Below are 115,343 nucleotides of genomic sequence, written 5' to 3'. Positions count from 1 at the left end.
CGCAATACTTGATGTCTACTTTAGAAGGCTCCTTGCCTGCTGAGCAGTTGATGAACTATCGGGGTGCCAACTCCACCTTACCGGGACACCCTGAACTGGGTCTTACCCCTGGCGTTAAATTCAGCTCGGGCCGTTTGGGACATATGTGGCCCTATGTGAATGGTGTTGCTCTCGCGAATCCTGGCAAAACGGCTTTCTGTTTGGGGTCAGATGGATCTCAGCAAGAAGGCAATGACGCTGAAGCCGCTCGTTTAGCCGTTGCTCAGCAGATTAATGTCAAACTCCTAATTGATGATAACGACATCACTATTGCCGGTAGCCCTTCCGACTATCTGCCTGGTTTTAGCGTCAAAAAGACTTTAGAAGGTCACGGCCTCAAGGTTCTAGAAGGCGATGGCGAAGATGTTGACGGGCTCTACGCTCGCATTTGTGAAGCCATAAACACCCCCGGTCCCGTGGCTGTCATCAACAAGCGGGCCATGTGCGTGGGTATCGATGGCCTGGAAGGGTCTAACCACGGTCATGACGTGATTTCTGTGGATGCCGCCCTCAAGTATCTAGAGACTCGGGGCCATTCTGATGCGGTTGCCAATCTGAAGAGCGTTGTCAAACCCAGTCAGGACTATACCTTCCTTGGGGCCTCTGAGAAGTACGACTCCAACCGGAATGTTTTCGGTGATGCGGTGGTGGACGTCCTCAGCGGCATGAGCGACGCCGACCGTAAAGCTAAGGTGCTCGTCGTCGATAGCGACTTGGAAGGCTCCTGTGGTCTCCACAAGATTCGGGCTGCTAATCCTGAAATCTTTATCAGTGGTGGTATTCAAGAGCGGGGTAACCTCTCTGCGGCGGCTGGTTTCGGTATGGCTAAAGGCAAGCAGGGCATCTTCGCTACTTTCAGTGCCTTTTTGGAGATGTGTATCTCTGAAATCACCATGGCTCGCTTGAACAAGTCCAACTTGCTCTGTCACTTCTCCCATGCGGGAATTGACGACATGGCGGATAATACCTGCCACTTCGGTATCAACAATATGTTTGCCGATAATGGTCTAGATGATGGTTATGAGACTCGGCTCTATTTCCCTGCCGATGCTAACCAAATGAAGGCCTGTGTGAAGTCGGTGTTTAACAATGCTGGACTCCGGTTTATCTTCTCCACTCGGTCTAAGGTGCCCCTCCTTACAGATACCAAGGGTGGTGAGCTGTATGCAGGGAACTACACCTTTACCCCTGGCAAAGACGAAGTGGTTCGCGAAGGGACTGCGGGCTATATTGTCAGCTTTGGTGAAGCCCTCTATCGGTCTTTGGATGCCGTTGAGCGCCTGAAGAAAGAAGGCATTGATGTCGGTCTAATCAACAAGTCCACCCTCAATGTGGTGGATGAAGACATGATGAAGAAGATTGGGGCAACCTCATTTGTGGTTGTGGTTGAGTCTTTCAACCGTCGGACTGGTCTAGGTAGCCGCTTTGGATCTTGGTTGCTAGAGCGTGGGTTATCTCCTAAGTTTGCTTACTTGGGTACCCATGAAGAAGGTTGCGGTGGTCTTTGGGAACAGTTCCCTCATCAGGGAATTGACCCCGCTGGCATTATGAAGACAGTTAAGTCTCTCGCTAGCTAATCTCAATTAGATTCAATCTTGGAATATCTCCCTGACTGATGTTGGGGAGATATTTTTTTTCCCTTGCCGACATAAGCAATGAGTAATGGGGAGCATGTCACCTTTGCAATCTAGTATTTATACTTATCCCAGAAATCCTTGCTAATCTTGCTTTCAGACATCAAATTTCTGATTACAAATTTTGTGCATCTGCAAAGGTGACATGCTCCCTGAGTAATGGTTAATCTGAACATGCCATAGTTCAATCGCTTTACCCTATCTCCTTCGCCAGATCAATAAATGCTTTTAATCGCGCGGGCACATGGCGCTTCGTCAGATAGTTAAGGGTGTAACGGGGTAACGACGGAATATATTTATCAAACAGCGTGACTAACTCACCTGAATCAATGAACGGTTCGGCTGGCTTTCGATAAACATAAGCCAGCCCTAGTCCAGCCTTAGCAAAATTGATCATCGACACCAAATCGTTGACGACCATGCGCGATTTGGGCGAGACGGTGTAATTTTTTTTACTTTTACCTTCCACAAATGACCACGGGGCCAGTCGATCTGTACCCCCAAAGCCAAAGCGTATGCCGTCATAGTCTGTGAGATCCGTCGGCTTTTTGGGGCTGACGTTGTGCTCTAGATAGGTGGGAGAGGCGACCAGAGCCATGTCTAGTTTCGGACCAATTTCAACGGAGAAGGAGCCTTTCTGCACCAACGTTTGTGAGCGAATTGTTGCGTCAACACCAGACGCGACTAGATCGACTTTTTGATCGTCATACATGATTTCAAGATTGACGGCTGGATAGGTCGCACAGTATTTCACGATCACCTCATCGAGAAAAAATGGAGAGCTGCTTCGGGGCGCTGACAGACGCAATGTGCCAGCAATTGTGTTTTGATCGTCGTTCAAATCATCCAGCGCACTGGCTAAATCAGTTAGAGCAGGCAGGCTTCTTTCAAACAGTTGTTCGCCTGCATAGGTCAAAGATATTTTTCGGGTGGTGCGCTCAATCAAGCGAACCCCCAAACGTCTTTCAAGACGTTGGATCGTTTCACTGACCGACCCAACCCCAAGATTCAGATTGGCTGCAGCAGCACGAAACCCTTGCGCCCGTGCGACTTCCGCAAATACCCAGATATCATTCAGACTTGCATTTTTCATTGTTCATTTAACAGAGCAATCTGTTTTTTTATAGTTCTATTTACAGTAACAATAAACTTGCCTATATTTGAGTGGTCGGGGTTCAAAAGTACGCAGATATTACTCCGGCCTTCAGAGATTCGCGAGCTTTATTTGATTTTTTGGGGCAGCTAGTCACGAGCGACTCCAAACAATTAAATAAGGCCGGATTTAACGTTTCCCCATATACAGAGAGGCGACTATGGCTGAAATAACAGAGATTTTTGTGTTGAAGATGAAAGATCCTCAGCGTGCTGCTGCCATCAGAGAGCGGGCGCGGGCAGATTTCACCTCCTTGGAAGGAGTTACCTCATGGAAAACCTATGTGACCATATCCCCTGATCGGCCCACACTCTTTGCGGAAATATATACGTTCCCCAATGAAGAAACCGCAAAACGAGTAACGCCACAATTTGCCGAACGTGAGCGGACCCAAGCGTTTCTGGCCGAAATTGAAGAGACGCTAGTCGGACAATATTTTACTGAATACTTACCTACTGAGGCATAGAACGATGAATGACATTGAAAAGCTCAAAGCTGCCCTCGACGAATGGAATGCAGCCCTAGATAGTGGTGATATTGAAAGATTGGTGGCAATTTGTGACCCAGACCTCATCATTTGTAACGAAAATTCTCCAACATCGATGGGTCTCCAGGCTCTGCGTGATAAGTATGCACCGCGTATAAAAGCGTTCACGTTTAAGTCTGAGGTTGAAATTGACGAAATCAAAATATTGGGTGATTTTGCAATTATGGTCACTCACTTTGACGTCAAGACGACTCATAAAGAAACTGGAGAGCAAGGAGGAGGTGCGGGCCGTTTAGTGATTGGTTATCGTCGTGATGAAGAGGGTGATTGGAAAATGGCACTAGATGTTGATAATAACGGCTAATACTTCTGGTTATGAGCAATATCTGGATATCAGTGGGGCGCATAGCTAACTTCCTGTACCAGTGCTTTCCTCAGTAAATTAGAGGAAATAAGGCTAAGAAGAGCCGTAAAAACAGCATTTACGGCTCCCAAACTACGTCAGTTATCATTTTTTGTCTCTAGTCCATGCTGCTTTGCAGACTCCAAGGAAATGTCTGGAAGATTGCGGAGCATGTCATCCCAAGTGGGGTGCGATGGCCGATGGCCGGTCAAAGACCATCGCAACGCCGATACAACAATAGGCAACGGCTCAGCCAGTACGGCAGGAAAGTCTGCCTCTTCTGCCAACTGTAGACTAAAGGCGAGCTTTTCCTGGGGTGGCGTAAATTGAGCATCGATACCTGGTTTATTGCCCCTCGCATCTACGCGATACCAACCTGTTTCTGGCAAATAAATGGCATTAAACCCATGCAAACTATAGGGTGCACCTTGGTCATCAATGCTGAGTCGCTGGTAACAAAATCCCGCTGGGATATGGTTGGCTCGGAGGAGTGCGGCTAATAGATGACTTTTGGCAAAGCAGTAGCCTGTTTTGTGTTTGAGGACTTCAGAGGCGCGGCAGGTGACAGGATTCATCTGATAGTCAGAACTATGGCGAATCTGATCGCGGACCCATTCGAAGGATTGTTTGGCGATGGTCTTTGACCGGCTATTGGTCATTGCAGTTGATGATTCACAGCCTGATGCCAACTGATGAGCCAGTGCAACAATGTCAGGATGGTGCCAGTCAATAACCTCACTGGCTTTGAGATATTGCTCCATCTCATCGGTTACCATGCTTGACCTCTCACTGTGTTCTGATAGGTTCAATCTAAAGTCATAATCAAAATAGTACCTGTTTAGAAGAGTGATACTTAAATAAGACCTAATCTCGCTGAACCTGCTGTTCGGCTAGCCGAAAGTAATGATTGGTCCCATGGCAAGGCAAACAACTCCTATTGACCAACATCTAACACTTACGGGATAGTGCCAGTTCCGATGGTACTGAACTGCTAGGCTCGATTTTTTGAGGCTGCTCCAACCGTTAGAGAATTCGTTGACTGTTTATTCTTCGCCCAAGCAACTCCAGAAGAACTAAATCCCCTAGAGTCGCTGAAGTTCATTCTAATCAATGACATTATTAATAAATCTTAGGCCTGAGTTTGCTATCAATTAGCATCACAATTTAGAAATGATGTCCGCCATGATGGACGCGGAACCTTTTCCAGTGACAATGCCGCTTGAACTTCACGATTTTACGGCCATGGTGATAGAAGACGACTGGGCGCTTGAAGCAGACCCACTTTTTGCGCCAGCGTACTCGACGAATTCTATGTCTTTTTCGCCACCGAGATCGCCATCGGGAAGCCACTAATGTGCTTTCAACTTGCTCCGAAGTTTCAGGCTGTTGTCCAACCGATGGAGAGAAGGCATTCGCTTGAGGGATAGCGAGTGTAGTTGTGGTTGCTGCCATTACACCTAGCAGGGTAACTTTTATTGGCTTTAGCATGATGGATTCCTCCAACAGAAATCAAATTTAGAACGTTGACTGATTGATCAGAGATTCTCCAGATGAAGCCATTTTGAGTTCTCTGTTTATTAGTAATAGATAACCGAGAAACTTGCTTTCAATCTGTTTGTCTCTCTTCTTACAAGGTATCGGTAAAGTCTTTCTGTTTATCTAACCTGGATCACATCAACAACGTGATACTTCTTGTTTTTAAACGTGATCTTTAACAGCGATATGAGTCTAAAAGGTTCTAAGGGATTTCTGGAAAGCTTTCAGATATAGGCTTGCAGCTGTATTTTTTCCCTGCTTCTATAGTATGCTTCTATCTTTTTGATATACTCGGGCCAGTATTTACAACATAAAAGTGAGCTATATCTATCTTTGTCAGAACTCATATATATTGTCTTGATAGACTAGGCCTAGAATGAAGAAATATTTCTTTGCTTTTTTTCTTTTGTAGATTTTACATACAAAGATCAAATGTTGATTGCAAGTATTAGATCAGCTCTCTATTACCTAAAGAATCTAGGCCTGTTTTAATAACCTGGATAAAAAGTAGGATGACTCTACCCCATCTTGAAGTAATCGATGAGTCCTCTCACTGATCTACCGTGTGTGTATTACAGGATGTGCCTGGTATCGAGATTGATGGTGAATCTGATCGCCGACTCGTTGGCAGGTGTTGTATGCGATGGTCTTTGACCGGCCTGCCTCCAGAGAAGGAGCTTCGCTAACGGCCATCGCACTCAATGATTCACAGATTGAAGCTAAGTGATTGGTCAGGGCAACAATGTCAGGATGATGCTAGTCAATGATCTCACTAGCTGCGATATATTGCTCCATATCAACGGCTACCATTCTCTAACTCTTACTGAATTCTGATAAGTTCAATCTAACGCCACAACAATGAAAGTATCTGTTTGGAACAGTGAGACTCAATCTCTTAGTCATTGCAGAGTAGGCAATATGCTGCCCATTATATGGACGATTACCCAATCATAGAATCCAGTATCAGTACACGGGTGCTTACGTCTGCTGATGCTGAGGCATATCGTTCAGTACGCCTGCATGGCCTGCATGAACGGCCTCCCGCTTTTGGTTCGCTCCCTGAAACAGAACCCAATCTCGCTGAAACTACAGTTCGACTGGCCGAGAGTGAAGATCGTTGCTTCTTTGGTGCCTTTCAAGACAAACAGCTTCTCGGCATTGTCCGATTGTCTCGCTATGAAGCCGCTAACGAAAAACATCGTGCTTATCTGGCGGGCCTTTATGTCCTACCCGAATTTCGTAGACGTGGCTGTGGCAGAGCGCTGGTGAGTCAAGCCTTACATCGAGCAGCGATGATTGCTGGCATCAGGCGGGTCAACTTAACGGTTGTCACCCAACAAAAAAGTGCCATTCGCCTTTACCAATCTTTTGACTTCCATATCTACGGTACAGAGCCGGAAACCTTTATCAAAGATGGACAATTCTATCCTACATTCAGCAGGCTAGCTAGCAGAGCAGATAATATTTTTTACAGCCCTTCCCAAGGAACGGCAAGATAAGTTGCTGCCTGCTGTTGAGCTTGATGAGATGCTTGGCACCATCAAGCCAAACTAAATGGACGGCCTGAAAGCATTGGAGAATCCAACGTAACGTAGGTTTCGTAGTTTGTTTCCCCTTCTGATTAGGGAGAGTTGTTTGTACTTGTTCTAGTGCATTTCTTAACTGTCGTTGTCCTAAGCTGTAGACCATCAAACACAAGGCCATGATCATGGCTAAGGCAGCGATACGCCGAGGTGTCTTCAGGAAAACACTAGAGGCAAAGAAGAGTGGATCTTTGATAAAGCGAAAGCCTCCTTCACACGCCTGCTGGTTCTTGTACTCGCGCAGAATATCATCATTGCTCCATTGCTCTTGTTCCAAGAGATTGGTGGCTAAGATGAAACGACCTGCTTGCCGCCGATAGCGTTCGATGACTGGCTCATTGAGGGTTAAGGTAGCCTCAATAGAATAGGTGTAGTGAGTCACAACCGTTGCTTTTGTCGGTCGTCCAGCCTTTGAATAATGAGGTTTTTTTATGGATTTTGAGATCGTCAAGGGTGTGATACCTGAGGATTTTGCCAAAATCTTGGGCTGCAGCTAAAGCATCTGCAGGGCACAAGAAGGTCTGTTTGCAGAGGGTTTTAAGTGCAGTAGTTTTTTGGCTAAACGCCTGATCAATCCGCTTTTGCACTTGTTTGAGTCCAGAGTCTCTGCGAGCTTTACTTTCAACCACCAGCCACCGTTGTTGAATCTCTCCATAGGTACTACATACTTCGACAAAGCTATAGCCGTTGAGAGCACTAGGGTGAAACTGTGAACCCGGCAGCCCTTGTAGTAAGTCTTGGGCTGCCGTTGAACTTGCTGGAACTCGGCTAATCCAAGATGTACTTCCTAATGCTTGCAGATTGTCGGCACTGTAGAGGGCACTATCAGCAACAATCACCTCTGGCTGTTGCTGACTCCACTGTTGCTTAAATTCATGGATGATAGGCACAAACGTACTTTTGTCCGCATCATTACCGTTGCCCACTTGTAAAAATAAAGGAATACCCCCGTCCCCACTCACCAGTAGGTTCAATACAAACTGCTTGAGATCACGACGATTGTCCCGTGAGTAGCCGTAGGTGATTTTCACGGGTATCGGCTCCTCTGACTCAGCCAGTGCAGGGGAGGGGGACTCAGGTGCAGAGGGGGATTCGTCTGACGCCTCAACCTGTGGTTTATCTAAGTATTGCCCCTCAACACTAAGGCTTGTCGCATCTAGATGCGCACACCTTAGAGCTACATCGAATTTCTGAACGACTGCCATTGCCACATGGATAAATATCTGGGTCACACCATAGGCATAGAGCTTGTCGAGGACTCGACCGATACGGGTATCGTTGAGGTGCTCTGGCAGTACACCTTGACCGAGTAAGTGCTCGGTTGCTTTGCTTTCGAAAAACTCACTAAATAAGTACAATGGAGCACTCAAAAAGCCCATACCATTTAGAATCAGGGCTTTGACAACTTGACCACAACTAACATTCTCTTGCTCGTGAGTACCTAATAATCGATCCACTATTTCGACAATGCCGATCTCATCGACGATACCGGCGATAATACCGAGATGGTCAATATCCTGAACGTCTATCTCTTGAGGTGAATACATGGACTTGCGTTGAGGGACAACCTCAAAATTATCCCTTGATGGTTAGTACCTGCTGAATGTCGGTTCTATGATGAGTACTTGATGACTTTGGAACTGAATGCTGACTCTTGACGAGGTTTAATCCCTCAACCGTTATGTTGGACTCTCGATTCAGATCATGGCAAGGGTCAAGAACCGACTTTCTTCGCTTCAGGAATGAGGTTGAACAATATCAATTGGCATTAGGCCAAGCAGCTCAAAGGTAAAAGCATTCACTGTTGTCGGGCTGCAATCACAATTTTGGCGCAAGCTTCGGCATCTGAAAGGGCTTGGTGATGCTGCAAAGGGATATCCAAGAAGTCACAAACGTTGGGCAATTTTGTCGGCCGAATGTTCCATACGTCCCGAGCAAGCTGGACGGTGCAGAGAAAGGGGAGCGGCAAGGGATCTAACTCTGCTATCTGGCAACATGCATTGAGAACTGACCGATCAAAATTAGCATTGTGGGCAGCAACAAAGTCACTACCAGCAAATTTAGGTTGAAGATTTGGCCACAGCTCGGCAAAGGTTGGATGATGTTTTACATCTGACCAGGTAATGCCGTGAATATGAGTGAATTGAAATTTCTGACGTGGGGGGCGAATTAAGAAGTGGGAGCGATCAATAATCTGGTCATCTTCCACGCGAATTACGCCAATAGCACAAGCACTATCTCTTTGATAATCTGCTGTTTCAAAATCAATGGCGACAAAGTTGCCTGATGTTGCCTTGGTGCTCATAGCCGTGGGAGATCTGTGACAGCCACCTCATTGTAAAGAAGACTCTGGGTTTAACCAATGTCCAACTCCTGTTTGGAGGATTTAGCCATAGATTACAGCAATCTTTCGTTGGCAGGTGCCTAGTAGTTTTGCCATGTTCACATTTATATCTTGATTTTGAGACAGCAAAAAATTGCTGTCCTTGATGTGCCTAGAAGCGTTTTTACTGGTGCTCCTGCGATGTCAAGACTGCCGCCTGAGTAGTTACCATCTATCCTTGTAAATGTAGATATCTAGCTGAGTGTGAATGGCTCATCTCTACCATGAACGGGTTTCAAACACTTATGTTCTAATCAATCTGTATAAGCACTTAGCTAAAATTAATTACATAATCATCGCCATAGTTTTTCAAAACTCTTTCCACATATTCGACCAAAGATGACCACCCCCAGTAGGCACTCATTTCAATCCACTGATATTTCATGAATTGCCACAGACGCTCAATCAAATTTAGATGGGGAGAATAGCTTGGTAACTCAAACAAGGTAATTCCCCGTTCGGCCCACTCTGCCTTCATCTCATAGATTGCTTGGCTCGTATGGATAGGGGCTTGATCCATCACAATGACGGTGGGCAACTCCACGTCAGTAAAGAAGGTATCAATGCAATGACTGACAACCTCACTGGTGATGGTCTGTTCTGATGTATAAGCATGTAGCCCTTGTCGTCGACTCAAAAACCCCAGAACATTCAAGCGTTTACTTGAACGAGTCGGTATTTCCAGATAAGTCCCTATGGGTTGCCATCCATAGGGAATACAGGGGACTAACGAAAAACCACTCTCATCCATAAAGAATAGGTGGATGTCTCCCTTCTCTTCTTGTTTCTTGAGATGTTCTAACTGCTGTTTTTTTCGAGGTAGTCGGCATATAAAGGCTGGCCTGATGTCCCTTGGCGAAAGCGATGCCAGCTCATATCCATCTGCTTCAAGACGCGTTTAACGGTGGCCTTTGACACGCGCACTGACCACTGCTGTTCAATCTGAGCTAGCACCCGATTGAGTTGGATGGGAGATGCCTGAGTCCACTCATAAATCTGCTGTTGTTGGTCGGGATTAAACATCGGTTTTCGACCTCGGCCTGGGCGATTATAGAGTCCTGCAAAACCACGGTTATTCCAAGCCTTAAGCCAGTTGTACACGGTTTTAGGACTCACACTAAAAAGGGAGGCTAAGGTGTAGGGACTCCCACCCTGGGCAGACAAAATCAGGCAATGGGCGCGTTGTCTGACCTGATGATGGCGACTACAGCGATAAATCCGATGCAATAAGCGTAAGCTTTCGGTGGAGATAGGACGGACAATTGACATCAAATCAATGGATGTAAAAAAGAGGACTCAGGTAGTTTACAACCTGGAAATTCTATGTAATTAATTTTGTCCATCTGCTTATCTACACAACACGTTGGGGGAAAGCATAACTGTGAGAGAACACGATGAAAAATTTATTGTTTCAGTTGGGTTGTCTCCATAAGATCTGGGTAAAACTTGCTTATGTCGGGGTTGTTGTTTGTGCAAATACTAGTTTGCTATCTGATGGCATTGCTCAATCAGTTGAACATACGAGTACACCAGACCAGCCAGCGTTGACAAACACTATCCAATCACCTTTGGTTGCGGACGATGACAGGGCACTTGGAGACACCGAGTCTTTGGGTATTGTTACCCCAAACTTCTCTGAGGCTTTTGGCAAGCTCGAAAAAGGTTCTTCTGCAGCTGATGTTGTTGCATTTCTAGGTCCCCCAAAAAGTAAAGGCAAAAAGCAGTTCTGGGGGGGAGGGCCTACTTTTCGCTATGCACAATATTGGGAATACCCTCAACAGGGTATTGCCTTACTCATGGTCTCTGATACTCAAGACAGTCCCCAACGTGTTTATGACATTTCTATAAAGTCACCTTCACAACTGCAAACGAAGCTTGGGCTTAAGATTGGTGATTCAAAACAAACGTTTCTTGAACTCTATGGTGACGGTAGGATGTGTGGTCCAAGGATAACTGAACTCTCAAGTCATGGGATATGTGAAGAGGGGGCTAGAGATGAAGTGTACAATGGCCAGTCACCCATATATGTATCTGAAGATCATCATGTCGGTGGTTTGATTAAGTACTACGGGGGCTTTTTCATTTGGATGGATCAAGGTCGTGTGAAAGAGATGATCATTGCGGGTGGTGTTGGATAACAAATGCCTTTGCGATTGCCTTCTTCTAGTTGGGAATAATAGCTCTAGTGATAGCGTCTATCAAGCAGCTCAGGCACTTCCTTCTCAACATTCCCCTTCATAATTAATTGACCGATCGCAGACTTAACCAAAATCTATTCGTTTTGTGTTTTAGTTTTCTGTCCTCATCAGTGAAACTATTGGTTAGAAGCTAGTAACTGGTAGGCTACGAATATAGTCCTGCAAAACAGCATTGATTACCTATGACTGACGCTAGCACTTCAGAGACACGTCGCATTTTGGTATTAGGCGGCACAGGTACGATTGGGCGAGCCACCGTTGCCGCGTTGGTGAAGCGCGGTTACAAAGTTGTTTGTATTTCTCGACAACAGGCGGGGGTTGGCGGGCAATTAACCCAAGAAAAAACTGCCCAGCTTCTACAAGGTGCTGAGGTATGCTTCGGCGATGTCAAAGATCCTAAGTTCCTTGCTGAGCAAGTTTTCCGTAATCAACCGTTCTATGGAGTGGTATCCTGCTTGGCCTCACGGACAGGAGAGCCAGATGACACCTGGGCCATTGACTATCAAGCCCATATGGACGTTCTCTCCTTGGCGAAAGAATCTGAGGTGAAGCAGATAGTGCTGTTGTCAGCCATCTGTGTGCAAAAGCCGCGCCTTGCGTTTCAACATGCCAAGCTTGCCTTTGAAAAAGCCCTGAGAGAATCCGGGCTAATCTATTCCATTGTCCGACCCACCGCCTACTTCAAATCCCTAGCTGGGCAGGTGGCCAAGATTCAGAACGGGAAGCCGTTTTATCTGTTTGGTGATGGTAAATTGACCGCTTGCAAACCGATCAGTGATCCAGATTTAGCAGCCTACATTGTGGATTGTCTAGAAGACGCTTCACTGCAAAACAAAATTCTGCCGATCGGCGGGCCTGGACCTGCTCTTACCCCCTTGGAACAGGGAGAATATCTGTTTAAACTGCTGGACTGCCCACCCCGCTTCAAAAGCGTACCGCCTGGAATTTTGAAAGGAGCGGCGACGTTGATGGGCGGGGTTGCCAAGATTGTGCCGAGTTTGGCTGCCAAAGCTGAGTTAGCACGCATCGGACATTACTATGCGACAGAATCGATGTTGGTGCTAGATACCGAGACGGGGCTTTACGATGCTGATGCAACCCCTGAAACAGGCACAGATACTCTATTTGAGTATTATCAGCGCCTCGTGGACGGTAGCGAAGCAGCCGAACGGGGTGACTTCGCCGTATTCTAAGCTTCTTGTTGCCCATCATGTCTCGTCACCGTGCCCAACAATTAGCGTCAGAGTTTCTGGCCCGTGCCGATGCCAAAGGATGGTTTGAAGCCCTCTATGCTGAAGCTGGGAATGATTATGCTGCCGTGCCTTGGGCTGATTTGGCCCCCAATCCAAACTTAGTTGAGTGGAGCATTGCCCAGGAATTAAAGGGGGTAGGCAAAACGGCTTTGGTCATAGGCTGTGGTTATGGGGATGATGCTGAGTTTTTGGCGGAGTTGGGGTTTGAGGTTATGGCTTTTGATGTTTCGCCAACTGCGATCGCACAGTGTAACCAACGCTTCCCCAATTCACCGGCATCCTACCAAGTTGCAGATGTGCTAAACCCTCCAGCTATTGGGTCTCAAGGACTTGACTTTGTTTTAGAATCCTATACCTTACAAGTCTTTCCCCCAGCGTTACGCTCTGTTGCCATCTCAAAAATCAGTACCTTAATAGCCCCACTGGGCCAACTCTTAGTGATTGCGAGAGGTCGTGAAGAAACAGATCCACCGGGTCAAATGCCTTATCCCCTGACTCGGAGGGAATTAGCAACATTTGAAGATTTGGGGCTGAGTAGTCAGTCCTTTGAGGATTTTCTCGATAATTAAAATCCTCCTGTCCAAAGATTTCAGGCATTGTATACAGTTGAAAGTACAGCCTAAAAAGAGTCTATATACCGACCACTTAATAGCTGTTGGACAGGGGGCATCTGGGATTATGGGCAAGTAAAATTGCCAAGAATGCTTCATTCCCAAATAGCGTGGAGTTAAAAGGTGGGATCAACGTTTTTGCTGCATAAGCCTGTCATTTACGGGAGTGCCTTAGCCAACTCGCTGTTCTTGATCGTTCTGCTACTTCACATCATTCCTGCAGTGATGGCCCCTATCTCTGCCATGGTGGCTTTCCTAGCTCGCAAAGGCAGTAAATTACACCTGCGCTCTGGACGATTTTTTGCCTGGTCGATGGCTACCATAGCGTTAACAGGTATTGCCCTTGATATTGTCCGACTCGGTTTTTTCGTGGAAGAAAACCATATGAAATATGCGGGGTATACCATGCCTGCGACTTATCCCGCTCGTTTGGGTTTCATGTTTGTGGGGGTCTGTGTTCTTTACATGCTCCGAGAGGTGACCCCACCTCGTATATTTGGTCGGCAGTCAAGGGAGCAAGCCGCTTCAGTAGTCCCTAGTTTGTTGGTCGGCACCGGACTATCCCTCACCGCCATCATCACCTTGCGACTCAATCCGTGGACAGGTGCCTTGTGGATGATCTGGACATTTATCCTGATTGTGTTCGTCATGGCACAACCCCCTTCTCCCTCGATGAATAACCGTGAGGCAGATGTGGCACGACATCGTTTTGGGATGAGCTGCTTGGCAGGATATAGTTGGTGGGGGGCTTTGCAGGGATTTGGACCCGCCATCGCCATCCTGGTTAATGGCGATGATCTCTCGACCACAGCATATATGGGCAATCAGCCAGGTCCATTTTCGCCAGCATTTTTTCTCTTTTTCATTTCCTGGGCACCGTTCTTTGTCCTTGCCGCATATTTGATTCGCCGCTTCCAGAAACTACGTCAAACAGGAGCCAAGGTGGAATCCTCATAAGAATGAGCTTTCTTGAGCTTCATGACCACCATTAGATGAGAGTCAGTCACTCCCTACACTGCCATTGCAGGCTTGCTCACTTCCACTAAGAAACGAAGAGCCATCACCACATAGGGGCCACTTAGTTGGGAAGGCATTTTGTAGAACGCTTGCCAAGCCTTCGCTTTATCCTCATCATAGGAAGCTACCCGCTCAGGATGGGCATCCCACCAGGCTAGCCGCACCGCATGACCAATAATCACATCCAAAACCACATGATCATCAAACTGCAGATCGGGATTTGCCTCCACCACATCGGCTAGCTCCAGCAACGCTTCCACATTGAGCTGTCGATATTCTGGAGCTGGAATCTTATTGAGTAGATGCTCAATCATTAGGGCAAAATTGGTTTCCCCTTCCGTCATCTCTGCCAGTAGATGCTCGCTATCCAGACGGTTCCGACGATCTAATTTTTCGCCAATCACAATACCGTGGGTATGTTTCAAGAGTCGCCAGACTTTGATGTAAAACTCTCGGGGCACCCGATTAAGAGACCCTTCAACCTGGCGCTTCACCAGCCAATCTTCAGGTTCGGCAGCATCCACCTGTGGTGCAGGCTGAGTCAGTCCCCAATTCACCTCACCCCCACAGCAGACAATGTGCAACGATTCTTGTTGATGCAAACTCTTATGCACCTGATCATAGGCAGATAGAACCTGGCGTAAGCGAGATTTCAAATCGTAGGGGCTCAGTTGGGTCAGCCGCTCATAGGCCTCATCGTGGGTAACCTGCTGCTCCCGAGCAATCTCACTGGTGAGGAGCAAAATCAGATAGCCAATTCTAAGGGTCAGTAAACCTTTCACCAACAGCGGTTCTGATTTAATCAACAGATCGAGATAGATCAAAATCTCTTGTGTGAGCACGCGATCGCGTTCATCTTCCCGACAAAATTCATTGATTCGGGCCACAATTGCTTGTGCGGGTATAGGCGTGTTGATTAAAGAATGCTCAGTGTAGGACCGTCCTACCAGGATCTGTTTCTGATGGGCCAGTAGATTAGTCACAGCATCGGACAAGCTAATGTCCACCATGTGTAATAGACCTGCTGCTCGCCGAACAATTGACCAATGCTCTGCTTGGGCGGCATTGAGATAGACCTCGGTCAACAGAATGCGCAATGTTACCGATTGTTCCTGCTCCCAACCCATCTCGTCATCTAGCGAACGCTGATGAATCAGGAGATGCAGCACTTCTACCTGCTCATATAAATTCTCTGACTGTTTGAGGGTACTCAGTAATGTATCAATGTCCTGATTCCATTCCAAGGTCTGTTCCTGCAGATGAGTCAGGGGATGACAGTGCTCTGTGTTAAAGGATAAATAATGGGTGGGAGCCTGATCGCCATAATCCTTTGAGGGAGAAGGTGTCGTCTGTTCTAGTCCCACAACATCAATGACAGCACTACGGTTTATAAAGTCGCTTAATACTCCCACCTGAACCTGTGCCGAAATCTGTGACTCCCCTGACGACAAAGATTGCAACAGTTCAATCAATGGGGCCTGCCCCATTTTGATCATGCGATGAGTGAGTAAAAGCGTCAGCGTTGGCGGTTGGTCAGCGATCCAATAGCGCTGTAAATAAGCCAATTCACTGTGAAGTTGCGAGATCAGGAAGTGAATGTCTAACGTCAGATAAAATTCCCGGTTATCAATAAAAGAAGGTAAAAAGACAATGTTTTCCCCTGCAATCCGATAGAGATGGGAGGTCATTAAAGTCCGCATCCGTTTATGCGGTCTTCCCGAGAGCCCTAGCTTAGGATTCTGACCCAACTGATGGTAAATATCGGTCAAATCATGGGCTGGTCGAACTTGTAGCGGGGCAATCTCTTTTAAGGTTTCCGTGGTTATCCCTGCTGCAGTCAATGTTGCCTGCAAAGCTGGGTCTTCAGCTAGTAAAGCCACTTGCAGGGTTTCAGTTCCCATCTTTAGGGCTTGGGGCTGATGATGACGGCCCAGAGGGTCGATATCATCCAAAGTAATCAACCCTTCATCGACGAGTTGTCCCAATAGGTATAAACTCTGCGCCCAGACTAGAGGGATATTTTGATTGGGTACTCGATCTTGACTATGGGGCTCAGCTTTTTCGGCTTCTATCCGGTCTTCCGGCACAATGTACAGCTCAGGCAGCAGTGACCAACCCTCTTGCTCTACGCCTAAATCTTGCAGTCGTGTTCTGTAGAAGGTCGCTTGAGTGGCATCCCCTTGGAACAGGCTATCTAAAAATAAATAGGTGAAAAATAGTGGCCATTCGCTTTCAATATCTTCAAACTGCTTCAGTTCCCAGGTTTCATAGTGCAGACGGATATGGTCTTCGAGAACGGTTTGATGACCATCTCGCAAAAAGCGTTTACAGCCGTATCGTCCTTGCAATTTATCGATAATTTTGGCTCGGGTGCGGTCTACGAGGGTGCGATCGCACACCGCAAACGCTGGAAACCCAATCACACTCAAAACCGCAGCATCCACCTCTTTCGATTTAGATTCTCTTGGTAATAGAGCCGCCAACTTCATTTCCGTGCGAGCAATCTCATCCGCCATCACATGGATGACCGCAGTCGGTCCACCCCGCTCCCCCATAATATTCAGGCCATTCATGGCCTCTAGGGCAGCTTTAGCCATGCCCACAGAACTAGCATTAATCTCCGCAGTGCCTGTATTAATTTTGTTGCCCCGTTCCCAAATCCCATAGTCTGGCGTCCGGTAAGCGCGGGAAATGTAATAAACCAGATTTTGAACAAAATTAACTTCATCCAAACTGTAGACACTCAGAAGACCCGAAGCAGTCATCTGAGCCATCATCAACAAAAATAACGAGGTGGCATCAATTTGTAAATGTCCCCAGGCATCATCATCCACAACGACATCACCCGTCGGGGTATCGTACTTAGCATGGAGGGCATCCAGGGGCGCTTGAGTATGTTTAAAAGTCTCCACTTTATGGGCCTGCCGCATCATCGCTCGCAGCAACCCCCGCATCAGCCGGACGACGCTTTGCTCTAGCAACAATGTCCGGGCTGGATCTGACTGATCCTTACGGTAGGCCAAGGCCAATCCCCAAACCGCCAGAATGCTATAGACGTTGTCGCGCACCCAGGCATCCGTATAGTCTCCATGAATGTTGACAGCCGTGCTCGCAGGCAACAAACCACTAACCGGATGCTGCCGCGATAAAATCATGGCATTGAGTTGTCGGTAATAATTATCCAGCCGATCAGACTGAGAAGAAGTCATATCCATGGGTGATGCAGCCTAAAAAATTGCTAATTCTAGAGGTGAATTGACAACGATTTTTTTAGGATTCCCATTGATATGAAGCGCTACACTTTACCGAAATAAAATACTGTTTTTATGCCCACAAGATTTTCCGCTCAATCCGTGGCAAAGAACGGATAGCCCTATCAATTTGCGGAGACGGTCCAATAGACCAGTGGTTTAGAGCAGGCTGCCCCCATCAGTGTCTATCTAGAGCCAACCCCAGGCATTTGGTTCTAGCAGTGCAGGCTGATCTGCTGGTTTTTCTGATTCAGGAGCCTGATTCGGGTCTAAAATTTTGATAGCACGATCAATATTAGGATTAATTTCCAACTGCTTCGAAATATTCAGTATTCCTTCACCCACAATCATATTGGCCTCACCCATACTAGTTACTCTCTCTAGTCGTTGATGCATGGCATTAAATGCTTCTCGGAGCACGCCGAGGTATGGGGAGTCTGGTAGGACCTGAGTGATCTGGGCAATTTCAGCGCGGACCTGGGATGTACTTAATTTGGACTGAATCGGCGTTGTTTGAGATGGGCCTCTCAAAGGAACGGTTGTTCCTGAGCAGTCTTCCAGCTCAGGCAACACCAATGCCATCAGCGGCACGGAATAACAGCCAATACACATTATTTATCTGCTTGAGAGTAATGCCCTGATTTTACCAGGAGACTATCTAGATTACTCACCAGCCGTTACCCAGGCTGTGCTTACTCCTGCAGAGAGAATGCAGGTCAATCCCTACTGGTTCTGCCTATCTTAATTCCCCAACTGAATAAACCCTAAAACCTGACCTTCAAATTTCTATATCTTCCGGTAACTGGTCAGGACAATCAATGCGTAAATCTTTATCACCAAAGGGAGCATCTACAAAACCGCAGTGATGGGGATGTTGACTGTCTGGATACTGATTGGGATGGAAGAACTGACAGGTCAAGCACATCCGTGAAACAGTGATATAGCCTTCCGCTTGCAACCTACGGATAATCTTGATTAGCCCTTTGAGAAAGATCTCTTGTTCAAACTCAGTCAGGTCATCAATAGCAGAAAGCAAAAAATCAGACCACCCCATCACTTGTTCTGCTTGCTGAATGCCCTTGGCGGATAAAGTAATCGAGATGGCTCTGGCATCTTCTTTCGAGCGTTGTTTATCGACCAAGCCCTTTTTGCTTAAAACCGCTACTGCATCACTTGCAGTGGGAGAAGTAACCTCTAAGACATCAGCAACCTCCGACAGCCGAATGCCAACCGGTTGACGATCTCGCAATAGTGTCAGGATCTTGCCTTGTGTAGGCGTTAGTCCTTGCAGGTTCGCATCATGCCATGCCTGACTCTTGAGCACCATACTAATTTTCTCTAGCCCTATGCCCAACCGTTGGCGTAGGGGGGGATCTGTTGCATCATGTGAAGCCTTTGACATAGATACCTTCACCTCCTTGCAGCAATCGAACACTCTTAAATTCTAAAACGCTTGCGAGAGAACTGCGATGAGATTTCTTTGACAGAATTATCGTCCATAGTTAATATTTAGGAGTCCTAAATTTAGGAGTCCTAAATATAATGCAAGCCACTTTTCAACAATACCTTCAGCTTGATGCTCCAACCATCGATAGTCTTCTCCCGCTAGAACTGACAGACTTTTTGGCCCTACCCGCTGTAACTGAATTATTGGGAAGCCTAAATGCAGGATTGCTTCGTGAGACCTTGCCAACGGCTGGACAGGTCTTAGCCAAGCAGCTCCCTCCTTTTTACGACTGGCTCAAGCAAGAGTTAGGGGTTGATAAGGTGCCTGATAGTCCTGATCATGCAACCAAGTGGGTTGTGGCATTTCTAAATAATCAGGAAAGTCTGACACACCTCGTGGAACTTCATAGCCCCATCCCAGAGAAAGCGTTGCAACGCTCCATTCCCCGTTTGGTGTCAGCTTTTGATGGCGTGGAAGAAGATAACGTACGTCTCGAATGGCAAAAAACGGTTGCTGCACTTTGCCTAGTTCTTGCTGTTGGAGCCCATGAAACAGCCTCAGCTGCCACTTAAAGCCTATTGCAGCCCTGAGGGGGCGGGGATAGAGAAGAGAACCAGCTGTACACACGTAACGACTGGTTCTTTGTTTGCGGTGGCCATATTGCAATTGCCGTTGACCCATCTGATTTTGATAGTCGCTTTCTTCACCAGATATTCGGATAACTAGTTCTGCAGCTAATGGCATAATCCCTGTCGCTTTGATGGAACGTAGGATTTTTTATAAAAAATATCAAGGAACCGATCAGTCGTTTGGACGACTTGGAAACATCAATACCTTGGTCTTGTCATCAACAATGCAGGTGAGGGGCGTGTTGTTGCATCAGATTCACTGAGATACAGACATTATTCCTATTGGGGTTAGGTTAGAGTCGGGGTATGCTTGGAAAAATCGCTGTACTATTGCGAAGCTAAGGTAAAGAGGCAAATAATAGCAGAATAACCAAACTATCCCTTCAGAGAGAAATGTTTGACCTCCATGACACAATAGTCAACAGGTGTAATTCAGCAAGCAATAGAGGCATACTACAGTCATCTCTCTTTTAACCATTCACCCTACCGCGACTGACAGCCCGAATCGTGAGTAACCTTGAGCAGGATCAAAGACAACGTTTCAGACATCTATTCATCATTGATGATGCCGAAGGGCGTCGAACCATTTCCTTAGAAGCTGCCACCTACTCGATTGGTCGAGATGTTACCAATTCGATTGTGTTGCACTCCAAAATGGTGTCTCGCCAACATGCGATTTTGCTGCGGGTAACCGCCCCTGAAACCTCTAATTTTCTCTTCCGAATTATTGACGGTGACTTGCAAGGGAAGCGCAGTACAAACGGCTTGATAGTGAACGGTCGTCGCCTGTTCTCCCATGACCTCAAACATGGTGATGTGGTCATTTTTGGGGGTGATGTCAAAACTAAATACTTTGTCGTTTCCAATCTGTCAGATGCCGATTTCGATAAGTTCTGTGAGGCCACAGATCTATCGATGATTCTGTCTCAGTCTGTCAATCCTTTCCAAACTTTGGTCCCGGATGACGCTGACTTACAGAACATGAGCGAAGCCTCTTTAGTGCGGATGGCCTCTTTCCCCGAGTTAACGCCTAGTCCCATTCTAGAAATGGACCTGCAGGGGACCGTCACCTATCTCAATCCTGCTGCAGTCATGCAGTTTCCTGATATTTCTAAAGAAGGGGTCGCACACCCCATGTTGCAGGGACTGTTGAAGATGTTGCAAACGGAGCATTCTTCCAGAAGTAACTTCTTTGTCCGGGAAGTGGAAATGGATCAAAATATTTATGAACAATCCATCCACTACATTGTCGAAAGCGACCTTGTCCGCAGTTACGTCACTGATATCACTGAGCGTAAGCGGGCAGAGGAGAAACTTCGACATACGGCTCAGCGAGAATCCATTATTAATCGCATTGTCCAAGCGATGCGGGGGACGATGGTCACCGCTGAAGTATTGCAAATTACCGTGGGCCTGTTGACGGAGGCACTGGGAGCTAGCCACTGTCTGATTGTTCAGATGAATTCAGATGGCGAATTAGCGGATCATTATGTGAGTGATACTGCTATTGGGCATCAGGAGCTCATTCAAGCCAATGAGCTGTTTTTGCGACATTCCCAAGAGACCTTAGCTCAAGGACAACAGGTTGTTTTCGCAGATACCAATGACCTCGATCTAGAACTGATTGCTATTTGTGAGCAATGCAATATTCAGACCCTGCTCATTTCTCCTCTGCAATACTTACAAAACTATTTAGGTAGTATTAGTCTTTACCATTGCCAGGAGGCCACTGAGGATGGTCTTCCTCTAGACACTCGAACGTGGAATGCCGATGAACGTGGATTGGTGAAAACGATTGCGGATCAATGTGCGATCGCAATTCATCAAGCCCAACTCCACCAACATGTCCAAGATCTGAACACCAATCTGGCCCATCAAGTCGAAGAGCGCACCGCTCAACTCCAGCAGAAAATGCGAGAGTTAGAACGCTTAAACAGCCTCAAAGACGATTTCTTGAGTACCGTTTCCCATGAATTGCGGACGCCTATGTCCAATATCAAAATGGCGATTCACATGCTCAGCCAGTTTCCCCTCGAGCCTCGGCAGCGCCGCTACATCAAAATTCTGGATGCCGAATGTAGTCGAGAAACAGAACTCATCAACGACTTACTAGATCTACAGCGCCTCGAAGCAGGTGGCAATCAATATAAGTCCGAACCGATCAAAATTCAGGTGTGGCTGCCCCGTGCCCTAGAACCTTTTCAATCACGGATTAAAGATCGGGAACTCAACCTGCGGATAAACTGCGACCAAAGCATCCCCACCTTCCATTCCGATCGCATCAGCCTGGATCGAATTTTGGCAGAGCTATTAAATAATGCCTGCAAATACACTCCACAAAGCGGTGAAGTGTCCCTTACCCTGCAGTATCTGGAATTCCCTAAGCCGATGTTGCGTCTGCAGGTGACCAATGAAGCTGAAATTCCGGAGCAGGAGCTACCGCGGATTTTCGATAAGTTTTATCGAGTCCCCAACGCTGACCCCTGGAAACAAGGGGGAACAGGCTTAGGACTAGCCCTCGTCCAAAAGCTGATTGAACAGCTCGAAGGTGAAATTTCTGTGTCTAGTCGTCAGGGAACCACCACCTTTATCGTCAAGTTACCCTACAAATCGTCTCTCCCTCCCGCTACCGGCGCCAATTAGGTATCTTCAAAATAGATGTCTCTTGGTGTTTTCTGAATGCCCTCGACTGCTGATTTACTAGCAACCCTACCCGCGCCATTTTTGGCCAGTTTGCAACAGGCCGATCGTCGCTGGAGTCAACTGCGCCAAGGTCCTCCTGCCCAGGTTCCCACTGTCGTCCAAGAAAGTCCTGACCGTCTAGGCGCTGTGGACTGGGATGTCGTGATTTGTGGCGGCACCTTAGGCGTCATGATTGGCACCACCCTGGCTTTACGAGGTTGGCGAGTCTTAATTCTAGAGCGAGGCATTCTCAAGGGACGCGAACAGGAATGGAATATTTCCAGAGCTGAGCTGTCGGTTTTAGTGGAGCTAGAGCTGCTGACCGAAGCGCAACTGGAAGTCGCTATCGCCAGTGAATTTAATCCCAATCGTATTCAGTTTATGGGGGGACCTGCTGTTTGGGTTCAAGATGTCCTCAACGTTGGGATTGACCCCGTCTTTTTATTGGACACACTGAAAGCCCGATTTCTAGAAGCTGGAGGTCATCTACAAGAACAGACCGCCTTCTCCCATGTTGTGGTTCATCCTGATGGGGTTGCGATTCAAACAGACACGACCCTAACGGCCCGACTAATGCTGGATGTGATGGGGCATTTCTCTCCCGTTGCAGCTCAGGCTCGTCAAGGGCAAACCCCTGCCGGTGTCTGCTTGGTGGTCGGCACTTGTGCTGAAGGATTACCGGCCCGAGAAACCGGAGATTTGTTGGTATCTTTTACCCCCATTGAAGATCGGTGTCAGTATTTTTGGGAAGCCTTTCCAGCTCGAGATGGCCGCACGACCTATATGTTTACCTATGCCGATCTCCATCCCCAGCGCCCCAGTTTAGAGCATGTGTTTCACCATTACCTGGAACGGCTTCCCGAGTACCAAGATACTGATCTGGTAGAGGTCAAAATCCTGCGGGCCTTATTTGGCATGTTTCCCAGCTATGAACAAAGTCCGCTCCAGTACCCGTGGGACCGAATTATGCCAATGGGGGACAGTAGCGGCAGTCAATCGCCCCTTAGCTTTGGTGGATTTGGAGCCATGATTCGGCATCTACGTCGTCTCGATGCAGGCATCCATGAAGCCCTCAGTGCCGATGCTCTAGGGACAAAGGATCTCAACCTATTGCAACCCTATCAGCCGAACCTATCTGTAACCTGGCTGTTTCAGCAATCCATGCGGGCTCCCGCCGATCGAGATCTGAATCCCCACCAAATCAATCAGCTTCTCAAGGTCGTTTTCCAGGAAATGGAGAAACTCGGAGACCCTGTCCTCAAGCCTTTTCTCCAAGATATTGTCCAGTTCCCTGCTTTATCCCAAACTTTGTTACAAATCTCACTGCGTCATCCGCAACTGACCCCTAAAATTTTGGGGCATGTGGGTTTAGGAGCTTTATTCAAGTGGATGCCCCATTACATGAGCTTGGGACTATATAACGAGCTGCATCGCCTGATCCCTGCCTTGAAGCAGTGGAGTCAAACCCTCAGTCCGAAACAACAATACTATTGGCAACGTCGATTTGATGGATGGACCTATGGGACTGGGCACGATTATGAGTAAGTTTACCTTGACAAAAAAACAAGATCAATTTGCCTATACCGCATCCGTGAAAAAATGTTAAATTCGAGTAAAGATATGTTACTGATTCCTAGTCAGTCCTGCTCATGACAGGTGTGCCACCCTTTACCCTTCCTAGATCAACATTAGATGCCACACAAACTGTAGTGCAAGATGACTGGCCTGGATCTCAAAGAACATCACAACTCACCATCTTTTGTGATCTAGATGGCCCTCTGATTGATGTTTCTCAACGATATTACAAAACCTATCAGCTTGCCCTCGCAGAGACCCAAGCGTATATTCAGGCTCAAGGAGAAGCTTTATCGCTTATACCCCTGAGTCTTGATCAGTTTTGGAGCATGAAGCAATCGAAGCGACCGGATATCGAGATTGCCCACTTGTCTGGGCTTTCCGATAACTATATCGATTTCTTTATGCAGCAGGTTCAAGCTATCGTGAATCAGCCTTTGTTGCTGCACGAGGACCGCTTGCAGCCTGGTGTTCATGAAGCTCTAGAGCAGCTTCTGAATCAAGGTGCACAGCTGGCTGTCGTCACTCTCCGCTGTCAATCTCAAGTCGACCAAGTATTGCATCAGCACCATTTAACACGCTACTTCCGGTTGATCCGAGGGACTGATGATGCTCAGGCTGCCTACAAGAACTATGCCGTCTGCAAACAAGCTTTAATCCAAGATGCAATTAATGCCATGGGACTCACCAATCACCAACAAATCTGGATGATTGGTGATACGGAAGCAGATGTGTTGGCAGCCCAAGCCATGAAGATTAAAACGGTTGCGTTGACCTGTGGGATGCGTAACTATGCCTTCCTAAGCAGTCTGAGACCGACTAGCATCCAGAGTAATTTGCCGACTGCAACTCAATTGATTTGTAATCTGGCAGTAGCATCTCAATCTTAGCTACAGCTACTGTATCCACAGACAACACAGGCACCTCCAGAACACCCATTTACTTGATGGAGTTCTGCTCCACACTCAGGGCAAATAGAAGCCTCATGATCATGGTCGGCAATTGTGGTCCACGTGTCTGTGGGCATTAAGGTAACCACTTGGGTGCCATTGCTACTGCCGTTACCATTATTGGCAAGGGTTTGTACAGCTTCTTCTTGCCTGTCTGTGGGCTGTGTAGGTGCTAAGCTTTCGGGAGCTTCCTGCAATACCTTACCGATTAAATCTGCTAATCCTAGGATGCGATTGGGACCTAATCCTTCTGAATCTGCTCCTCGAATGCCGCGAATCTGGCGAGCAATGTCAGGAATAGGGATTTGGTTTGCAAGTAATAGGTTGATCAAACGTACAATCGCTTCGCAAAGCGACTGCACCTCGGTCCCTGACTTGCCCACAGTGACCCACATCGATTGTAATCCGCTATCCCCATAGGTCAGGTATAGCTCCACCTGCCCCCAGGTCATCGTAGATATTTGCCGTGTGAGTGCATTGGAATAGGTTCCTGGCTGAGCCAACGGCAGAGGATTAACGGATGTAGCCGTTGGTGGGGTATCCACAGCAATAGTCACCGCTTCTTCAATGGCAGTTTCTGCAAGGGCTGAATCTTCATTTACCAGTTCAGACTGGCTATCTTCCCCACCTAGATTGGTCACGGGATCCATAAAAGCACTGGGAAATTCAGCAATTAGCTGTTGTAATTGAGGGGCCAATGCGGGGTCAACATCAGGAGTTATAGCTGCAATGTCAGCCATTCCTGTAGCAGACTGCACCTGTTCAAAGGCATCTGGAAAGCTATCCATTAAGCCTAATAAATCATCTGTTTGAGTCATACTTTTTCCTTCGTCTGCGCCTTGCTGGTCTAGATTATGGGAACTAGGAGTCTTTCTCGCTATTGCCGACCTTAATGGGTTCAGAATCTAAGGTGCCGGACCGATAGATGGTGACACCTTTTAGCCCTGCTTTTGCTGCTAACCGATAGATCTGCTTAATTTCATCTACCGTGGCATGGGCTGGGAGATTGATTGTCTTAGAAATTGAAGAATCAATCCAGCTTTGCCATTTGGACTGAACTAGGATGTGCCAGCCCGGTGGAATTTCCCGGGCAATCTTGAAGCTAAGGGCAATCTCTGGATGCTGTTTACCATAGTCGGTATCGTTAAGGGATCCTGTTTGTTTGACAATTTCAGCATCTGCTTCCGGTAGGTCCAACTCATCTAAATAAGGATTGAGAATTTGCACCCAATTTTGTTTGCTCTGAGAGGCATCAACAAACACTTGCTTCCATAGGGTCAATCCAAAGTCAGGTTCAAATGCCCAGGAACAGGCTGCCAATTGAGCAATACTTCCCGTTGGTGCGATCGATAGCACCGTAGAATTTCGGCGAGGCACCTGGGTCAAATCTTGGCGATTGCTATTGTGGGCTTCTGTGCCGTTATGGTAGTTACCTTCACTATCCACCCACCGCTCGAAAGGATTACCCGTTGGGATGTCTTTAATTTGATCCCAGACACCACAAGCTCCTTTTTCGGCTGCGATTGCTTCCGAGGCTCGATAGGCATGATCCGCAATCAAACTGCCCCAGCGATCAATTTCTGCGAGGTGCTGGGCTGAATCATAGGGGATCCGAGCTAATTTCAAGTAATCGGCCCACCCCATAATGCCTAAGCCCAACTGGCGAAAGACATCACGGACATTATGCTTTTGATCTGGGGTCGCAAATTCAGATACATCCAGAACGTTGTCGAGGAAGCGAATCGCGATTCTAACCGTTTCGGCTAAGTCATCCCAATTAATCTCAACCTTGCCCTCCTGATTGCGACTGACAAACTTTGTGAGTACTAGGGAGCCGAGGTTACAAGCCGAGTTGGGGGGTAGGAAGATTTCTCCGCAAGGATTGGTACAGGTGACAAAATCCTTGATGGGACTCCGACGTTTGGCATTGTCAATCAGCAGTAAGCCGGGGTCTGCTGTTGCATGAGCATTTTCGGCCATGGTCTGCCAGAGCTTGTTGGCTTCTTCATCGCCTTGATCGAGCTTGGTAAAGAACTCATCGTCAAGCTGGACAGAAATATTGGCGTTATGCCATCTGCGATCGCGTTTCCCTTCTGGATTTAAATGGGTTTCTACCCAAGCCGTGCCGACCTCATTATGCAAGGCTTTGAGCTTCTCTTGATTTTTTTGAGAGAGTCCATCCTGTTGAGCAATTTGGGCTAATTGCTCAATCATTGACTTGGCAAAATTGGCATCAATGGTCGACTGGGTTTTAGCTTGAATGAATTCCCAAATATCAGGGTGTTTCCAGTTCATGGAAAATAGAAATGCACCCCTACGAGCCTTATTGCCTGTCGTAATTTTTTTGGAATTCTCTGACACCATATCTAAGACAGCGCAAGGACCCAGTGCTTTCCCATCTTGGAAGGGTGCGCCTTTGTGTCGAATGTATCCCTTTGTCCCTTCTACACCGATATTGATTCCGACCCCACCTCTGAATTTGGTGGTTAACACTGCATCTGAGACCAATTTGGTGATGTCGTGAATATGATCTTCGGTAGAAAGGACAAAGCAATTCAACAATCCGCGAGTGCCATGGTTACTGTTGGCCAAGATAGACCCACCGGGCACAAACTTCATGGGTTGCAAAATCGACAGGAATTTCTCTTGCCAATAGCGTTGCTGCTCAGGGGTAGATTCCGCGCTGGCAACATAGGCTGCTACTCGGTGAACTACATCTTCCCAAGACACTTCGTCTTCGATTAGGTATTTCTGTAAAACCGCTTTTTGGGATTCACTGAGTTCAGTTGTTGAAAATTGAGTGGCAACCATAGCAGATCTAGCGTTGAGGTCAGTAGGACGGAATGAATTCGCACTATATAGAATTTAGTTTTCCAAGTATTGCATGGCTATCCAGCTTATCCAGGGTAGCTAGCTAGCCGTGTTCAAAATAATCTTCTATAAGCACTATATGTGTGGTCATTGACCATAGATAAACACTATATATGCTTATTTGCTCTTCTGACACTTCAGTGCAAACATTTTTAGCTAAGGCCATTCAGTTGTCAAAAATAAGGCTGTAAAGCCCGCCTAGCTTACACTATTGATCAATGGCCTGAGTGCCTAATCCTGGTGGACAAGATCATTTCTTAATTGTTTTTTTAGTTGAGCAACATAATGCTCGATAACAATCCTTGGTTGATTGGGGTTGCCGGTCAAGACGTTTGGGTTTAATGCCGGTTTGCGATCGCAAGTCGATGCTGCCAACCCTCTGCAAAGTGTCTGATTCCAACAGAAGGACAGCTTAATTGTTACAATGCTTTACAAGAGGCAGTATCTTACCCTGGCCAATGCCATGACCAGTCGATACGTCTAAGCAATATCGTCCTAGATCTTCGCACCCATGACCTTGGCTGACCCAACATCCCAGCAGTCCCCATCTCTGCCCGCTGCCCCATCGACGGCAGATTTTCCTGGGGTAGCCGTGGCCACTGAAACCCCCTTGAACCTCACCTCCGCCATAGAATTTGAGGCCTACGATCCAGCTAAAATTCAGCAAAAATTCCAAGGTCAGATTTTTCGAGTTCTCCAGCGATGGATTACCATCCTATGGCCTTTTCTCTTGCTTTTTGTCCGGCGTTGGTGGGATAAGCGAACACCGACTTCTCCAAAACGGCAAAAACGACGGGCTGTGCAGTTGAGGGAAACGCTAACAGCCTTAGGTCCAGCCTTTATCAAAATTGGCCAAGCCTTATCGACACGCCCTGATATTCTGACTGGACCATTTTTAGAAGAATTATCCAAACTTCAGGACCAGCTGCCGGCTTTTTCAAACGATATTGCCTATCGATTTATCGAAGAAGAACTCGGTCGTCCGCCCCCAAGACCTGTATGCCCAATTAACCCCAGACCCCATTGCGGCTGCCTCCCTGGGGCAAGTCTACAAGGGGCAATTGCACTCTGGAGAATGGGTGGCAGTCAAAGTCCAACGCCCTGATCTAGCGGAGCAGGTGACCCTCGACATCTATATCTTGAGGGGCTTAGCCGCCTGGGTGCAAAAGAATAATAAATCTATCCGCAGCGATTTAGTCGGCATCCTCGATGAATTTGCAGGGCGCCTCTTCGAAGAAGTTGACTATACCCAGGAAGGTCGCAATGCTGAGCGATTTGCCCATCTGTATGAGTATCTTCCTGAGATCTATATCCCCAAAATTTATTGGGAATATACCAATCGTCGGGTCCTAACCATGGAGTGGATCACGGGGACCAAGCTTAATCAGCCCGAGAAAATCCAGGCCCAGGGCATTGATGCTCGTCACCTGATCGATGTCGGCGTCAACTGCTCCTTGCGCCAGCTTCTAGAGCATGGCTTTTTCCATGCCGATCCTCATCCGGGTAACTTGCTAGCCACGCCTGATGGCAAGTTGGCCTATCTCGATTTCGGCATGATGAGCGAAATCAAGCTTGAACAACGCTATGGCCTCATTAACGCCATCGTCCACATCATTAATCGTGAATTTGAAGCCCTAGCCCATGACTATGTGCACCTAGGCTTCCTAACTCCAGAAACGAATTTAGAGCCTATTATTCCAGCTTTGGGAGTGGTCTTTAACAACGCTCTAGGGGCTAGCGTTGCAGAACTCAATATTCAGAGCATTTTTGATCAGCTGTCTGAAATTATGTACGAGTACCCGTTTCGGGTGCCTTCCTACTACGCCCTGATTGTGCGCTCCTTACTCACCATGGAAGGGATTGCTATTGGGGTTGATAAAGAATTTAAGGTCTTGAGCGCAGCCTATCCCTACGTTGCCAAGCGTATTCTGACGGATCCCGCTCCTGAACTCCGGGAAAGTTTGAAAGACTTACTGTTTAAGGAAAACAGTTTTCGTTGGAACCGCCTCGAAAACTTGATGAAAAATGCCCGTAGCAACTTTGATTATGATCTCAGTGGCTCTCTAGACCAAGCACTCGATTACCTGTTCTCGGAACGGGGGGAACTGATCCGCGATCGGATGGCTCAAGAACTTGTCAATGGTATCGATGCCTTTGGACAGACCACTTGGCATGGGTTGACGGCTAAATTCCGAGAGCAAATGGGATGGGAGGTCGATGAAGCATCGGTGGCGGACTTAGAAGCTAATTTTGGTCATATCCAACGTATTTTTGGACTATTGCAAGAGACACCTGGTTTTGACCCTGTCAAGCTCGCCAGCGTGGTTCCTCCTTTGTTGATTAAGCCTGAAACCCAAGCCCTAGGCCAACAAATTGCTACAGGTCTTCTACAAAAAGCACTGGCCAGGATTATTCGAGAATTTCTATTGCCTGAATCGAGTGACTCTGCCAATGGAGCCAGGTCTATGCCACCCGCGCCCCTTTCTCCCTTAGCTAAGGCAAGTTAGGCTCTTCGGTGATTAATTTAATTTGGGGCAATAATAGCGGCAGACAGCCCCTTGGATCGGAGTCGTTTCGCTAACCGCTTTGCTGCTTCTATGGACTCTAGGGCCCCTGCTTGCACCTGCTGACCCCCCTGTACCATTCGTCAGGAAAGCAGTGGGGACTAGTTTTTGGGTTTTCTGGAGAGAGGCTGCATTGTTATAAGGAATCACCACATAAAACAAGCCTGTCTCTGATGTCTGATTCTTCAAAATGGGAGCAGGCTCCTGGGATAGTGTCGCTGATGGTTTTGGAGTTTCACTAGCCGGTTTTGGAGTTTCGCTAGTCGGTTTTGGAGACTTAGGGGTTGGGCTGGCGGCAGGAGATGCTGGAGAGGGGGATGCACTAGGCTTAGGCTCAAGGCGACTCAAGCTCTCCAAGTTGACATCAGAAAACTCTTTTTCAGATAAGTCGGGCCCTGGTGGTGACGTGGTCGCAGTAGGCGACTCTCTGGGCTTAACGGTTGGAGGACTGGACGCTTGAGATGGACTGGAATCTGGAACTTGTGCAGATGGCCGAGGCTGTTTGGGTGGCCATAGTTTATTGCGTAAGCCCGTGACATTGAGAAACAGCACCACGATAAATGCTCCCACAATGCTACCCCCCAGGAGGAACACAATTTTTTTGGGGGTAAAAGGATTGTTATTGGTTTCTGGTGGCGTCTCAGGTTCAGCAACAGCATCTTCAAGATGCTGACGTAGGGCTGTAGAAGAATCGAGATAGTCTTCAATGGCTGGGTCTAGTTTAGAAACATGAGGATCATTCTCGGCTGTCTCAGAGGGCAACGGTGCTCCAGCAACGTCAGCAGAACGCTTAAATCTGGGTGAAGGTTCTAATACTGCTTCTTGTTGTTCCAGGTTTGTCTCACTGTTCTCTGAATCAACAGCGGATTCGGTTTCAACCTGGAATAGTGCGAGTTCAGATGGGGGTGAGATCCTCTGCAACATCTTCTAGCTCTAATGCAGCAGGGATAGCGTCTTGTGATGCATTGTCAGCCAGGGGTTCCTCGGCGGCTCTCGCCTCTGACTGTGACGTCTCAGGTAGCATCTGTGGTTTACTGGCCTCTTCCTCTATATTGTGAGGCAACTCCGCCAGAGTCTGATGCTGGCGAAACAGAGACATTTCAGATTCAACAGTCATATCCAACGTCCCCAGAGCTGCTTTCAACAGAGGGTGGGGACCATTTGAACTAGTGGAGTGAGTCATAGCTAGAGGTCTTAAGAAGGAGCATATGCCCCAATACAGCCACAAGAACTATAGCTGTTTTCATGCTGGGTTGGGAGAGGGTGTGATGGATGACTAACGCTCAAATACCACTGGCCTTCTCACTCTAGAGAAATCGATTGAGTTGAATCGAGATCACCAGCTGTCACAGCTGAGTCCTGTAGACTTGGACCATAGAATTTGCCCCTAGAGAACTGTCTTGAGCTGCCAATAATACTGAGTGAAGGGATGTTTAATAGAATATTAAAAACTGTTACAGCTAGCCTGTGATGGTGACCGTCTTATCTGAAAATGGTCTTTGAAGACTTTTAAGCCATGAACAAAATAGATCCAATCTAAAGCGTTCTGCTCGGTCTCAGGTTACTATAGAAGGTGTGGTTTATAGATTTGATAGTATCTGCATCCGTTTATCACAGCAGCATTGGTTTACTGCGAATGTTTAACCAGTAGCAATGTTAGCTCTGGCTTCTGGTCAATGTAGAGCTATAAAGCTTTTAATTTTTTTTAGATTTTATCGACATTTAACAAGGAAGCAGGTAAGGAAGTTAAATAATGATGGAAAACACAATCACCTCTGTGATTACCTCATTTGACCTTCAAGGCAAATACATTGATGGTGGTGCTTTACAGCAGCTCAAGCATAGCTTCCAAATTGATGAACCGAGAGTTGAGGCCGCTGCTATCATCCGCGACAACGCAGCAGAAATTGTCAAAGAGGCGGTTGCTAAATCCTTGGATGTATCGGGTAGCGATGCTTTGCCAACGACCCGTCGTTATGCGGCATGTGTACGGGATCTAGATTTTTATCTTCGCTATGCAACCTACGCAATGGTTGCTGGTGATACGGCCATCTTGGATGAGCGAGTGCTGAATGGTCTCAAAGAAACATACCTAGCTTTGGGCGTGTCTCTCACTGCGACTATCAAGGCCATTCGGGCCATGAATGAGGTTGCCAGTGAAGTAGTGGGTCCTGCAGCAGGACGTGAGATGAGCCCCTATTTTGAGCATCTCTGTGCAGGCTTGAGCTAAGCTTTGCAGATTTAATTGCTGAACGACTTGAGATTTAATAAGCGCCTCCAAACATTTGGGGGCGTTTATTTTTTAAGGACTATTCCTGATCAACGACTTTTCCAGACCAGCGAAATTCTCCAGGTGTCATATTCTGTTGATTCGCCAACTGGGCAACCAATAGCTGAATGGGCAAAATTTCTAACAGGGGATGAAGGAAAACGTCCTCAATCTCGGGCAGTGAAATATGGGTTGTACCTACGGTGGGCTGGCCGATACAAACCACTTGCCCCCCATAATCTAAAATATCGGATGCAAGACGTTGATTGATGCCCAGAGTGGTATCAGGACTGGTTAAGACGATCGAGCCAATCTGAGGAACGATCATTTCTCTGGGGCCATGGCGAAACTGCCCCCCTGAATAGCCCTCAGCAGGTAAGCGAACCCCTTCTTTGAGCATCAAGGCGGCATTGTTTGCGGTTGCCAAGGCCGGACCACGGCCAATAATGCTGATATAGGTACTCGCTTTTAGGGTATTAAACGCTGTGGAAATGTCGGTTTGACTTTCTTTCAGAAAGGTTTGGGTATGGGATGCGATCGCATCCCCGTACTCAAAATCTTGAGGTTGCAGCTGACCGACTAATGCCCTGGCGATAAAGTGAAGCACTAACATCGAACTGGTATAGGTTTTTGTCGCAATACCCACTTCTGGGCCGGCTGCAGTGGGCAAAGCAACATCGCTATGGTCTGCCAACGTATTTTGGGCGGAGTTCGTAACGCTAATCAGCACAGGGGACTGTGCATTGTGATGACGATGAGATTCAATTTGCTCCACTAATTTCTGGATTTCAATACTCTCCCCCGATTGAGAGACGGCCACGATAATACTAGGGCCCTCTAGCAAGGTAGGGAGGTAGTGAATTAAGGCGGATGTTTCGAGATGTAAGGCGGTCTTACCCTGCTGATTTAAGTAAAACCAAGCGGGATAGAGGGCATTGTAGGAAGCCCCCATACCTGTGAGGAGGATAGATCTCTGGGGATATGCAGCTAAGAGAGACCAAACTTTATGGTGCTGATAGGTGTGAATAAGTGTGCGTAGAACTTGGGGTTGTTTCAGCACATCAGACTGATAACTCATGGGGCTGGATCTGAGCCAATAGGAGCGCCCGCCGGAATATCCTTGCCTTCCAAGGGAGCAGGCGTACAAGCCTTTTGCTGTTCCGGATTGAGCTGGCCAGCAGGAATGATTTCTGTGACTAACGATTCCAGCTGGGATCGATCCACCCAGCCAATCTGGGGAGAGGATGCTGTGGCTGTTGATGCACTGTCTGGATTCTCATCACTCAGCTTTTCATCGATGAGTTGCGCGACTGAATCAGCACTGGGATCTGCCCCTTCTTTTTCCAGTTTTTCATCTAACTTCTCTGGCGTCAGAATACCTGCCCCTTCTTGTTCTGACTGGTCTGTTACCGGTTGGCACGTTCGAATTCGCAGGGCCTGGATCGGGGCTTCTGGTGCAGTCTTATCAGGGGCAGTAGGGATGGATGGAGGAAAGATGCCATCAATAACCACCAAACTGTCACTTGGAATGGAAATCTTAGAGCCTAAAGCGATTGGCTGGGCTGAAGACTCAGTCGTTGCGTCTTCACCTTCTCCTGCATCGGCCACTCCGCCAATGCCCTGTAAGAGTGCTTTCGGATCTTTAACGATAGAGATCTCAATGGGATTGTCATTTATGCCTACTAATCGGAGGACATCCAACTTTTTGGCTTGAGCTAAATCTGGGGGAGGTGGGGGAATGTCCGGTGAGTTGGTAGTGGGCGTGGGTGATGAAGTAGAGTCAGCGACCGGTGAATTCAGAAAAGGGAGCTTGAGCAAGCCCAGCTGGTAGGCAACGGCACCGCCAACGCCTACTAAAAGCAATCCCAACAAAAGCCATAAACCGAATCCACCTCCCCGACCTTTCTGGGCCAGGGGTTGTGGTGCTTCGCTGGCGACTTGAGTTTTGGGTATGACCGTCGGCGGAGTGTTATCGACCGTGCTATTTGCTGGGGCAGGTGCTTCCGTTGGCGCACTGTTTAAGCCAGTGGTACCGGTGCCTTGGCGTTGACGGGTTACATGGCAATGCACCAGGCCAACGGTAACATTGTCATGACCATTGAGCTGATTGGCCAATTCGATTAGGCGTTTGCTCGTGCTGGCTAAGTCTGTGCCCCCTTGGAGGAGTGGCAGTAGCTCTTCTCGCCAAATCATCTCGATGCGATCGTAATCACTGAGACCGTCTGAGCACAGCAGAAATAAACAGTCTTCGTCTAATAGGAATCGCTGGACCGTCGGACGCAGGACTGAAGAAGAGGCCATTCCTAGGGCCTGAACCAAAGATCCGGAAGCGGGTTGGAGTAGGGCTTCCCGGTAAGGGACATACCCCAATCGCACTTCACGGGACGCAATGTCGTCGTCCACCATGATTTGGTAACAGCCTTGGGTTGTGATCAGGTAAGCCCGACTATCCCCAATATGAGACACATAAATTTGGTGAGTTTGGGATAACGCAGTTACCAACGTAGTTCCCATGCGTTGCCGGTCTTGGCGCTGTTCTTGGTCGTTCCGCTGACAAATGAGGTCATTGGCCTTAAAGGAGGCATTTTCTAATTCTGTGATGACATCAGCAGGGGAGAGATCATCAATCGGCAACTGAGTGAGGTGATCCCGTAGGGCTTCTATGGCAATTCCGGATGCGACTTCGCCACCGGCATGTCCCCCCACTCCATCGCAAACAATAGCCATCCGCTCTAACGAGTTTTGGGTGACTGCACCGTCGGCAGGATAGCAAGCATCTTCGTTATGCTCGCGAACCATGCCGGTATCCGTGCGAGTGGCAATATCTATTTTGACTCGATAGGCTTTGTGGACATTCTCAATCCAGCTTTCTAATTGTGCGAGCAGTTCTTCTGCTGATTCAATGTCACCGCTGGCTAATTGGTCACAGAGGCCATCTAGGGAGTCGGCTAGTTTGCCGCCGGTTTTCGGGATGAGCTGTTGCCACACTAAACCTAGGTCAGCCAGGCTGGGTTCTAAGCGAAAATCATTTTCTAATTCTAATAATCGAAACAGCGGTCCTTCGACCCGCAAGAAGTCAGGCTGCAATAAGCTCGATGCCACACCCTGAATCCGGAGGGGTTGCCATAGTTGAGCCATCTGCCAGAGCCAATGAAGCTGACGCAGGGGTTGGGCATTTGCCCAAGCGTCAAATAATGGCATGCCAGCTCCTAGGGCTAGTCCACCCTGGTTACTCGGATCTAGATCGGCATTGCCCAGGGGAGCTTGCTCTAGTAAAAGGATGAGAGAAGGTTCTGAATCTCCTAGAGAAAGGAGCGTATAAATTTGAGGTAGATGGAGGCGATAGGGAAATAGTTTTAGGTAAGGGACTAAGGTCTCCGGTAACTCAACACTCATTTTGAGGGGGATGCCCGGTTGCGTATCAAAGACAACTCTGGGACCCCGAAACAAAAAACGATCTTCTAGCAGGTCACCGACTTGAAATTTATCTGCACGAGCGCCCACAACCCAAAGGAAGCGTTTCGGTAAGTATGTCCCACATTTTTGGCAAAACTGATCTCGATCAGAGTTGGCTGCTCGACATCTGAGATTGGGACAATGCAATTGGGGTTGGGATTGTGGCATGTGCGTAATTAACGGATGGGGTCCTTGTCAGTCAGTATCTAAATATTGCCCATATTCATGAGACTAATAGAGATACATCACCTGGACGATAGTATTAAAGCTATTTTTACCTGAGAGTGTTGGAGAGCTAACACATATGTAAAGATGTTTAAACCTAAATACTGTTACATTAGCCTCTTCTAGACCTCAAAGTGTCTCTAGTTTAAGTGTCAACCTCAATCTTTCAATCAGAGCAATTATTGTTTACACCAGGAACGCCAACACCCAATAGGCTTCCGCTTATTTTCGCATTTCCAAACACGTACTGTGTAGGAATTACTAGTTTGGGCTTCCAGGTCGTTTGGGCCATGCTGTGTGCACGCTCTGATCTACAGGTTAGCCGACTTTTCACAGATGTCCATGAACCCTTACCCCAACAGCCCCAACTATTGGGTTTTTCTCTGTCCTGGGAATTGGATTATGCCAATATTTTGCAGATGTTGGAGGATTTGGATATTCCGTTGCGTAGTGAGCACCGGACTGCGGCCCATCCCTTAGTCTTTGGGGGCGGGCCAGTGCTCACTGCGAATCCCGAACCCTTTGCTGATTTCTTTGATGTGATTCTGCTGGGGGATGGCGAAGAGTTGCTGGGGCAGTTTGTGGATACGTTTCAGACGGTTTATCAAGCTGATCGTTCTACCCAGCTGCTGACTTTGGCACAAGTGCCGGGGGTGTATATTCCCAGTTTGTATGAGGTGCAATACCAGGCATCGGAGGGTGCGATCGCAACTATCAAACCCAACTCTGCAGACGTGCCAGCCCAAGTCCAAAAACAGACCTATCGCGGCAATACCTTGTCAGCCTCAACGGTCGTCACCCCCAAGGCGGCTTGGGAAAGTATCTATATGGTAGAGGTGGTGCGCAGCTGTCCAGAAATGTGCCGTTTTTGCCTAGCCAGCTATTTAACGCTGCCCTTTCGGACCCCAGATGCGACCCAAACGTTACTCCCCCAAATCGAAAAAGGACTTGCTGTTACCAAACGCATTGGCCTTTTAGGGGCCTCTGTAACCCAACATCCAGAGTTTGATCAGCTGATCGACTACTTTGCCCATGCAGACCGAGATCAGGTGCGTTTGAGTATTGCATCCGTGCGGACCAATACTGTGACGGTTAAGTTGGCTCAGGTGCTTGCTCAGCGTGATACTCGCTCTATTACCATTGCCATTGAAAGTGGCTCTGAGCGATTGCGGCAGATTATCAATAAGAAATTACAAAATGATGAGATTTACCAAGCGGCTGCCAATGCTTATGAAGGTCAACTGAAAGGTATAAAACTGTATGGGATGGTGGGTATTCCAGGGGAAATAGACTCTGATGTCGAAGCGACGATTGAGCTAATGCTGCAGTTAAAGAAAGAGGTGCCTGGGCTGCGATTAACCTTAGGATGCAGCACCTTTGTCCCCAAAGCTCATACGCCCTTTCAGTGGTTTGGCGTGAATCCCACAGCCAAAAAGTCCCTGCAATTGATGCAGAAGAAGTTGCGATCGCAAGGGATTGACTTTAGGCCTGAAAGCTATAAATGGTCAATTATTCAGGCTTTACTTGCCCGCGGTGATAGACGAGTTTCCCATCTATTAGAACTGACTCGACACTTTGGTGATTCCCTAGGGAGCTATCGTCGAGCATTTAAGCAACTTCGAGGGCAAATCCCTCCTTTAGACTTTTACGTTTTTCAAGAATGGTCAACGGATCAAATTTTACCTTGGTCTCACTTGCAAGGTCCTCTGCCACAATCCACATTAGAAAAACATTTACTCAATGCCACAGATTTTATGTGAATTATAGAACCAAATAATTTATGGCATTAGTTGCTCAAATTCCTGCTCTTCTCTATGAAGCTGATCGATCTGTGGCGGTACTTTCCGTTTTTTTAATAGTTTTGAAATGGTTTTAATTCCGGGAAATATTTAGGATTTAAAGTAGCTATATTAGAGAATTCGGTATTTCTACTGGACTATTTTCCTTCCTTCGTCAGTTATATAGGATATAGCCGCTGTTGGTTTTTGGTGGATTTAGAGCACAGAAATAGGGTTGATCAGTCGTTGGTGGAGTCCATTCCAGGAAACGATGCCAATCTTTTGTTCTTTTAGAAAAAATAATTGTCTATTCTGTTCGGTCACTCCATATCCTGCTGGAGTGATTAAATGCATGAAACTTAAGAATAGGCCATGTTTTTTTAGTGCCTATTTATTTCTATATGGGCATTTTTTTATGTCTTGAAGTATCTCTAGGCTAGGTAATTCATCTATGTCGATTAATTTGTTTATGTTTTACTATGCTGCGTAAGCTATATTCTTCATTCTTTCTTGTTTTTAGTTTGGTGGGTGTTGGTAGTGTCGCAACATCGATTGCGCTAGCTTGTACAGACCATTCTTCTCAGCCAGTCAACCCATCTAATATCCAAGCCTCTACCAGTCATAGTTCTCATCGCCCAACGTGGTCACATGAGATGCTGGAGGCTCATAATCAATGGCGTCAGCGAACGGGTATTCCCCCGCTCACTTGGTCGGATGATTTGGCAACCCATGCCCAAGCCTGGGCTAATCATTTAGCTAACGATAATTTTCGGCTCTACCACCGTCCTAATAATCCCTACGGTGAGAACTTAACGTGGGCGGCTCACCAACAACTGTCACCGACCCAAGTGGTGAATATGTGGGGCGATGAAATCAAGCACTATGATTACGAGACCAATCGCTGCTCGGGGGTCTGTGGTCACTATACTCAGCTGGTTTGGCAGAAAACGACGGAAGTGGGTTGTGCCAATATTCGCTCTGGTTCTCAAGAAATTTGGGTGTGCAATTACAACCCACCTGGCAACTATCGAGGCCAAAAACCCTATCAAACGGTTCTCAAATCTGATCCAGCAAAACAGATTCTGAAGCAGACTATATCCCGATCAGGGCTACAAACCCAGCTAGAGGTTGGACAGGAGAATGTTTTTCGGCATACTCCCTAACTTCGAGTTGATGGTTTACTCAGGGCTGTCCAGAATCTAGTTTGGCATCAGCCATTTCCCCTATGGGTGAGGCATAGATACCTAAATGGGTAGCAACGGGCCGTTCATTCATGGGCCATTTGCCATGGATCGGCGCATTCAAAAGTTTTGCTCCGGATCTGGTAGATGTTACTAAGGTGGCGGATCCGCCACCATCAAGGTTGATTGCAACATCAGCTCCAAGTTTTTTGATCAGTTGCTCAATATCAGCAAGGGTTGCTCCTTCACTGTAGTCGGGCTGTTTGCCATCCACTACTATCAGCCAGAGGGTTGTCCCAGCTTGGTCTAATGCCGCGATGGAACGGGCATAGGGTTTATCTGAGTCTAACTTTAGTGGTTGTTCAGGGCGAAGGATATAGTTGCCAGCTACAGCATGGAGGGTGCCAGGTGGACAACTTCCTGTTTCCACAATTGTGCCCTGCTGGTTTTGATCAAAGCAGAGGACAGGCCACGTTTTCTGAGGAGGAGAATATTGTTGTCCCATGCTGATGGACTGCCCTAATACATTCACCCGACCGCCAACATGCGGTGCATAATCCCAAGGGGTTTTTTCGGTGAAATGGTAGAAATAGCCTGCATTCATGGCCAACTGCAGGCGAAATTGGGTGAGAAAGGCTGAGGTGGGTTCGGCATGGAATTCATTGTTATCGTCTGCAAGCTGCCCTGGGGTTGCGATTAATCTAATACCAGGATGGGTGAGATTAATTTTGGCAATATGAACGATATAGGGGCGAGGAGAACTATGAATTTGCCGTTGGTAAGTAATACCGGCAAACAATTGCTGGATCTGAGGGGTTTGGGCCGGACGTTGCCATTGTGATCTGCCATAACAGTACAAAGGGGTTAGTAAACTAAAACAGATGGCTGCCCATCCCCAAATTTTTAATCGTTGCATGACTGAAGTACACAAGTGGTCTAACCGGAACCTCCGGAATCGTTCCTTTCGAGGTCAGAATTTACAGCAGGCCAATTTTAGTGGTTCTGATCTTCGAGGATGTAGTTTCGATTTGGCTCAATTAAAAGGGGCCAATTTTGATCGAGCCAGGGTAGGTTATGGTCCTGAATCTATCTTAATCGGTCTATTGGTCGTGATCGATTTTGTAGGGCTGGCCTTTTATGCCATGAGTCAGATGCTCTTTGGGGGATTGGGAGTCACTGCTGAGGTGTCAACCTATCCTTACCTCATGGCCTTGCTAGGGTTTCTAGCTAGTGCAGGTATCAGTAGTGCGATTTGTCCCCGTAGACGACGAGTAAAGCCTATCGCAGCTCTGACCACAGGGGCGCTATTAGGCTTTTTCTATGGTGGGGTCATGCTGAAGAATGATCCTCAGGCTGCAGTTATGACTGCCTGTATTGCGGGAGCCTTCACAGTTGTAATGAGTGCTTTTACCAGGACTCGGCTGGTTACCCTAGCAATTTATACCGTCGGTGGTTGTGCGGCTTATGGGTTTTGCTTTTTTAGTGGTACCCGAGCTAGTAGCCTGTTGAATGTCCAACAACTCGTGGCAGGGGTTGGTTGGAGTGTACTCTGTCTCGTCTTTTTGGGGATAACGCTCCAAGTGATTGCCAATCTTTTACTCGAACTGAAAGACTTTGCCCACACTTCATGGCGAGGAGCAGATTTATCAGATGTCAATTTAGGTGACATCCAGTTAGACAGCTACAAAAGAAATCGGTATGGATTACCCAGTGAACGGGCGAGAACTAGAGAGCCTGCAAACTCTACGTCATCGGGGTAGTAATCTATTGGGAGAGTTCGCTATTGTTGTTGGAGTTGTCAGCCCATGGGTATTGTTGGATGGGGGAAATTCAGCACGGATTTCCTTTATTAAAGACACCACCAATGTTCTGATATCCGCGTATTCCCTCTAGCTTGAGTTTTTGGTATGCCAATCAGCAAGCCTTATTTGCAAATGCCGATTGTTGAATCGGGGGAGACCCTACTACCCATTCCCCAGGATCGCTTTGCCTTTGAAACTCCTCACCCTTATCAAGTTTTAGGTGCCCCCTATGAGCAGGCCTCTCCCTATTTTCTCCGGGAGAGTGTGTTAGAAGCTCTCCAATCTGCCCAAGGCTATCTCCAGCAGCTTCAGCCCCACTGGCAAATTATGATCTTTGATGCCTACCGCCCCATTGCGGTGCAGGCCTTTATGGTGAATTTCACCTATGCTCAAGTTCTCCAAGAGAAAGGCTGGCAACCAGAAACCTTATCGCCCAGTCAGAAAGAAGAAGCATGGCAGGAGGTATATGGGTTATGGGCGCCTCCTAATGTGGATCCTAAATCACCTCCCCCTCACAGTACGGGTGCTGCGGTAGATATCACCCTGTTTGATTGGACAACTAACGAACCTGTATTTATGGGGTCAGAGATTGATGAATTGTCGGTGCGATCGCATCCCCACTACTTCGCGAATCTCGCCACTAATCCTCAAACCCCACCCCACGAAAAACGGCTTGCCGAGCAAGCCGATCAAAACCGTAGGATTATGTGTGAAGCCATGCAAAAGGAAGGCTTTCAGCGCCATCAACAAGAGTGGTGGCATTTTTCCTTAGGCGATCAAATGTGGGCCTGGCTCAATCAACTTGAACAGCCCCATCTCACCTTTAAGGCGCGCTATGGCCGCATCGAGCCAGTTGGATCTTAAGCTCGATGCGGCTGAGGATTAGTGACCTATGCCAACATATTGAAAGCCAGCTTCTTCCAGCATCTTGCGATTGAGGAAGTTACGGCCATCGATGAGCACAGGGTGGGTCATCAGTTCTGCCATTCGCTTATAGTTCAGCGTTTCAAAGACTTCCCAATCAGTGACCAGCACTAGTGCATCGCAATGATCGGCCAAACGTTCCACATCAGTCTCTACACTGACGTTGGATAGACCATGACTCGATCCACTTTGGGATAGCAGGGGGTCATAGGCCTTCACTTTGGCTCCTAGGCGATTGAGTTCATCAATCAGGGTGAGGGCTGGCGCATCCCGCATGTCATCTGTATCGGGCTTAAAGGTTAAACCCAACAGACCCACGGTTTTACCCTTCAGAATCTTCAGGGTTTGCTGCAGTTTCTCAATCACGATCACCCGCTGATGCCGGTTCACTTTGATAGTGGACTCTAGCAAGATGGCTTCATAGCCATAGTCCGTGGCAGTATGCACCAAGGCTGAAACATCTTTCGGGAAGCAGGAGCCTCCCCAGCCGAGGCCAGCTTGGAGAAATTTACTGCCAATTCGGGAGTCTAAACCAATACCTTTACCGACTTGGACGACATCAGCACCCACGCGATCGCAAATATTAGCGACCTCATTGATAAAGCTGATTTTGGTGGCCAAAAAGGCGTTCGCAGCATACTTCACCATTTCAGCAGAGCTGAGATCAGTGACAACTACGGGTACGGGCGGGAGGGACTGATCTTCGGCGAACTGTCGTTTGACGATCGGTTCGTAGAGTTGCTGCATTTTTGCGATCGCATTGGGATCGGCCCCCCCTAAGACGATGCGATCGGGGTTAAAGGTGTCAAAGACGGCAGAGCCTTCCCGGAGGAATTCGGGATTGCTGACGACATCAAACAAGCCTTTGCTGTCTAAATTAGACGTATCGACGGCACCTCCAGCCTGTTTTTTAGCTTCGGCTAAGCCTTCTAGCACAATCATCTTGACCCAGTCACCCGATCCAATGGGGACCGTTGATTTATTGACAATGACTTTATAGTCGCCTGTTAAGTGGGAGCCAATGCCTCTGGCGACCGCCTCAACATAGCGAGTGTCACTTTCGCCCGTGGGCAGTGCAGGGGTGCCCACAGCAATAAATAAGATGTCGCCATGCTCAACGCCAGCCTTTAAGTCCGTTGTGAACTCAATATTGCCAGCATCAATGGACTCACGCAGAATTTCCGATAAACCAGGCTCAAAAATAGGAGACTGGCCAGCCTGCATGACTTTGACTTTTTCTTCGTTGTTATCAACACAAATGACGTGATGACCAATGCGAGCTAAACAAGCGCCAGTCACCAGACCGACATAACCTGTTCCAATCACACAGACTTTCATATAAAACTCCTATATAACCAGCAATGTATTTAAGGGCGCATCGTCAAGGGGAAAATAGAGCCATGTTCTGCCCAGGGCAGTTGATTCTCTAATTTTTAGTGTTACCTAAAGCCGAGCTCGAAAATGTTCAATGGTGCGTTCTAAACCATCTTTTAACGGAATGGTGGGTTGCCATCCTAATTCTGTTCGAGCTTTGGTAATATCCGGCTGACGTTGTTGTGGATCGTCTTCTGGTAAAGGTTTATATTCAATGGCTGCATCAGGATTGACCATGGATTGAACCGTCTGGGCCAACTCTAACACCGTATATTCATCGGGGTTACCCAAATTGATGGGACCAATACTGTTCCCATTCATTAATCGCATCAGTCCATCAACTAAATCGGAGACATAGCAGAAGCTACGGGTTTGTTTGCCGGAGCCATAGACGGTTAAAGGGATACCTTTTAACGCTTGGACGACAAAATTACTCACGACTCGCCCATCTTGCTCCAGCATCCGGGGGCCGTAGGTGTTGAAAATACGAGCGACCCGGATATCCACATTATTTTGACGATGATAATCAAAGGCTAGGGTCTCAGCGACTCGTTTACCTTCGTCATAGCAGCTCCGGATGCCGATGGGATTAACATTTCCCCGATATTCTTCAGTTTGAGGGTGTACTTCTGGATCCCCATAGACTTCTGATGTAGAAGCCAAGAGAAATCGAGCTTTAATCCGTTTAGCTAGCCCTAGCATGATCAATGTCCCCATCACGTTCGTTTTAATCGTTTTGACGGGATTATATTGATAGTGAACGGGAGATGCAGGGCATGCTAAATGATAAATTTGGTCCACTTCCAGGCGGATCGGCTCTGTTACATCATGGCGAATAATTTCAAACTTGGGATTGTTTAACCATTTGAGAACGTTATGTTTGCGTCCTGTATAAAAGTTATCCAAACAAATCACTTCGTGATCGTCTGCCATTAAGCGGTCAATTAAGTGAGATCCAATAAAACCAGCACCACCGGTGACCAATATTCTCATAATTAGGGCTTTTCACAACAAAAATTGGACTGGAAGGTAACAATATGGCTACTGCTTCCTAAGTTTGCCTGACAATTGAGGAAAGCGCTATGTCTTGGCACGAAAATAAATCTCTATCCAGGACTGAAAGGACAACATTATCTAGGATTGAATCTAAGGTGGGAGTTGGATTGACCGATCTCGCCCCCTGTTTGTTTCATTCACTCTAGGGATTAGGGTGTCCGTTCTCGGGCGGCTTTGCTGCGAGCAGGTAAGGACATTCTATCGGTTGTTGAGGGGGAGTTAGAATCCTGTAAGGCGGAGTATAATCTGCGATTTTCCAGCTGCAGAGATTTCACTTTAGTTTTGACATGATTGAGTCGATTGGAAAATTTCTGGCGATAGACTTCAGGTAATTCTTGAATGACATGCTCCAGCATTTGGTTGCGCTCACTCAGACTTTGACAAGAGCTTTGTAGATGCGCAATTTGGGTATCTCGTTTATCAATTTGTGTTTGATAAAACTCGATTTGGGATTCCAATGCGGTCAAGTCCCCTGTACTGTTCTGGCGGGCTGGGGAGGTTTGCATCGGCAGTGCTGGGGCGGCTGGGGTTAGCCCCTGGGCTGGTGGGAGTGCTGCAGGATTGGCCTTAATGAGTCGGTACAGCTCAGTTGAAAGCTGATCCACTAACTGATCGCGCATTTGTAATTGTTGGTTCAACTGTAGGACTTCAGATTGAACATCTCTGGAAGAGATATGGGGTTGGGAATAATCCACGCCTTAGCAACTCCACTGGTGATAAATACTAGTTTGCTATCTGGGACTCAGTTTGTCGTTCACCCCACTCAAGTCAGAATTTACGCCTAGGGCGTGCTTGTTGTTGGGATGAGTCTATTGTCACTCTAACATTCCCATTTTTTGCCTGAATATTATCTTGCCGTCATTTTTTATGATTTTACGCGGTGCTGTGCCCAAGCTGATGCGAGGGACATAGGTTGGTTATTTACCTCAGCCACACCAAGCCCCCTAGTACCAAAAGTAGTGCAATCAGGGCAACCCAAACGATATTGCTTTCTTTGGTGTCGACTTGACTCCAATCAATCGGCTCTGGCTCAGTTGGGCGAAGTTTAGTCACTGATGGTGAGAAGTTGCCTACTCCCATCCGTTCTTTGACATCTTCTTCGTTCACCTCGCTTAAATCAGGAATTTGGGTCAGCCATTCTGACTTCTTCTCCAGCTGCGGTGCTTCCAAGATGTAAAGCAACCGCTTGCTTTGCTTGCGAGTTTCCCAGTGACCATGTATCTGTAGTTTTCGGCATAGACTGATGGCCTCTTGCTGTTGCCCCGCAGCTTGATAGGCGGTCACCAGCCACATTTGCATTTCGCCGTCCAAGGGGGAGTTTCGATTGACCAAGGCAATGGCTTGTACTAGGGATTCTACAGATTCTCGATAATAACCATGTTCAAAGGCTTCACGACCTTTGGTGTAGGCGCTCATCATTTGGAGGTGAGTATCGACTTCGGAAGACACGGTAGATAGACGGTTAATTCAGATCGGTTAGGCCCTGCATTCTACAAACGATTACGGGCTTTTAGCAAGAGATACCGATCCACCAATTGCTCGCTAATGCTAGGGGCAGGGGCATCTAAGACTAAGACGCCCTGCTGTTGAAGTTGGGCAAAGGCAACGGATCGCTGATGCAGTAAGTCTAAGGCAACGGCTTGTTCGTATAATCGCTGAACTTGTAAATCGTTGGCTGTTTGGGTCAGCGCCAAAGACTGATGGGCTTGACTATCAACTTGAGGATCCCGGAGGGCAACGCAGAAGGGTAAAAATCTCGGGGATAGACGAGCCATGGCCGTTAGGAGTTCGCTAGATGCGATCGCATCTACAATATCCGTTAGCAAAACCACCAAAGCCCGCCGAGTATACTGGCTGAGCACCCGACTGGCAACGGCCACATAGTCCGATTCCGTCATCACTGGTTCCAGGTTATACACCTGTTCCAGAATCCGAGATAGATAGGAATTTCCCGATTGTGGGGGGATCCAGGTGTGAATGTCATTGTCGAACACACAGACGCCGACGCGATCGCCCCGCCGTAGACCCGCCATTGCCAAAGATAAGGTGGCATTTAAAGCCCAATCAAACCGCTTCAGACCTGCGACCTGGGCTGTCATCAGTCGGCCCCGATCTAGCAAAATCAGTAGGGGCTGGTCTCGCTCAGGTTCACAGACTCGCACCAGGGGGTGCCCTCGACGGGCCGTAGCTTTCCAATCAATGAGTCGCAGATCATCGCCCCGATTGTATTCCTGTAATTCGGCAAATTCGGTTCCCCCTAAGGTGCGCAGACGGCGACGCAAGCCGCCGGCTGCCTCCAGACTTAAGCGCACAGACAGTAATCGCAGCCCCATTAAGTCAGGGTAGACATCCACCTCAGTCTCAATGGGGATTTGCCAAGCTGTCCAGGCTAACCCTTGAGGGCTAAGTAGCCGTAAGGTCAAGCCTTGCCATCGAAAGGCTCCCCGTTGTAGGGGAAACACATGATAAGTAACGTCGGTTTCGGTGTGGGGAGCGATTTGAAGAATCAGTCGCTCCTGGTCGGCCTGAAAGTCGGGAGGATAGCTATCTCTCAGGTGCAGTTGGGCTTGTCTGGCTTTGCCAGGGCCAGATCCAACGGTCACGGTTAAGTGAATGGGGTTATTCCGGCCAATAGATAGACGGGGGTCACAATGGCGAGTGACTTGAATATCCCACCGTTGGGATCGCTGATAATCGATCCAGGTCGCAATCAACACCACAATGTTGAATAAGAGCATGGCCGCCCAGCCTAACTCGATGCCCTCTCCTGGGATCCAGGCTAACCCTAAGGGGATGAGTAGCCCTAGCCCTAACACCAAATACAGACGAGATGTTGGCAATAAATGGGGAATAGTAGGTTGAGGGGGACCGGGTTTTGTCGGCGACGGCTGTACCACCGGATTGGATTGCCGATGAAAGGGAGACTTAAACTCGGACTGAGGAGCGTTAGTCATCGGGGTACAGGGACGCGGGTCAGCAGAGTCTGAATCACTTGATCCATGGATACACCATCTAGTTGGGCTTCGGGTTTCAGGATCAAGCGATGTTGTAGGAGAGATGCCGCCATCGTTTTCACATCATCCGGCGTCACAAAATCCCGAGCCGCCAGCCAAGCATGAGCTTGGGCAGCCCGTAGCCACCCCACTGCCGCCCGGGGTGAGGCCCCTAAGATCAGTTCAGTTTGTTGTCGGCTTGCCATCACCAGCTCTAGCAAATAATCGAGTACTTGGCCTTCTACCCGGATCCGACGCACCTGTTGCCGTGCCTCTAGGACTTGATCAACGGTAATCACAGGCTCAAGGGGCATGTGCTTTAACTCTCGCGCTTCAAAGCCACTGAGGACATTATGGAGCATCTGTTGTTCGGCGGCTTTGCCCGGATAGGAGACCACTAGCTTTAGCAAAAATCGGTCTAACTGGGCTTCGGGTAATGGATAAGTTCCTTCGAACTCTAGGGGGTTCTGGGTGGCAATCGTCCAAAATAGCTTGGACAGGGCAATGGTCTTACCATCCAAAGTGACTTGCCGCTCTTCCATTGCTTCGAGCAAGGCCGCCTGGGTTTTGGGTGGCGTACGGTTGATTTCATCTGCCAGCAGGATTTGGGTAAAAATCGGGCCCTTGCTGAGGGTAAAGCTTTTGCTATTGAAATCAAAAATATTAGTCCCCAAAATATCCGCTGGCAAGACATCTGGGGTGAGTTGAATACGTCGAAAATCTGCACTGATCAGCGTAGCCAGCAGTTTAACAATTAGGGTCTTGGCTGTCCCTGGGACCCCTTCAAGGATGACATGTCCCTCTGCCAGCAGAGCAATCAGCAGTCCTTCGACGATAGAGTCTTGACCGATGACGATTTGGCTAAGCTGCTGTTGCAGTTGTTTAAAGGATTGATTCAAGGGAGATCCTGCAAAATAGCGTCGGCTTTATTGACCCAAGCTAGCAGTGTCCGATCGGTTATGGATTGCTGGCCGGATTGTTGTAATAACTCTAATAATTCTTGGTCGTTCCGTCCAGTAGATGTTGCCCACTGATTGGCTAGAGCTATATCAGGAGGTAATTGCCCTTTCGGCCCATTGGTAAGACCTAAACGTTGGCATAAGGATTGTCGCAGATACTGACTGAGCTGGGTGAGGACGAGTTCTCGTTGATGGGCATGATTTAGGGTGCCCGCTAGCGCTTGAATATATTGCTGGCTATTGTCTTTGGACTCTTGAGGAAGACGCAAGGGTAAGCCAAAGCGATGATTATGTCCCCAAATCCAAATCAAGATCAGCAAGACCAATTGAGCTGCCATGGCGGCGACAGGGGTTTGGGCAAAAAACTGCCAGAGATTCTCAGCCTTGCGAGCATCTTCTGCATCCTGATTTGGGTTGTCTCGATAGCCATGTAACCGTTCATCCATCCAAATCGTCCCTGACTCAGGCACCAACTGTTGCAGAAAGGGATAATTTCCAGGCTGATCCGCATAAATATTGGCCCCAATCCAAGGGTAGGTGGCAAAAATTACCTGACCTTTACCCAATGACTGTGACCACACCACACTGCCATAGTCATCATCCAGCCTGCTTTGATATACAGAACCCAGCTTTTTTCTACGTCGAGCTGTGTCAATGCGAACTGGACCGGCTTCACTGGTGAGATCACTACTAAATGAGGCAGCAGTCACGGAGCCATCCCAGGTTAAGAGAATGGCCGTATTTCCTTGCTCCACCCATGAGTCAAAACTGTCCCATGAAGGGTCTTGCTCCCTGGCTTTCTCTAGGCTGGGGGTAATGCGAATCAAGGTTTGATTCTGGCCTTGTAGCTCAGAATAAGGTTTTTGCCAGCGCTCGATGGAGTAGCCTTGTTCGACCATAAAGTCATACCACCCTCGGTAGCCTTTATTGGACCGACTGTAGGTTGATCCGTCTTGCTGATTGGGTGCATTGATAAAGAGCAGAGTGAGCAAAGCCGCTGCGGCTAAGATGGCCCATAACCATCGTTTCCCAGGCCCTTTGCTGGGGGTAATGCGGGTGGGGGAAGATTGGGCCGTTTGGGTCATGAACTGACCTCATGGGGCTGGTCCAACTCTCCGTCTAACGTCTCATAGGCCTGCTGACAAGACTGGAAAGTCTTAGGAGTAACAGATGCAGCTCCATAGTAGGACGCATCATGGACTTGAAAAATCTGCCGCCAAGTTGCCTGTAAACGAGTAGGTTTAGCCTTCAAAACCCATTGAGATTCTAATCGTCGCAAATATTCCTGGTTTGTAAAGGCACGATCGCGGTAGATCCAGCCAGTTTCTTCTAACCTCAGCAGTAAGGCCATATAAAGGGCACGGCAGCCGTTGGCATAATCCCCTTCAGTTTGAGCCTGGACTGCTTGCTGCAGCCAATCTTGAACGGTAGTTAGGTCTGAAATAAGAGGCTGTTGAATGGCATCGCTCAGGGCAATTTTTTTAGAAAACCAGCGTCGCCAGCCTTTGAGTTGCTGATAGAGGGTTCGTAAAACCCAGAGGACAATTAACACTGCCAGTCCCCGGGCAATCCATAGCAGAATATCGCCCCACCAAGGCGGTGTATTCAGGTTAGCTGCTTCGTTGCCCAACACCCAGTGTCCTAAACGTTGCCATTGAAACTCAACCCATTCTCTGGTTTGTCGAACGGAATTTTCAGCTTGCCAGATCGCTTGATCAAACTGGCTCACAGCACTGATTAAGGGTATGGTAGAAGCCATAGTCCTGAATCCCAAGTAGGCGTTGGTTCGAACACAAGGTTCCGCCCCCTATCTTAGAGTACGTAGGTGAGGATCGGTGTTCTGACCTACAGTCGGACTATAAAGACTGACTGTAGAATGGTCTATATGCATCGCACCTTTTTATTTTCCAAGATTCATCACTGCACACTCACAGAAACGAACCTCGAGTATGTGGGCAGTATCAGTATCGACCAAACGTTATTGGATGCGGCTGGGATTGTTCCCTACGAGCAAGTTCAAGTCGTGAATATGAACAACGGTGAACGATTGGTCACTTATGCCATTCCAGCTCCTGCCGATTCGGGTGCTGTGGAGTTAAATGGTGCCGCAGCGCGACTCGGTATCCGTGGCGATCGGGTGATTATTATGACCTATGCCCAGCTGACGTCCGAAGAAATAGCAGGCTTTGAACCGCAGGTAGTGTTGGTGGATCAAGATAATCGTGTGATCGAGGGTCAACCTGTTGTGAATTCGTCAACTCCGGAATTGTGTTTGACGTAAATGCATTGGACATTTTTTCACTGATAGCGCAATGATTTTCGGTGAAATGAGATAATTGATGCATGTTCTGAATGCTTAGAGCAGGTGCATAGTGGCGGATCAGCATGTTGTGATTGTAGGAGCAGGCCCTGCAGGTCTGTTGTTGGCAGGGTACCTGTTAAAACGACCCGGATATCGGGTCAGTGTGTTTGAGCAGCGTTCTGACCCGAGGCTGACTCAACAAGTACAGAATCGAACCTTTCCGATTTCATTGCAGGAGCGGGGACGACAGGCCCTCCGAGGAATACCCGGTCTAGAAAAGGCCGTTACAGATCGAAGCACGGTTTGTAATGGCACGATCATGCATCAAGTCTCAAAAAAAAATCGAGTCATTCCTCGCAAGACTCCTAGCTTGATGATTGATCGCCTGCAGCTCGTGGTAGTCTTGCTGAAATTTTTATCAGACCAGTACTCATCTGATCAGTTTGTAGTGCAGTTTGACTGTCGATGTACGGGCCTTAATCCATCCGCGCAAACCCTTCTATTTGAGCAAGCTGGTGAAGTCGTCTCCCATACCTATGATGTCGTTGTGGGGGCAGATGGAGCGGGCTCAAAGGTGAGAGAGGCCTTGACTGAACAGGTTAACTTCCCCTGCGAGCAGACCTTAATTCCCGACGCCTACAAATCGGTCTTTCTCAACCAGCCAGAAGATGGAATTCAGCTAGCTGCGGACAAAGTGCATACCTGGAATTTATCCAACAACGTCCGCATGATGTTGGTCCCTCAAGGGAACTCACAGCTCAATGGTGTTCTGATCTTTAAGCGTGATCAGAGCCCCATCGCCCAATACACTACAAAAGAAGAGGTACTGGCTTTTGTGCAGGAGAATTTCCCCCGGTTTGGAGCACTGATGACCCTGGATGAAGCGGCAGCATTGCTGTCGCGGCCCGTAGCAAAAATTACTACGGTCCGGTGCCAACGGTTTCATGAAGGCTCAAATATTCTCTTAATTGGAGATGCAGTTCATGCAGTGTCTGCCTCCATTGGCCAGGGCTGTAACTCTGCGCTTCAAGATGTGGGGATCTTGAATCAACTCCTAGATCAACACCAAGATAACTGGTCACAAACCTTACCGGAGTTTTCAACCCAGAGAATTCCCGAAGTCCATGCCTTAAGAGAGCTATCAGACTATTCCTTTCCCCGCAATAGATGGTTGGTGTTTGAGTTTATTCTGCGATTACAAGTCAGCCGACTCTTAAATCGTTGGTTTCCCAAACAATTTCCCCCCTTTTTATTTGACCTCGTTTTCGACTCGGATCTTCCCTACTCAGAGGTTCTCGATATCCATCAAGGGTGGATTAATAAGGTCAAACAAGCTAGCTAATTTGGCTCAGTGTTTAGCTACAGAGTGCTTGACGCATATGCTTCATATTCCCAGGCAGATCTGCGCGAATGGCCTCTTGAATGAAGATAGACGGCATGGGAATCAGTGGTGTAGCTGCAACAGAATAGGTGAGGATTGTGCCCTCACCACAGTCCTGCAGCGTCAGGTCAGCGGAAAAGTCACTAAAGCTGCCCCGCTCTAAGGAAAATTTGATATTTTCCTGAAATCTTTCTGAGACTTTCAGGAAGATTTCTACATCGACGGACAGTAAGAAAAAAGTTTTTCGGGCAGCCTGATAAAGACGATGGGTTTGTCCTGCCGTTTGGGAGGCATGCTCCAGCACTTCGCTTTTGACAATATCAGGAAAGAATCGCACCCAGCGACTGTAGGTTGTGAGCTGAGACCAAATATGCGATCGCACCCGAGGTAAGTACATGGTCGCTGTTACTGCACCTCCCCAATGGGTGTGGGACCGGACATCCAAGAGGATTTTACCTTGCAATAGATCAACCATTTGCTGAGGAGAGAGGAGAGCGTGAGTTGGATCAACCGCTGCAGCGGGAACACTCATAACAGGATCGCGATGGGACATACCGGTTAAACTCCTAGTGGAGAAATAACAGTCAGGGCCATCATAGCTCTATTTATTACAAAATATGTATTCTGTTTCACAGATCGACTCAGGAGTGTCCTAGAAGTTATCGCAGCTTGAGGTCATAAATACGCAACGTACTTTAACCGATTTGCCGATTACCCCTTAGTATTCCCAATTACCTGCAATGGGCCATCACTGGGTCTAAAATTTTATTTCCCTGCAAAAAATATAGCTATACGCCACCCGTTGGTGCTGACTTTAAGGAAGGTAAAAACGTTACAAGCTCCGGGAACTGTACCAAAAGCACCAACACAATCAGCTGCAGGACGATAAAAGGGATGGCCCCGCGATAAATGTCTGACGTTTTGATTTCGGGTGGAGCGACCCCCCTTAAGTAGAACAAGGCAAAGCCGAAGGGAGGGGTTAAAAACGACGTTTGTAAGTTGACCCCAAGCAAAATGCCATACCACAGCAAGTCCATGTCCAAGGATTGGGCGATGGGCCGAAAAATGGGCACCACAATAAAGGCGATTTGAAAAAAGTCGATAAAGAAACCTAGCAAAAATACCGTCAGCATACTGACGATTAAGAAGCTAAGTTCACCGCCCGGTAGGTTTTGCAATGCATCAGAGACCAGGATATTTCCGCCTAAACCAATAAAGATTAGGCTAAAGGCCCGAGAGCCGATCAGAATTAGCATCACCATACTGGTGATGCGAAGGGTAGACTCTGATACTTCAAACAGCCGCTTTAAGGAAAATTCACCATTGGCCCAGGCTAGCAGAATGGCGCCTAATGCCCCCAAGGCTCCTGCTTCTGTGGGCGTTGCAATTCCCCAAAAGATACTGCCCAAAACCAAAAAAATCAGGGCTAGGGGTGGAATTAAGACTTTGATGACTCGAAGCGCTAGCTCTTTCCCTTGGATTTCCCTGACGGAGAGGGGCAAAGCGGGGGCAGCCTCGGGTTTAAAGATGGCAACAATAATAATATGCAGGGCAAACATCCCGGCAATCATTAAACCTGGAATCAAGGCCCCTAGGAATAAATCTCCCACCGGCACACCGAGTTGATCCCCTAACACCACTAGCACCACGCTGGGGGGGATAATTTGCCCCAAGGTTCCAGAGGCGACAATTACCCCGGCAGTTAGCTCCTTACTGTAGTTGTAGCGGAGCATGATCGGCAGCGAGATTAGGCCCATGGCTACGACCGAGGCGGCTACAACGCCTGTTGTCGCGGCTAGCAAAGCCCCCACAAACACCACAGCTAAAGCCAGTCCGCCGCGAATTGGACCGAAGAGAATACCGATGGTTTCGAGCAGCTTCTCGGCTAAGCCTGATTTCTCCAGCATGGCCCCCATAAAAATAAAGTAGGGAATCGCCAGGAGCGTATTGCTCAGCATGGTGGCGAAAATTTCCTGAGGCATAGCCAACAGATTGGGATCTACCAAAATTTCTGGATCGACCCAACTGATGGCTGTGGGTAACATGCTGAATAACAGAGCCACGCCACTCAAGGTGAAGGCCACCGGATAACCTGCCGACAGCAGGACTAAGGCGACCCCAAACATGGCCAGGCTCAGCCAGTTATAGTCCATGGTCGGTTTCTCCGTCTTGGCCGAGGCTGAACCGTCTCAGTTTGATCCCATTTTTGATGGCTTCTGAAATGCCTTGTAGCAAGAGCAGTACAAAGAAGACGCAGACCACAGATTTAATGGGATAACGGGGTAAGCCCCCTGCATCCGGTGAGACTTCCCAAACCTCCCAAGAATTGATGATGGGGGACCAGACGTAAAAGATCATCAGACTACAAAAGGGGATGACAAAGAGTAATGCCCCTAAGAAGTTGACCCAAGCCTGTCGCTGGGGCGGCCAGCGATCATAAAACGCATCGACTCGCACATGGCCATTGTGTTTGAAGGTATAGGCTGCCCCCAATAAAAATGTGAGGGCGAATAGATAGGCTTGTCCCTCAATCAAGGAATTGGAACTCAGATTTTGGCCGATCAAATTGCCTATTTTTCGCCCTAAGGTATTCCAAACCCCAATGGCAATCATCAACGGAATTAGGAGGACGGCAAATTTGCCCACGCCTTCGTTAATACGATCGATGAGCTGAGATAGTCGCAACAGCTTTTGCAATCTTCTAGGGGCCTCCACAATCCGTCTGAGACCTATCCTCTCAGATCACGGCCCTGAATCAGAACGCAGAGAGAAAAACGGACGCTGTTATTGCAAACCCCATTTCAGCCATGGGGTTGGATCAACAGCTTGGCCATTCACATTTAACCCAAAGTGGAGGTGAGGCCCCGTCGACGCACCGGTTGAACCGACCGTGCCGATGATTTGGCCGGCACGAACCATTTGGCCTTCTTTGACTTTAATATTTCGTAAATGTAGATATACCGTATTCACCCCTTGGCCATGATCAATGCCAATGACATTGCCATGAATCCGGAACCCTTGAGATTCTCGACCCACGAGGCGCACCTGGCCAGCAGCTGAAGCTTTGACGGGAGATCCACCCCAGCCTGCATAATCTAAGCCTCGATGATAATCGGGATCGGAGTAATCGCCATTGTAAATTCGTTTGATTCCATACCCAGCAGTGAGAGGGCCATTATTAGGACGGAGGAACTTTCCGCTCCAAAGTTTTTTAGGAGAGACAATGGCTTTAAAGGCATCCACGCGATCGAATTCAAAGTCTGTGCCTGAACCTTTACCAGGGGGTAACCAAATGCTCTGGGTCCGGTACCATTTTTTACCAATCCACAGCACCATGTTGCGTGCTTGTTGATTCCCCGTCACAACCAGGCTGCGACGACCATGTTTTTCTAAGGGAATGGTGGGTAAAAAAGCCCGCCAGCGGTTGGTCGCGATGGGATAGACGGGAAGTTTTTTGCCCGCCACTTTGACGACGGGGGCTTGAGTGAGTTGTTCGCCTGGATCCGGCTTGACGGTAATGGCCAGAGTGTCGCCCAATCTGGGCTTTTTCGGGGTTATAGTGACGTCTAACGCTTGGGCAGATAAGGCGGTAGATAGGGTGCTTCCTACTGTAGCGAAGAGGAGAAAGCTCAGCCTACGAAGATTCTTATAAGTCATGCAGAGATAAACGGATGCAGTCTACAAGTACATAGTCTAGATGGCGATGAACTAGGTTCCGCTAGCCGAGCCAGGACACCCCTGCTTGGGGTGTTGTTGAGTGGGGATCGATTTGACCAGGTGCTGGTCGCTGGCGATGGGTTAAGCAATCTTGCATGCCGTCGGGTGCTGCTTGGCTGCTCCGCTCGGGGAGTACTACCCGATGCATAATAAATTCAACAGTTTGCTCTTTGACCCAACCTCGAGCCACGACAATCTCACCAAATGGCATAGCCGTGACATTCTGATCCGCGAGGGCTACCCCTACTTGGGCGTCTGTGATTAGCCCCGCTTCCACTAGATATGCCCCTATCGGCTGATAAGACTGGGAACTTCGACTGTCAACCCCCTGGGTCATGGTTCGTTTCCTTTTACTGCAAACCAATCGGCTATTTTGCCATTAAATGTTGTGGATTCTATACTGAGCTACCGTCTTAATCTCACAATTTTACACCTGAAGATTGCCTAAGGCTTGGGTTTGAGAAAGACGATAGCCTGCTTCCAGACGATGGTCGGCTGATCATAATGATCGAGTAAGCAGATACAGAAATTATCTTGCCAACGCACTTTGCCGACGAGTAAATCGTTGGTGATTAATTTGATCTCCACTTCAGATTCTTCTTGAATCAGAGTCTGAAGTTGCCGAAAACTAGGCAGTTTGACATCAAGTTCAGTTGACATTATTTTCGCTGCGAGAGGGATAAAAGAACAGATTAGGCGTTGCGGAGGTGATCCGTGAAGCCATTATAGAGATGGTTTATCCTGCCATGATACCCATAAAAATCTTGGCATAGACTTCTCTGATTGCCAGAGTAGTATAGAAAGACGTTGTTTTTGCCTAAGGAATACCGATGCGGGTTGAGTTTACAAAATATCAAGGATTGGGAAATGATTTTATCCTGATCGATAATCGCCACCAAGCTCAACCCTGTTTGACTCCCGAACAAGCGGTGCGGATGTGCGATCGCAACTTCGGTATCGGCGGAGATGGCGTTATCTTTGCCTTACCTCCAGAAGGGGACACGGACTACACCATGCGCATCTATAACTCCGACGGTTCCGAACCGGAGATGTGTGGCAATGGTATTCGCTGTTTAGCCCGCTTCCTAGCCCATTTAGAAGGCAAGCCCCCCCAAACCGAAATAACCTATCGAATTCATACCTTGGCAGGCACCATTACCCCTAGCTTGCAGGCCGATGGCCTGGTAAAGGTGGATATGGGACCTCCCTTTCTGGTGCCCCAAGAGATTCCGACGACTTTGGGACAAGGCACCGATCCGGTCGTGAATCAGCCCTTGGAGGTGGGAGGACAGTCCTGGTCAGTGACCTGCGTCAGTATGGGCAATCCCCACTGCATCACCTTTGTTGGAGACTTAGAGGCAATTGATTTCCAGACCCTTGGTCCTCAGTTTGAGCATCACCCTGCATTTCCTCAACGCATTAACACCGAATTCATACAGGTGATGCGCCCTGACTATCTAAAAATGTTGGTGTGGGAGCGGGGCGCAGGTCCAACCCTAGCTTGCGGAACGGGAGCCTGTGCCGTTCTAGTGGCAGGAGTACTCACGGGTAAGAGTCACTCTCAAGCGACGATTGAACTGCCAGGGGGGCCTTTGCAGATTCGCTGGGACGGCGAAGGGCAGTCCGTTTTGATGACGGGTCCAGCAGAAAAAGTATTTACGGGGATTTATGAGGCGGCATAGGGCCACCCTTGACCTGAATCAGCAGCCTTAAGCCCAAAAACTATACGGAAGCTAAAGATGCTAGGGGATCAGGGATGCTTTCTGAAGGGGCCTGAAACTCGCCGATGTAAACATATTCCAACCGCAACTTCAACCAAGTCACAAAGGTCGGATTGGTAGACACAATCGCCACAGCAGGCTGAGGACACTTGGCTTTGATGGCTTGCATTTCTGGCAGGTCTAGAAATGCAGGCTGCATGACCACCCAAAAATCAATCTCTTTATTTTTTTCTTTGTAGTAACGATGACGTTCTTTGAGAACTTCTTCAAAGGGCTCTTCTTCAAAGAGATAGCGCTGACTGGCAAGGGCGTAGTGGTAAGTTTGCATGGCTTAGAAAAGACAAATGAACGAAGACGTATTGAGGGACGCCCATTGCCATTATCTCAGTCCATCAACCTTTTTGGATAACTGAAGATGGGGAAGATTTGGATTTGAGTTGTGCTTCGGCGTTTGCGATCGCAATCTGAGTTGCGGGTACTGCAGACATATCCACAGAAATTGCCGTCACTCCCCATTCAACAAACTGGTGAATGAGTTGCGGATGTTGGACGGGGGCTTGGCCACAAATCGAACAGGGGATTTCCAGCGCTTTGGCAGTCTTGACCAGTTGGGAGAGGGCTGTAACGACGGCGGGATGGTCAGCCCCATATCGCTCCGTCAAATAGGTATTCTCTCGATTAACGCCTAAGAGCAGCTGGGTTAAATCATTAGTGCCAATCGCAATGCCCTGCACCCCTGCTGCGACATATTCAGGCAGTTGAAACAGCACTGAAGGCACTTCCGCCATGATCCAAACCTGCAGATGCTCCAATAGATGAGCGGCTTGAATCCGATTTCGACAAAATATAAATTCTTCAACAGAACGGATAAACGGCAAGATCAAGCGTATATTGCGATATCCTCGGTGGCAAAGACGTGCCAGAGCCTGCAATTCCAGATCGAAGAGGGTGGAGTCATACATATATTGTGCTCCCCCCCGCAATTCTAAAATTGAGTGGGCCGGTTGTAACGGATGGGCAGCATCCTGTTTGTAGTCTAGGGACCGATACGACACAGGCCGAGGGTGCCAGGCCTGTACAAAGGACTGTAAATGATGGCTTAAATGGCTGACAAATGCGTCAGCCCCCTGTTGTTGTATCCAAATCCCAGGTAATTGTCCTTGGCAAATATCTAGCAGAAACCATTCAGATCGTAATAAGCCCACGCCATGGACGGGTAGCTGTAACGCCCGTTCTACTCGTTGGGACTGACTGAGGTTCACCCACAATTGGGTGGTCTGCAGTTTGATCTCGGGCGCAGGTTCGGCATGAGTAGATAATGCTGAACTTGCCGGCGAACTAGAGGAGGGTGCAGCAAAGACCTTGCCTTGATTCCCGTCTAGCAACACCATTTGCCCTGACTGGAATGTATCCAATGCAGCAGCGACGCCGACAACAGCAGGTAACCCCAGTTCACGAGCCATAATTGCCCCATGAGAGGTATGTCCGCCTGTCGTACAAATTAAGCCAGCAACCTTTTGCAACCAAACCCAATCAGAGGGCATGACCTGTGTCAGCACAACAATCCGATTGGCCACGTTTTGAGGCTGAAGTTGACTAGGATCTTGACAGACGAGAATCGGAGCCGTTGCTTGCCCTACCGCTGCCGCTACTCCTGTTGCGATTATAGAAGATGGGGCTTGGTCTTCCTGCGACTTAAGAGAGTGATTTAAGGTCGACAAGGGCATGGCTGGCCATAAACCTGCAACTTTGAGTGCCTCGGATTCTTTCCCAGGGAATATCCATTCCACAGCCTGTAACAAAGGATTGAAAGGAGGCAGATCTTGAGCTAAAACTAGTAATTTTTCTAACTGAGGTTGATCAAGAACCCAAGATCCTGAAGTTGGCTCCAGGATCTGTTGTCCTAAATCTTGCTCCCCTAAAGACGTTTCAAAAGGAGCCTGGTAGGCACTAGTGATATGTCCAGAATAGCGATGCCACTGCTTCACCTGGCGGTCATAGATATAGGTGTCAGGTAAGATTTCGCCGGTCATCAGGCTGTTGCTGAGACCATGAGTTGCTTGAATCTGGATGTGGGTTTCTGTGGCGGTTAAAAATCCGGATGCCTGGGCTGAATCGACTGGCTGTAATAACAGAGCTAATCGTAACTGATCAATCGGAATCGCCTGTTTCTGCATTAGCAGGAGTGTCTGAGCTGTAAAAACACTGTTCCAAGCTTGTTTGATAGCTTTGCCAAGGTTGGTCACGGAACAGTATTGAACCGGCAACATCTCCGTCAAGAGGGGAGTAAATTGAGCCCAAGGTTTCGGTAAGGTCAAGGATGGGCATAGACGCCAGCAGTTGGATAGACTCTGCAATTCTACCGAAACAGTCTGTAGCCACAGCGCGGGTAAGGCAGTCTGCTCGAATCCTTGGGCGATTTCTTCTGCGACTGCTTGTAGCTGAAAAGGTTGTTCTGCTTGTATGCGCAGACTCACATGGGGAAAATCACCTAAGAAAGGGGAAGACCAAGCAATCGATTGACAAAACTGCTGGAGAGACACTGTACCAATGACTGCACTGGGCAAAATTGGTATTTGGGCCTTGTAGAGTTCAGCTAGTCCTAATGCAGAATCACCCACCCGCAGGGAGTGAGCAGTTTCTTGTTTATCTAACCAGTACAGGCTTTCCACAAAATGGTCTTGAACAGACGATCTCATCTTAGTCCCAAGACCTGCAGGTCTTGGAGATATCACTAAACCTATAAAGCAATATATCGATACTTTTTAGTTCCAGATCGTAAGATAAGAGACACTCTACTCGGTATCTTCCCAAACAATGCTGTATAACTCAATTGCTTGCCATTCTGCAAAAATGGCGTGTTTGAGGTGAAAAGCGCTTTACTCAAGTCCTTACAACAGCTTGTCCTGAAGCCGCGCTGTACGATGTGCAAGCGATTTTCATCTGGCGTTTTATGCCCAGACTGTCGCCACAAATTAGAAACTTGCCAAGCAACAGTTTCTCTCACATTTGCAGACAATCACCCTCTGATTGCATGGGGGCATTATCAAGGTCTGCTGAAGCAATTATTAGGGCGTCTCAAGTATGACCAACAAGCTCAAATTGCTCATCTCTTAGGTCAACTCTTGGGAATCGCTTGGCTAGAAAATCAGTCTTACAATCGGCAATCTATCGTTATCCCTATTCCACTCCACGAAGGAAGACAGCAGGAGCGAGGATATAATCAATCGGCGTTAATCGCCAAAAGCTTTTGCCAAGTTACAGGATTGAATCTGACTCTCAATGGTTTGGTGAGAGTAAAAGCTACAGCTGCTCAATTTAATTTGTCGCCACAAGACCGTCTTATTAACGTTTCCCAAGCCTTTCAACTAGGGTCTGAGTTAGCAAAGAAGGAATGTGGAAAAAATATTGTGCTGCTGGATGATATCTATACGACGGGTGCAACCATTCACTCAGCTGTCGAGGCATTAAGCCAAGCAGGCTTCAAAGTGTCAGGAATTGCGGTGGTGGCTAAGGCTTAACCGAGCTGACCCACGAGGTATGCAGTTTCGAGACTCCAACCAATCAAGAGGCCGATGCTGCCAAAAATAATGATTGCTGATAGAGCGACAGTGACGGGGTTGTCAGCGTTGTCGAACTTCATGATGCCTTTGTTGAAGTCAGAAGACATGAATTTAGCTCCCTAAGATGTTGAGGTTGTTAACTAAAGTTAACTTAACATATTTTAATTCTTATTGCTAGTATGCCCAAACTCATGCTTTATCACTCATTTGATCACGGTTGATATTAAATGAACGGTCTATAAGCGTTTCCTAGACGGGAATTGGGCAGTATTTATACCTAAGCATTTATCGCCATCATGGTTGTGAAAAGAGATTTGTTCTGCTTTTGTGAGGCTTACTATTGTTAAGTGTGCTTAACAATATCTTATAGTTCTGTCGTGGGAGCTTGCGGCCGTAGGTAGGCTCCATCTCATCCCTGAAGTCGATACAATAAGTCACTGGGACTTGTGGCTGTGGCGGGCTGTCCTGAGCAACCAATAGTCACCTCTTGTTTTTCACTGACTTCTCCATGGCAGGTACCCAACCTACGATCAATCACTACAAAATTCAGGGGGATGGGATATGAAAGCTGTTGTCCTCTTGTCAGGTGGCTTGGACTCATCCACTGTTTTATACAAGGCTAAGGCTGATGGGGCTGACTGTTATGCCATTTCCTTTGATTATCAGCAGCGTCATCGTCAGGAATTGGATGCGGCCGTTGCGATCGCAAACTCAGCCCAAGTTACTCAACATCAAATTGTGGCCTTTGACCTCACCCTCTGGGGTGGATCTGCCTTAACCGATACCCAAATTGACTTACCGTCTCGTTCGATTGAAGAGATGGCAGATCATATCCCCGTGACTTACGTTCCAGCTCGCAATACGATCTTCCTCAGCTTTGCCCTAGCTTATGCCGAGACTATTTCAGCAGAGCAGGTGTATATCGGGGTCAACCAATTGGATTATTCGGGATATCCCGACTGTCGCCCTGACTTTATTCAATCGATGCAAGAGGTGTTTCGGTTAGGGACCAAACTCGGTCGAGAAGGTCAGGCCATCGAAATTTGTACCCCTCTAATCAATTTGCATAAGTCTGCCATTATCGAATTGGGCAACGATCTGGGGGTGCCGTGGGAGCGGACCTGGTCTTGCTACAGTGATGGCGGTGGTTCGCCTCCACAAGCCTGTGGCCAATGTGATTCCTGCCAATTGCGATTAGCGGCATTTGCCCAACTCGGTTTATCCGATCCGCTATCCTATGTGACCTAACTTTAGAGCGTCCCTGTGTTTTCACTCGATTGGGCTGGCCTCTACTTCCCTAGAATTTGCTTTTATGAAGACTGCAACCACTGTCAACTTAGTTGAAATTTTCTCTGCCATTCAAGGGGAAGGACTGAATGTCGGCACCCGTCAAATTTTTATCCGCTTTGGGGGCTGTGATCTACGATGTCATTTCTGTGACAGTGCCCAAACATGGACGCCAAAAAGTAGCTGTCAAATTGAAAAAACGCCGGGCTGCCGAGATTTTGCCCAGTATCAAAATCCAGTCACCCTTTCCCAAATCCTAGAGTGGGTTCAAGAGCAGGATCAGCCTGGGATTCATGACAGCATCAGCCTGACTGGCGGAGAACCTCTATTACAGGTGGCATTCCTACAGGATTTGTTGCCTTTACTCAGGCAACAGACTTTATTGCCAATCTATTTAGAAACGGGCGGGCATCATCCTGAAGCCCTTGTCCCCCTGTTGCCTTACCTGGATAGTGTGGGCATGGATTTGAAGTTACCGAGCGTCAGTGGTGAAACCCATTGGCCTCAACATCATCAAAGCTTGGAGTTGTGTCATCAAGCCAACATAGATGTGTTTTGTAAGCTCATTATTAGCGAACAAACCGATTGGACAGAGTTGGTCAAAGCTGCCCAGCTGGTTGCCGAGATTAATCCTACTGTGACGATTTTCTTGCAGCCTGTGACGCCTTTGTCTGCGCAACACCCAGTCCAGCCACCAACGCCCAATCAAGTGTTGACGTGGCAAGGAAAGCTCAAACAGATTTGTCGTCAGATTAGGGTTGTACCCCAAACCCATAAGTTTTTGGGGCAGCTCTAAGCCGTTTTTTCGCGTAACCAGTTTTTCAGGTCTTCTGCATTGTTGAAATCTAACAGGGCTTCCCCCAAGTCCTCTACCTGATTGACCGGCAAGCTTCGGACCTGACCTTCAAGATCCGGATTCAGATCCCCAACTCGCCGCTTTAAGAGTCGAAAAACTAGGCTTAGGGCTTCTCGTTTGGCCCCTTGCTGTTGATTGGCTTGAGTCGTACTGGTCAGCAGATTAGTGATCCGCTCTCGCTCTAATAGGCCCATGCGCTCCATCTCTGTTTGCAAGACCTGTTCTTCGGCAGCATTGAGATGGAGGAAGGCTTCAATAAATTGAGAGATGACCTTGACCTTCTTAGCGTCTAAACGCAAATTGGTCAGCAATCTCAGACACTCTGCTTTGACGACGGGGCGATCAAAGGTTTGAACGTTCATCGTGGGCATGAGGGCTGCCGCTACAGGGTTGCGACGTTGCAAAAAGTCACGCCAGTTTAAGCGATGAAGTTGAATGGCAACAAAGCTAAAATCCAAAACCCTGCGATCGACAAATTCAACCCGATACCCATTTGTTTCCAGACGTTGAGATGTATCTGAAGATTGCAAAATAATGGGATAGATCGGTAAATTATATTTTTCGTCCAGGCGAGCAAAGGTATGAAAAATGCGCCGCTCTAGCTTGATATTGGTCTCAGATGAATTCTCTAGATGCACCCAGAAGCATGATTCTTGTCCTCGTAATCGCACTTGCACTAATACATTAGAGCTAGCCCCTTGCACAGTAGGGGCAGGAGGATTATCTCCCTGCTCTTGAGGTTTAGGGGATTCTTCATCTTCTAGGAATCGAATCGATTTGGGGTCGATAGCGACCGCAATTTTTGGAAAGAAGAGATCGACAAATTCCAGAAAAAAGTTTTTGAGTAAGTCCCTAAATAGACGATCGCGATCGACCATCGTAAATGTCTACCCCACAACTAAATCGTATTTACCCTAACATCCTCAGGCGAGGATCTCGCTTTTCCCTCTAAAAATCAATTCGATGTTGAGAGAAAAAACAGCGAAATACAATCATACTAATTTAAAACTACTGTTCATCTTGTTAAAGACTTCTCTTCGACGGTTGCCAACCCTAAATAGCGAATTCCTTCGGGTGTAATCTCAAAGCGACAGGGCAAGAGCTTTACCCCTACTGAAACGGCTTCTCTAAGGAGTTTTCCATACTCTGGATCGGCCTGATCTCCGGGGGCAAAGGTTGTGCAATCGGCTCGATTAATAAAGAAGAGTAAGTAAGCTCGGGCTTCGGATAAAACCGACATTAACTCCCGAATATGCTTTTGGCCACGGGTCGTGACGGTGTCTGGAAATAAAGCTTGCTGTCCGATGGCCCAGGTCGTACTTTTAACTTCAATATAAGTGGGTTGAGTGGTGCCTGTAAGCAAAAAATCAATTCGACTTTTTTCTTGACCATAGCGAACTTCAGATTTGACCTGATCGTAGTCACCTAAAGCGGGTAAGAGCCGGTCTTGTAGTAGTTTCTTGACAACAATATTAGGGATTTGAGTATTCACCCCTACCCAGGTGGGTTGGGTGTCGCAGACTTCAATCAGTTCCCAGGTATAGGCTAATTTGCGTTTGGGGTTATTACTTCTAGAAATTTGCACTCGGCTATTGGGGGCAGACATGCCTGTCATCGGACCTGTGTTAGGGCAATGGGCGGTGACGACTTCACCTGTCTCTAATTCAATATCGGCCAGAAAACGTTTGTATCGTTTGATCAGCTTGCCTGCAAGTAGGGGGGGATATTGATATAGCCAGTCCGCCATTCGTTTTAACTCTCCAGGATCATGGGCTGCACTAATCTACCGCGTCTCTCCAGCATTGTCTCCATTGAAGGCCCCACATCATAAACCTCCAGTGCAGATAATGCGCTGGAGGTTTATGGAAAGAAATTGAAGGACTAGCTAATTAAAGGACTAGCTAGCGATATACTCTCGCACTTCGCCTTTGCGACGGCGCAGATAGTCTAGGGCTTGCCGTTCTAATTGACGGACTCGCTCTCTGCTAAGGCTTAATTGTTGTCCAACTTTGGCAAGGGATAACTCCTTACCGTTGTCGAGACCAAACCGCAGCATTAAGACATCTCGTTGCTGAGGGGTTAACTCCGTCAGCAATTGATTCACGTCATCCCGCAGGGCTTGGGTGGTCGTGAATTGCTCCGGAGATTGCCCGTCGTCTTCCAGCAAGTCTCGCAACTCGGTATCCTGATTGTCACCGACTCTCAGATCTAACGAAATAGGCTGACGAGCAATGGTGAGATAATCTCGGATTTGGCTGGGCTCTAGTTCCAATGCTTCCGCAATTTCAGCGGGGGTGGCACTGCGACCCAGCTTCTGGGATAACTCACGCTGGGCTTTTTTGATTTTGTTGAGCTTTTCGGTGATGTGAATGGGCAGTCGAATGGTGCGAGCCTGTTGTGCGATCGCACGGGTGATCGCCTGGCGAATCCACCAGTAGGCATAGGTTGAAAACTTATACCCTCGGGTTGGATCAAACTTCTCAACCCCGCGTTCTAATCCCAAGGTTCCTTCTTGGATCAGGTCTAGGAGTTCTAGGTTTCGCTTTTGGTACTTTTTAGCAACAGAAACGACCAGCCTGAGATTGGCTTCAATCATCTTTTGCTTGGCTTGCTGTCCTTGGTGCAGGGACAGTTCCAATTGAGAGGGACTAAGATTGGCTTTCTCTGCCCACTCTTCTAAGGAAGGTTCACGCCCCAATTCATCCAATAAAGTTTTCTGCAAGTCTAAAAGCGCCATCATGGCCTGTACTTGCTTACCAAAAACGATTTCTTGCTCATGGGTCAACAAAGGCACTCGACCAATCTCATGGAGATAGGTACGAACCATATCTGTTGTCGGAGACACAGAGATAGCTTGTTGCTTAGTTTTGGTTTTGGACATGGACTTGAGCTACCCCCTTTAAGAAGGTGATGTTGGCATGAAGACTATCAAATTTCAAATTTAATAGTGAATGATGCAATCAGTGAGTGTTGATATAGGCCGCTTAAAAACGAAGTCAGTATGAGTTTGTCCTTCTATACTAGGCCATTTTTCTAGGCTTGGTGAGATTCGAATATTCGGTAAACCGTATTCACTAAGGCTATTGTGACCTCACAAGCCACTTTTCTGGCCGTTCTTGTAATAAGCAACAAGTTGTATAAGCATCCTCACCTATAGACTGTGCTGTAGCCTAAAAAGTTTCAAGGTCACTACATCCTCGCCGATAGACCTGAAAAAACCCTGAGTAACAGCTGTTAATTTTGGATCTGACGGTCAAGGGACCACCTAAAAAGCCTAGGTAAGGATATACGCCATAGAATACCCAGGACCCATCCAAATTTTCACTGTTTTCTAGGGTTAGATACTAATTTCAACATTTTGACCCAAGAGTCTTTGTAATCCTTGATTCTTGCCAATTAAGTGTTTGGCTGTGTCATCCCCAACGATTGATGGCTATGACAAAGACCAGGGATTCGTATTATTATGATAAGTAACTTAAATAAGTGTTAAAAAATTGACTTAATTAGTTGCCAATTAACACCTTTTGACATCCAACGCAATAGTTCTAATGAATCATAATCTTGTTCGTCGAGTGTTCACAGCCTGTCTCGGTCTAATACTGGGTTTTGGCATATGGGTTAGGGCATCACCCGCACAAGCCTTTGAAGCACCTGAACTATTACCTGCAGAACCCACCTCCATTGTGGATCTCGCTCAGGCTCTAACTAGCACTCAGAAAAGCAAGCTAGATAAAGATCTAGACGTTTTTGAGCAAGATACAGGCTGGAAATTGAGAATTTTGACCCAGTACGATCGGACTCCTGGTCGTGCCATCAAAGATTTTTGGAATTTGGATGAAAATAGCGTGCTGTTGGTGGCTGACTCCCGGGGTGGCAACATTCTCAATTTCAATGTCGGTGATTCGGTTTATCAATTACTTCCCCGCACCTTCTGGGTTGAACTGCAGACTCGGTTCGGTAACCAGTACTTTGTACAAGAGAATGGGGAGGATGAATCGATTATTCAAGCCATCGACTCCGTCAAGACTTGCTTGAACCAAGGAGGCTGCCGAGTCGTACCCGGATTACCTCAAGAACAATGGATTTTTACGCTGATCACGTCTGTGATGGGTGGAATTATCTGTGGTTTCTCGGCTCACCCTCGCACGGCTGATCAAACTTTCGCTTGGCAGTGGATGTTGATTTTCTCTCCTCTTTGGGGGATTTGTTTCTTTTCCTTTGGACTGGGCCCTGTTCTGGCTCGGACTTCGGAATGGTTGCCTATCTTGAGAAATGTGGCTGGCTTCTCGGTTGGGTTCTTAATTGCCTTCTTGACGCCTATCTATAAAGCGCCACCTACCTCTGAAGTGTAAGGGGGTGCCTGACTTTTTTGTTTTTGGCACAGATCTATATGCTGTATGACTTTGGCTAGTTTTGGTTCTGAACAGCTCAAAATTATTGAGATATAGTTGGAATCTGGAAGCATCGCATTTAGTAATTGCTTAGTGATTGTTACGAAGACACTTCAAACTGACGTAGGCCGATTGAAAGAAATCTTTCAGTCCATTACTGCTGAAAGTTGTCCCCATGCCTATAATTTTCATTTGCATACCCTCCATTCGGATGGGCGCTTGGAACCACAGCAATTAGTTCAACAAGCGATTAAAGCGGGCCTAACGAGCTTAGCGATTACGGACCACCATAGTGTTGATGGCTATTGGAGCGCGTTAGAACTATTGCAAGCTCAGCCTTCACAATCCTTGCCTCAGCTGTGGACCGGCATCGAAATTACATCTAAACTCCTTGAGACGCAAGTGCACATCCTGGGCTATGGCTTCGATCCGCATCATGCTGCATTGCAGTCTTATCTATTAGGCTCAGCACCTGCAGGGCATCAGGCTCAGGCCAACCACGTGATTACTGCTCTGCATGAAGCAGGTGGACTGGCGGTGCTGGCCCATCCCGCCCGATATCGACGATCGGTGAAGGAATTGGTCAGTGCGGCTGCCCAGGCTGGAATGGATGGGATAGAAACCTTCTATTGCTATGGGAATAAAGATCCTTGGGAACCGAGTCCATCTCAAACCAATACGCTAATGCGACTGGCTAACCAGCACAATTTACTGCAAACCTGTGGGACTGATACCCATGGTTTAGATATTTGCCGCCGCCTCTAGCTGAGGTTTACCACTCATGAAGAAACTGGAATTTTCTGTTGGGGGAGATGCACCTAGGATTGACCGCTGGCTGGCTGATCAAGTGGATTCACTGTCGCGATCGCATATTCAGAAACTGATTGAACAAGGCCATGTGCAAATCAATCATGAGATTTGCACCTCCAAGAAAGATGCTCTACACATGGGCGACCAGGTCGAAGTTCAAATTCCTGCGCCCAAATCCTTAGCCCTAGAGCCCGAACCCATGGATTTGGAGATCCTCTTTGAGGATGACCATCTCCTAATTGTCAACAAGCCTGCAGGTCTAGTAGTCCATCCAGCCCCTGGCCATGCCACAGGTACTCTCGTACATGGCCTCCTAGCCCATTGCCAAGATGATCAGGGCTCAACCCTCTCGGGCATTGGTGGGGTAGAGCGACCGGGTATCGTTCACCGTCTTGATAAAGACACCACTGGAGCCATCATGGTGGCTAAAACTGACCAGGCCCATCAACATCTCCAGGCCCAGATTGCAGCCAAAACAGCCCTACGGGAATATGTGGGGATTGTCTATGGTCGTCCACAAGCCACAACGGGACGGATGGATTTTCCCATTGGTCGTCATCGATCGGATCGAATCAAAATGGCGGTGGTGCCTGAAGAACAAGGAGGCAAAGCTGCCGTGACCCAATGGCAGATGCTCCAACCCCTGAATAATTATGCCTTGGTCAAGTTTCAGCTAGAAACCGGACGCACCCATCAAATTCGGGTCCATTGTGCTCAGATGGGTTGGCCCATTGTCGGCGACCCCCTCTATAGTCGAGGTCGATCCTTGAAGGTTAATTTGTCAGGACAAGTTTTGCATGCATGGCGCTTAAGTCTTCAACATCCCATCACTCAAGAAAAACTCAATATTCAAGCCCCTTTGCCTGCTGACTTCGTTAAGTTATTCAACCGCTTACAACATCAAGCTAATCTGAGCCCTGTAAACATCTACCTCAGCATAGAGCAGCCAGCAGGTTGACTTTTCTGAGATTTATGAAGTGAACTGGGAGCCATCTCAATAGAGTATGTAAGCTTCTATGGCCTATCCCTTCTTAAAACTGGAAGTAAATAAACTCGACAGGGGCATTGCTTGCTCCAATTAAGATTAGTAAAAACATAACTGTGTATAAGATGACTCTTGAGGGTAGAGGCCAGCTAAATTGAAACTGCTCATCTCCAACTCTCAAATATTGAACTGTATCGAGGAGCATGAGTATAGGGAGTCCCCAGATAAACGATCGAGCGGGCATCTCTATATTTAAAGATGCTAATTGCCAGTTTCGGCATAGAGCAAATGTAAATTGGCTGATTTGCTGAAAGCTTTGTGCTCTAAATAATAGCCATCCGTAACAGGTAACAACAAAGAAAATTCCAATTTTCACTGGAGTCAAGATCTTCAGGCGAAGGATAGTATGGTGAGCATTCTTTTGAGCTGTCATGATGCGATGAGTGCAAAGACAGATCCCTTGATAAAACCCCCAAAGTAAAAAATTAAAAGAGGCACCATGCCATAGACCACCTAGAATCATGGTCAGCATGAGATTGCGATACAGACTAATTTGACTGCCCTTATTCCCTCCTAAACTTATATATAGATAATCCCGTAGCCAAGTAGACAAACTGATATGCCAGCGCTTCCAAAATTCTTGAGGATTACATGAGAAATATGGTGTATTAAAATTAACCATGAAATCAAAACCAAGAGTTTTAGCAACACCTCTAGCTACGTCTGAGTAACCAGCAAAGTCACCATAAATTTGAATCGCAAATAAACAGCAGCTTACAGCGATATTTATCCCCGTTTGTGATTCAGATGAATTGAATACGCTATCCACGAGCGGTGCAGCTCCATCCGCAATGACAACTTTCTTAAATAGACCTAAGAGAATAAGATAGATGCCTTGAGAGAAGCGGTTCCAGTTGATTACTCGTGTATTGTAGATTTGCGGTAAAAGATGGGATGCTCGTTCAATTGGCCCAGCGACTAGCTGAGGGAAAAATGCAACAAATAGTGCGAAATCTAGAAAGCTAGATGCAGGCTTTAATCTTTTTCTATAAACGTCAATACTATAGCTTAAGGTCTGGAATGTGTAGAAAGAAATTCCAACGGGTAAAATGATATTTAAATTTCCAGAATTTGTGGAAATGCCAAATACTTTTACAAGATCGACCAAGGAATCTACGAAGAAATTAAAGTACTTAAAGAAACCAAGAATAGATAAATTGCTAATAACAGATATAGACAATAGTATCTTACGTCTGTGTTCCTGATGTTCTTGCTCTAGTTTTCTAGCTGCGAAGTAGTCGATTATTGTTGAAAACCATATCAGGCTTAGAAAACGCCAATCCCATACACTATAGAAAAAAATAACTAGTGGCGAGTAAAAAAAATATTTTGTATGCGGCGATCCATAAAATAGTAAACCGCATAAATCGCTATCATGAAATAGAGAAATTCGATAGAATTGAATATCATTTTTTCGACTAATATATTTATTCGTTTAAGTATGGAAATTTAAGATTGATGTCTTGTGCAATTTCTTGGGCCATGATTTTATGTGCAGCTTTATTAGGATGACTATCAAATTCAGATGTAGCCATGCCATTGATTTTATGGCTTAACACTAAGACTTTAATATTATTTTCTTTAGCTAGATCGATTACTTCATTTTTGTAGAGAAGAAGCAACATCATCTAAAGGGATTACTAAGATAATATTACTGGTTAGTTTCTTCGCTGCTGATAACCAATTGATGAATTGTGTTCTGAACTTTTTCCAGTTTGATGTGTTGCTTGCATAGGTTTTTAAGAGATAGTCTTCATAGTTTTCTCTTGGTTTAGGAAGGAGATGGGATAATTGGATGTCAAGAAAATGCCACAAGTAAGATTTTTTGTCGCAATTTATTATGTAGAGGAATATAGGTCCAAGGGGCTTTGGTCTTTTTTGGTCTTCTTTGCCGATCAACTTCAAGATCAGTGATATGCCACTGATAAATAATTATATTGGGCTGGAGAGCCTCTCCCCATTTTTCTAAGTTGTCTAGATGATCAAGTGTTTCATATCCTTGTTTGGCAATGACTGCGATTTCTACCTGGTTGTTGTAATTAAGCAATCTTTCTTTCAAAACGGAAGGATAACTATCCTTTGAATTCTTAATACCTTGCCCCCATGTGATTGAGTCACCTTGCACTAGTACTCTAAGTTGATTTTTGTTTATAGGGTTTGTGTAATGGAGTCCACGCTGATTGTTATATTTATTTCCGTTTCTATCTTGATAGAAACCGTTGCTTAAACGACCACTTCTTTGTGTTGAAACACCGCCCCAAAAAATCAATCTTAAGAATATTTCAGCTGTGATAATAGCTAGCAATCCGAGACCAATGCTGAGACGGGTTATTTTATAAATACTTTTGACTGCCATGCTTTCTCACTTTGTCTATTGAACTTAATATGCAAAGACTTATCTACAATACTTGTATTGAACTCTGGTGATGTATGTCACCGGTCTTTGGTACGACCTCAGCGAGGATAGTCTCATGATCACCAACTTTCGCTCAGCTATTGATGGCGAGCCTAATTAATGAGGAATATTCCAGTCATTGCCACTCAGCAATTGACCAAACAGTTTGGCGATAGTATTGCTGTTAGTCGAGTGGATCTGCAAGTTCAACAAGGCGAAATTTATGGCTTGATTGGTCCCAATGGAGCAGGCAAAACCACTCTGATTCGCATGCTGGCGACAGCCGAAGAACCTACCTTGGGCAATATTTCGATTGGCGGACAGACCCTCATTCAAAATCAGCCTAATCCTGATATCAAGCGGCGCATCGGTTTCCTGCCGGATGATTTTCCTCTATACGATGATTTGTTGGTTTGGGATTATCTAGAATATTTTGCTCGCTTGTATTATCTGCAAGAACCAGACCTCAGCCACAGATTGAATGAAGTGTTGGCGTTGGTCGATCTGGACAGTAAGCGCCATAGCCCGATTAGTACCTTATCTCGGGGTATGAAGCAGCGCCTCAGCTTAGCTCGAACGATTATTCATAAACCCACCTTATTGCTGTTGGATGAACCTGTTTCCGGGTTAGATCCAGTGGCTAGGGTACAGTTCCGTCAAACCTTAAAGACCCTACAACAGCAAGGATTAACTATCTTTATCTCTTCCCATATTCTCAGCGATTTGGAAGATTTCTGTACCTCCATCGGCATTATGCAGATGGGACAACTGGTGGAGAGTTCAGAGCTGCGGGCTTTATACAACCGAGATCAGACCCAGCAATTGATTATTTCTACTGTGGCTGATTTAGCGCCTGTCGAAACCTTTCTACAGGACCATGCATTCGTCCATGAATGCAAAGTCTTACGAGATAAACATCAAATTGCCGTCACCTTTACGGGCACGGATGATGACATCGTTGCGTTGTTGCGATCGCTAATCTCCCACAACTTCCCAATTATCGATTTCCACCGTACTCAAGAGAGCCTTGAAGATATCTTTATCAAAATGGGCTATCGGCAAACCTCATAACTCTCTGGTCGCGTCATGACATCCACCTTAATGAATCGAGTCGGCAATTGGAATCCCCAGCTGCTGCGAGAATTTCGAGGCCGCTTAAAGCCCCGTAGCATTGCGGCAACGATTGTGATCTCTATAGTTGGCCAAACACTCCTAGGCCTGGTATTTTCCCAGCAGATCTCTAACCCCATAATTGAACGTTGGGCGGGTTTAGCCGAAGCCATGCTTTGGATTTTGCCCTATGCTCTGTTCACTTCAGGGAGCTACTACCTGGTTAGCGATCTGAATCAAGAAGAAAAACGCGGCACGCTCAATTTTATTCGGCTTAGCCCCCGTCCCAGCCGAGGTATTTTGTTGGGCAAAATGTTGGGGGTGCCGATCTTGCCTTACATCGCCATTGGGCTTGCAATTCCTTTGCATATCATTGCCGGGCTTAATTCAGGTATGCCGGTATTTTTCTTGATCAGTTACTATGTGATGCTGGCAGCCGGGTGTTTTGCTTTGTTTAGCCTGGCGATTTTGTATGGCCTTCTCAGTAGCTCTCGGACTATCGCCGTTGGGCAGCAATCTGTAGTGGCTGTAGCTTTCGCAGGACTAACCCTTTTCTTCTTATCTCCGCTCTACTTTGCCTGGAATATGGCAGTGACTTGGCGGCCTTTAGGGATTAGCGAATGGTCTGCCCAAGGGGATACTTACCAATATGCACAAAGAGATCAGACTGTTATTATTCGCTGGTTTGGGCAAGAAATTAACCAGTCTGTATGGTTGTCCCATGGCTTTACTTTAGTGGCATTAGCTATTGCTACGATGCTTATTTGGTCGATGCTAGTCCGCTTATTTCGTAATCCAGGCACCACCGTCATGAGTAAATGGCAGAGTTATGCCATTGTGGCCTTCCTAGAACCATTAGCCATTGGCTTTTTCGTCATATCTTCTAGAACGACTGGAATCAATACTTTTACTGGGATGGCTGGAACATGGATTCTATATGCGTTTAATTTCGGTATGATTTTGGTCATTATGCTGGCCCTCTGTCCTCAACGGGCATCTCTCCTAGATTGGCTGCGGGTTCAACAGAAGCCTCAAGGTATTTTGCGAGATTTAGTTTGGGCCGATAAAAGTCCGGCAATCGTTGCGATCGCAATCAATCTTTTAATCATCAACGCCCTCTATGTCCCTTGGATGTTCTTAGTGGGGTTTGGCAAAGATAATCCTACCGTTGCTGCCATCATTGTTTTATCCATGACCGGGGTATTGCTAATTTATACAGCCGTCGTCCAACAGATTTTCGCCCTCAAAATTCGCAACCCCTATACCTGGACTATGGGAGGGCTGGGGCTTTGGATGCTGGTTCCACCGATTATGTTGGCGATTTTGCGCATCGTGCCTGATCAGATGCCAGCCTCCATGATGATTTGGACTTTCTTGGGCTACCCTTTCAGCGATTTTGAGATGCCTATGTTGATCAGTAGTGCCCTGGTGGGTTTAGTTGCTCAGCTTTGTGTGATTGTGCTGTTAGTATGGCAATTTCAAAATCATCTTCGAAATCTATCCCATTCTCAAGCTCAACCGGTCACTGGATAACTCTCCGAGCAGAAACCTAAGTGCTATTGGGAGGAACGCCAATGATCGAGTTCAGCGTTAATGAAATATTGCACTAAGTCTCGATAAAGTTGTTCGATGATGTCAGGCTCTAAACCAGCTGTTTCAGCCCATTGCCGTCGCTGCTCTAACATTCTCTTGAGCCGTTCAGGGGCTTTGACGCTTTGGGCATCTGTTTTGAATTTTGCTGCTGCTTTAACGTAGTCAAATCGCTGACCGAGTAACTCAATGACTTGGGCATCAAGGTGGTCAATTGCAACGCGAATATCAGTCATGTCCCGACAGTCATGAGCTTTTAGTATTCCTGGATGAGCGCTATCTTCTAGAAACACTGCATCTGCTTCAATTTCAATCAGCATGGCTGGATCAATCAAAGCACTGACCTGCACCATCGTGGTTACAGGTGGGTTGGCCCCAAAGAATTCCTGGTGAGCCTGGGAGAATTTTTGCCATTGCGTAATATCGGTGACAAACATCCGAGTTCGCACAACGGCATGGGTATCTGTTCCCAACTCTTGTAGGGCGGCCTGGATAATCTCTAGACAGCGATGCGCTTGCGTATAACCATCGGCAGAAACTACCTGTCCTTGAGCATCCACAGGGGCTGTCCCTGAAATATGGATCTGATCACCCACTCGAATGGCCCGACAGTAGCCTACCTGGGCTTCCCACGGAGCCCCAGAACTCACCCGTTGAATCGGCTGTTTCATAGCGGTTTCACTCCAATGAGTAGGGCCATCTCTAGCCACTTCCAATAACAGTCCACATCTTCAAAGCCGATTTCTCTCAACCAGCTGAGTTGTGTTTCTATATCTAAAAGCTGATTAGAAGGATCATCGTCTTCTAGGGCGATGTCAAGCGCTTGCAAAAACTGCTCATGTAGTTTGGCCGTGGGGGATGCAACATGCTCTAAGTTGCAGAAAATGCCTCCAGGCTTCAGTAACTCAAATACTTCCTGATAGAGATTACGCTTGCGTGCATCTGCCAGATGATGAATTGCAAAACTAGAGACAATTCCATCAAAGTGTTCCAAGTGAGGTAAGGGCTGCTCCATGTTGTGGTCAACAATCGTAACCTTGGCATCATCCGCAAATCGCTGCCGCACTGCCTCTAGCATGGTTGGAGAAAAATCCATCGCCACACCGTTCACATCAGAACGGTCAAGTTTTAGGAGTGCTAACAAGCGGCCATCTCCCGTTCCTAAGTCCAGGATTCGCTGGGCAGACTGCGGAACATGTTCCAACAAGACTGCTTCTCCTTCTGTACGGTGCGGAAACTGATCTGCCCTAGCTAGATACCCTAGAGCATGTTCTGCCGAGGTCCATTGATTAGACATGATGCACTCATTAAACGGAAACGATGTGGGGAGCGACAATCGTCACTGGAAGCATAATAGATTATTCTGTAGTATTATGCTACAAAAAACCTGAGTGTTCAAACGTCTTTTGTAAATGCAAGGATATTCAAGAAAGAAGGGGTGCTGAAATACTGATATATCAATGTTTCTAAGCACTCTGTAAGATCTGCAATGTCTCAATGCTGTTCTTTATTCAGTTTTTTCGAAATAGATTGTATTACGATGCTTCAAAATAATCTATTGCGCTTTCATCGTTACTAGAGCCATCCAGCAGCAATCTGGGAGTACGGTATTTCCCCCCATTCAAACGCCAGAAAATTGCTACAGTGTAACAGTATTGTCACCTTTAGGTAATTGTCAGGCAATGGAGTCAAGGATTCAAGCAGTTCAAGCCCCTTATGGTGGCGGCGGCGATGCCTATTACCGCACACCGCCCCCTGATTTACAGTCTCTATTGCTAAAAGAGCGAATTGTTTATTTAGGGATGCCCCTATTTTCCTCAGATGATATCAAACGCCAGGTTGGCTTTGATGTCACAGAGTTGATTATTGCTCAACTGTTGTTCTTGCAATTCGACGATCCTGATAAACCTATTTTCTTTTACATCAACTCCACAGGTACCTCTTGGTATGGCGGCGATGCCATTGGCTTTGAAACGGAAGCCTTTGCCATTTGCGACACCATGTCATATATCAAACCTCCTGTTCATACCATCTGTATTGGTCAAGCGATGGGAACTGCGGCAATGATCTTGTCAGCGGGGACGAAGGGGTTTCGAGCGAGTTTGGGACATGCCACTATTGTTCTCAACCAAGCCCGCAGTGGTGCCCAAGGGCAAGCCTCTGACATCCAAATTCGAGCCCAGGAAGTCATTGCCAATAAAACCACGATGTTAGACATCCTGGAGAAAAATACCGGGCAAACGTCCGAAAAGATTTCCAAAGATATGGACCGGATGTTTTATCTGTCCCCAGAAGAAGCTAAAGACTATGGGTTGATTGATCGCGTGTTGGCTAGCCAAAAAGAATTACCCACGCCAATGCCCTCTGCAGTTTAAAAAATGAGTCAACCTGAGTAGTAGCAAAAAGAGAGTTATCGACTATGCCTATTGGTGTTCCTAGCGTTCCCTACCGTATCCCTGGCAGTCCCTATGAACGTTGGGTGGATATTTATACCCGCCTGAGCCAGGAAAGAATCATTTTTCTAGGCCAGGAAGTAACCGATGGTCTAGCCAATCAAATTGTGGCTTTTCTCCTTTACTTGGATTCTGAAGATCCTAGTAAGCCGATCTCCATCTATATCAACTCACCGGGTGGCTCAGTGACAGCGGGATTGGCCATCTATGACACCATGCAGCACATTAAGTCAGAAGTTGCGACGATCTGTGTGGGCTTAGCGGCCTCAATGGGATCATTCCTACTTGCTGCGGGTTCTCCAGGTAAGCGTTTAGCGCTTCCCCACTCCCGCATCATGATTCACCAGCCCTCTGGTGGTGCTCGTGGTCAGGCTTCTGATATTGAAATTGAAGCTAAGGAAATCATTCGCGTGCGTCAGCAGTTGAATGGCATCTACTCCGCGAGAACGAAACAACCCCTAGAAAAAATTGAAAAAGACATGGATCGGGATTTCTTCATGTCTGCCCATGAGGCTTTGGAATATGGTCTCATTGACCAAGTGATTGAAGAAAAGCCTGCCTAACAGTCTTGCTTTTACAACCTATTTATTAAGTCTGGTAGTCTCTCGTATTGGGGCTGCCAGCTTTGGTTTATGGGGACTTACAGCCCATATTTTATCCTCGGATTGTATATGGAATATGGGCTGTAAGCCTCCTCCTTTTTTAGATGGAACTGTATATTTCTCGAAGAATGTGCTGAATTCGCACTGCTGTTCAGTGAGTATGTTTGGCAATGTGGGGAAACCTTTCGATAGAACACCATCGCTTTTTAGAGCGAAATGTCTGACGGTGATTTCTTAGTATGCGAACTGTACGGGGATGCGAAGCTGGGAAAGAGTTGAAGATATATTCATCGATAAAATAAAAAAAATTGGTTTGGGGGGTCTATGAATAATTCTCTGCTTTTAAGTTTGGGGATATTGGTTGCAACACCTGCTGTTGAGCCTGTATCGGCCCAGACCGTGCCTACTACGATTGCTCAGAGTCAGGATGCGGACGTCTATTTCCAGCAGGGGGAAGCGAAGCAGAAGAAAAAAGAATACAAAAAGGCGATCGCAAACTACACACAAGCGATTCGCCTAGATCCCAAACATGCCCAGGCTTACTATCGGCGCGGTAAGGCCAAGGTTAAGTTAAAGGAGCATAAGGGGGCGATTGCAGATTACTCCCAAACGATTCTGCTCACCCCTAAAGATGCAAAAGCCTATAACAGTCGTGGTTGGGCAAAGTCTGAATTACAGCAATACGAAGATGCGATCGCAGATTTTAATCAAGCCATCCAACTCGACCCAAAATTTGAGTGGGCCTACTACAACCGAGGATGGGCTAGATACAGGCAAAAGGATTTTCAGGGTGCGATCTCAGACTTTACCCAGGCGATTCAACTTAATCCAAAAGAAGCTGAAAACTACTACAGTCGTGGCTATGCCAAGGATGATTTGAGAGACTACAAGGGAGCCATCGAAGATCTTACGGAAGCGATTAAGCTCAATCCTAACTATGCAGACGCTTATAATCTCCGTGGCTATACGCTGAATAAACTCAAACAATATCAGAAAGCGATTCCCGACTTCACTGAAATGATTCGCTTGAATCCCCAAAATGCTCTTGCTTACTACAACCGAGCCAGAAGCAAAGCTTTGTTGAAAGATTACGGGGACGCAATTGCGGACAATACCAAAGCGATTCAACTCGATCCCAAGTATGGTGATGCCTATGGCAACCGAGGATATGTAAAGTCTATCCAAAAAGACTTTCCGGGGGCCATCGCAGATTTAACTCAGGCCATTCAACTGAAATCTCATGATGCGGTCGCCTATAACAACAGAGGATTGGCTAAGGCTGGTTTAGAAGACTACTCTGGTGCCATTGCAGATTTTGATCAAGCGATCCGTTTAGATCCGAAGCTATCCCTGGCGTACTTTCGCCGGGGGAATGTCAAAAAGACTCAACAAGACTTTAGTGGGGCGATCTCAGACTATACAGAGAGCCTTCGCCTCAATCCAAATAATTCAGAAGTCTATACCCATAAAGATAGGGGCGACTATACCCAAGAAGACGGTAGCAATTCGGAGACTTATCATAACCGAGGTTTAGCTAAAGCTGAGCTGGAAGATTACCAGGGTGCAGTTGCAGACTATACCGAAGCGCTTCGCCTAGCGCCCAAAGATCAGAAGGTATACAACGTAGCACCCAAGGAAGAGAAAATAGTCAACGATCGAGGCTGGGCCAAATACAAACAGCAAGATTACGACGGTGCGATCGCAGACTTTAGCGAAGCCATTCGTCTCAACCCCAAAGATGCAGCGGGTTACTACAATCGAGGCTATGCCAAAGATGATTTGCAAGATTATGACGGTGCGATCGCAGATTATGATCGGGCGCTAGAACTTAATCCCAAGGATGAAGTGGCCTATCATGACCGGGGCTGGACTAAATATAATCAAGCCGATTACGACGGTGCGATCTCAGATTACGATCAAGCCCTAAAGCTCAAGCCTAAATATGTGAGAGCCTACGATAATCGTGGAGTTGCCAAGTATCGTCTCCAAGATTATGACAGTGCGATTCGTGACTTTAATCAAGCCCTTGCAATCAATCCTGAGTATGCTAGTGCTTATAACAGCCGAGGTGCCGCCAAGGCGGATCTAAAACAAGACTACCAAGGCGCGATTCTAGACTATACCGAAGCCATCCGTCTTAATCCAAAGTATGTCCAAGCCCATTACAATCGCGGCAATGCGAAAGATGATCTGCAAGATTATCAAGGTGCCATCTTAGATTTCACAGCCGCCCTGGGGTTTGATCCCAATTATGCAGAGGCCTACAATAATCGGGGCTGGTCGAAGTACAGGCTCAAAGAATACATGGGTGCGATCGCAGACTACAACCAAGGTATACAACTAGCTCCCCAAGTGGGCCTTCTCTATGACAATCGAGGCTTGGCCAAGGTTGAACTAAAGGATATTAAAGGTGCGATCGCTGATTACCAGAAAGCAGCATCTCTCTATCTGGCTCAAGACCAAATAGAGGATTACAACAAGGTGCAAAAAAAGCTGCAAGCATTAGGTGCGACTGAGAAAAACTAGCAGGCTAACTCTTCTTCCTGATTAGGATATAAGCATTCGCATAGGCCGGTAGGGTACTGATATGCTGCTTGAACTGATCATGGCTGGGAAAGACCCCCGCTAGAAAATCAAGCTGATATAAATTAGGCAAAAATGCCCCACCCGTATCCGCAAGAACTCCCATATTGAGCTGCTTTGTTCCCCCGGTATCATGCTCTAGCATGATGATTTTGCCTAGGCCAATATTAAGAACATCTCCGGCAAACGTTACACCGGGCCGCACCGCGATTTTGGCAGTCTTGGGGCCATACCCCTTAATGGCATCTACTTGCTTGAAGTACCAGTAGCGTTTCTGTTCTCGTTGAGGCTGTCCACGCACATAGGCAACCCCATTGTTGCGATCCACATTGAAGTAGGCTGAAGAGCCATCGCCAAACCGGATCAAGATTGTGCCCTGTAACAAGGCATCTTCCAATCCTTGCCGAGTTAGGTAAGCCAGAGGAGCGACTTTCCCTTGTTCCTTGCCTCCAGTTTCATAGATACCTGTGAGAACTTCCTGCTTCGAATAGTTTTGGAAGAATTTATCCACCGCATACTCTGGTTTGAGTTGGTAAAGAGGAGTATTAAATTCTGCGGTTTTCGTTCGCGAGCCTTGATGGGCAAAAACGGCATACTTGGTAATTCGCAACTGATTTTGGTCGGGTTGTTGCGGGTTATAGGGTTGCCATTTCACCACCTGGAAATGGGTGTTGATGAAATTAGGATCTTTTAAGCGAGACGGGCGCTGGAGGGCAATATCTTGTTCCAGGGTAGTGATCATAAAGGCCAAGGTGTCTTGGATATCCTGAATCGTGACGCCACCCGTTCCTAAAATCCCTTCCCGCAATGCCGTTGAATCATTTTGACTATGGGATTCAAAGTAAGTTTTGACATTGATCAGGACCGCTAATAAATCGGCTTCGTTGAAATCAACCTGATGGTTGGGGAGATAGCTGTTGCTAAAAATTTGCTCCCCTGTGACATTGAATTGATCCTTTTTGGCCTCATCAATAACCGCATAGGGAGTGCGAGAAAACGCAACTTTCTGCTTTGGAGCCTTGGGTTTAGGGGTTGCCTGATTTTTGGGATTCGGTTTTGGAGGCTTATCTGCGCCCCTAGGCTTCGGGGATGCCGGAGTCTGAGGAGGTGCATCCGGTGCGCCAAGAGGTGCAGGAGAAGACGTTTGAGGCGGAGCTTCTGGATCGGTCAGGATGACTGACCAACTGGCTGCGTCCTGATTCGATAGGGCAGGTTTCGTTTTTTCGGTCGTGGATTGTGAAGGTGGAGCGGACGTTTGAGTCTGCGTTTCGCGTTCAGCACAGCTACTCAGCACCGATAAAAAGAGGGGTAAGACTAAAAGATGAAGCTGTACTTTGAGGGGCAGAAACAAACGCATACTTCGGTCAATCCTTAAGGATTATTCTCGCAATGATGATTATTAAATGAGTGACTGAGCTGAATCGTCAAGAGTAATGGGCAAATTACCTAATCTAACGTTCGTTTTTAATGTTCACAAATGACTTTACAAACTGACAATTTGTGTCCATGAATTCTAAAAAGAATGTGCGAAGGTGCGATCGCATCTTCAGTCCCCCTGTAGGATGGTTGCCAAAGATTAAACCCTAAAAACGGCTCAATATTATGGTTAATCCTAACGATCCGAACTCTGAATCAGGTGGAATCCCTTCTTCAGAACCAGGCTCGGATCCTAGTAGTGCTCAGAGTGCCGATTCAGGCCCTATTTCTGACGAGTTATTTGACTCGTTGTCAGAACTGTTAGGAGATACCCCTGCCACCGATGAGCCTGCCTCTCTACCGGATTTAGACTCCTGGTCTGAGGAATCCACTGAATCCCCATCTGCCCCAGAAGAGCTGGGATCCATTCTCGGCGATACAACAATGATTCAGATGGGGCCAGATGTAGAAACGCCTCCCCTAGAGGAGCTGAGTGCCATTGGCGATAGTTTGGAATCGGCTGATTCGTCTGAACTGCCACTAGTTGGAGAGGATGAAGGAACTCAGCCTCTCGATGCCTGGTCAGAGACGCCCTCAGACTTTAGTTCTCCTGTCCTAGATAGCTTGGATGTGCCTGGAGATCTCACCCCTGAGGTCGGTGACCTATCAGATCCTAGCCTTCCTGATATAGCTGCCGCGGCATCAACCGATTCAGCTGATATTCTGTCCGATCCTTTTGCTACCCCTTCAGTTGAGCCACCCGTCGATTTAACCCCTGAAGTTGGTGAGCCGTCATACCCTGGCCTTCCAGACATAGCTGCTTCGGCATCAGCAGAGTCGGCCGATATTTTGTCTGATCCTTTTGCTGCTTCTTCAGGCGAGCCGCCTGTCGATTTAACTCCTGAAGTCGATGAGCCATCAGACTCCGGCCTTCCAGACATAGCAGCATCGACCAGTGCAGCAGATACTCCCTCCGATCCTTGGGCTGAACAAATTCCCATTACCCCACTGAGTGCAGAGATTGAAGAACCAACCCTAATTCAGCCACCTGACGTTCCAACTATCAGTGAGCCTGTTGAAGAGTTCATATCTCTAGATTCCACGCCAGACGAGAGTCCACTGCCTGATCCTTGGATGGATGAAGTCGAGCCTGCTCACCCTGAAGAGGTGATACCAGAAATTTCGACCCCAGAAACGACAGATTTCTCAGGATCCGATAGTCCTCCCGTGGCTGATTTTGCGGCCGATGTGTCTGCTGGTGCTGAAATACCAGTGGTGGAACCTGAGATAGAAGAACTATCAACGCCAGAAGATCAACCCTTAACAGTGGGTGAAGATTCTCCTACGAGTGATGACTTACCTGTAGCGGATTCATCATTCTCCATCGATCCAGGAACTCCCCTAGACAGTGAGGCAACGCCTTTAGCGCCCAGTGCAGGGTTTATCAGTTCTGATATGGCAGAAGTTCCTACGAGTGAAGCAGACTCTGATCCCAGTGATCCTGTTGAACCAGATAGCTCCGCAGCTGATATCCCTGCTGTCATACCTCCGTTAGGAGGGGTAACAGGCGATAGCGCTGCTATGCCTGAAGCGGATGGGCTGGAGTCCGTACCCGCCTTAGAAAGTGATGGTGAACCTGAGGTTGCCTCTGCACCAGCACCAGCTCCTGTGCCAGCACCAGCTCCTGTGGCTGTAGGCGCAGCCTCTTCAACCCGTTCTTCTTCTGGAGCAAATGCAGGTGATTTAGGCGCGTTAAGCGATAAGTTACCCCTTAACCGCGTTCAGGCCGTTGGTTTATTGGTCGCCATGTCAACTTTAGGCACCATTACTTATTTTGGAGTGACTGGCAATCAGCAGGAACCTTCTCAAACACCGACTTCTGATCCATTGGTATCTTCTTCGCCTCTGAACCCTAATCAATCTGGCAATAGCCCAGGCAACTCGCCTATTGCCAGTGCTCCTACTGCTAGCGAGGATGCTCCTGCCGGTGCGAATACGCCTGGACAGCCGCCCACCAATCAAACAGCAGTCGTTCCTAGTCCTACAGAGGCAATCGGCGGTATTGGTGCGCCTGAGGTGATTCCCTCACAGCTTGATATTTCTGATGTTCCTGAGGATCATTGGGCCTATCCTTTTATTGCGAAGCTCCATGCTCAAGGGATTATTCCGGATTACCCTGATGGCAAGTTTCAGCCGGACAAGCCGGTAACTCGGGCAGAATTAGCGGCCCAAATTCAACGGGCTTTTGTTGATGAACCTGGGCAGCGCTCTTTGAGTTTCTCTGATATCGCGACGGATTATTGGGCTGCAGACGCCATTGAAGGAGCTGTGGATAAGAAATTTATGAGCGGATATCCGGAAGGAGATTTCCAACCGGATAAGCTTGTGCCTCGTTATGAGGTGCTAGTCGCTTTAGTGAGTGGCCTAGAACTAGAGATTCCCACATCTCCAGACTCTAGCCTGCAGCGTTTTCAAGATCAGGGCCAACTCCCTGATTGGTCAAAAGGCAAAATTGCGGCCTCAACCCAAGAAAGCATTGTGGTTAGTCATCCTGATCCAGGGCTCCTCACACCAGAAGCGAATGCGACTCGGGCAGAAGTCGCCGCCATGATTTACCAAGCGCTGGTGCAATCAGGGCGGCTAGAACCGATTGAGTCTGAGTATGTGGTGACGCCAGATTCTTAAGGGATGATCAGGTTATGGGATGAAAATAAAAGGCTAATCCTAACACCGCATAGGTGGCTAGGAGCAATGTTCCTTCCAACCAGTTGGACTGACCGTCTGAGCTAATGGAATTGGCAATCAATACCGATACGGCAACCGCGACTAATTCAAAAGGATTAAAGTCCAAGTCCATAGGTTGACCAATCACCCAGCCCGCTAAAACTAAAGCAGGTGCCACAAATAGAGCAATTTGCATACTGGAGCCGACGGCGACGGACACAGACAAATCCATCTTGTCTTTCATGGCCACGGTGACGGCGGTGGCATGCTCAGCGGCGTTGCCAATAATGGGCAGTAAAATCACCCCGGTGAATAGGGGGGTCAATCCCAGTTGCTCGGTGGCTGCTTCTAAGCTACCCACTAAAAATTCGGATTCAACGGCAACCGCTAGGGTGGCTGCTAGCAACACACCAATCCATAGTCGTAGGTTACTAGAACCTTCTTCATGGGCCTCTTCTTCTTCTGACTCCATTCCCGCAACCCCGACATCAAACAAGTAGGTGTGGGTTTTCATGGAGAACAGGAGGGTTAAGCCATAGACACCAATCAGCACGATGGCGACGGCAATGGAAAGATTCTGAAGAACCTGACTCTCGATGCCTTCTGCCGAGAACTTAATGGCCGTTGGCAACAGAATCGCAATGACGGCTAAGTTCATTGATGATGCATTGACACGAGCAACAACGGGCTGAAAGGTCTGTTCTTTGTAGCGGAGTCCACCCAGCAACATGGACAGCCCCATCACCAATAGCAAGTTGCCCAGAATAGAACCGGTAATACTGGCTTTGACCACATCAACCAATCCGGCCTGCAGTGCAATAAAAGCAATGATCAGTTCAGTTGCATTGCCAAAGGTTGCATTAAGCAGGCCACCTGCTGAAGGACCAATAACTACAGCAATTTCTTCCGTCGCTGCTCCCATCCATGCTGCTAAAGGCACAATGGCTAGCGCTGAAGTCGCAAACAGCGGGAGCGGTCCCCACTCTAAAAGGTCTGCTGCAATGGAGACAGGGATAAACAGCAGTAAGACAATAAAAATTCGATTTTTGAGAGTCACAATTGCAGATGATTTGGGTTTACAAGTACATCAAAATCAATTTGGAAAAATTGGGTTTCCTGGTGATTTGTTTGGGGTCATCAGGAGCATTTTGGTGGGAATCGAGCTGATCCCATAGTAAATATAAAGACTTTACCCATAATGCCCGAATAAACTCTTAAGATATCTTGCAAATTCCCCTATTCCCAAATGGGATCGCCTAGGTTATAGCCACAGACAGGTTAGCAGTTTCTTTGCCTCCATAGAATCTAATCAATACTACGTCCGGCTTCACTACATAAAGGACCCATCCATTATTTTTCTTTTGGCTTCGCTGCATCCTCACTATTCAAACTGATCTGGATGTTCAGGTTTGGAATCCAGCTTCAAGCGAGCGCTTAATCATTCCGCATCAACGCTAAATCTCTTCATCCACGGCGGTTTTTTTGATATGAATACAACTTCTTATATTCCTGAGAATACGGGACAGGAAAAGGCGACCTTTGATGTCCCTACTCCGTTACGATCTCAAGCTAATCCATTAGAGAAAGCTGAGGGCGTTTATGTGACCTTACATGGTCATTTTTATCAGCCTCCTCGAGAGAATCCTTATTTAGGCACTATCGAACGGCAATCGAGTGCTGCGCCTTTCCATGATTGGAATGAGCGCATTTATCACGAGTGCTATCGCCCCAATGCGTTTGCTCGCATTTTTAACGACCAAGGCGAAGTCGTCAACATCGTCAATAATTTTGAATATCTCAGCTTCAATATTGGTCCCACTTTGATGAGCTGGTTGGAAACCTACGATACAGAGGTTTACCAGCGCATCATTGAGGCAGATCGCAAGAGCTGTGAACGACTGCAAGGCCACGGCAATGGGATCGCACAGGTATATAACCACATCATCATGCCTTTGGCCAACCACCAGGATAAGGTGACCCAGGTGCGATGGGGGAAAGCAGATTTTCAAGCCCGGTTTGGCCGGGACCCCGAGGGCATGTGGCTAGCAGAGGCCGCCGTCGATCAGGCCACCATTGAGGTGCTGATTGAGGAAGGGATTCGGTTTATTATTTTGGCCCCCTCCCAAGCACAACGCTGCCGTGCGATACCTGGTATTGCTAGCGATACCAACGATACGCCTGACTGGGAAGAAGTGGGTGGGGGGCAGATTGACCCGACGCGCCCCTATCGCTGTTACCTTCCAGGAGATCGAGATCGCTACATCGATATTTTCTTTTACGATGGCCCTATCTCTCGGGACATTGGCTTTAATGCGGTACTCAGTAGTTCTCAGAATTTGGCCAATCGATTGGGGCAGGCGGTACGGTCTGATCGCAAGCCGTCTCAACTGATTTCTATTGCCACAGATGGTGAAACCTTTGGGCACCACAAACGCGATACGGAAAAAGCGATCGCCTATGCGTTTCACGATACCTTCCCCCAATTGGGATGGACCGTCACCAACTATGCCCATTACTTGAGTCTGCATCCTCCCACTTGGGAAGTTCAGCTCAAACCTGTGACCGCCTGGAGCTGTGGTCATGGGGTCGATCGTTGGCAAGATGACTGTGGGTGTGGTGGAGAAGGCAGCCTTTGGCATCAAAAATGGCGCCGTCCTTTAAGAGATGCCTTAGATTGGCTACGGGATCAGCTCAGCGATATCTATCAAGAACTGGGTACGCTCCTGTTTGAAGATCCCTGGGAAACCCGGAATCGCTATATCGAGATTATGGGACAGTTCCCTCAACAGGCGCAGCTCGATCCATCTTCAGGGACTGATCCCCTTCAAGCCTTCCTCAATACCCACCAAAATCATGAACTCTCTCTAGAAGAGCGGGTAGATGCCTTGCGGTTATTGGAGATGCAGCGCCATAGCCTGCTGATGTATACCAGTTGTGGTTGGTTCTTTGCCGAACTCTCACGACCCGAAGGGGTGCAAATTCTTCGATATGCAGCTCGTGCGGTTGACTTAGCAGCGGATGTCGCTGGGATCAGCCTAGAGCCAGAGTTCATAAAGCGCTTGGCTTTAGCCCCCAGCAATGTCGATCTATTTGAGACGGGAGCAGGTGTATACCAGCAGCTGGTGATTCCATCTCAAATTGATGTACAGGCCGTTGCTGCCCACTATGCCATCACCTCGCTGTTCAATCCCTATCCCCCACAGCACCCCTATTTCTCCTACCAAGCGGAGCAGGTTGATTATCAGATTCAGCGCTTAGGCTCCCTTTCCTTAGCTATTGGCCAACTGCAGCTCACCTCCAATGTCACGTCTGAATCAGAACATCTGGTGTTTTGCGTTCTCCATTTAGGTGGCTGGGACTTTCATTGTGGCGTGCAGCTCTTTAGTGGCCGCAAGCACTATGGTGAGATGAAGGCCAAGTTGTTTAATACCCTGCAACAGGCCAGTGCCACTAATATTGTGTTGGCCATATCCGATACCTTTGGTCATCAGCACTATGGCCTCCATGACCTTCTCCCCGAAGAGCGTCATCGGATTATCTCTCTCCTCTCCCAAGAGACCTTAAGTCGCCTCAATCAGCTCTATACCCAAGTTTATCGAGATAACTATGGGGTATTGATGGCCTTCCAATACGATGACCTGGAAGTGCCTCCTGAATTGCTAACGGCCGCTCAAGTTGCCCTTAACCATCGTGCCTTAAATACCCTTAAAGGGCTAGAAAAGGAGATGAGTGATCCAGAGCTAGAAACCTCCCAGGTGGGAGCCAGTTATTTGGCAGAACTCGCTGCGATCGCAACCGAAGCGGAGCAAGCGGGTTGTCGTCTCAAGCTGGATGCCGTCTACCCCTTACTCGAAGATTTAATTCTTCGTCTGTTATGGCAACTGTTCCATCATGTTGAGGTGGACTTATCTCCCCATCGGATTCAGCGTCTACAAACCTTGCTCAATTTGGTCCATCAACTTCAGCTCGATATCCATCTTGACCGGGCTCAAGAACTTTACTTACGTTGTCTGCAAGAGCAGATGACCCTCTTGAATCACAGTCAAGCCATCACTCAAGCTCAATTGTTGGCGCAGAACAACGATTCTAGATCGGGGCAGGATCTATCTCAGGATGATCCATTGTCGATGGATCAAATGCGCCAACTTCTCCAGTTGGGCCGCAAGCTAGCCATCGATGTTCAGCCTTGGTTGGACAGCTATCAGTAACGCTTACTTTACGGATTGGCTAGCAGGCACAATGGATGACGGTGTGGATTGGTGGAGCTGTAAAGCACTTTGCTGAGTGGCATGTAATTGCCAAATCGCTAATCCACCCGCCAAAATTGTTCCTGCTAACGACCCCAGCAATACCTTGTTTTGAGTTTTTAATCGACGAATTTGAGTCGTTTTTTGCTCCATTGGTGTTGGCAAAGCCGTAACCTTAAACGACTCCATCAATACCTTGTTTTGAGTTTTTAATGGACGAGTTTGGGTGGTGTTTTTCTCCATCGGTGTTGGCAAAGTATCAGATGATGGTTGATTCTCTATAGGGAACTCGGGTTCGCTTGGAGCAGCAGACTCGGCTGATATAAGCGGATTTATAGAGATGCTTTCTACTTCAGGCTCCGCTGCTTTGTTTGGTGTTGTATCTGTTCCGTAGGTGGGTGAGTTTGGAGGATGCTGATCAACGGCATTCTCGCTGCCTGAGAATTGTGGCTCAGCTTGTAAACCATCAGCAGAAGAGACTATTACCTGGGGTTGGTTTTCTTGCTTATCTGTTGCACCGTTCATGGGATCGATTGATATGTCAGGTGCTTTCCCTTGGAGGATAGCCGTTCCTGCAGATGTGGTCGATTCCTCTGGGATGGAAGTCTCGTCTAACTGGCTTGGAGGTGTTTGATCAGCTGGGAATGCTTTGTCTGTCGAGATCGGAGCGGGGTCAACCTTGGGGGCCGTCTCTTGCGGCTGAACGGTTTTGGCTTTTGGGGTAGGGAAAGCGACTTTCCGCGTTAGCCAATTCACAATTAATTCAGGACAATTTTTCTTAAACCAGTAGTAGCCATAGCGTTTAGCGATAGGCTTTGACATTCCTGCCAGGGTCTTAGTGAATTGGTTTATAGAATCGTTTTGAACCTTTTTATTAATGAAATTAACGGCCCCCACATCGTAAAGGCACTCAATAATCAGCTTGATCGTGGTTTCTTCATTTTCAGTTAAATGTTGTAGCAGGACTAATACATCCTGCATGCGCTGCTGCTCCCGCTTTTTTTCTTCGGGGCTTTTAGACACCATCATAGACTTGGTTCTGGAATGGAGAATGGGGATATCGTTATTATGAGCGGCACAAGAGTGATCCGTAAACTGATCCCACGGTAGAGAATGCTGCTCACCCAAGGTCAAGTCATCTAGACCCAGACCAAGCGCTTATATATAGGATTCCCAGAGGCCCGATAAACTCATGGATGTCAGCTAAAGACCGATTTGTTTAAAGAGAAAAATTGTCTTCAAATTCCTTGCGGGTCATCGGTTGTGAAACGATGAGTCCATCACCGGATAAAACCTCTAAGGGCTCTCCATCAATGGAGATCCAAATGGCTTCCTTTGGATCAAGACTACTGGCGGTGTAGACAATCTGGCCTAGGCGAGCCTGCATCGATTTGGTCCCACCGCCGGTGGTGAATTCCCTAGACAAATCAATGCGAACACCATCATCTTTTAATTTCAGGCTATTCAGCTGAGTCTTTTCAGGAATCGCATTAGTTTTGTCGGCATTTGCCGGTCCCTCCAACAGCCGTTTGAAAGCGGCGGTCAGTTGTTCCTCAGACGTGGCGTTCTCTAAATTATCTAGTGGTAGCTTGGTGGGTTCTAATACCAGTTGCTCTTGATCTTTATAGGCAATCCAATAAACCGCCAGTTCAGGTTTGGCAACGGCAGGTTCAGGATCGGTTTGTTCCGGTTGAGGAGAAACCGTAGGCGAGGGACTCGTTTCTGTTGATGTCTGTTGTGGCTGGCAGCCAAACCCTCCCAACACTAAGGTGATGCCAACCAGCCCTCCCCAGAACCGCCTACTTTGGTACCGTAGTTGTGCCATTTTTGGACTTCATCCTCTATGAATACATCGATCTAGTTCGGGAGAACAGGGGGCCATCAAGTCTAGCCTAACTCAAGGAATTTAATCTGGGTTTGCCGGTGGACACTCTAGCAAAATGACACCGTATAGTACCCCTTAACTTACGTTATTCGATTAAAGAAACTGGTATAACTGCTCTTGAGTTTAGATAACAGCAAATGTCAAAACTATTGTCCCAGAATTAGCCCATATAATGACGGATTTACAGATGATGAAGTTCCAAAGGTTGGGACTTCTAGTAGGGGCTAATCAGGACAGAATCCTTAAGTAGAAATGGCTTTCGCGAAATATTCTTTAAGGGTGGATAAAACCTGATCTAACGGGATTTGATGCGCGTCATGGGTGGCTCGTTCAACTATCTCAACTTTGCCTTCTTTCAAGGATCGTCCCGTCACAATTCGATAGGGAATGCCGATTAAATCGGCATCTTTGAATTTAACACCCGCTCGTTCAGTCCGATCGTCTAGCAAGGTTTCTATACCTGCGGCATTGAGCTCGCTGTAGAGTTTCTCAGCAGCTTCAACCTGGTTGCTATCTTTGCCATTGGGAATAATAATAATGGCGTGATACGGTGCGATCGCAACCGGCCAGACAATCCCATCTTTGTCATAGGACTGTTCCACTGCTGCTTGGGCCAGGCGAGAAACTCCGACACCATAGCAGCCCATCACTAACGGCTGTTCTTTTCCTGCTTCATTGGTATAGGTTGCGCCTAATGCTTGGGAATATTTGGTACCTAACTGGAAAATATGACCAATTTCAATGCCACGAGCTGTTTGCAGGGTTTGTTTAGCATCATGTACGGCTCGATCTCCCACCTGAGCAGTGCGGATGTCTACCACCTGTTCCGGTAAAGGAATATCAGTTTTCCAGTTGCTCCCGACGGTGTGGAACCCAATTTCATTGGCACCCGTAACGAAATCCTTGAGTTCTACAGCAGTTTGATCTACTAAGCGGACAAACTTACCATGCACCTGTTTGGATTTTTGAATATAGCTATCTGCTAAATCAGGAGCGATATAGCCTAGAGGTAGCGGTTGGCTAGCCCATTTGGTCGCTCCTTCCGCAACATTCAAAGCAATTAAGGCTTTGCCTTTCACCAATTCCCCTAATTTGACCAGCTCATTTTGCAACTTTACTTCATTGACCGCCTGGTCGCCGCGAAGGCTCACTAAAGCTAAGATCGTCTGACCGTTGTCGTACACCGCTTCATAAAGAACTGTTTTCACCACCTGAGTGGGGGAACATTGTAAGCACTCACAGAGTTTGATAATGGTATCGGTTCCGGGTGTTTCTCGTTTTTCAAAGGTTTTAAATGGAGAAGGCTGAGCATCTGTGGGCAGAGAACTTGCTTTCTCGACATTGGCGGCATAATTGCCATCTTCCGTGTAGAGAACCTCATCTTCTCCAGCTTCAGCCAATACCATAAACTCTTGGGATCCAGAGCCGCCAATGGCTCCAGAATCTGCATCTACGGCCCGATAAGCTAAGCCAGATCGCCGTAGGATATTGCAATAAGCGTCATGCATCTTACTGTAAATAGCTTTGAGATCGGCCTCGTCCGTCGAGAAGGAATATGCATCCTTCATAATGAACTCCCGTCCCCGCATCAGGCCAAACCGAGGGCGAATCTCATCGCGGAATTTGGTTTGAATTTGATAAAGGTTTAAAGGTAACTGACGGTAGGATCGAATCATATCTCTAGCGACCGCAGTAATCACCTCTTCGTGGGTTGGTCCTAACCCCAACTCCCGGTCCTGGCGATCCTGGAAGGCAAACATGATGCCTTCTGCTTGCGTATACGTCTCCCATCGACCTGATTCTTGCCATAGCTCAGCGGGTTGGATCTGAGGCAACAAACATTCTTGAGCCCCAGTCGCATCCATTTCCTCCCGGACAATCTGAGACACCTTTTGCAACACGCGCCACATCAACGGTAAATAGGCATAAATCCCACTGCCTATTCGGCGAATATACCCGGCCCGCAAGAGTAATTTATGGCTGGGGATTTCTGCTTCCGCTGGGTCTTCTCGCAGCGTCACAAACAGCATTTGAGATAGCCGCATGGTGTCCTCTTAAGCTTCAGTTTTGCCTTATCAGTCTAGACGATTAGACTATGACTTTAATCTTGTCCTGCAATCAATCCCAGTTTTGTCTAAAACAGGGGTATATCAGTGTTGTACAGTTACAGTTATGTATAACGAAGAAGACCTCAGCCTCCTAGACAACGAGGACAATTTAGAAAGTCCGCTGGATCACATGGCCGCAGTCGATGATCCTGCGGCAGAAGCGGCAAAGCCAGATGTCGAAGAGATGCTGCAATTCTTAGCATCGTCTGATGTGACGCAACGCATGATCGCAGCGAGAGCATTTTGTGAGTTGCAAGACTGTAGAGCAATTCCTTATTTGATTCAATTGTTAGCTGATGCCTGTCCTCTAGTTCGGGTCAGTGCAGCTTACGCTTTGGGGCGAAACCCCAGTGATACAGCTGTTCTTCCCCTGATCCATCAATTCAATCAAGATTGGAATGGCTATGTTCGTAAAGGGGTTGTGTGGGCTTTAGGCAATTGTCGAGATCAGCGAGTCCTTGCCCCTTTAGTGGATGCTCTTGAGAATGACATCTCAGCTGTTCGCCTCTGGGCTGCCAGTTCCCTGGGACAACTCTCCGAAATCGATGCTGATGTCGCTGCTGCTGCTATCCCTGCTGTGATGCATGCCCTACAAACTGAATCCATGGCTCCCGTCCGCAGTAACTGTGCTTGGTCTCTAGGACAATTGAGCAAAGTGCTGGTAACAGGCAATCTCTATGATCAAGCGATTGCAGCCATGATCAAAGCCCTCAGTGATGGCGATCTGGGTGTTCAAGAGGATGCCAAGAGTTCCTTACTCAAGCTTGGAGATCCAACAGGACTACAGGCGATAGAAGAATTAGAGAGTATGGGGTTGTTGTAAGGTATCCGCCATCTCTCCCTGCAGTAGAGGATTAGTGGCGGAGAGTTCCTGGAATGTTGGCCTATGACTGATATTGGTTCCATTGCTAGGGACCGTAAGGTCATGGTTATTAATCACCGCTCCGTTGGGGGTGATAGCCTCCATCATCAGCGTTAGGAAATCAAATAAGCGGTTAATCGATTCGTGATGACCATATTGTTGCGGATCAATGCTGGGTAAAGGCTTTGCCAAGGGCTGACCATCCTCGGGCTCAAGCATCATGTATGTTTCTTCATAGACTCGCCAAAGATCAAGTTGTAGTCGTTCTTTATCAATGCTTGCTGCGGTAGTCAATCGCAGCAGAATGGTGCCATCTGGATTATGTTCTAACCGCTGAATTTTGACGGGCTGGCAGCTTGGTTGGGTTTGTAACCATTGGAGACTGTAAGTTAACGCGGCCCAATGGACATCCTTAGGTAGCCCCAGGGTAAGCGTGGCTTGAGCTTCAGCAAAAAAGTATTTCACTTCTCCGGGCTCAAAACAACCTGTTTGGGGGACGCGTTCCTGCTGATTGTTGCGTTGATAGGCATAGTCACAGACAACATCTACTAAGGTTGTGGTGGCATTAGGGCTTATATCTTCCAAGCAAACCCCAGTCAGGGTAGCCGCGGAAAAATTGGTACCAAACAGGCGGCAGCGAGTTAAGTTGGCGTCCCGTAGATTTGCTTCCTTGAGTGACGCTTGTTGCAGATCGGCCTCACTCAGATCGGCACCTGTTAAATTAGCAAAGGACAGGTCTACTTCACAACCATCGACTCGACTAAAGTTCGCTTTTACACATTGTCCGTTCTTGAGATTAGTGTTGCGTAAATCAGCGCCTCTAAAATTCACCTCAATCGCAATACTTTTACTTAAATTGGCATCTCGTAATAGGGCAGCGCTTAAGTTAGAAAAACTCAAGTCTGTTTTGCTCAAATTAGCGCCTTTTAAGTTAGCGCCTTTTAAGCTGGCTTCACTCATAAAAGCTCGACTTAAATTGATCTGCTGTAATTGGGCTGAATCTAGCTTAGCCTGGGTCAAATTAGCCTTAATCCCATTGGCTTCTGATAAGTCTGCTTTACTCAGATTCACCTGTCTTAAATCAGCGTAGGGAAAGATAACCTGTACCATACAAGCCTCAATGAGAATGGCTTGGTACAGGGTTGCTTCGATCAGCGTTGCCCCCTGTAACCGGGCAAAACTCAAATCTGCTTTCGTTAAATCTGCTCGGCTGAAATTAACTCGACTGAGATTGGCCTCGCTCAAGAAGGCATCACTTAGATCACTACCGGCTAAAAAAGCACCACTGAGATTGGCCAAGCTGAGATTGGCTCGACTCAAATTAGCATTGATTAAATTAATGTCTTTTAAATCCTGTTCACTCAGGTCTACACCACTCAAATCTGGTTTGACCCTAGGATTTTGTTTACGCCACTGGTTCCAATGATTAACACCACGTTTAATCATACGGACATGGTTAGTATTGGCCATAGCGGGGGATAAGCAAATGAATAGTCATCAGTGTCTTTAACCTCTATATTTTGAGTCTGTGGATTGACTCGTTGTCATCCCCCCGGTGAACCACAGTCTTCAAAATAGTTTTACCTCAATACTAACTATCCTTTTAAAACCTCTAAATTAGGTTTAGCTAGTATCTCTATGTAATATAGATCACAAGTCTATTTTGCCCTATTTTTTATATTTTTTCATTCAGGTTTCAGGCATAGAGCCTTGAATTCAGCGCTTAGCACTCGGTCAATATGTGAAACTTTGCTAGCATTCCCCTATAAATCACTTTTCATCTCTCTTTAAGCTTCTCTCTAGGCTACGGTAAGGAAGGTAGATTACAGTGGTAATAGCTTCAAGACGCAGTTTCTTTGGGCATCTCTGATTGTTTTTTTATGGCTGAGCCCTTAATTGAACTCAAAGGAATTTCTAAAGCCTTTGGTAAACATGTGGTGTTGAATGGGGCGGACCTCACGGTTTATCCAGGTGATGCACTGGCGATTTTAGGTCCTTCAGGGACTGGCAAATCAACGATTCTCAGAATCATTGCGGGTTTGCTTGCGCCTGATAAAGGAGAAGTCTATATCAATGGAAAACGCCGCTGTGGGTCTTTAGATAATTTCGATAACCCTATTCGTATGAGCATGGTGTTCCAGCAGGCAGCGTTGTTTGACTCCCTGACGGTTGAAGAGAATGTGGGGTTTTTCCTGTACCAGAATTCTGCTTTGCCGAGGCAACGTATTCGAGATTTAGTCGATAAAAAATTAGAGGTGGTGGGTTTACCTGGTATTGGGCACCTCTATCCTGCAGAATTGTCTGGAGGTATGCGGAAACGGGTGAGCTTTGCCAGAGCTATTTTGGATAATCCAGATGATGATTTAGATGATCCTAAAATTTTGCTCTACGATGAACCCACAGCGGGTCTTGATCCCATTGCCTCCACGATGATCGAAGATTTGATCTTAGAACTACAACGCTCTTCTGGCTGTGAGACCTATGCCATTGTTACCCATCAAAACAGTACGATTCGCCGTAATGGCAAACGATTGGTATTGCTTTATCAAGGTCAAGTGCAATGGCAAGGGATTTGGGATGAAATCGAGACGTCGGATAATCCCTATCTACAGCAATTTATGAGTGGAAGTGTGCAAGGCCCCATGGACTTGGTGGGAGATTACTTGTAGCACGAGAACACCGAATAATAGTTAGCTAACGTCACCGATGAGGGGCAGTATGAGAACGCGAGCGGTACGAGAAGGGACAGTGGGATTGCTAGTAATCTTTGGCCTAGGGCTCGTAACGAGTTTAATTTTTTGGGTGCGTGGTTTTAACTTTGGCGGTAAAGCTTACACTTTGCAAGTGGAGTTAGCGGATGCTTTAGGGTTAAGCATTGGTAGTCCGGCTAAGTTTAGAGGGGTAAAGGTAGGGCATATTACGCGAATGCGGCCCCAGGCAAATCGGGTGGTGGTTGAAGTAGAAATCACGTCTAGTACCGTATTGATTCCTCGGCAAACAAAAGTTGAGACGAGCCAGTCAGGGTTTGTGGGACAGGCTGCCTTAGAGTTTCGACCGATTGAAGTTGAGTTCAGTGATGCCTCTTTAGAAGATTTAAGTCCATTTGAGCCAGACTGTGATCCTCGAATGATTCTATGTCAAGGGGATCGTCTGACAGGGGATTCCGGTAATAACTTGGAGGAACTCATTCGTGCCACGATGCAAATCGCGACGCAATTAGGAGGTACAGATTTAAAGGCTACCCTCAATAATTTATCTCAGGCGTCCAAAGATATTAGCCAACTCAGTAAAGATACGAAGGTTGCCCTAACGGATGTGTCTCGTGCTGCCCGCAGTGTGACCCAGCTCAGTTTGGATACCCGTAAACAGCTGCGACAGTTTGGTGTTGCTGCTGAATCGGTGACGGCAGCAGCGCAACAATTCAATCAATTAGGGGGTGAAGTGAATACCCTGGTGAAGGGGAATAAAGGCACCTTAGTTACCTCCCTGCAGAACTTGCAAGAGACGAGCCAAGAGCTGAAGGTTGTGGTGACTCGTTTGAGTCCTTTGCTCAGCCGGGTTGAACAAGGCAAGCTGTTAGATAACCTAGAAACCTTGGCGGCTAATGGTGCTCAAGCCTCTGAAACTCTCAAACTTTTGACGACGGATGTGAATAATCCTGCCACTGTGTCGGAGTTGCGCCAAACATTGAAATCGGCTCGAGAGACTTTGGATAATGCCAGCCAAATCACCTCGGATCTTAAAGACATTACCGGCAATGAAGAGGTGAGGCAAAATTTAATTCGCTTAATTAACGGGTTGGGCAAGCTGCTATCTTCTAGCCAGGACTTGGAACAACAAATGCAAGGGGCTCAGAAGGCTCCGCTCACGTCTGCTTTTCCTCGATCGGAACCTCAATCGACGCTCCCTCAGAATTGACTGTTTCCTGCCAGCCTGCGAATGTTACGGTGAAGGGGGTAAACGATTCCTCTCAGTTGCAGGCAACCTATTTCTATGTCTTTTGATCGCTCCCAGTGGACTGCCGTTATTACCGGTGCGATCGCACTGCTGTTAGGAATTGGCTATCTGGTATTGGTCCAGGTGCTAGATTCTCGGGGGGAGATGTTGCCAGCCCCGATTAGTACGCTTCAGCTGGGCTGGGATGCTTGTTCTCACTGGATTTCTTGCTGGGGTAGTAGCGGCCGGATATTGTAAATCCTAAGGCTATTAGCTATATTAGTAGTAGGTGAGATATCTCTAAATAATTAATTAGCAGCTTTTTAACTTCATTAATCCGATTTTTCAATCTATCTAATTTGTGCAGTGGCGTATCCCCCCATTAGACAATCTAGAACATAGCTATGGGATTAATTGAGTGATTGCTTCTTCGCTTCCGCCCAGTGCCCATCGATGGCAGCAAGTCAGCTTCGCATCAACTCTATATCTTTGTCCAATCTTAGACTGCCTCCTTGCGGATATTCCTGTTGCCGAAGAGGCAGAACTCAGGTTAGGCCTGCAAGAGGCGTTAGTTAACGCGGCGAAGCATGGTAATAAGTTGGATCCTTACAAGACCATCTTTGTGCATTTTTCAATCAGCCGTTCTCAGGGTTGGTGGATTATTTCTGATCAAGGTGCAGGGTTTACTCCCCCGGATCAGTGCAAGATGCCCCCGCCCCCACAAAATATTCCTGATGCAGGCTGCGAATGTGGACGAGGTTTATACATTCTCCACCAGATTTTTGATCAGGTGTATTGGAACGGCGATGGGACGGAGCTTAGGTTGTTCAAAGCAATAAAATCTGAGGCTGATAAACAGCTCGCATGGCAAAATTGAGCCTTTCTCTCAAGACGCTTGAGTCCTGAAGGTGGTTTGGCGATCCTCTGCCTTGGTGAGGATGTGCTTATACCTATTAAAACCGTCATAATTAGGTATAAACTCCGTTCATAAATAGCTCATGTATGATGGAGGTCGGCAACCACAATGCTTTTATTCTTAGCCTATGACTTCCGGCCAAACCCAGCGTTTTGCGCTGACTACACCGCTCTATTACGTTAATGATTTACCCCATATTGGTAGTGCCTACACCACGATGGCGGCAGATGCGATCGCAAGATTTCATCGCTTACAAGGGCATGAGGTATTGCTGATCACGGGTACGGATGAGCATGGCCAAAAGATTCAGCGGACTGCCGAACAGAGGGATAAAGCACCACAAGACCACTGTGACGAAATCGTTGCTGGATTCGAAGATCTATGGCAACGCCTCAATATTCAATACGATCGTTTCAGTCGCACCACCAGTTCTCGCCATGCTCAGATTGTCAACGAGTTTTTCCAGCGCGTATGGGATAAAGGGGATATTTATCAAGGGCATCAGCAGGGCTGGTATTGCGTCGGTTGTGAAGAATTTAAAGAAGAACGAGATCTTCTAGAAGAAAAGCATTGTCCCATCCATAAGCGTCCAGTGGAGTGGCGAGACGAGCAGAATTATTTCTTCCGTCTATCGAAGTATCAAGATGACCTAATTAAATTTTTTGCCGATCATCCTGATTTTATTCAACCCACCAGCCGCCGCAACGAAGTCCTCAGCTTTGTTGAGCGAGGACTACAAGACTTTTCCATCTCTCGGGTCAACCTAGATTGGGGATTTCCTGTCCCGACTGATGATCAGCATACTTTATATGTCTGGTTCGATGCCTTACTCGGTTATGTCACGGCGTTGCTCGAAGAAGATGCAGAAGCTACTTTAGAGAACGCATTCAGTCAATGGTGGCCGATCAATCTCCACTTAATCGGCAAAGATATCCTTCGGTTTCATGCGGTGTATTGGCCGGCCATGTTGATGTCAGCGGATCTTCCCTTACCTGATCGTGTCTTCGGTCATGGTTTCTTAACCAAAGATGGTCAAAAAATGGGGAAAAGTCTGGGAAATACCCTCGATCCAGTCGACTTGGTCGATCGCTATAGTGCTGATGCAGTTCGCTACTATTTTCTGAAAGCGCTAGAGTTCGGTCGTGATGGTGATTTTAATGAAACTCGATTTATTGATGTAGTCAATGCTGATCTCGCCAACAGCTTAGGCAATCTACTCAATCGCACCCTCAAAATGGCAGTTAAATATTGTGATGGCCGGGTTCCCGAGATTAATATTCAACATTTACCTGATGATCATCCTTTAGCTCAACTGGGTCGGGATGCGGCAGATCAAGTTGCAAAAGCATACCAAAGCTTAAGTTTTAGTCAAGCCTGTAATATTTCTCTGAGTCTTGTCAAAGCTGGAAACCAGTTCATAGACGAGCAAGCGCCTTGGTCTCTCTATAAACAAGGTGAGCAGGGTTTGGTGAATGAGATCCTTTACACAGTTTTAGAATCAGTTAGACTGTCAGCATATCTGCTTACTCCAGTTACCCCTAACTTGAGTACACAGATTTATCAACAGCTAGGGTTCAAGCTTGATTTGAATGTTAACCATGGTGAGGATGGGGCAGCCTTACATGCTATTCATAGCAGATGGGGGGGGTTACCCACCAATCAAGTGTTAGGCACTCCTCAACCTGTGTTCCAAAAATTAGAGCCTTTACAAGCTGCAGCACCCTAGCGTTTTGCTATCTAGACTTACTCTTCACACTTGAAATTTTTTTAAGGGTGCTGCATCACTTTAGTCAATCTATTTTAGAAACCTGCATTATTTAGATATCCGAGGCTTTAATTTCCATGATTATCAATCCAAATATGGATCAGAACCCTGTGTTCTCGGCAGAGCAAGTGCTCGAAAACCGTGGGCGTATTGCTATTTTTATTGATGGGTCTAACCTTTTTTATGCTGCTCTGCAGTTAGGCATTGAGATTGACTACACCAAATTGTTGTGTCGTTTGACCTGTGGCTCACGCTTGTTGCGGTCCTTCTTTTATACCGGAGTGGATCCGACGAATGAAAAACAGCAAGGTTTTTTGCTGTGGATGCGACGCAATGGTTATCGCGTTATTACGAAAGAACTGGTTCAACTTCCAGATGGCTCTAAGAAAGCTAATTTGGATGTTGAAATCGCCGTAGACATGATGTCGTTAGTGGGTTGCTACGATACAGCGATCCTAGTGAGTGGAGATGGCGACCTAGCTTATGCTGTGGATGCCGTCAGCTATCGCGGGATTCGAGTAGAAGTTGTTAGCTTACGCTCTATGACCAGCGATAGTTTGATCAACGTTGCCGATCGCTACATCGATTTAGAAGGAATTAAAGGCGATATTCAAAAAGCCTCTCGCTCCGGCTATACGTATCGTCCTTTATCAGGGATTGCAATTTCAGAGCCCGAGACGGAAGAAGTTGCTGATCCCGCTTTTGACTAATACTCATGTGCTCTGAGTGTTTTGACAAGACTCTTTTTTGTCAGTGCTAACGCTGGATATGGAGCCTATATTTATCTTGTTGGCCTGCTTGGTCTTATCCTTTCAGGCTGTGCACCTGTAATATTTAGGCGTCCTGTCCCCAAGCAACCTCAAACGTCTCTGCATCAGGCTATCTTCAAGCGCACTGATCCTGCTGGGCAGCTCTTATGGCAGTTACGGGCCGAAGAAGTTGAGGTCGCTGGTGAGGTAGGTCAACTCAAGCAGATTCAGGGAACCTTCTATCACAAGCAAGAACCGATCTATTCGCTGCAGGCGCCCCATGGTCAGGTTCATCAATACTCTCACTTTATCCAGCTTCAGGGACCTATCGTTGTCAAGAATGTGCGAGATCGCACAACTCTGCGAAGCCAACGTATTCAGTGGCACCCGAAAACGGGGCAGCTTATGGCTCAACAGCAGGTTCTCCTGCAGCATCCCCAGTTTGAAATGAAGGGGCAGCGGTTTCAGGCGTCTACCCAGACCCAGCAGTCTCGTTTGTCAGGCGCTGTTACTGTCACTTGGCTCAATCGAAATCTACAGTTGCAAGCTCAGGAAATTAATTGGCTTCCGCGCCAAAAGACCCTGTTTGCTCACAGCATGATCCCCGCCAGGGTGACGGTGCAGCCCAGTGCGGATCAGCCCCTCACATCGAACAAGTGGCAGCATGTCCAAGCTCAACGCGTTAATTGGCTTTTGCCGTCTCAACAGCTTGTGTTCGATGAAGCCGTCGAGATCCGCTCCTCAGAGTCTAAGATGCACATCAAGAGTCCCCGATTAGTGATGAGTCTGATAGAAGATAAGTGGCATAGTCCCCGAGGTCTGCACGTTCAATATCAAGGTATTTCTGCTCAAGCTAAACAGGGCAGGTTAGAGGCGTCTCAAACGCTCCATCTACAAGATCAGGTCCAGGTTCAAGGGTTACCTCAGCAAGCTCAGTTGCGAGCCCAGGCGCTTACCTGGAATATGGCAACTCAGACGGTCCAGGCCCGAGGCCAGCTTGTGTACCAACAGCTGCAACCTTGGATGCGCATGACGGGTACGAAGGCTGCTGGTAATTTACGGGAGCAAACCTTAGAAGTTGAAGGGGGAGAAGCTGTAGTTGAAATCGTTCCCTAAGGCAACGCTATATTACTGGCGGCGAGCAGCGACTTGGTTGCGCTGGGGATCACCCAAGGCAGGCATAGGGCGGCTCGGCCGTAGTTCCCCCATACTTTTAGCATCCGTGCCTAAGCGTTGAGTGAGTTGTTGGAGAATACGGTCTTGATCTTGCCGAAAGCCGTCAATATTCTCACCTCGATTGATAATCGCAAACCACACAGGCCCCAATTTTTGAGTCGGAATGACGCCGGCTAGGGCACTGACATTCCAAAGAGTTCCAGTTTTAACAATCGTTGCAGTGGGGAGTTGACGGTCTTTAATGGTACCCAGGTCACGTTTGGCAACCGGAAAGACATCGGCAAGGGTGAGCTTATGGGGCTTTAATTCCCGTTGAATTCCTTGGAGTAAGGCTACCACAGCCCGAGGAGAGAGACGATTATCCTGCCCTAGTCCTGAACCGTTCTGTAAACGGATCTCATTCGTAGACACACCAGTGGCTGCCGTTACTTGGGCCATTAGGGTGGGGCCATTACCGATGCCAGAGGCAAGGGATTCTGCCAAGGCATTATTACTATTAACGTTCATCTGTTTGAGTAAGGCAAAGATAGGGAGAGACTGATGCCGCAATAGCAGTCTGGATTGAGGGGGGGATGGACGCCATTGTACTGTTCCAGAAATAGCTAACTGGGTCGTTAGTTGAGTTGTTTTAGGTGGCGTATAGCGACTCTCTTCGGTGGTCTGATAAACTTTCCCGTTCAATCCTTGGCGCAATCGCTCTCCCGCTTGCATGGGGGCGGTCAGAAAGTCCATCCAGAAGTTGCCGGAGATAATCAAGTTGCCGGAGACGGTTTGAATACCCATCTGATTGAGGCTATAGCCCAGACTCGTGGCTTCAGGACCTACAAATAGGGGATCTCCACCTCCTACCATGACTAAATCTCCCTGCAACACGCCATTCACCACAGGCCCGGTTGCTCTAACTTCGGTCAGAAAAGTATGGTGTGGTCCCCAGGTTTTTAAAGCAGCTAGAGTGGTGGCCACTTTGGTTAAAGAAGCGGCAGGAAGGGGTTGTTGGGCATTGTGGTTGACTAATAACTGATCTTGGGTCTGTAACCAAAATCCCTGGGCAGCGGGAGCAAACCCTTGAGATGAAAAGCGATTCAAAGAATCATGCCAAATCTCTGCAATGTCAACGTCAGGAGAGTTGATGTGGAGCAGATCGAACGGAGTAAGAGGAGATGCTGGTTGATTTGATAACACTCCTACCGTGTTTAACCACAAGGGGATCAGACCCGTACTGAACAGTTGCAACATGGTTTCTCTCACCGCAGGTATCAAGGGGCAGTAGTTGTATTGTGCTTAAATAATGAATTTTTGTGAAAGTAAGTCTGGGACTGATGGATCATCAAGTTTGACGAATTGACGTCCAGGAGGCTGATGGGAGTGTAGTAGATGGTTTGTACGTCAAATCCTGATGAGAATTGGCATCCATCCACTTGGCAGGGGCAGGACTGGATGCAGCGGTAAGGTATTCAGTCGGCTATGGAGGGGGGATTTTGGATAAAGGGTGGGCAGTTTTTCTCGGAAGAAGGGTTTTACCTCAATTACAATAAAAAAACAATTTTCTACCCAGCCTATTAATATTGCATCTCAGTTTGGGATGATCAATATTGATGCTAAGCGGTTAAGTGTAGGGAACGGTATGTTGAGCATCCTGAGATAGGAGGTTGTATGCAAGAGTTGAATAGCATTTCAGATAACACCCTGGAGAATTCCATCAAACAAAATGTAATGCTCCAGGCAGTTGAATATGGGGTGGCAGGCTTATCCATTGCCGGAACGGTGGCAACCTTTATCTTGAAAGAGGCTACTTTTGCAGCAGCTCCTCTTACCTTGTCCGTTTGTCTCAATTTGTTCAATCGCCGGAAACTCGATCAGCTGACCCGTCAGCATGCTGACGGAGATATGGCATTAGTCAAGCGGGATTTGCGAGCAGAAATTCAAAGGGTGCGATCGCAAGTCGAAGACTTACCTGCTTTCCAAGATCGGGCTGATTACAATGACGTTAAGGTCTCTATTACCTCTTTATCTGCCAGTGTAGCCACCTTAGAGCAACAAATGATGGAAACATCAGGGGGCCAGCCGATTGAAGCGATTAGCGCCATTGAGGCGGAACTGAACCAACTGCGAGAACATCAAATTGATCTGACCCATTCCATTGAAGCCTTACAAGGCCAGATTCCCAGCGATGCTGAATCTGCCAATGTGGCTGATAGCTATCAGCAAGAACTTTCTGCCCTCCAAGATGCCGTATCCCAACTCTCCCAGCAGGGATCTGGATCTGCTGACCTAGAGTCCTTACGAGCCGAACTGCAGGCTATGCTAGCCCCCGTGCAACAGCAAGTGGTTGATCTGTCAGAGCAGAGCCAACAGTCAGCCCCGGCAACGGCCTCGGAAGAGCAATTAGCGCCTGTCTTTGGCCAGATTGAAGAAGTCAAAGTCAAGATGGACGCGATGTTGTCGAACATCTCCGAGGAGATGGAAATTGCCCGAGGGGCCATGGAAAATACCCAGCATCAAGTGAATGAAGTCCAACATCAACTGACTGTGGTGCGAGAAGAAACAGCGAATACGCCCTCTGGTATCAACCCAGATGATCTCCACCAACAAGTACAGGCAGCGATGGGCCCCTTGCAAGACCAAATTGGCCAATTAGAAAGCCGGATCACGGCGCTACCCACCATTGATGCCAACGTCACCCAAGGTCAAGAAGAACAGCTCCAAGGTTTGCAACATCATCTTCAAGACTTAAGCAATCGCTTGGAGACGATTTCTAGTCAATTCTCAACAGAGATGGCGAACCTTCCCAATATGGTGGATGAGCAGGTTCAGAACCGAGTAGGTGAACTGCGGGAACAGACTGTTCCCCAGGCTGATGAGGTCGGTATGCAGGATAGAATGTCGGAGCTGGACTCACTCTTAGCCGACTTGTCCTAACGCTTTACTGATACTGAATGGCTGCTGTCGGTCTCCCTTTGGGAGGGGGAAGACCGGATTAGGATTGCCACAACTGCTGCAGGGTAGCGACAAAATTGGGATAAGAAATAGCGGCGGCTTCAGCTCGATGAATGGTGGTTGATCCCGTTGCGTTTAGGGCTGCGATCGCAAGGCTCATACCCACGCGGTGATCACCAAAACTCTCCACTTCCGCTCCCTGTAAACTGGCTCCGCCTTGGATCTCCAGGCCATCGGGTTGCTCGGTTAAATTGGCTCCCATTTTTTGGAGTTGCGTCGCCATTGCGGTTAAGCGATCGCTTTCCTTTACTCGTAATTCTGCAGCATCTCGGATGGTGGTAGGCCCTTGGGCAAACAATGCTGCAACCGCTAGAATCGGGACTTCATCCACTAATCGAGGAATCACGGCTCCCTCAATGACGGTGCCGTGAAGCTGGCTATGCTGGATATGGATATCGGCCACAGGCTCCCCTGCTACCGTCCGTTGATTCGCAAGGGTCATCTTGGCTCCCATCTGCCCTAATACTTCGAGGATGCCGGTTCGAGTGGGGTTAACCCCGACATTCTCAATCCAGACATCTGAACCCGGCACAATTGCCGCTGCCACCAGCCAGAAAGCAGCGGAGCTGATATCTCCCGGTACGATGATGGCTTGACCTTGGAGTTGAGCAGGACCTGTGACCGTAACGCTACAGGTCTCAGGATCAATGGCGATATCAGCCCCAAACGCGGCAAACATCCGCTCCGAATGATCGCGGGATAAGGCAGGTTCAGTAATGGTCGTTTGACCCTCAGCCATTAATCCGGCAAACATGATGCAAGATTTTACCTGAGCCGAGGCGATGGGTGAGTGGTAGTGGATGGGCTTTAACTGCTGTCCTCGAATGGCTAACGGGGCTAGGGTATCGCTTTGACGGCCCCAAATATGAGCGCCCATTTGCTGTAGCGGTTTAATGACACGGCCCATGGGACGGCTGCAGAGAGAAGTATCCCCAGTGACTGTAAATAAGCGATCGGGGTGGGAGGCTAGAATTCCTAACATTAGCCGGAGGGTTGTACCTGAATTCCCGGCATCTAAAACCACGGTGGGTTCTTGTAACTGGCCTAGGCCAATCCCCTGTACCCGGACATGTTCTGTATTCAATTCCGAGATTTCAGCCCCCATGGCCCGGAAGCAATGGGCTGTGCTGCGGGGATCTTCACCTAGCAGTAGCCCTTGAATGGTTGTTTCTCCCGAGGCCAAGGCTCCCAGCATTAGGGCGCGGTGGGAAATGGATTTATCGCCAGGGATCGTAGTTTTACCCTGAAGACGACCTTGAGACTGGATCACCCAGGTCGTTTCTGTAGGGGAAGGGCAGACGGTCAACACATCAGTAGGCATAGACTTTACAATCCCGAGGAACAGCCAATCGCCATCCTATCGCGTTTAGAGGGATTGGCTGCAGCCTGGATCGCTTCTACAATGTCAGTAGACGATGAGCAATCCAATGCAACCTTCTCTTAAAAAACAATTATTGTGGGTCACAGTAGCCTGTATTTTGCTGACCCTTGGATTTGGATTAGCCTTGTCTGTTGCTGTTAACCTCAGTTTGCAAGGTTTTGAGCAGCAGCGACCTGATTTAGAGATTTTGCCGTCTGAGAGTGCGCCCTCTTCAGCCCCCTTGTGAGGTCTAGTTGTTTGTGAGGTCGATGGCGCGTGAATGAGGGCTGTTTGCCGTGCTGCAAATAACCTGGCCTATCTCACTCCATAGGTTTTGACTCACTGCATAGCCCAGTGGCAGTCAGCAGTAGATATCGACCGCACCAGAAATTCTAAAGGCTGCTTTGAAATGGGCATCGATCAACCCTCCCATAAGGTCAGAATCAGCCCTCATACTTGGGGGCCACCATCACTCAGTGGGCAACCCCGCGTAGAGTGTGGTGTTGGGCCTAAACTTCTGGTGACTTAAAACAGGGAGGCTGCTCCCATAGTTAGGGGAACGTGCCTGCAAAGGCATCTGTTTTTCAAGAGGATATTGACGGCACAACTCGCAATTTCCTAGAGTGTGTTTCGGGGTCTCAATCACTATTGTTTTCAACATACGGCGTTGTCGTTTTCTATTACGAACGATATTTTAGGAAATCTGCGCCGGAAACAAAGGTCTTGCAGGCCATCCCACCCTTACATCTGGAGAACAATTGTGGATTTATCCTTAATTCCCGCTCAGCCTAAGCCAGGTTTAATCAATGTCTTGATTGAAATTCCTGCAGGCAGCAAGAACAAATACGAATTTGATAAAGATTTGCAGGCATTTGCCCTAGATCGTGTGCTGTTTGCCTCTGTGCAGTATCCCTATGACTATGGATTTATTCCCAACACCCTGGCGGATGATGGTGATCCCCTTGATGGCATGGTGATTATGGATCAGCCGACCTTCCCTGGCTGTGTGATTACCGCCCGCCCAATTGGCATGTTGGAGATGATCGACGGTGGTGATCGCGATGAGAAAATTCTCTGTGTCCCTGAAGAAGATCCTCGCTATGTGGATGTCAAATCCCTGGCGGATGTGTCCTCCCATCGTCTAGATGAAATCGCTGAGTTTTTCCGCACCTATAAAAATCTGGAGAAAAAGGTCACTGAAATTTTAGGGTGGCAAGATGTGGAAAAGGTCAATCCTTTGGTTGCCGAATGCATTAAAGCGGGCCAAAAGTAGGTTGAAAGAATTCCAAGGCTTGTTTTTTTAGGTGTAATATAACCTTTTTTTAGGTGTAATAAAACGCCCGAGATACGAGCCTTGTATCTCTCCTGCTCTCGTATCAGTCGATACGAGAGTCTGCCCCTTAGCTAAAAAAGGAAAGCCGTGATGGTATCGATTCAAAACCAAGTTGTATTGATCACAGGGGCGAGTAGCGGCATCGGAGCAGCCTGTGCGCGAGCCTTTGCCCCGTTGGGGGTGAAGTTGTTGCTAACCGCTCGACGGCTTTCACGCTTGCAAACCTTAGGGACTCAGCTAAAGGATGAATTTGGCGTTCATACCCATACTTTTCAACTGGATGTTCGCGATCCCACTCAAGTCGAATCTCAACTGCAAGGGCTCCCTGAAGAATGGTCGGCCATTGATGTCTTGGTGAATAATGCTGGTCTTAGTCGAGGTCTGGACAAGCTCTATGAGGGTAGTATTCAAGACTGGGAAGAAATGATTGATACTAATATCAAGGGCTTGCTGTACATGACGCGGGCGATTGTTCCCGGTATGGTGCACCGTCACCAGGGTCATGTGATTAATATTGGCTCTATTGCTGGACATCAGACTTATCCCAAGGGAAATGTCTACTGTGGGTCTAAAGCGGCGGTAAGGGCTATTTCTGAAGGGTTAAAGCAAGATTTACTGGGAACCCCTGTTCGCGTCAGTTCTGTGGATCCAGGTCTGGTGGAAACGGAGTTTAGTGATGTCCGCTTTCATGGCGATACAGAGCGAGCCAAGGCTGTTTATGCCGATACTGCTCCCCTGACTCCAGAAGATATTGCTGATGTGGTGGTGTTTTGTGCGACTCGCCCGCCCCACGTCAATATCAGTGAACTCTTGGTCTTGCCCACGGCCCAATCTGGAGCAACCCTAGTCCATCGACAGTCTTGACTGACATCCTGATTTTATTCTGGGAAGTACCTTAAGAGTTCAGCTGCCGGTAAGGGAGGACTGATCAAATAGCCTTGGATGCCATCACATTGGTGGTCTAGTAAAAATTTTCGTTCAGCCAGGGTTTCTACCCCTTCGCCAATCAATGATAATCCCAGGTTATGGCCCATTTGGATAATGGCCGTCGTGATCGCTGCATTGGCAGGTTGACGATCAATTTCATGGATAAAGCCTCGATCAATTTTCAGGGTATCCAAGGGAAAACGCTGTAAATAGCTTAAGGAAGAGTAGCCGGTGCCAAAATCATCGACGGATAGACGTATCCCTGCTGCCTTAATTTGATGCATCACTTTGAGGGCAAGATCTGGATCTTGCATCAATGTGCTTTCCGTTAACTCTAAAACTAAACTGCTTGGGTCTAAAGCAGCCTCTGACAGTAGTTCATGGAGCATCTGAGGTAAAGCGGGCTGCATCAGCTGTCGAGGAGACAAATTGACTAGTATTTGCAACGGCCGCCCACAGGTTTTCTGCCACCGCTTGACTTGCTGGCAGGAGGTTCGCAGCACCCACTCGCCAATGGCCAAAATTAAGTCTGTTTCTTCGGCAATGGGGATAAAGACATTAGGGGATAATACTCCCCACTCCGGATGATGCCAGCGCAGTAGGGCTTCGGCTCCTATGACTTGGCTCGTCTGCAAGTCAATATGGGGTTGGTAGTAAAGGCGCAATTCGTTTTTGTCTAGGGCATGACGTAATCGCGCTGCCATGGTGAGGGCTTGAGAACATTGCGATCGCATCGTCGGTAGATAAAACGCTGCACTCGGTCCGGTTTGTTGTTTGGACTGATACATCGCTATTTCGGCATTGCTAATCAAGGTGCCAATATCACTGCTGCCTTTGGGATAGCAGGTCATGCCAATGCTAGGTGTAATACATAACTCCTGATCCACCACATAGAAAGGTGTGGCTAAGATGTCCAAAATTTGTTTCGCAAACTGGTCGAGATCTTGGCGAGACTTAATGTTTCGGGGAATGATGGCGAACTGATCCGCCTCAATACGAGCCACCATCGCCATGGCATAGTTGCCCATATAGCGATGGGCGGACAATTGCTGGGTGATCGCTTGAACGAGTTGATCACTGAAAGAGTTACCCAGGGTACTTTTAAGCCACTCAAATCGATCGATACCGACTAAAACTAGAGCATCTAAGGTATCAGCTATTTGTTTCTCTGCCTGAATATGGTGGAACTGCTCTTCGAGTAAGCGACGATTGGGTAACTGGGTTAAATGGTCGTAGTAGGTTAGAGCATTTAGCCCTGCTTCTAGCCCTTGAATGGTTTGCGTGTACTGTTGAGTGACTAGCGCTTGTTTCTTGAGTCGTGCGTCAATCGCGCTTAACAGTTCTAAATGGGTAAATGGCTTGGTGATGTAGTCATCTGCCCCTAAATTCATCCCCTTCCGCACACTGGCCCGATCTGTTTTAGCTGTTAAAAAGATCATCGGAATGCTGCCAATGCCTGGGTTTTCTCTCAACCCCTTTAAAACATCAAAACCGTCTAACTCCGGCATCATGACATCACAAACAATGAGGTCTGGAGGGTTTTGCTGGGCCAGTTGTAACCCCGTTAGGCCATTGTCTGCTTCCAGAGTTCGATACCCTTCACACTCTAAAATTTCTTGAATGATGTCGCGGATTTGAGGTTCATCCTCAATGATTAAAATTTTTGGCATTTTTAGACTCAGGACAGTCACATTCAAAAATTTGAATGATGGCTTTAAGTAATCTTTTAGGGCTATGGCTACATTCTACTATTCGATGTTTGGGACAAATCTTATATTGAGATTACATCTTCGCTAAGATGCCATCAGCATCGTGGGCGTCAATCCATGACAAAGCCTTGGCGTGCAATAACTTTACGCTTTTTCGTAAATGAGGTTTGGCTGGGAGGTTGTCCGCTGGTTTTACCTGGGACATTCCTCTATTCCTTAGACAAGATAGAAAAAAGAACAGCCCCAAAATGTAATCTCTAATACAAGTGACGTGTGAAATATTTATTTTTTTATGGAGATAAATATTTTATTTCTCTCATGCTAAAAGCATAAATATTTGAGCGAACTATTACTAGCGTAATGGGTAAGAGGCAAGATATTTAGGGCAGCAAATTTATCAATATAAATTGAAACTTAAAGGCTGCAGGGGCGAGGAATGAGATTGCCCCTGCAGCCTTTTCAACAGTGTTCAAGCTGGGTAAGCCAAGGTTCATCATGCTTCTGGTTCATCGGTCAATGGCTGTTCAGTCTGGGCTTGTTTCATGGCCTGAGGCCAAAGTATCAAAAATAGCCCCATCCAGGCCAAAACCGGTAGAGCCACGAGTATGGTCAGCCAAATAATTTTGGTCACTAACCAGGTCCCTGCAATTAGCGTGATTCCCGTTACCAAAATGGACCAAGGCTGACACCACCAAGGTTTGTAGTTCCATGGGTTATAGGAATTATCCATAGGGCTTGCTAGGAAGACAGTACTCAGCATTATCCTATAGCCTAATGATGGTTTCCACCCTGTATCTGGGCGGAGGCAGACTGTACTAAGACTTACGGGCTAGAAAGGGAAGCTTTTGACGCAACCGATCCACAAAGAAATCCATCTCCGGTAACTTGAGTTGAATCACGAGTCCGGCAAAGACCAATAACCCTGCACCTGCCGATACACTTAGGGTCACGAGCTGTCTGATGATTCCTTCTGTTCCCAGGATTAGCTGACAGCCATATAAGGCTATCCAGGCTGTGAAGCCACAGATCAGGCTGCTGACAGCCAAGGCTAAAATTGGACCTCCTGTGGTCGCCCAAGGTAGCCCATGCAAGCGTTTATTCAGAATCCAGACGAGAGCGGCCATGGAGAAGACCTGGACTCCGACGGTGGCCATAGCTAACCCCGGTGTACCAAAGGTTTTGGTGAAGAAGAAACAAAAAATGGCATTAAAGAATAAGCCCAATAAACTAATCAGCAGGGGAACATTGCCATCTCCTAGGGCGTAGAACACCCGGACGAAAATATCTCGGCCTAGGTAAAAGAACATGCCAAAGGCATAAACCACTAAGAGAGAGGCCACCAGTTGGGAGGCGGAATCATCGAAGGCTCCCCTTTGATAGACAATTCGTACAGCAGGCAATGCTAAGACGGACATCAGCGCACCTGTAGGCATCATACTCATGGCGGTGAGCACTAGGCTTTGGCGAATCCGGTCTTTTAGATCAGTCCAACTTTCTGGGGCTGCCAATTGGGAAAAAATTGGCATGTAGGGAACCAGGATGACGTTGGAAAGAATGCCCAAAGGCGTTAGGAATAAGAGCTGAGCGTAGGTTAAGGCAGAGGCGGAGCCTTCCTTTAATTGAGAGGCAAAGAATAAGCTAATAGCGACGCTAATCAGCAGCATCCCAGAGGAGAGGGTGGCCGGCCCCATGAGCTTACCGATTTCTTTCACACCCGGTCGGTTGAAATCGAAGCGAAGCCTCAGAGTTCCCATGCCGGATCCCCACTGAGCAGGGATTTGGACTAACCATTGCAGTAACCCACCCGCTAGCGTTCCCCAGGCCATAACGGAGGCCCCCACATGATCCGTGAGAAACAACACACCAATGATGACGGTGACGCTAGATAGCAAAGGACTAATGGATGGGAGCCAATATTGATCGGACGCTACTAGGGTGCCGAAGCCGATACCAATCAGTCCTGATAAGAAGGCTAGGGGAGCCATAATTCTGAGCTGTTCCACCGCCATGGTGTGGACATCGGTGGAGACCCCTGGCGCTAGCCTGGTGATCAGTGGATCAGCAGTTAGCATTAACCCTGCGGTCAGCAGCAACAGCAAGATTCCAACTAAGGTATTGACAGTTTCAATTAAGGCTGCGGCATCCTTTTTGGGATGTTTGGCAAGGACGCTGACGACGGAACTGTGAAAGGGACCATTCACTCCTCCCAGCAGAATAAACAGAAAGCTAGGGATAACGTAGGCAAAGTTATAGGCATCTACTTCGGGACCGACCCCAAATTCAGCCGCAATTGATTGCTGTCGCACTAGACCGACGACCTTGCTGATCAGGGTTGCGATCGCAACAATGGTTGCAATACTCGCTAGGGAGCGACGGCGTTTGGGAGCTGAGTCGGCCACAAATTTTAAGTAACGTAAAGAATCCTCACTTATTTAAGCGCATATCAGCACCTTGAAACGCAAATAATATTTTACGAGTGCCAATCTTGGCCCAGAACGATCAAACCCCGAAAAGCAATAGTCTGGGATATGGGATCGATAACCTGGTATGTAGACAATCTCAAAAAGCATCATGATGAGACGGAGACTAAGCCGATGACTGGGGTCTTTTGTCTGTCCAGCTTCGATATTCTCACTCGATCTTCAATAAACCTTCAATCACTTTGAGGAAATTTCCCAGCGTCGTTGATGGATTGTTTGTGCGCCGAACGGCAACAATGTCCAATAGGGGAGAGGGCTCTTGGATATTGCGATAAACTACCCCAGAACGCTGCAGGTTTCTGACATTTGCGGGTAAGAGTGACACCCCCATACCACCAGCCACCAAACTCAGCACAGTTGTAATCCAGCTTGCTTCTTGGACAATGATGGGCTTACAGTTTGCTCTTAGACAAAGCTGATCAATCTGATCTCGCAAACTATAGAGCAAAGCCTGTGGGGGGAGTACAAAATCTTGGCCGTTAAGCTCTGCAAGAGCAACAGTTAACTTTTTAGCACAGGGATGTTGTTCAGGTAGAACAAGAACGAGAGACTCCTGGAGGACTAAGGTATCTGCAAAAATCTCGTTATCCTCTGGGCTCAAACTTTGTAAATTGTGTTGATGGAAGAAACCTACATCGATTTGATGATTTCGTAATTGTTCAATCTGGTCATAGGACGCTAATTCATGAAGGGCTAGATTTACAAATGGGAACTGCTGACGAAAAGTTTTAATAATGCGGGGTAATTGGCTATTGGCAATGGATGTATTGATTCCTACATCTAATCGCCCACGGTTCCCTGCCTGAATATCCTGAGCCAATTCAACGGCACTTTGGGCTTGTTCAATGATTTGCTCCGCTCGCGTTAAGAAAGCCTCTCCCTCATGGGTGAGTCCTAGGGGACGGGTTGTGCGATCAAAGAGGGTAAAGCCCAGCCTTCTTTCTAGTCGTTGAATCTGCTTACTTAAAAAGCCTTGGTCTAACTCCAGGGCAATGGCGGCTTGAACAAATCCTTTGTGTTGCTTGAGTGCGATCGCATATTCAAGATGTCGAAATTCTAGTTCATGCCATCTTGGAGGCTTCATCTCTTATTATGACGAATTAGTCATATAACAATGTCAATAACAGTGATTCTATCATAGTGTTTTTCTATATGCTGTTGTCATCAAAGCAAAAAGCTTAGTGATGCAAGCTAAACGATAAAGAGAAAGATATGAATATCCAACGTGTTTTGCTGGTGGGTGGGACTCACGGGAATGAACTGATTGGGGTATATCTTATTAAAAAAATTTGAGCAATCTCCTCAGCTTATTAATAGATCTAGTTTTGAAACATTGACACTATTAGGTAATCCGAAGGCAATAGATAAATGTGTACGCTATATCGATAAAGATTTGAATCGTTGTTTTAACTTTCAAGCACTGGATTATGAAAAGAATAATAGCTTTTATGAAAATCAACGAGCCCAAGAAATCAGTAATCAATTTGGGCTGTCTGAGAATACACCTATAGATCTAGTTGTTGATCAACATTCCACCACTTCTAATGTCGGGCTGATGCTAATCCTGGATCATCTTGATCCATTTATTTTGAATTTATCGGCCTATTTGGTTGCTAGAATACCTGATCTTAAAATCTATAGTTCTGCTATTTCAGGCCGCGCTCAGGATTCACTCCGATCGATTGCTAAGTATAGATTTGGTATCGAGGTCGGTCCAATTTGTCATGGATCACTACAGGCAGATCTGCTCCAAAAAACTGAAATACTAGTGTATGAAATTCTCGATTATGTTGTTCTACATAATCGCAATGCTATTGAAATTGAAAACACATTACTCACTGTTTATGAATATGTAAACTCCATCGATTATCCCAGGAGCAATGAAGGTGTGATGATTGCTATGATTCATCCTCAGCTTGAGGGTCAAGATTATAAGGCACTGAATTCTGGTGATCCTATCTTTATGACCTTTGATGGTGAGATCATCACTTATCAAGGAAGATTGACTGTTTATCCTGTTTTTGTTAATGAAGTTGCGTATTACGAAAAAAAGGTAGCAATGAGCCTAACTCGAAAGAAGAGTGTTCAGCTTGATGAGCTAACTAATCATCCAATTGATTATGTTTAGAAAGATATTGTAGTCAACAATATTAATATGCAATAAATATTTCTAATAATTATTTTAATTCTTGAATTCAATATCTAATGCTTGATATATCTGGAGTTCAAGAATTTTTATAAATAAGAATTCTTAAATCAGGAAGTATTTTAATGTCAAATAAACTAGCTGGCAAAATATTTATCGAATCTTGGGATTGGGAAAACTTGCCTGTCTATGTAGATATAGAAGCCTGTGAAGTATTTGAAGTTGAAGAATACTTAAAGATGAATCAGGGCTTTTTGTCTTCAAGTATTTCTTCTGTATATTTTAGAGATATTTACCGAGTAGATGTAAAAGTCTATTCTAGATTGCATAAGTCTGAGTGGATAGTAGTTAATGTAAATTTTCAGTTGCTCACGGTTACATCTAAAGAGATAGATAAGCTTCCTGTTGAAAAAGAATGTACTTTTTTAGTCCCTCCTACAAGTCAAGAGATTAACTTTAACTGGGGACCTCTAGTAAGCCTTTGGGGAGAGTATATCTCTATATGTGTTAGATTCACT

At 47.3% G+C, this 115,343-nt stretch carries 102 protein-coding genes and 2 pseudogenes (2 of these 104 only partly in view); 49 read left to right on the top strand and 55 right to left on the bottom strand.

The genetic code is table 11. The features are described from left to right. A protein-coding gene (locus HRE53_RS09895) for a transketolase C-terminal domain-containing protein (protein WP_235110225.1) crosses the window boundary here: on the top strand, nucleotides 1-1,616 show its 3' portion. The gene continues 286 nt to the left of window position 1, outside the view; only the last 1,616 of its 1,902 coding nucleotides appear in the window; the start codon falls outside the window, past its left edge; it ends in the stop codon at nucleotides 1,614-1,616. A 250-nt stretch (nucleotides 1,617-1,866) separates the two neighbouring features. Here HRE53_RS09895 and HRE53_RS09890 read toward each other — a convergent pair whose 3' ends face one another. Continuing rightward, entirely contained in the window at nucleotides 1,867-2,766 is a 900-nt protein-coding gene (locus tag HRE53_RS09890; RefSeq protein ID WP_235110224.1) for a LysR family transcriptional regulator, read from the bottom strand. Between the two features lie 220 nt (nucleotides 2,767-2,986). Between HRE53_RS09890 and HRE53_RS09885 the strand changes: the two genes are divergently transcribed. Further along, nucleotides 2,987-3,292, top strand: coding sequence for a hypothetical protein (locus HRE53_RS09885; RefSeq protein WP_235110222.1), 306 nt, complete (start codon nucleotides 2,987-2,989; stop codon nucleotides 3,290-3,292). 4 nt (nucleotides 3,293-3,296) lie between these two features. After that, nucleotides 3,297-3,677, top strand: a complete 381-nt coding sequence (locus HRE53_RS09880; RefSeq protein ID WP_212663277.1) for a DUF4440 domain-containing protein — start codon at nucleotides 3,297-3,299, stop codon at nucleotides 3,675-3,677. A gap of 137 nt (nucleotides 3,678-3,814) precedes the next feature. Here HRE53_RS09880 and HRE53_RS09875 read toward each other — a convergent pair whose 3' ends face one another. The 3 genes from HRE53_RS09875 to HRE53_RS34325 form a co-directional block, all read right to left on the bottom strand. Next, on the bottom strand, nucleotides 3,815-4,477 hold the full coding sequence (locus HRE53_RS09875) for a transglutaminase family protein (RefSeq protein ID WP_396133449.1): 663 nt from the start codon (nucleotides 4,475-4,477) through the stop codon (nucleotides 3,815-3,817). A 403-nt stretch (nucleotides 4,478-4,880) separates the two neighbouring features. After that, the gene (locus tag HRE53_RS09870; RefSeq protein ID WP_212663276.1) at nucleotides 4,881-5,204 is read right to left on the bottom strand and encodes a hypothetical protein; all 324 of its coding nucleotides are present in this window, start codon (nucleotides 5,202-5,204) and stop codon (nucleotides 4,881-4,883) included. A 606-nt stretch (nucleotides 5,205-5,810) separates the two neighbouring features. Then, nucleotides 5,811-5,945, bottom strand: a complete 135-nt coding sequence (locus HRE53_RS34325; protein WP_255801351.1) for a hypothetical protein — start codon at nucleotides 5,943-5,945, stop codon at nucleotides 5,811-5,813. A gap of 281 nt (nucleotides 5,946-6,226) precedes the next feature. Between HRE53_RS34325 and HRE53_RS09865 the strand changes: the two genes are divergently transcribed. Beyond that, nucleotides 6,227-6,751, top strand: coding sequence for a GNAT family N-acetyltransferase (locus HRE53_RS09865; RefSeq protein WP_235110219.1), 525 nt, complete (start codon nucleotides 6,227-6,229; stop codon nucleotides 6,749-6,751). Here the strand turns inward: HRE53_RS09865 and HRE53_RS09860 are convergent. The 3 genes and pseudogenes from HRE53_RS09860 to HRE53_RS09850 form a co-directional block, all read right to left on the bottom strand. After that, a pseudogene (locus HRE53_RS09860) lies at nucleotides 6,699-8,382 on the bottom strand (IS1634 family transposase). The gene HRE53_RS09865 and the pseudogene HRE53_RS09860 sit on opposite strands and share 53 nt — an antisense overlap. 251 nt (nucleotides 8,383-8,633) lie before the next feature. Continuing rightward, a complete protein-coding gene (locus tag HRE53_RS09855) occupies nucleotides 8,634-9,140 on the bottom strand; it encodes a 3'-5' exonuclease (RefSeq protein WP_235110218.1) in 507 nt (168 codons plus the stop codon). 349 nt (nucleotides 9,141-9,489) lie between these two features. Continuing rightward, a protein-coding gene (locus tag HRE53_RS09850; RefSeq protein ID WP_235110217.1) for an IS630 family transposase occupies nucleotides 9,490-10,487 on the bottom strand; the annotation gives its coding sequence in 2 pieces (ribosomal slippage) (nucleotides 9,490-10,034 and nucleotides 10,034-10,487; 999 coding nt in all). Nucleotides 10,488-10,612: 125 nt separating this feature from the next. On the opposite strand from HRE53_RS09850, the gene HRE53_RS09845 reads away from it, so the two are divergent. The 4 genes from HRE53_RS09845 to HRE53_RS09830 all read left to right on the top strand — a co-directional run bounded on the left by HRE53_RS09845 (nucleotide 10,613) and on the right by HRE53_RS09830 (nucleotide 14,237). After that, nucleotides 10,613-11,356 (top strand): hypothetical protein, encoded by a 744-nt coding sequence (locus HRE53_RS09845; protein WP_235110216.1) that lies wholly within the window; start codon nucleotides 10,613-10,615, stop codon nucleotides 11,354-11,356. Nucleotides 11,357-11,598: 242 nt separating this feature from the next. Further along, entirely contained in the window at nucleotides 11,599-12,609 is a 1,011-nt protein-coding gene (locus HRE53_RS09840) for an NAD(P)H-binding protein (RefSeq protein WP_235110215.1), read from the top strand. 17 nt (nucleotides 12,610-12,626) lie between these two features. Continuing rightward, on the top strand, nucleotides 12,627-13,238 hold the full coding sequence (locus tag HRE53_RS09835; protein ID WP_235110214.1) for a class I SAM-dependent methyltransferase: 612 nt from the start codon (nucleotides 12,627-12,629) through the stop codon (nucleotides 13,236-13,238). A 165-nt stretch (nucleotides 13,239-13,403) separates the two neighbouring features. Beyond that, nucleotides 13,404-14,237 carry a hypothetical protein gene (locus HRE53_RS09830; RefSeq protein WP_235110213.1) on the top strand — a complete coding sequence of 278 codons (834 nt, stop codon included), beginning with the start codon at nucleotides 13,404-13,406 and terminating at the stop codon, nucleotides 14,235-14,237. Nucleotides 14,238-14,290: 53 nt separating this feature from the next. Here the strand turns inward: HRE53_RS09830 and HRE53_RS09825 are convergent, their stop codons facing one another. The 3 genes from HRE53_RS09825 to HRE53_RS09815 form a co-directional block, all read right to left on the bottom strand. After that, nucleotides 14,291-17,512, bottom strand: coding sequence for a glycoside hydrolase family 15 protein (locus tag HRE53_RS09825; RefSeq protein ID WP_235110211.1), 3,222 nt, complete (start codon nucleotides 17,510-17,512; stop codon nucleotides 14,291-14,293). Between the two features lie 225 nt (nucleotides 17,513-17,737). Next, nucleotides 17,738-18,130, bottom strand: a complete 393-nt coding sequence (locus HRE53_RS09820) for a hypothetical protein (RefSeq protein ID WP_235110210.1) — start codon at nucleotides 18,128-18,130, stop codon at nucleotides 17,738-17,740. A 196-nt stretch (nucleotides 18,131-18,326) separates the two neighbouring features. After that, nucleotides 18,327-18,950: a MarR family winged helix-turn-helix transcriptional regulator gene (locus HRE53_RS09815; RefSeq protein ID WP_212663265.1), complete on the bottom strand. Its 624-nt coding sequence runs from the start codon at nucleotides 18,948-18,950 to the stop codon at nucleotides 18,327-18,329. Nucleotides 18,951-19,090: 140 nt separating this feature from the next. Here HRE53_RS09815 and HRE53_RS09810 point away from each other — a divergent pair, with 140 nt between their 5' ends. From HRE53_RS09810 to HRE53_RS09795, 4 genes are all read left to right on the top strand, one after another. Continuing rightward, a complete protein-coding gene (locus tag HRE53_RS09810; protein WP_235110208.1) occupies nucleotides 19,091-19,567 on the top strand; it encodes a hypothetical protein in 477 nt (158 codons plus the stop codon). Nucleotides 19,568-20,131: 564 nt separating this feature from the next. Then, a complete protein-coding gene (locus tag HRE53_RS09805) occupies nucleotides 20,132-22,267 on the top strand; it encodes an ATP-binding protein (protein ID WP_235110207.1) in 2,136 nt (711 codons plus the stop codon). Nucleotides 22,268-22,303: 36 nt separating this feature from the next. Continuing rightward, nucleotides 22,304-23,851: an FAD-binding oxidoreductase gene (locus HRE53_RS09800; protein WP_235110204.1), complete on the top strand. Its 1,548-nt coding sequence runs from the start codon at nucleotides 22,304-22,306 to the stop codon at nucleotides 23,849-23,851. A gap of 104 nt (nucleotides 23,852-23,955) precedes the next feature. Continuing rightward, nucleotides 23,956-24,771 (top strand): HAD family hydrolase, encoded by an 816-nt coding sequence (locus HRE53_RS09795; RefSeq protein WP_235110202.1) that lies wholly within the window; start codon nucleotides 23,956-23,958, stop codon nucleotides 24,769-24,771. On the opposite strand, the gene HRE53_RS09790 is transcribed toward HRE53_RS09795, so the two are convergent. Then, entirely contained in the window at nucleotides 24,768-25,649 is an 882-nt protein-coding gene (locus tag HRE53_RS09790; RefSeq protein WP_235110200.1) for a ribonucleotide reductase, read from the bottom strand. The two genes, HRE53_RS09795 and HRE53_RS09790, sit on opposite strands and share 4 nt — an antisense overlap. 43 nt (nucleotides 25,650-25,692) lie before the next feature. Next, on the bottom strand, nucleotides 25,693-27,642 hold the full coding sequence (locus HRE53_RS09785) for an adenosylcobalamin-dependent ribonucleoside-diphosphate reductase (RefSeq protein ID WP_235110198.1): 1,950 nt from the start codon (nucleotides 27,640-27,642) through the stop codon (nucleotides 25,693-25,695). Between the two features lie 571 nt (nucleotides 27,643-28,213). On the opposite strand from HRE53_RS09785, the pseudogene HRE53_RS09780 reads away from it, so the two are divergent. Then, a pseudogene (locus HRE53_RS09780) lies at nucleotides 28,214-30,209 on the top strand (ABC1 kinase family protein). A gap of 17 nt (nucleotides 30,210-30,226) precedes the next feature. On the opposite strand, the gene HRE53_RS09775 reads toward HRE53_RS09780, so the two are convergent. Next, on the bottom strand, nucleotides 30,227-30,346 hold the full coding sequence (locus tag HRE53_RS09775) for an SPOR domain-containing protein (protein ID WP_235110197.1): 120 nt from the start codon (nucleotides 30,344-30,346) through the stop codon (nucleotides 30,227-30,229). Nucleotides 30,347-30,456: 110 nt separating this feature from the next. Here HRE53_RS09775 and HRE53_RS09770 point away from each other — a divergent pair, with 110 nt between their 5' ends. After that, nucleotides 30,457-30,726 (top strand): hypothetical protein, encoded by a 270-nt coding sequence (locus tag HRE53_RS09770; RefSeq protein ID WP_235110196.1) that lies wholly within the window; start codon nucleotides 30,457-30,459, stop codon nucleotides 30,724-30,726. A 435-nt stretch (nucleotides 30,727-31,161) separates the two neighbouring features. Here the strand turns inward: HRE53_RS09770 and HRE53_RS09765 are convergent, their stop codons facing one another. Continuing rightward, the gene (locus HRE53_RS09765) at nucleotides 31,162-31,449 is read right to left on the bottom strand and encodes a hypothetical protein (RefSeq protein ID WP_235110195.1); all 288 of its coding nucleotides are present in this window, start codon (nucleotides 31,447-31,449) and stop codon (nucleotides 31,162-31,164) included. Between the two features lie 573 nt (nucleotides 31,450-32,022). On the opposite strand from HRE53_RS09765, the gene HRE53_RS09760 reads away from it, so the two are divergent. Next, nucleotides 32,023-32,496 (top strand): allophycocyanin subunit beta, encoded by a 474-nt coding sequence (locus HRE53_RS09760; RefSeq protein ID WP_212666406.1) that lies wholly within the window; start codon nucleotides 32,023-32,025, stop codon nucleotides 32,494-32,496. Nucleotides 32,497-32,575: 79 nt separating this feature from the next. Here the strand turns inward: HRE53_RS09760 and HRE53_RS09755 are convergent, their stop codons facing one another. Both HRE53_RS09755 and HRE53_RS09750 read right to left on the bottom strand, forming a co-directional pair. Beyond that, nucleotides 32,576-33,613, bottom strand: a complete 1,038-nt coding sequence (locus HRE53_RS09755; RefSeq protein WP_235110194.1) for an SIS domain-containing protein — start codon at nucleotides 33,611-33,613, stop codon at nucleotides 32,576-32,578. After that, nucleotides 33,610-36,159, bottom strand: coding sequence for a protein phosphatase 2C domain-containing protein (locus HRE53_RS09750; protein WP_235110193.1), 2,550 nt, complete (start codon nucleotides 36,157-36,159; stop codon nucleotides 33,610-33,612). Before HRE53_RS09750 ends, HRE53_RS09755 begins: the two co-directional genes overlap by 4 nt. Nucleotides 36,160-36,365: 206 nt before the next feature. On the opposite strand from HRE53_RS09750, the gene HRE53_RS09745 reads away from it, so the two are divergent. Next, on the top strand, nucleotides 36,366-37,976 hold the full coding sequence (locus HRE53_RS09745) for a radical SAM protein (RefSeq protein ID WP_315876436.1): 1,611 nt from the start codon (nucleotides 36,366-36,368) through the stop codon (nucleotides 37,974-37,976). 497 nt (nucleotides 37,977-38,473) lie between these two features. Continuing rightward, nucleotides 38,474-39,157, top strand: coding sequence for a CAP domain-containing protein (locus HRE53_RS09740; protein ID WP_212663252.1), 684 nt, complete (start codon nucleotides 38,474-38,476; stop codon nucleotides 39,155-39,157). Between the two features lie 19 nt (nucleotides 39,158-39,176). On the opposite strand, the gene HRE53_RS09735 is transcribed toward HRE53_RS09740, so the two are convergent. After that, entirely contained in the window at nucleotides 39,177-40,091 is a 915-nt protein-coding gene (locus HRE53_RS09735; protein WP_235110190.1) for a phosphodiester glycosidase family protein, read from the bottom strand. Here HRE53_RS09735 and HRE53_RS09730 point away from each other — a divergent pair. Beyond that, a complete protein-coding gene (locus HRE53_RS09730; RefSeq protein ID WP_235110189.1) occupies nucleotides 40,090-40,935 on the top strand; it encodes a pentapeptide repeat-containing protein in 846 nt (281 codons plus the stop codon). The two genes, HRE53_RS09735 and HRE53_RS09730, sit on opposite strands and share 2 nt — an antisense overlap. Before the next feature lie 147 nt (nucleotides 40,936-41,082). After that, nucleotides 41,083-41,841 (top strand): M15 family metallopeptidase, encoded by a 759-nt coding sequence (locus tag HRE53_RS09725; protein ID WP_235110188.1) that lies wholly within the window; start codon nucleotides 41,083-41,085, stop codon nucleotides 41,839-41,841. Between the two features lie 18 nt (nucleotides 41,842-41,859). On the opposite strand, the gene HRE53_RS09720 is transcribed toward HRE53_RS09725, so the two are convergent. From HRE53_RS09720 to HRE53_RS09685, 8 genes are all read right to left on the bottom strand, one after another. Further along, the gene (locus tag HRE53_RS09720) at nucleotides 41,860-43,239 is read right to left on the bottom strand and encodes a UDP-glucose/GDP-mannose dehydrogenase family protein (RefSeq protein ID WP_235110187.1); all 1,380 of its coding nucleotides are present in this window, start codon (nucleotides 43,237-43,239) and stop codon (nucleotides 41,860-41,862) included. 105 nt (nucleotides 43,240-43,344) lie between these two features. Further along, entirely contained in the window at nucleotides 43,345-44,268 is a 924-nt protein-coding gene (locus HRE53_RS09715) for a UDP-glucuronic acid decarboxylase family protein (RefSeq protein ID WP_212663247.1), read from the bottom strand. Nucleotides 44,269-44,480: 212 nt separating this feature from the next. Beyond that, the gene (locus HRE53_RS09710; RefSeq protein WP_212663246.1) at nucleotides 44,481-45,026 is read right to left on the bottom strand and encodes an Npun_F5560 family protein; all 546 of its coding nucleotides are present in this window, start codon (nucleotides 45,024-45,026) and stop codon (nucleotides 44,481-44,483) included. Between the two features lie 226 nt (nucleotides 45,027-45,252). Then, nucleotides 45,253-45,750, bottom strand: a complete 498-nt coding sequence (locus HRE53_RS09705; protein WP_315876579.1) for a tetratricopeptide repeat protein — start codon at nucleotides 45,748-45,750, stop codon at nucleotides 45,253-45,255. Nucleotides 45,751-45,821: 71 nt separating this feature from the next. Further along, nucleotides 45,822-47,285 (bottom strand): DUF58 domain-containing protein, encoded by a 1,464-nt coding sequence (locus HRE53_RS09700; RefSeq protein ID WP_235110185.1) that lies wholly within the window; start codon nucleotides 47,283-47,285, stop codon nucleotides 45,822-45,824. Then, on the bottom strand, nucleotides 47,282-48,223 hold the full coding sequence (locus HRE53_RS09695) for a MoxR family ATPase (protein ID WP_235110184.1): 942 nt from the start codon (nucleotides 48,221-48,223) through the stop codon (nucleotides 47,282-47,284). Before HRE53_RS09695 ends, HRE53_RS09700 begins: the two co-directional genes overlap by 4 nt. After that, on the bottom strand, nucleotides 48,220-49,368 hold the full coding sequence (locus tag HRE53_RS09690) for a DUF4350 domain-containing protein (RefSeq protein WP_235110183.1): 1,149 nt from the start codon (nucleotides 49,366-49,368) through the stop codon (nucleotides 48,220-48,222). The genes HRE53_RS09695 and HRE53_RS09690 overlap by 4 nt, the downstream gene beginning before the upstream one ends. Continuing rightward, on the bottom strand, nucleotides 49,365-50,042 hold the full coding sequence (locus tag HRE53_RS09685) for a DUF4129 domain-containing protein (RefSeq protein ID WP_235110182.1): 678 nt from the start codon (nucleotides 50,040-50,042) through the stop codon (nucleotides 49,365-49,367). The genes HRE53_RS09690 and HRE53_RS09685 overlap by 4 nt, the downstream gene beginning before the upstream one ends. Before the next feature lie 126 nt (nucleotides 50,043-50,168). On the opposite strand from HRE53_RS09685, the gene panD reads away from it, so the two are divergent. Together panD and HRE53_RS09675 are read left to right on the top strand one after the other, a co-directional pair. Next, complete coding sequence (gene panD / locus HRE53_RS09680) at nucleotides 50,169-50,564, top strand: aspartate 1-decarboxylase (RefSeq protein ID WP_235110181.1); 396 nt, start codon at nucleotides 50,169-50,171, stop codon at nucleotides 50,562-50,564. A 91-nt stretch (nucleotides 50,565-50,655) separates the two neighbouring features. After that, nucleotides 50,656-51,927 (top strand): NAD(P)/FAD-dependent oxidoreductase, encoded by a 1,272-nt coding sequence (locus HRE53_RS09675; RefSeq protein WP_235110179.1) that lies wholly within the window; start codon nucleotides 50,656-50,658, stop codon nucleotides 51,925-51,927. Between the two features lie 13 nt (nucleotides 51,928-51,940). Here HRE53_RS09675 and HRE53_RS09670 read toward each other — a convergent pair whose 3' ends face one another. The 6 genes from HRE53_RS09670 to HRE53_RS09645 all read right to left on the bottom strand — a co-directional run bounded on the left by HRE53_RS09670 (nucleotide 51,941) and on the right by HRE53_RS09645 (nucleotide 56,343). Beyond that, nucleotides 51,941-52,519: an SRPBCC family protein gene (locus HRE53_RS09670; RefSeq protein WP_235110177.1), complete on the bottom strand. Its 579-nt coding sequence runs from the start codon at nucleotides 52,517-52,519 to the stop codon at nucleotides 51,941-51,943. Between the two features lie 235 nt (nucleotides 52,520-52,754). After that, entirely contained in the window at nucleotides 52,755-54,119 is a 1,365-nt protein-coding gene (locus HRE53_RS09665) for a TRAP transporter large permease subunit (RefSeq protein ID WP_212663240.1), read from the bottom strand. Then, nucleotides 54,109-54,663, bottom strand: coding sequence for a TRAP transporter small permease subunit (locus HRE53_RS09660; RefSeq protein WP_235110175.1), 555 nt, complete (start codon nucleotides 54,661-54,663; stop codon nucleotides 54,109-54,111). Before HRE53_RS09660 ends, HRE53_RS09665 begins: the two co-directional genes overlap by 11 nt. Before the next feature lie 87 nt (nucleotides 54,664-54,750). Beyond that, nucleotides 54,751-55,623, bottom strand: a complete 873-nt coding sequence (locus tag HRE53_RS09655) for a M23 family metallopeptidase (RefSeq protein ID WP_212663238.1) — start codon at nucleotides 55,621-55,623, stop codon at nucleotides 54,751-54,753. A gap of 61 nt (nucleotides 55,624-55,684) precedes the next feature. Further along, entirely contained in the window at nucleotides 55,685-56,020 is a 336-nt protein-coding gene (locus tag HRE53_RS09650; protein ID WP_235110174.1) for a hypothetical protein, read from the bottom strand. Between the two features lie 107 nt (nucleotides 56,021-56,127). Next, the gene (locus HRE53_RS09645) at nucleotides 56,128-56,343 is read right to left on the bottom strand and encodes an Hfq-related RNA-binding protein (RefSeq protein WP_010467763.1); all 216 of its coding nucleotides are present in this window, start codon (nucleotides 56,341-56,343) and stop codon (nucleotides 56,128-56,130) included. A 170-nt stretch (nucleotides 56,344-56,513) separates the two neighbouring features. On the opposite strand from HRE53_RS09645, the gene dapF reads away from it, so the two are divergent. Next, the gene (gene dapF / locus HRE53_RS09640) at nucleotides 56,514-57,365 is read left to right on the top strand and encodes a diaminopimelate epimerase (RefSeq protein ID WP_235110173.1); all 852 of its coding nucleotides are present in this window, start codon (nucleotides 56,514-56,516) and stop codon (nucleotides 57,363-57,365) included. Between the two features lie 40 nt (nucleotides 57,366-57,405). Here dapF and HRE53_RS09635 read toward each other — a convergent pair whose 3' ends face one another. Both HRE53_RS09635 and HRE53_RS09630 read right to left on the bottom strand, forming a co-directional pair. Beyond that, nucleotides 57,406-57,732, bottom strand: a complete 327-nt coding sequence (locus tag HRE53_RS09635) for an MgPME-cyclase complex family protein (protein ID WP_235110172.1) — start codon at nucleotides 57,730-57,732, stop codon at nucleotides 57,406-57,408. Between the two features lie 64 nt (nucleotides 57,733-57,796). Next, nucleotides 57,797-60,103, bottom strand: coding sequence for a putative PEP-binding protein (locus HRE53_RS09630; RefSeq protein ID WP_212663234.1), 2,307 nt, complete (start codon nucleotides 60,101-60,103; stop codon nucleotides 57,797-57,799). A gap of 159 nt (nucleotides 60,104-60,262) precedes the next feature. Here HRE53_RS09630 and HRE53_RS09625 point away from each other — a divergent pair, with 159 nt between their 5' ends. Then, the gene (locus HRE53_RS09625) at nucleotides 60,263-60,925 is read left to right on the top strand and encodes a ComF family protein (RefSeq protein WP_235110171.1); all 663 of its coding nucleotides are present in this window, start codon (nucleotides 60,263-60,265) and stop codon (nucleotides 60,923-60,925) included. On the opposite strand, the gene HRE53_RS09620 is transcribed toward HRE53_RS09625, so the two are convergent. Continuing rightward, nucleotides 60,922-61,074: a hypothetical protein gene (locus tag HRE53_RS09620; protein WP_212663232.1), complete on the bottom strand. Its 153-nt coding sequence runs from the start codon at nucleotides 61,072-61,074 to the stop codon at nucleotides 60,922-60,924. The two genes, HRE53_RS09625 and HRE53_RS09620, sit on opposite strands and share 4 nt — an antisense overlap. 454 nt (nucleotides 61,075-61,528) lie before the next feature. Here HRE53_RS09620 and queC point away from each other — a divergent pair, with 454 nt between their 5' ends. Continuing rightward, a complete protein-coding gene (queC, locus tag HRE53_RS09615) occupies nucleotides 61,529-62,215 on the top strand; it encodes a 7-cyano-7-deazaguanine synthase QueC (RefSeq protein ID WP_235110170.1) in 687 nt (228 codons plus the stop codon). A gap of 64 nt (nucleotides 62,216-62,279) precedes the next feature. Then, nucleotides 62,280-63,050: a 7-carboxy-7-deazaguanine synthase QueE gene (locus tag HRE53_RS09610; RefSeq protein WP_235110169.1), complete on the top strand. Its 771-nt coding sequence runs from the start codon at nucleotides 62,280-62,282 to the stop codon at nucleotides 63,048-63,050. Here the strand turns inward: HRE53_RS09610 and HRE53_RS09605 are convergent. The 3 genes from HRE53_RS09605 to HRE53_RS09595 form a co-directional block, all read right to left on the bottom strand. Then, nucleotides 63,047-63,988 (bottom strand): DUF4351 domain-containing protein, encoded by a 942-nt coding sequence (locus tag HRE53_RS09605; protein ID WP_212663229.1) that lies wholly within the window; start codon nucleotides 63,986-63,988, stop codon nucleotides 63,047-63,049. The two genes, HRE53_RS09610 and HRE53_RS09605, sit on opposite strands and share 4 nt — an antisense overlap. A 137-nt stretch (nucleotides 63,989-64,125) precedes the next feature. Continuing rightward, nucleotides 64,126-64,857 (bottom strand): DNA/RNA nuclease SfsA, encoded by a 732-nt coding sequence (gene sfsA, locus HRE53_RS09600; protein ID WP_235110168.1) that lies wholly within the window; start codon nucleotides 64,855-64,857, stop codon nucleotides 64,126-64,128. A gap of 150 nt (nucleotides 64,858-65,007) precedes the next feature. Then, nucleotides 65,008-65,991, bottom strand: a complete 984-nt coding sequence (locus HRE53_RS09595) for an RNA polymerase sigma factor, RpoD/SigA family (RefSeq protein WP_212663227.1) — start codon at nucleotides 65,989-65,991, stop codon at nucleotides 65,008-65,010. 667 nt (nucleotides 65,992-66,658) lie between these two features. On the opposite strand from HRE53_RS09595, the gene HRE53_RS09590 reads away from it, so the two are divergent. The 3 genes from HRE53_RS09590 (at nucleotide 66,659) to HRE53_RS09580 (ending at nucleotide 69,269) form a co-directional block, all read left to right on the top strand. Beyond that, nucleotides 66,659-67,462 carry a TPM domain-containing protein gene (locus tag HRE53_RS09590; protein ID WP_235110167.1) on the top strand — a complete coding sequence of 268 codons (804 nt, stop codon included), beginning with the start codon at nucleotides 66,659-66,661 and terminating at the stop codon, nucleotides 67,460-67,462. A gap of 132 nt (nucleotides 67,463-67,594) precedes the next feature. Next, nucleotides 67,595-68,266 (top strand): PHP domain-containing protein, encoded by a 672-nt coding sequence (locus HRE53_RS09585; protein ID WP_235110165.1) that lies wholly within the window; start codon nucleotides 67,595-67,597, stop codon nucleotides 68,264-68,266. A gap of 16 nt (nucleotides 68,267-68,282) precedes the next feature. Next, the gene (locus HRE53_RS09580) at nucleotides 68,283-69,269 is read left to right on the top strand and encodes an RluA family pseudouridine synthase (protein WP_235110164.1); all 987 of its coding nucleotides are present in this window, start codon (nucleotides 68,283-68,285) and stop codon (nucleotides 69,267-69,269) included. Between the two features lie 73 nt (nucleotides 69,270-69,342). Here the strand turns inward: HRE53_RS09580 and HRE53_RS09575 are convergent, their stop codons facing one another. The 3 genes from HRE53_RS09575 to HRE53_RS09565 form a co-directional block, all read right to left on the bottom strand. Continuing rightward, the gene (locus HRE53_RS09575; RefSeq protein WP_255801481.1) at nucleotides 69,343-70,659 is read right to left on the bottom strand and encodes an MBOAT family protein; all 1,317 of its coding nucleotides are present in this window, start codon (nucleotides 70,657-70,659) and stop codon (nucleotides 69,343-69,345) included. 124 nt (nucleotides 70,660-70,783) lie between these two features. Next, nucleotides 70,784-70,984, bottom strand: coding sequence for a hypothetical protein (locus HRE53_RS09570; protein WP_235110163.1), 201 nt, complete (start codon nucleotides 70,982-70,984; stop codon nucleotides 70,784-70,786). A gap of 170 nt (nucleotides 70,985-71,154) precedes the next feature. Further along, entirely contained in the window at nucleotides 71,155-71,712 is a 558-nt protein-coding gene (locus HRE53_RS09565; protein ID WP_235110161.1) for an SGNH/GDSL hydrolase family protein, read from the bottom strand. 159 nt (nucleotides 71,713-71,871) lie between these two features. Between HRE53_RS09565 and HRE53_RS09560 the strand changes: the two genes are divergently transcribed. Next, nucleotides 71,872-72,822, top strand: coding sequence for an ABC transporter ATP-binding protein (locus tag HRE53_RS09560; protein ID WP_235110159.1), 951 nt, complete (start codon nucleotides 71,872-71,874; stop codon nucleotides 72,820-72,822). Nucleotides 72,823-72,837: 15 nt separating this feature from the next. After that, on the top strand, nucleotides 72,838-74,394 hold the full coding sequence (locus tag HRE53_RS09555; protein WP_235110158.1) for a hypothetical protein: 1,557 nt from the start codon (nucleotides 72,838-72,840) through the stop codon (nucleotides 74,392-74,394). A 23-nt stretch (nucleotides 74,395-74,417) separates the two neighbouring features. On the opposite strand, the gene HRE53_RS09550 is transcribed toward HRE53_RS09555, so the two are convergent. Together HRE53_RS09550 and HRE53_RS09545 are read right to left on the bottom strand one after the other, a co-directional pair. After that, a complete protein-coding gene (locus HRE53_RS09550) occupies nucleotides 74,418-75,122 on the bottom strand; it encodes an isochorismate lyase (RefSeq protein ID WP_212663221.1) in 705 nt (234 codons plus the stop codon). After that, a complete protein-coding gene (locus tag HRE53_RS09545; RefSeq protein ID WP_235110157.1) occupies nucleotides 75,119-75,748 on the bottom strand; it encodes a class I SAM-dependent methyltransferase in 630 nt (209 codons plus the stop codon). The genes HRE53_RS09550 and HRE53_RS09545 overlap by 4 nt, the downstream gene beginning before the upstream one ends. 385 nt (nucleotides 75,749-76,133) lie before the next feature. On the opposite strand from HRE53_RS09545, the gene HRE53_RS09540 reads away from it, so the two are divergent. The 3 genes from HRE53_RS09540 to HRE53_RS09530 all read left to right on the top strand — a co-directional run bounded on the left by HRE53_RS09540 (nucleotide 76,134) and on the right by HRE53_RS09530 (nucleotide 80,032). Then, nucleotides 76,134-76,826, top strand: coding sequence for an ATP-dependent Clp protease proteolytic subunit (locus tag HRE53_RS09540; RefSeq protein ID WP_212663219.1), 693 nt, complete (start codon nucleotides 76,134-76,136; stop codon nucleotides 76,824-76,826). 44 nt (nucleotides 76,827-76,870) lie between these two features. Then, nucleotides 76,871-77,467: an ATP-dependent Clp protease proteolytic subunit gene (locus HRE53_RS09535; protein ID WP_212663218.1), complete on the top strand. Its 597-nt coding sequence runs from the start codon at nucleotides 76,871-76,873 to the stop codon at nucleotides 77,465-77,467. A 363-nt stretch (nucleotides 77,468-77,830) separates the two neighbouring features. Then, entirely contained in the window at nucleotides 77,831-80,032 is a 2,202-nt protein-coding gene (locus HRE53_RS09530) for a tetratricopeptide repeat protein (protein ID WP_235110156.1), read from the top strand. Nucleotides 80,033-80,036: 4 nt separating this feature from the next. Here the strand turns inward: HRE53_RS09530 and HRE53_RS09525 are convergent, their stop codons facing one another. After that, nucleotides 80,037-81,446, bottom strand: a complete 1,410-nt coding sequence (locus HRE53_RS09525) for a hypothetical protein (protein ID WP_235110155.1) — start codon at nucleotides 81,444-81,446, stop codon at nucleotides 80,037-80,039. Nucleotides 81,447-81,691: 245 nt separating this feature from the next. Between HRE53_RS09525 and HRE53_RS09520 the strand changes: the two genes are divergently transcribed. Continuing rightward, the gene (locus HRE53_RS09520) at nucleotides 81,692-84,190 is read left to right on the top strand and encodes an S-layer homology domain-containing protein (RefSeq protein ID WP_235110154.1); all 2,499 of its coding nucleotides are present in this window, start codon (nucleotides 81,692-81,694) and stop codon (nucleotides 84,188-84,190) included. Nucleotides 84,191-84,197: 7 nt separating this feature from the next. Here the strand turns inward: HRE53_RS09520 and cax are convergent, their stop codons facing one another. Next, a complete protein-coding gene (gene cax, locus HRE53_RS09515; RefSeq protein WP_235110153.1) occupies nucleotides 84,198-85,286 on the bottom strand; it encodes a calcium/proton exchanger in 1,089 nt (362 codons plus the stop codon). A gap of 430 nt (nucleotides 85,287-85,716) precedes the next feature. On the opposite strand from cax, the gene HRE53_RS09510 reads away from it, so the two are divergent. Continuing rightward, nucleotides 85,717-88,437 carry a DUF3536 domain-containing protein gene (locus HRE53_RS09510; protein WP_235110151.1) on the top strand — a complete coding sequence of 907 codons (2,721 nt, stop codon included), beginning with the start codon at nucleotides 85,717-85,719 and terminating at the stop codon, nucleotides 88,435-88,437. Between the two features lie 3 nt (nucleotides 88,438-88,440). Here the strand turns inward: HRE53_RS09510 and HRE53_RS09505 are convergent, their stop codons facing one another. From HRE53_RS09505 to HRE53_RS09495, 3 genes are all read right to left on the bottom strand, one after another. After that, nucleotides 88,441-89,604, bottom strand: coding sequence for a hypothetical protein (locus HRE53_RS09505; RefSeq protein ID WP_235110150.1), 1,164 nt, complete (start codon nucleotides 89,602-89,604; stop codon nucleotides 88,441-88,443). A gap of 91 nt (nucleotides 89,605-89,695) precedes the next feature. After that, nucleotides 89,696-90,301: a GerMN domain-containing protein gene (locus tag HRE53_RS09500; RefSeq protein ID WP_212663211.1), complete on the bottom strand. Its 606-nt coding sequence runs from the start codon at nucleotides 90,299-90,301 to the stop codon at nucleotides 89,696-89,698. Nucleotides 90,302-90,603: 302 nt separating this feature from the next. Next, nucleotides 90,604-92,406, bottom strand: a complete 1,803-nt coding sequence (locus tag HRE53_RS09495) for a proline--tRNA ligase (RefSeq protein WP_235110149.1) — start codon at nucleotides 92,404-92,406, stop codon at nucleotides 90,604-90,606. 127 nt (nucleotides 92,407-92,533) lie between these two features. Between HRE53_RS09495 and HRE53_RS09490 the strand changes: the two genes are divergently transcribed. Further along, entirely contained in the window at nucleotides 92,534-93,292 is a 759-nt protein-coding gene (locus HRE53_RS09490; protein WP_235110148.1) for a HEAT repeat domain-containing protein, read from the top strand. Here HRE53_RS09490 and HRE53_RS09485 read toward each other — a convergent pair. Next, a complete protein-coding gene (locus HRE53_RS09485) occupies nucleotides 93,269-94,801 on the bottom strand; it encodes a pentapeptide repeat-containing protein (protein WP_235110147.1) in 1,533 nt (510 codons plus the stop codon). The genes HRE53_RS09490 and HRE53_RS09485 overlap by 24 nt on opposite strands. A gap of 410 nt (nucleotides 94,802-95,211) precedes the next feature. Here HRE53_RS09485 and HRE53_RS09480 point away from each other — a divergent pair, with 410 nt between their 5' ends. From HRE53_RS09480 to lptC, 7 genes are all read left to right on the top strand, one after another. Beyond that, on the top strand, nucleotides 95,212-96,000 hold the full coding sequence (locus HRE53_RS09480; RefSeq protein WP_212663207.1) for an ABC transporter ATP-binding protein: 789 nt from the start codon (nucleotides 95,212-95,214) through the stop codon (nucleotides 95,998-96,000). A 49-nt stretch (nucleotides 96,001-96,049) separates the two neighbouring features. After that, nucleotides 96,050-97,249, top strand: a complete 1,200-nt coding sequence (locus HRE53_RS09475; RefSeq protein ID WP_235110146.1) for an MlaD family protein — start codon at nucleotides 96,050-96,052, stop codon at nucleotides 97,247-97,249. Between the two features lie 75 nt (nucleotides 97,250-97,324). Further along, a complete protein-coding gene (locus HRE53_RS09470) occupies nucleotides 97,325-97,525 on the top strand; it encodes a hypothetical protein (RefSeq protein ID WP_212663205.1) in 201 nt (66 codons plus the stop codon). Nucleotides 97,526-97,685: 160 nt separating this feature from the next. Next, nucleotides 97,686-98,144, top strand: a complete 459-nt coding sequence (locus HRE53_RS09465) for an anti-sigma regulatory factor (RefSeq protein ID WP_212663204.1) — start codon at nucleotides 97,686-97,688, stop codon at nucleotides 98,142-98,144. 166 nt (nucleotides 98,145-98,310) lie between these two features. Beyond that, on the top strand, nucleotides 98,311-99,909 hold the full coding sequence (gene metG / locus HRE53_RS09460) for a methionine--tRNA ligase (protein WP_212663203.1): 1,599 nt from the start codon (nucleotides 98,311-98,313) through the stop codon (nucleotides 99,907-99,909). Between the two features lie 116 nt (nucleotides 99,910-100,025). Further along, the gene (locus HRE53_RS09455; RefSeq protein WP_212663202.1) at nucleotides 100,026-100,658 is read left to right on the top strand and encodes an NYN domain-containing protein; all 633 of its coding nucleotides are present in this window, start codon (nucleotides 100,026-100,028) and stop codon (nucleotides 100,656-100,658) included. 21 nt (nucleotides 100,659-100,679) lie between these two features. Further along, on the top strand, nucleotides 100,680-101,813 hold the full coding sequence (lptC, locus tag HRE53_RS09450; RefSeq protein ID WP_235110145.1) for an LPS export ABC transporter periplasmic protein LptC: 1,134 nt from the start codon (nucleotides 100,680-100,682) through the stop codon (nucleotides 101,811-101,813). 12 nt (nucleotides 101,814-101,825) lie between these two features. On the opposite strand, the gene HRE53_RS09445 is transcribed toward lptC, so the two are convergent. Beyond that, on the bottom strand, nucleotides 101,826-103,109 hold the full coding sequence (locus tag HRE53_RS09445) for a D-alanyl-D-alanine carboxypeptidase (protein WP_235110144.1): 1,284 nt from the start codon (nucleotides 103,107-103,109) through the stop codon (nucleotides 101,826-101,828). Nucleotides 103,110-103,526: 417 nt separating this feature from the next. Between HRE53_RS09445 and HRE53_RS09440 the strand changes: the two genes are divergently transcribed. Further along, nucleotides 103,527-104,792 (top strand): hypothetical protein, encoded by a 1,266-nt coding sequence (locus tag HRE53_RS09440; RefSeq protein ID WP_235110142.1) that lies wholly within the window; start codon nucleotides 103,527-103,529, stop codon nucleotides 104,790-104,792. Nucleotides 104,793-104,850: 58 nt separating this feature from the next. Here the strand turns inward: HRE53_RS09440 and aroA are convergent, their stop codons facing one another. Next, complete coding sequence (gene aroA, locus HRE53_RS09435) at nucleotides 104,851-106,191, bottom strand: 3-phosphoshikimate 1-carboxyvinyltransferase (RefSeq protein WP_235110140.1); 1,341 nt, start codon at nucleotides 106,189-106,191, stop codon at nucleotides 104,851-104,853. Nucleotides 106,192-106,297: 106 nt separating this feature from the next. Here aroA and HRE53_RS09430 point away from each other — a divergent pair, with 106 nt between their 5' ends. The 3 genes from HRE53_RS09430 (at nucleotide 106,298) to HRE53_RS09420 (ending at nucleotide 108,427) form a co-directional block, all read left to right on the top strand. Then, on the top strand, nucleotides 106,298-106,477 hold the full coding sequence (locus HRE53_RS09430) for a hypothetical protein (protein ID WP_212663198.1): 180 nt from the start codon (nucleotides 106,298-106,300) through the stop codon (nucleotides 106,475-106,477). 513 nt (nucleotides 106,478-106,990) lie between these two features. Further along, nucleotides 106,991-107,503, top strand: coding sequence for an inorganic diphosphatase (locus HRE53_RS09425; RefSeq protein WP_212663197.1), 513 nt, complete (start codon nucleotides 106,991-106,993; stop codon nucleotides 107,501-107,503). A 150-nt stretch (nucleotides 107,504-107,653) separates the two neighbouring features. After that, nucleotides 107,654-108,427 (top strand): SDR family oxidoreductase, encoded by a 774-nt coding sequence (locus tag HRE53_RS09420; protein WP_212663196.1) that lies wholly within the window; start codon nucleotides 107,654-107,656, stop codon nucleotides 108,425-108,427. A gap of 14 nt (nucleotides 108,428-108,441) precedes the next feature. Here HRE53_RS09420 and HRE53_RS09415 read toward each other — a convergent pair whose 3' ends face one another. From HRE53_RS09415 to HRE53_RS09400, 5 genes are all read right to left on the bottom strand, one after another. Then, entirely contained in the window at nucleotides 108,442-110,160 is a 1,719-nt protein-coding gene (locus tag HRE53_RS09415) for an EAL domain-containing response regulator (protein WP_235110139.1), read from the bottom strand. Nucleotides 110,161-110,272: 112 nt separating this feature from the next. Next, on the bottom strand, nucleotides 110,273-110,404 hold the full coding sequence (locus HRE53_RS34320; RefSeq protein WP_255801345.1) for a hypothetical protein: 132 nt from the start codon (nucleotides 110,402-110,404) through the stop codon (nucleotides 110,273-110,275). Nucleotides 110,405-110,692: 288 nt separating this feature from the next. Then, entirely contained in the window at nucleotides 110,693-110,929 is a 237-nt protein-coding gene (locus HRE53_RS09410; RefSeq protein ID WP_212663194.1) for a DUF6737 family protein, read from the bottom strand. 85 nt (nucleotides 110,930-111,014) lie between these two features. After that, on the bottom strand, nucleotides 111,015-112,598 hold the full coding sequence (murJ, locus tag HRE53_RS09405; RefSeq protein ID WP_235110138.1) for a murein biosynthesis integral membrane protein MurJ: 1,584 nt from the start codon (nucleotides 112,596-112,598) through the stop codon (nucleotides 111,015-111,017). A 232-nt stretch (nucleotides 112,599-112,830) separates the two neighbouring features. Further along, complete coding sequence (locus HRE53_RS09400) at nucleotides 112,831-113,763, bottom strand: LysR family transcriptional regulator (RefSeq protein WP_235110137.1); 933 nt, start codon at nucleotides 113,761-113,763, stop codon at nucleotides 112,831-112,833. 180 nt (nucleotides 113,764-113,943) lie between these two features. Between HRE53_RS09400 and HRE53_RS09395 the strand changes: the two genes are divergently transcribed. After that, the gene (locus tag HRE53_RS09395; protein WP_235110136.1) at nucleotides 113,944-114,807 is read left to right on the top strand and encodes an aspartoacylase; all 864 of its coding nucleotides are present in this window, start codon (nucleotides 113,944-113,946) and stop codon (nucleotides 114,805-114,807) included. A 143-nt stretch (nucleotides 114,808-114,950) separates the two neighbouring features. After that, nucleotides 114,951-115,343, top strand: the 5' portion of a protein-coding gene (locus HRE53_RS09390) for a hypothetical protein (protein WP_235110135.1). The gene runs 36 nt beyond the window's last position; 393 of the gene's 429 nt are visible here — the first part of the coding sequence; it begins with the start codon at nucleotides 114,951-114,953; the stop codon falls past the right edge of the window.

The sequence above is a fragment of the Acaryochloris sp. 'Moss Beach' genome (genome assembly GCF_021497025.1).
Classification (GTDB): domain Bacteria; phylum Cyanobacteriota; class Cyanobacteriia; order Thermosynechococcales; family Thermosynechococcaceae; genus Acaryochloris; species Acaryochloris marina_A.
This window is presented reverse-complemented; position numbering and strand designations above follow the sequence as displayed.

What these genes read in the sequence shown, in the direction of transcription:
- HRE53_RS09620 (WP_212663232.1), bottom strand. Translation starts at nt 61,074, where the DNA reads ATGTCTTCTGACTTCAACAAAGGCATCATGAAGTTCGACAACGCTGAC.
- HRE53_RS09535 (WP_212663218.1), top strand. Translation starts at nt 76,871, where the DNA reads ATGCCTATTGGTGTTCCTAGCGTTCCCTACCGTATCCCTGGCAGTCCC.
- HRE53_RS09525 (WP_235110155.1), bottom strand. Translation starts at nt 81,446, where the DNA reads ATGCGTTTGTTTCTGCCCCTCAAAGTACAGCTTCATCTTTTAGTCTTA.
- HRE53_RS09885 (WP_235110222.1), top strand. Translation starts at nt 2,987, where the DNA reads ATGGCTGAAATAACAGAGATTTTTGTGTTGAAGATGAAAGATCCTCAG.
- HRE53_RS09560 (WP_235110159.1), top strand. Translation starts at nt 71,872, where the DNA reads ATGAGGAATATTCCAGTCATTGCCACTCAGCAATTGACCAAACAGTTT.
- HRE53_RS09670 (WP_235110177.1), bottom strand. Translation starts at nt 52,519, where the DNA reads ATGTCCCATCGCGATCCTGTTATGAGTGTTCCCGCTGCAGCGGTTGAT.
- HRE53_RS09705 (WP_315876579.1), bottom strand. Translation starts at nt 45,750, where the DNA reads ATGATGAGCGCCTACACCAAAGGTCGTGAAGCCTTTGAACATGGTTAT.
- HRE53_RS09630 (WP_212663234.1), bottom strand. Translation starts at nt 60,103, where the DNA reads ATGAGATCGTCTGTTCAAGACCATTTTGTGGAAAGCCTGTACTGGTTA.
- HRE53_RS09480 (WP_212663207.1), top strand. Translation starts at nt 95,212, where the DNA reads ATGGCTGAGCCCTTAATTGAACTCAAAGGAATTTCTAAAGCCTTTGGT.
- HRE53_RS09665 (WP_212663240.1), bottom strand. Translation starts at nt 54,119, where the DNA reads ATGGACTATAACTGGCTGAGCCTGGCCATGTTTGGGGTCGCCTTAGTC.
- metG (WP_212663203.1), top strand. Translation starts at nt 98,311, where the DNA reads ATGACTTCCGGCCAAACCCAGCGTTTTGCGCTGACTACACCGCTCTAT.
- HRE53_RS09545 (WP_235110157.1), bottom strand. Translation starts at nt 75,748, where the DNA reads ATGTCTAATCAATGGACCTCGGCAGAACATGCTCTAGGGTATCTAGCT.
- HRE53_RS34320 (WP_255801345.1), bottom strand. Translation starts at nt 110,404, where the DNA reads ATGTCCCAGGTAAAACCAGCGGACAACCTCCCAGCCAAACCTCATTTA.
- HRE53_RS09820 (WP_235110210.1), bottom strand. Translation starts at nt 18,130, where the DNA reads ATGGCATTGGTGTTGCCTGAGCTGGAAGACTGCTCAGGAACAACCGTT.
- HRE53_RS09420 (WP_212663196.1), top strand. Translation starts at nt 107,654, where the DNA reads ATGGTATCGATTCAAAACCAAGTTGTATTGATCACAGGGGCGAGTAGC.
- HRE53_RS09580 (WP_235110164.1), top strand. Translation starts at nt 68,283, where the DNA reads ATGAAGAAACTGGAATTTTCTGTTGGGGGAGATGCACCTAGGATTGAC.
- HRE53_RS09735 (WP_235110190.1), bottom strand. Translation starts at nt 40,091, where the DNA reads ATGCAACGATTAAAAATTTGGGGATGGGCAGCCATCTGTTTTAGTTTA.
- HRE53_RS09880 (WP_212663277.1), top strand. Translation starts at nt 3,297, where the DNA reads ATGAATGACATTGAAAAGCTCAAAGCTGCCCTCGACGAATGGAATGCA.
- HRE53_RS09570 (WP_235110163.1), bottom strand. Translation starts at nt 70,984, where the DNA reads ATGATGTTGCTTCTTCTCTACAAAAATGAAGTAATCGATCTAGCTAAA.
- HRE53_RS09690 (WP_235110183.1), bottom strand. Translation starts at nt 49,368, where the DNA reads ATGACCCAAACGGCCCAATCTTCCCCCACCCGCATTACCCCCAGCAAA.
- HRE53_RS34325 (WP_255801351.1), bottom strand. Translation starts at nt 5,945, where the DNA reads ATGGCCGTTAGCGAAGCTCCTTCTCTGGAGGCAGGCCGGTCAAAGACC.
- HRE53_RS09645 (WP_010467763.1), bottom strand. Translation starts at nt 56,343, where the DNA reads ATGTCAACTGAACTTGATGTCAAACTGCCTAGTTTTCGGCAACTTCAG.
- HRE53_RS09540 (WP_212663219.1), top strand. Translation starts at nt 76,134, where the DNA reads ATGGAGTCAAGGATTCAAGCAGTTCAAGCCCCTTATGGTGGCGGCGGC.
- HRE53_RS09490 (WP_235110148.1), top strand. Translation starts at nt 92,534, where the DNA reads ATGTATAACGAAGAAGACCTCAGCCTCCTAGACAACGAGGACAATTTA.
- HRE53_RS09445 (WP_235110144.1), bottom strand. Translation starts at nt 103,109, where the DNA reads ATGTTGCAACTGTTCAGTACGGGTCTGATCCCCTTGTGGTTAAACACG.
- HRE53_RS09765 (WP_235110195.1), bottom strand. Translation starts at nt 31,449, where the DNA reads ATGACTCACTCCACTAGTTCAAATGGTCCCCACCCTCTGTTGAAAGCA.
- HRE53_RS09400 (WP_235110137.1), bottom strand. Translation starts at nt 113,763, where the DNA reads ATGAAGCCTCCAAGATGGCATGAACTAGAATTTCGACATCTTGAATAT.
- HRE53_RS09810 (WP_235110208.1), top strand. Translation starts at nt 19,091, where the DNA reads ATGCAAGCCACTTTTCAACAATACCTTCAGCTTGATGCTCCAACCATC.
- HRE53_RS09740 (WP_212663252.1), top strand. Translation starts at nt 38,474, where the DNA reads ATGCTGCGTAAGCTATATTCTTCATTCTTTCTTGTTTTTAGTTTGGTG.
- HRE53_RS09725 (WP_235110188.1), top strand. Translation starts at nt 41,083, where the DNA reads ATGCCAATCAGCAAGCCTTATTTGCAAATGCCGATTGTTGAATCGGGG.
- HRE53_RS09605 (WP_212663229.1), bottom strand. Translation starts at nt 63,988, where the DNA reads ATGGTCGATCGCGATCGTCTATTTAGGGACTTACTCAAAAACTTTTTT.
- HRE53_RS09815 (WP_212663265.1), bottom strand. Translation starts at nt 18,950, where the DNA reads ATGTCAAAGGCTTCACATGATGCAACAGATCCCCCCCTACGCCAACGG.
- queC (WP_235110170.1), top strand. Translation starts at nt 61,529, where the DNA reads ATGAAAGCTGTTGTCCTCTTGTCAGGTGGCTTGGACTCATCCACTGTT.
- panD (WP_235110181.1), top strand. Translation starts at nt 50,169, where the DNA reads ATGCATCGCACCTTTTTATTTTCCAAGATTCATCACTGCACACTCACA.
- HRE53_RS09485 (WP_235110147.1), bottom strand. Translation starts at nt 94,801, where the DNA reads ATGGCCAATACTAACCATGTCCGTATGATTAAACGTGGTGTTAATCAT.
- HRE53_RS09530 (WP_235110156.1), top strand. Translation starts at nt 77,831, where the DNA reads ATGAATAATTCTCTGCTTTTAAGTTTGGGGATATTGGTTGCAACACCT.
- HRE53_RS09590 (WP_235110167.1), top strand. Translation starts at nt 66,659, where the DNA reads ATGAATCATAATCTTGTTCGTCGAGTGTTCACAGCCTGTCTCGGTCTA.
- HRE53_RS09550 (WP_212663221.1), bottom strand. Translation starts at nt 75,122, where the DNA reads ATGAAACAGCCGATTCAACGGGTGAGTTCTGGGGCTCCGTGGGAAGCC.
- HRE53_RS09610 (WP_235110169.1), top strand. Translation starts at nt 62,280, where the DNA reads ATGAAGACTGCAACCACTGTCAACTTAGTTGAAATTTTCTCTGCCATT.
- HRE53_RS09770 (WP_235110196.1), top strand. Translation starts at nt 30,457, where the DNA reads ATGGGAGCAGGCTCCTGGGATAGTGTCGCTGATGGTTTTGGAGTTTCA.
- HRE53_RS09510 (WP_235110151.1), top strand. Translation starts at nt 85,717, where the DNA reads ATGAATACAACTTCTTATATTCCTGAGAATACGGGACAGGAAAAGGCG.
- HRE53_RS09835 (WP_235110214.1), top strand. Translation starts at nt 12,627, where the DNA reads ATGTCTCGTCACCGTGCCCAACAATTAGCGTCAGAGTTTCTGGCCCGT.
- sfsA (WP_235110168.1), bottom strand. Translation starts at nt 64,857, where the DNA reads ATGGCGGACTGGCTATATCAATATCCCCCCCTACTTGCAGGCAAGCTG.
- HRE53_RS09500 (WP_212663211.1), bottom strand. Translation starts at nt 90,301, where the DNA reads ATGGCACAACTACGGTACCAAAGTAGGCGGTTCTGGGGAGGGCTGGTT.
- HRE53_RS09430 (WP_212663198.1), top strand. Translation starts at nt 106,298, where the DNA reads ATGCAACCTTCTCTTAAAAAACAATTATTGTGGGTCACAGTAGCCTGT.
- HRE53_RS09840 (WP_235110215.1), top strand. Translation starts at nt 11,599, where the DNA reads ATGACTGACGCTAGCACTTCAGAGACACGTCGCATTTTGGTATTAGGC.
- HRE53_RS09855 (WP_235110218.1), bottom strand. Translation starts at nt 9,140, where the DNA reads ATGAGCACCAAGGCAACATCAGGCAACTTTGTCGCCATTGATTTTGAA.
- HRE53_RS09700 (WP_235110185.1), bottom strand. Translation starts at nt 47,285, where the DNA reads ATGACTAACGCTCCTCAGTCCGAGTTTAAGTCTCCCTTTCATCGGCAA.
- HRE53_RS09410 (WP_212663194.1), bottom strand. Translation starts at nt 110,929, where the DNA reads ATGGATAATTCCTATAACCCATGGAACTACAAACCTTGGTGGTGTCAG.
- HRE53_RS09520 (WP_235110154.1), top strand. Translation starts at nt 81,692, where the DNA reads ATGGTTAATCCTAACGATCCGAACTCTGAATCAGGTGGAATCCCTTCT.
- HRE53_RS09800 (WP_235110204.1), top strand. Translation starts at nt 22,304, where the DNA reads ATGCCCTCGACTGCTGATTTACTAGCAACCCTACCCGCGCCATTTTTG.
- HRE53_RS09790 (WP_235110200.1), bottom strand. Translation starts at nt 25,649, where the DNA reads ATGACTCAAACAGATGATTTATTAGGCTTAATGGATAGCTTTCCAGAT.
- HRE53_RS09440 (WP_235110142.1), top strand. Translation starts at nt 103,527, where the DNA reads ATGCAAGAGTTGAATAGCATTTCAGATAACACCCTGGAGAATTCCATC.
- HRE53_RS09595 (WP_212663227.1), bottom strand. Translation starts at nt 65,991, where the DNA reads ATGTCCAAAACCAAAACTAAGCAACAAGCTATCTCTGTGTCTCCGACA.
- HRE53_RS09455 (WP_212663202.1), top strand. Translation starts at nt 100,026, where the DNA reads ATGATTATCAATCCAAATATGGATCAGAACCCTGTGTTCTCGGCAGAG.
- HRE53_RS09755 (WP_235110194.1), bottom strand. Translation starts at nt 33,613, where the DNA reads ATGAGTTATCAGTCTGATGTGCTGAAACAACCCCAAGTTCTACGCACA.
- aroA (WP_235110140.1), bottom strand. Translation starts at nt 106,191, where the DNA reads ATGCCTACTGATGTGTTGACCGTCTGCCCTTCCCCTACAGAAACGACC.
- HRE53_RS09415 (WP_235110139.1), bottom strand. Translation starts at nt 110,160, where the DNA reads ATGCCAAAAATTTTAATCATTGAGGATGAACCTCAAATCCGCGACATC.
- HRE53_RS09685 (WP_235110182.1), bottom strand. Translation starts at nt 50,042, where the DNA reads ATGGCTTCTACCATACCCTTAATCAGTGCTGTGAGCCAGTTTGATCAA.
- HRE53_RS09825 (WP_235110211.1), bottom strand. Translation starts at nt 17,512, where the DNA reads ATGGATATGACTTCTTCTCAGTCTGATCGGCTGGATAATTATTACCGA.
- HRE53_RS09845 (WP_235110216.1), top strand. Translation starts at nt 10,613, where the DNA reads ATGAAAAATTTATTGTTTCAGTTGGGTTGTCTCCATAAGATCTGGGTA.
- HRE53_RS09890 (WP_235110224.1), bottom strand. Translation starts at nt 2,766, where the DNA reads ATGAAAAATGCAAGTCTGAATGATATCTGGGTATTTGCGGAAGTCGCA.
- HRE53_RS09475 (WP_235110146.1), top strand. Translation starts at nt 96,050, where the DNA reads ATGAGAACGCGAGCGGTACGAGAAGGGACAGTGGGATTGCTAGTAATC.
- HRE53_RS09795 (WP_235110202.1), top strand. Translation starts at nt 23,956, where the DNA reads ATGACAGGTGTGCCACCCTTTACCCTTCCTAGATCAACATTAGATGCC.
- HRE53_RS09565 (WP_235110161.1), bottom strand. Translation starts at nt 71,712, where the DNA reads ATGGCAGTCAAAAGTATTTATAAAATAACCCGTCTCAGCATTGGTCTC.
- HRE53_RS09875 (WP_396133449.1), bottom strand. Translation starts at nt 4,477, where the DNA reads ATGGAGCAATATCTCAAAGCCAGTGAGGTTATTGACTGGCACCATCCT.
- dapF (WP_235110173.1), top strand. Translation starts at nt 56,514, where the DNA reads ATGCGGGTTGAGTTTACAAAATATCAAGGATTGGGAAATGATTTTATC.
- HRE53_RS09720 (WP_235110187.1), bottom strand. Translation starts at nt 43,239, where the DNA reads ATGAAAGTCTGTGTGATTGGAACAGGTTATGTCGGTCTGGTGACTGGC.
- HRE53_RS09730 (WP_235110189.1), top strand. Translation starts at nt 40,090, where the DNA reads ATGACTGAAGTACACAAGTGGTCTAACCGGAACCTCCGGAATCGTTCC.
- HRE53_RS09760 (WP_212666406.1), top strand. Translation starts at nt 32,023, where the DNA reads ATGGAAAACACAATCACCTCTGTGATTACCTCATTTGACCTTCAAGGC.
- HRE53_RS09750 (WP_235110193.1), bottom strand. Translation starts at nt 36,159, where the DNA reads ATGCCACAATCCCAACCCCAATTGCATTGTCCCAATCTCAGATGTCGA.
- HRE53_RS09870 (WP_212663276.1), bottom strand. Translation starts at nt 5,204, where the DNA reads ATGCTAAAGCCAATAAAAGTTACCCTGCTAGGTGTAATGGCAGCAACC.
- HRE53_RS09470 (WP_212663205.1), top strand. Translation starts at nt 97,325, where the DNA reads ATGTCTTTTGATCGCTCCCAGTGGACTGCCGTTATTACCGGTGCGATC.
- HRE53_RS09785 (WP_235110198.1), bottom strand. Translation starts at nt 27,642, where the DNA reads ATGGTTGCCACTCAATTTTCAACAACTGAACTCAGTGAATCCCAAAAA.
- HRE53_RS09775 (WP_235110197.1), bottom strand. Translation starts at nt 30,346, where the DNA reads ATGGTACAGGGGGGTCAGCAGGTGCAAGCAGGGGCCCTAGAGTCCATA.
- HRE53_RS09495 (WP_235110149.1), bottom strand. Translation starts at nt 92,406, where the DNA reads ATGCGGCTATCTCAAATGCTGTTTGTGACGCTGCGAGAAGACCCAGCG.
- HRE53_RS09635 (WP_235110172.1), bottom strand. Translation starts at nt 57,732, where the DNA reads ATGCAAACTTACCACTACGCCCTTGCCAGTCAGCGCTATCTCTTTGAA.
- HRE53_RS09655 (WP_212663238.1), bottom strand. Translation starts at nt 55,623, where the DNA reads ATGACTTATAAGAATCTTCGTAGGCTGAGCTTTCTCCTCTTCGCTACA.
- HRE53_RS09555 (WP_235110158.1), top strand. Translation starts at nt 72,838, where the DNA reads ATGACATCCACCTTAATGAATCGAGTCGGCAATTGGAATCCCCAGCTG.
- HRE53_RS09650 (WP_235110174.1), bottom strand. Translation starts at nt 56,020, where the DNA reads ATGACCCAGGGGGTTGACAGTCGAAGTTCCCAGTCTTATCAGCCGATA.
- HRE53_RS09715 (WP_212663247.1), bottom strand. Translation starts at nt 44,268, where the DNA reads ATGAGAATATTGGTCACCGGTGGTGCTGGTTTTATTGGATCTCACTTA.